The following is a 115,343-nucleotide window of genomic DNA, read 5'->3' on the forward strand; positions in this document are numbered from 1 at the left end:
GCGCAAGCGCTACCTCACCTACTACGACGACGAGCACCCCATCTCCGCTCAGCTCTTCGGCTCCAACCCAGAGACCCTCGCCGACTCCGCCCGCATCGTCCAGGACGCCGGCTTCGACCTCGTCGACCTCAATCTCGGCTGCCCCGCCAAGCGCGTCGTCGCCTGCAACGGCGGCTCCGGCCTCCTCCGCGACCTCCCGCAGATCGAGACCATCTTCAAGGCCGTCCGCGCCGCCGTCTCCATTCCCTTCACAGTCAAGTTCCGCATGGGCTGGAACGACCACCACATCGTCTGCGTCGAACTCGCCAAAATGGCCGAAGACTGCGGCCTCAACGCCGTCGCCCTCCACGCCCGCACCCGCGAGGACGGCTACACTGGCCAGGCCCGCTGGGAGTACATCGCCGCCGTCAAAGATGCCGTCAGCATTCCGGTTATTGGCAATGGCGACATCCGCACACCAGAAGACGCCGCCGCCATGGTCGACGCCACTCACTGCGACGCCGTCATGATCGGCCGCGCCGCACCCGCCAATCCCTGGATCTTCCGCCAGATCGCCCAATACACCGCCTCGAAAGAGGCCACCGGCACCGGCCACTACGACCAGCCCACCGATCAGGATCGTTACCACATGATCCGCGACTACTTCGCCATGCTCGTCCACGAGATCGAGCTTGAAGAAGCCGCCGAAGCCCACCGTGCTGCCGTCATCACCGCCTCTGGCCAGACCGCCCGCGAGCAGCGCCATCGCGATTGCGTCGGCAAGATGAAGCAGTTCGCCAGCTGGTTCACCCACGGCGTTCCCGGCGGTTCCAGCCTCCGCAAGCAGATCTTCGAAGCCAGGAAGGGTCCCGCCGTCCTCGACGCCATCGAAGCCTTCTTCGCCCACAAAGCCGACGCCACCGACTTCGATCACACCCATGCCGAAGAACTTGAAGCCGTCCTGAACTAGGACCCGCTGCCTGCCGCCTTTGCCTTTCCCTTCTTGCCCGCACTCCCGAAAGCAAACCTGCGTCTGCTCTCATCTCCCCGCAAGAAACACCCGTCATCTCGACCGGAGCAACGCGAAGTGGAGAGACCCCCGCATTGTTATTCCTTCCTTCCCGAAGCTTCCAGAGGAAGCCAGCGTCCCCGCCACCCAAACCCTGTCATCCTGAGCGAAGTCGAAGGACCTGCGGTTTCTTTCCGTCAATCCGAATCCTACCCCTCCACACTCACATCTATTCGATGGTTATAGAAATATGAACCAGCGAAAGAGGAAGAAGAGACATGGCAAAGCTTGCGAATAAAGTAGCAGTAGTCACAGGAGCATCCAAGGGCATCGGCGCGGCAATCGCGAAGCAGCTCGCAGCCGCTGGCGCATCCGTCGTCGTCAACTACTCGTCCAGCAAAGAAGGCGCGGACAAGGTCGTAGCTGAGATCGTTCAGGCCGGTGGCAAAGCCATCGCCGTAGGCGGCAGCGTAGCCGACGAAGCTGCAGTCACCAACCTCTTCGCCGAGACCAAAAAGGCCTACGGGAAGGTCGACATCCTGGTCAACAATGCGGGCGTCTATAGCTTCTCGCCGCTTGGTGGTATCACCGCGACAGATTATCACCGCATCTTCGACACGAACGTTCTCGGTCTCATCCTTGCCACACAGGGCGCGTTACCCCTCTTTCCCGAGACCGGCGGCAGCATCATCAACATCAGCTCTGTAGTCAGCACGATGGCACCCCCCACTGGCTCCGTATATAGCGGTACCAAGGGCGCAGTCGATACCATTACAAAGTCCTGGGCGAAGGAGCTTGGCGCACGCAAGATCCGCGTCAACGCCATTAACCCCGGCATGGTCGAGACAGAGGGTGTCGCCACAGCAGGCTTCCTCGGCAGCGACTTCGAGAAGGGTGCCATCGCCGGCACACCGCTCGGCCGGATTGGCCAGCCAGACGACATCGCTCTTCCGGTCGTCTTCCTCGCCTCTGAGGATGCTCGCTGGATCACCGGCGAGACCATCTTTGTCTCCGGCGGCGCCGCAATCTAACCAGCTTGATCGAAACAAGCGGGGCAGAGGCGGTACCATCCGCTTCTGCCCTATCTTTGTTAACAGGAAGTAACATGGAGGAGCCCGCCATGACCGAAACCAATTTAACCCCCGACCAGATCCAACGCATCGCAAACGCCCTCGGCGATCCCAACCGGTACGACATCCTCAAGCGGATCTACGCCAGCGACGCCGCCCTTACCTGCGGCTGCGCCAAGGGCGGCCTCTCCATCTCCGATGGCACCTGCTCCCACCACCTCAAGGAACTCCTCGCCGCCGACCTCATCAACATGGACCGCGACGGCCGCTACCGCCTGCTCACCCCACGCCGCGATATCTGGGACGCCTTCCTCGCCAGCCTCCAGCAGCTTTAGCGTCCAGCGCACGATCTTCGCCGCGACCCACTAAACTCAACTCACGATGCAGATTCAGATCCGCAGCAACCCCAAGACCACCGGCTGGGCCAGAGTTGCCGCTATCTCCCTCCTCGCCGGCCTGGCCGCCTTCGTACTCTCCATCCCCATCGCCTTCTTCCTCTTCCTGAGCCACTTCGACACCGCCTATCCCAAAGACACCCAGAACCTCCTCAGCGCGCTTACCGCCAGCGTCCTCACAGGCGTTAGCCTGGCCACACTCACCGCCGCCACCACCCTCCTCATAGCCACGCTCTACAAGCGCCTCCGCCCCGCCTCCGCCGTGTAGCTCAGACACGGCAGCTAAAGTCGCCTGTTTGACAATCTTGACCCACAAACACCCTGCCAGCTCACAAAGACCCGTCCCAGGCCGACAGAAGCACTCCACTAAGTACCCGCCTAACTCATTTGTTTTGAATACTTTGGTACTTAGGTAGGGGAGGGGGGTACCTACCCGCTCCGCTTCCGCCACACCACCTTCACCTGCCTCCGCCACCGCTCATCCAGAGCCGCAAGCGTCCACTCGACACGAGGCGAAAAATACTTCAACACAGTCTCCGTAGCCGGATGAATCCTCAGCGCTGGAGCTGCCAGAAAAAGTCGCGGAGCTTCCCCCGAGAGCCGAATCCCGCCAAAATAACCAAGCCGCTGAAACTCCCCAAGACCCGACCGCTGATCCAGATTCTCAAGATGATGCCAGCGAACCCGTATCCAGTAATCGAGCCCCTGCAGCGCAAGGTGCAGATCCTCATCCGCCTTAAGCTCAATCACCGCAAGCCGACCATCTTGCCCGACTCCAAGCAAATCCAGCATCCCGCGATCCGCAGCCGCAAACGCCGGAACCTGCGTATACACATGAGCCGGATCGAGATGCGCATCGAGCGGCTCGAGATTCCGCCGCAGCACACTCTCAAGCCATCGCTCAGGCTGCATTCGGTACAGCGGATCACGATGATCCCCAGCAGCATTCCGCCGTGCAAACGCCGCGCAGTCAGCCCGCGAAGCTCGCCCTCATTCTCCGAGGTCAACACCGTCTCATTCGCTCCAGCCCCAAAGCTGACCTCAACATCCCGGTTGAACGACACCTCCGAAAGTCCCACGCGCGCCCGCGCAAACTCCAGCCCATGCAGCCGAAACGCCATCTCCGACCCACTGCGGATGTGCTGCTCCACATCCTCCCGCATCGTCGCCGGAACCATCGCCAGCACGCGACTCGCCGCCTCCGCAAACCGCTCCCGCGCAGCAGACTCGTTCGGCGCATGCATCAGCCGCGTAGCCAGATTCCCATGATCCGCAGCATCCCGCTCCGTCAACTCCTCCGAGCGCTCCGCCAACTCCCAGAGCTCCCACTGCGCCGCATCCGCGTTTAGCCATGCCAGACGTGAAACCGTCAGCGTCGCCATTCCCCGCGGCACAATCACCTTCAACCCTTGGAACAGCCGCCTTCCGCCAGCCTGCTCCCGACAGTGATGCAGCCACAGAATTCCCAGCGTCAGAACCCCGTCGATCGTCGCCGCAGTCTCCTCCTCATTCACCGCGATGACAGCCCAGGCTTGCGATCCCTTCACCAGAGTTCCCCGCGCGTAAGCCGGTCCGAAGCTCTTCTCGAGGTCCATCGCCGTGCGAAACGCATCAGGCTTCCAGCCCGGAAAGCTCCGCAGCAGAACCCGCTCCAGCACTCGCAGATAGCGCTTCCGCGTAGCCTCGCGTGTCGATGGTGTTCGCCGATCCTGATCCGGCGCAAGCTCCAGGATCTGCGGCTTCACTTGTCCAAACCGCAACGTACTCAGCCGCAACACGCCATGGCGAACCGTTGCAGCGACAACGCGCCGCACGATGTTCCGCTCCTCACTCCACAGATGCAGCGTGCAGCGTCCGTGTTCGGTCGAGAGTGTGTACTTCGCCTCCGCCATCCCGAACAGCGCCTTGCTATCCTCCAGCAGCACCGCAGCCGGATGATCCGCCAGAAAGCCCTCAAGCGCCTCCGCAATCTGCTCGACAGTCTGCTCCTTGTCCACCGCGCTCGATCGGGAAGGAGGCTTTACGGCGATCGCTACCAGCCTTCGCGAGCGCGCAGATGCGTGATGTGAGCAAGGTGATGCTGTGAATGCCACGCATAGTGCAGCACCGCCACATCAAGAGCCACGCGTCCGCGCTCAGGATGAACATAGCCGCACTTCCACTGCGCGTCCTTCAAGGAGAACAGGAGCATGATCCATCGAGCATGAAGGCTCTCGATCAGCTCGAGCGACCATTCGATCGGCGCCAGCGAGTCATGCAGCTCAGCCCAGGCTGCCTCGTCATACACCTTGATCGTCGGCCAATCCTCCGTAAGTGCCAGCCGAAACCGTACAAACGCATTCATATGGCTATCCGCAAGGTGATGCACCACCTGCTGGATCGTCCATCCGCCCGGACGATAAGGCACCGTCAGACGCGGCGGTTTCAATCCACCTACCGCATTACGAAGCAGGCTTGGCGTATCGGCCAGCATCGTAATGGCATTCCTCACCTCACCCGCAGAGATCGACTCCGGCGTTTCAAACCTTCCAATGGGATACTGAGCATCGGGACTCATGGCAAACTCCTGGCAGACTCGGATGGGAGACACTTCAAGCAACACAGATGACGCAGCGATTGAACTCTCGAAAGCAGAGCTCTTTTCATGCAAGGTAGCACAGCCCTGTGTAACCTTTAGTCAGAATATGAACCTGCCCGTTACTCTCGCGCGCAAGCTCCTCGTCATCGCTGCGATCAGCCTCACAGCCGCCTGCTCCCTCTCCGGCCAAAAGAGCTATATCGGCTTCGACCGGAACGAATATCCCGGCGATGCCTCCCTTCCCGCCCTGCGCAAGCACTTCGACTTCGCCGGTTACTGGCTCACCAATCCTCCCGGCTCGCACCGGAACGGCTGGCTCGGCAAGCGCGATATCCTTCTCCAGCAAGGCTTCGGCTTCCTCGTCCTCGCCAATGGCAAGCTCGACAAGGAGATCCTGAGGTCGGGCATCAAGCCCGACGCGCTCGGCCGACGAGACGCCACTGCAGCGATCGCCGCAGCCCAGAGCGAGCACTTCCCCAGGAACACCATCCTCTTCCTTGACCAGGAAGAAGGCGGTCGACTCCTCCCCGAACAGATGGCCTACCTCCTCGCCTGGACCGAAACCGTCGCCACCAACGGCTATCGCCCCGGCATCTATGTCAGCGGCCAGACCGTCCATGAAGGCCCGAACGTCACCATCACGACCGCACTGGACGTCCGCAACCACGTCGCAGCCCAGCACCTCCACGAGGTCGCCATGTGGGTCTACGAGGACGATTGCCCGCCCGCGCCAGGCTGCACCCTGCAACCGCCACCGCTCGCTCACAGTGGAACGCCCGGCGCGCTCGTCTGGCAGTATGCCCAGTCCCCGCGTCGCCCGGAGAACACCGCATCCTGCGCAAAAACCTACGCCTCCGATGGCAACTGCTACGCCGGCGAACTGACCCACCTCATCCTGGATATGAACGTTGCTGGTTCCCCCGATCCGTCTGCTGGGCGCTGACGTCGAAACCCTGCTATTCTGACCCGGAAAAGACATGTCATTTGCCGATGGCCCTCCCGGGGCCTAGAATCAAGAAGATGACATTGTCCCCCCTCGAACGAAAGCAGGACCATAAACTCTATTTCATCGAGAAGCTCGGCCTATCCGAACGTCTCATGGAACGATGTCTGGGCGAAGCACTTTCCGCCGGCGGCGACTACGCAGACCTTTACTTTGAGTCAGTTACCTCCACCTCCCTCGGCATCGACGAGTCGCTTGTAAAATCTGCCAGCCAGGGAATCAGCGTCGGCTGCGGCATCCGCGTCCTCTCCGGCGAGCGCACCGGCTACGCCTACACGGACGATCTCTCGAGCGAACGCCTCCTTCGCGCCGCCCGCACCGCGGCCCTGATCGCCAGCGCGCCCGCGAAGCAGCAGATGAGCGGCTTCCGCCATACCGAAACTCCGTCGCTCTACCCCGCCGCCGGAGCCACCGCCGACGCGGAGATCGCCGCAAAGCTCGCCCTCATCCAGCGCGCAGACAAAGCAGCCCGCGCCTACGACCCCCGTATCACCCAGGTCCGTGCTGGCTTCAACGACGAGCTGCGCCGCATCCTCGTCGCTGCCTCGGACGGCACCTTCGCCTCGGACACCCAGCCCCTCGCCCGCCTCAACGTCTTCGTCATCGCGAAGGACGGCATCAACACCGCACGCGGCACCTCCGGCGGTGGTGGACGCGTCTCCATGGACTTCTTCGAAGATGAAAAGTCCCCCGAGCACTTCGCCCACGAAGCCGCCCGCACCGCCATCCTCCAGCTCGGCGCCGTCGACGCACCTGCCGGTGAGATGCCCGTCGTCCTCGGTCCCGGCTGGCCCGGCGTCCTGCTTCATGAGGCGGTAGGTCATGGTCTCGAAGCCGACTTCAACCGGAAGAAAACCTCCGCCTTCGCTGGTCTCATCGGCAAGCAGGTAGCCAGCAGCAAGGTCACCGTCGTCGATAACGGCCTCATGCCCAACCGACGGGGGTCGATCAATATGGATGACGAAGGAAACCCGACCCAGGAGACCGTACTGATCGAGAACGGCATCCTGAAGGGCTACCTCTCGGACAAGCTCTCATCGCGCCTGATGGGAACACCAAACACCGGCAGTGGTCGTCGCGAGAGCTACCACCACATCCCCATGCCGCGCATGACCAACACCTACATGCTCAACGGCGACGATTTGCCCGAAGACATCATCAAGAGCGTCAAGCGCGGTCTCTATGCCGTCAACTTCGGCGGTGGACAGGTCGACATCACCAACGGCAAGTTCGTCTTCTCAGCCTCCGAGGCCTATCTCATCGAAGACGGCAAGGTGACCCGGCCCGTCAAGGGCGCAACCCTCGTCGGTAACGGTCCCGAGGCTCTCAAGTTTGTCTCGATGGTCGGCAACGACCTCGCATTGGACGAAGGCATTGGCACCTGCGGCAAGGCCGGACAAAGTGTTCCAGTAGGCGTGGGCATGCCAACGATTAAGCTCGACCGCATGACGGTCGGGGGAACAGGACAGTAATGGCAGCCGAACGCGAAAAGATGTTTGAGTGTGAAGTAAAACGTCGTCGTCAAAAAGAAGGTGGCGGATACGAACCGTTCTGGAAGATCAAGAATGTTGCCGTAGCTCTCAGCGATAGCGATACAGAGTTCCGTTGCAAAGACTGCTTCGGTGCAGTCAAGCTGCTCGGTCGCAACGGTAAGGTCGGTACAGTACCGTACGTCGAGCACAAGCTCACCACTGACTCCGAATATTGCGTCAGCGGTCTGCTCTTCAAGAAGGCTACAGACGGCCGCGAAGCCAAACCATCGGAACATCCCGTCGAGTAGCAGGCCCTTGCACTAGCAGCTTCGCCCGAAGCTGGCACCAGATTAGAAAGCTTCCCTAACGCTCCATAAAATTCAAGCACGCCCGAGGTTAACAATGGCAACGGAACGAGAGATGATCTACGAGTGCCAGGTCAAGCGTCGCCGCGTCCGCGCAACAGGCGGATACGAACCATTCTGGAAGTTGAAGACGGTCGTTGAGGCACTGGACGACAGCGACACCGAATTCCGCTGCAAAGACTGCTTCGGACCCGTCAAGCTCAACGTCCGCACCGTGACCGAGGGCACTGCCCCGCGCCACATGAAGCACAAGCTCCGCAGCGACTCCGAATACTGCCCCGGTGGCCTTTACTTCCGCACCTCCACCGACGGTCGCCTGCCCCGCATCTCTGAAGCACCTGTCCGTTAACATCGCTGTGAGGTCTGCCGCTTGTCCCAGTCTATTGCCCCTGCTCTCTCCTCGGATCTGAAGCAACTAGCCGCCGATGTGCTCGCGAAAGCCCTGCGCGCCGGGGCCACCGACGCCGAAGCGGTCGTCTACGAGGGAGAGCAGTTCGAAGTCCTCGTTCGACTTGGACAGGTAGAGACGCTCAAGGAGTCAGGCTCACGCGCTGTCGGCTTGCGCGTCTTCATCGCCTCCGGCAAAGCCCAGCGCACGGCCAGTACCTCGTCGTCGGACTTCTCCAGTGACTCGATCGAACGCCTCGTCGACGGTGCCGTCACGCTCGCCAGAATCACCAGCGAGGACCCCTTCGCAGGTCTTCCCGAACCCGAAGCCTTCGGCAAACTCGACGGCGATCTTCATCTCTACTTCGACGACGTCAACGAGCAGCCGCCAGCCGAGCGGATCGAGATCGCGCGCCGTGTCGAAGCCGCAGCCATGTCCTACGACACGCGCATCCAGAACTCCAAGGGCGGTGACTTCGACACCTCAACCTCGCACAAGATTTTGATGAATTCGCGCGGCTTTACTGGCGAGTATCGCCGCTCCTACTGCGGCTTCTCGGCCGCACCCATCGCGCAGGATGCCACCGGCAACATGCAGCAGAACTACTGGTACTCGAACTCCCGCTCCACACGCAAGCTTGAGAACCCTGAAGACATTGGCATCATCGCCGCGCAGCGCACCCTTCGTCGCCTCGGTGCGCGGCAGGTCAAGACCCAGAAGGCTCCAGTCGTCTTCTCTCCCGAGATCGCCCGCTCCATCATCGCCAACATCTTCGAAGCTGCCAATGGCGACTCTATCTACCGTCACGCCAGCTTCTTCGCCGACATGCTCGGCGAGCGTGTTGCTGGAGAAAACATCACCGTCATTGACGATGGCACCATGGTGCATGACGGCATCGGCGGCTACGGAACAGCTCCTTTTGACGGCGAAGGTCTGCCGACACGCCGCAAAGCGCTGGTCGAAAACGGCATCCTGAAGAACTACGTCATGAACACCTACACCGCGCGCAAGCTGGGCATGGTCTCCACCGGAAACGCCTCGCGCGGCCTGGCCGGCAACCCCGGCATCGGCGCCGGAAACTTCTACCTCGAGCCCGGCACCCTCACCCCGGAACAGATTATCGGCGACGTCAAAGACGGCCTCTACGTCACCCAGACCATGGGCTTCGGCGTAAACCTCGTCACCGGCGACTACTCCCAGGGCGCCAGCGGCCTCTGGATCGAGAACGGCGAGCTAAGCTACCCGGTCGAAGAGATCACCATCGCTGGCAATCTCAAGGACATGTACAAGAACATAGTTGCCATCGGCAATGACCTCGTCTTCCGCGGCGCAAGCGCATCCCCCACCATCCGCGTCGAAGGCATGATGATCGCCGGCTCGTAAGCAAGCCGACTACAATCGACTCGTGGCAACGCCCTTCCAGTTCGAGCACGCCGTAGAGTTCGCCCCGGATCGTGCACTCGAAGTCCTTCGCGCCATCCCCGCGCTGCCTGGCGTCTTCGCCCTCCGCGGCGCCCGTGACACCGACGAGCCCTACCTCACTCGCGCCGCGGACATCCGTCGCCGCATCACCCGTCTCCTCGCGCCACCCGAGTCGCAGTCGAAGCGTCTCAACCTCCGCGACAAAGTCGTCCGCATCGACTATTGCATCACCGGCTCCGAGTTCGAGTCGACCCTCGTCCTCTACCATGCCGCCGCCGCAGAGTTCGGCTACGCGGAAGCCCGCCGACGGCTCAAACTGCACACCCCCTACTTCCTCCGCCTCACCATGGAGAACCAGCACCCCCGCGTCTACTCCACCAACCGGCTCTCGAAGCGCGGCCTCGCACAAATGTACGGCCCCTTTCCTTCACGGATGGCCGCCGAGCGCTACTGCGACGCTGTCCTCGATCTCTTCAAACTCCGCCGCTGCTACGAGGACCTCGCCCCTTACCCCGAGCATCCCGGCTGCGTGTACCAGGAGATGAAGAAGTGCCTCGCCCCCTGCAACCAAGCCTGTACTCCTGAGGAATATGCCGCCGAGGCCGCAGCAATTAAAGCCTTCTTCGACACCTGCGGCGCAAGCATGCTGACAGCGATCGGTGAGGAGCGCGACAAAGCTTCAGCCGAGATGGAGTTTGAAACGGCCGCGACCCTTCACACGCAATATCAAAAGGTAAAATCAGCGGCCTCGCTCGCCGACGAGATCGTACGGCCAGTCCCCAACCTGCGGGCCATCATCGTGCAGCCCTCCGCGCAGATCGAGACAGCAGTAAGCGAAGCGGCAGTCTTTCTTCTCGAAGGCGGATGCCTAGCCGGACCAGAACGCCTTTCCACCCTTGGCGTACGCGCCGTCAAAGAGCAGACCAGCGTAGGCAGCAGTCTCTTCGCCCAACCCCTCATGCTTCAGGCTGTGCCGCTCGTAGAAGAGGGCGTCGTCACCCCTGTACCTGCCACCTACAACCCCGAGGAGCGGGCCGAAGGAGTCATCAACCGGCTGACCGAAAAACAATCTGAAAGCACCGACATCGCCCTCCTTAGCGATCACCTCTCCCTCTTCCGCCGCTGGTACTACCGGCCTGAGAAGCAGCGCAGCGGCGAGATCTTCTTTCCCTATCCCGACCGGAACTGGCCGGTAAGGCGCATCCTTCGCGGCGCCGCGCGCATGGTGTTGGGGGAACCAACCGCTATCGCCGAAACGAAGCGCGAGGCCGCCAAAGGAGCAAAGGTCCGTATTCTCCACGAGGGGCGTCCCGACGTGGAGCGAATCGTGCCGGTCATCGTCAAGGCTCCACGCGACCCCGAACCACCGCAGGCATTTACCAGCAGGCGATCTACGCCGAACGCGACTCCCGACGAGGAGCAAAAAGCGACCCACTGATACACTTTGGCCTGGCGGCCCGGTTCGAACGGCCCATGCCAACACCTTCCTTTTGAGGCACACTCCGTGATTGAACTGGCTTTTTCGATACTCGCCTCCGACTTCGCGCACCTTGCGGACGAGGTAGCCGCGGCTGAGCGTGGCGGGGGCTCCATCGTCCACATCGACGTCATGGACGGCCACTTCGTCCCGAACATCACCTTCGGCCCCCCCATGGTCAAGGCCGTCCGCAGCATCACCAAGCTACCGCTCGACTGCCACCTGATGATCGAGAATCCTGACGCCTTCATCCCCGACTTCGCTGAAGCTGGCGCAGACATGGTCAGCGTCCACCAGGAGGTCTGCCGACACCTCCATCGCACCTTGCAACTGATCGAGCAGCACGGCATGAAGCCCGCCGTCGTCATCAATCCAGCCACCCCGGTCGATACCCTGATCGAAATCCTGCCCATGGTGCATCACGTCCTCGTCATGAGCGTGAACCCCGGCTTTGGCGGCCAGAAGTTTCTTCCCCTCGCCCTCGACAAGATTGGCCTGCTCGCCGAGATCCGCGAGGAGCTTGGCCTGAACTTCCGCATCGAAGTGGACGGCGGCGTCGCTCACGATACCGTCGCCCAGGTGGTCCAAGCAGGAGCGGACATGCTTGTCGCCGGCTCAGCGGTCTTCAGCCCCGGCAAGACGGAGCACAACGCCCGTGAGCTACTGGCAGCGGCGCGAGCGGCAGCCGAGATACAAGATTGATAGAAAGATTTAGACTAAAAACAGCCTGGGCGTCGATGAGGACGCGAGGCGACGGGGTAGATCCACTGATGACGAAGCCTTCTTTCTTTCCCAGCCTGCGCGCCGGCCTCCTTGCCGGGGTCGCGGTTGCCGCTTTTTGTGCGTTGAACGTGAACGCCAGGGCCCAGGACGCCGCTGCGAATCCGGCACAGACCACCTCACCCGCCGTCCCCGTGCCGCAGGTAGGCGGAACGCTGAACACTAATCCGGCGCTGGTTCCCGACAAGAAGGACAAGCTCACCAAGGAAGAGAAGCGTGAGTCGAAGGTCATCCAGTCCAAGGACACCAAGCAGCAGCTCCGTAAGGATAAGAAGGTCACGAAGGATAATCCGCTCGCCGGTCAGGACGCCAAGCTCCCCGATAAGCAACTCTTCGACAAGGCGCTCGACGCCAGCAAGCGCGGCCACTTCGATGTCGCCCGTCTCGATCTGCAGACGCTCCTCAACACCTACCCTGATTCGCAGTTCCAGATGCGCGCCAAGCTCGCCATCGCCGATTCCTGGTACAAGGAGGGTGGCACCGCAGCCCTCACCCAGGCCGAGAGCGAGTACAAGGACTTCATTACCTTCTTCCCCAACGCACCCGAGGCCGCCGAGGCCCAGATGCGCGTCGGTGACATTTACTTCCGCCAGATGGACAAGCCCGACCGTGACTACTCGAAGTCTCGCCACGCCGAGGAAGAGTATCGCCTGATGTTGCAGCAGTTCCCCGAATCGACCCTTGTACCCGCGGCCCAGCAGCGCCTGCGCGAAGTCCAGGAGGTCATGGCGACCCGCGAGACCGACATCGCTGCCTTCTACGCGACCCGTGCCGCCTGGCCCGCAACTATCGCCCGTTACCAGACCGTGGTCGACACCTACCCACAGTACAGCCACATGGATGACGCGCTGATCGGCCTCGGTGATGCCTATGAGTCCGAAGCCCGTTACGTCCGCACCCTGAAGCTTCCCGAAGCCGGCAAGGCCCGCCTCGAGAAGGTCTACGACGACCAGGCCTCCGCCGCCTACAAGCGCGTCGTCATGGAGCATTCCGCTTCGGCCCACGTCGAAGATGCGAAGGATCGCCTCGCAGCGATGAACCTTCCCATCCCAACGCCCACACCGGAGCAGATGGCTGCCAGCGTAGCGCTTGAAAACAGCCGCGCCCAGTACAAGCTCACCGATCGTGTCGGCCTGATCCTCTTCCGCAAGCCCGACGTGGTCACAGCAGCACGCGTTGGCGATCCGCCACTCGTCGACCCCAAGCCAACGCTCGCCCCGCAGGTCACACGCGCGATCGTGGCTGACTTCAACACAGCCCTTAATCCAAACGCATCTACCGCAAAGGTGATCGCCCAGCCCGTTGTGAACGATAACGCGGCCCCTGCCGATACGGCAGCCACTGCTCCAGCGGCACCCGCTGCCCCCCTCGCCTTTGGCGATGTACCGACGGCAGCCAGTGGCTCCGGCGGAGGCTCTGCAGTCATGACGGCCGTCCCCGGAACCGCAAGCGGCGAACGGACCACCGGCTCAGGCGGCGGGTCGATGGGGGTCGAGATCGTCTCGCCCAATTCCCCCACCCCACCGGCAGATAATGGCGGACTGAAGGCTGTTGGTCCGGAAAATTCCGTACCGCTTCCAGCCGTTGAAAAGGCTGCTCCAGCACCCGAGAGCGTCAACGATATCAAATCCGGAACGCAGCCCGCCGCCCAGGCACCTCCTGCGAACGGCAAGAAGGTCAAGCCGGACTTCGACAAGAGTGACGAGTCCTCCAGCAAGCACAAGAAGAAGAAGGGCCTGAACAAAGTAAACCCCTTCTAGATCCCCACAAATCATCACAGACGAAAGGGATGCAGCCATGGCTGCATCCCTTTTTGTCTGCCTCTTGAGCTACCTTCGAGGCGGGTAAGGATACCGGTTCCGCCGTACCAGCCACACGATCAGCCAGATAATCCCGATCAGGATCAGCAGCGGAGCCAACGCTACGAGCAGCCATCCGCGACCTTCGACGACAGTCTTGTCACCATGTACCGTCGCGTTCGGAGCGAGGCGCAGCTCCCCGGCCACGACCGCGAGGTCGCCATGGATCGTCGCATCATCGCCGGCCGACACATCTCCGCCAACCACCGCAACGTCGCCCGAAATCGTGTGGTTCGCATCCACATCAACACTGCCGAAGACCACCGCCACATCACCCTCGATGTCCCCATGCGCGTGGACCGAGCAAAAGACGCAGACGATATCGTCTGCTGTTTCGCCCTCATCGATCGTCACGTCATGCCCAAAACTGACGCGGCCGTTATCACCATGACTGTGGCGCGACGCAAAGGCCGGCATGGTTGCAGTAAGTACTAGAAGCGCGGCAATCGTCACTCTCGACATGAACCCTCTGTAAAGCCTACGGAATGTTGGAACGATCGGGACGGCCGTACCGTCGATGCTACCCTTAAGACACTGATGAGCCACGAACTTTCTAAAGCATACGATCCATCCGCTATCGAAGAACGCTGGGCCGAGTACTGGGTCCGTGAACGCCTGTTTGATGTTGCCACGCCAGCAGATACGTCAGCCGCGACGAAGAAGTTCACCATGCTCCTGCCGCCGCCGAATGTTACCGGCCGCCTCCACATGGGCCATATGCTCAACCAGGCCGAGATGGACATCCTCACCCGCTGGCACCGCATGTCCGGCGACGTCTCCATGTGGGTTCCCGGCACCGACCACGCCGGCATTGCCACCCAGATGATGGTCGAGCGCCAGCTCGCCTCTGAAGGCTCCTCCCGCCAGCAACTTGGCCGCGAAGCCTTCACAGCCCGCGTCTGGGAGTGGAAGAACCTCTACGGCGGAGCCATCCTCGACCAGATGAAGCGCCTTGGCGCCTCCGTCGACTGGAGCCGCGAGTACTTCACCATGGACGACCGCCTTAGCGTCGCCGTCAAGGAAGCCTTCGTGCGCCTCCACGAGCAAGGCCTCATCTATCGCGGGGCCTACATCGTCAACTGGGACCCGCAGATCCGCACCGCCGTCTCCGACCTCGAGGTCGTCCACGAAGAGCGCGCAGGCAAGCTCTACTCCCTCCGCTACCCCTTCGCTGACGGCACCGGCTCCATCGTCATCGCGACCACTCGCCCCGAGACCATGCTGGGCGACACCGCCGTCGTCGTCAACCCCACCGACGAGCGTTACCTCGGCCTCCACGGCAAGTTCGTCCGCCTGCCCCTCAGCGGCGTGGACGGTGGACCCGATCGCGAAATCCCCATCCTCGCCGACGACTGGGCCAAGCCCGAGTTCGGTACCGGCGCCGTCAAGGTCACGCCCGCACACGATCCCAACGACTTCGCCATCGGCCAGCGCCACAACCTGCCCAACCTCACCATCCTCGATGAGACGGCACACGTGCTCCTGCCCGGCTCCCCCTACAACGGCCTGGACCGCTACGTAGCACGCGAGAAGATCCTCGCCGACCTGGGCGCCCTCGGTCTCCTCGTCGAAGTAAAGGACCACACCCTCGCCATCGGACTCAGCCAGCGCAGCGGCGTCGTCATCGAGCCGCGCCTCTCCAACCAGTGGTTCGTCAAGATCGCGCCCCTCGCCGAAAAAGCCATCCGCGCCGTAGACGAAGGCCACATCAAGTTCACGCCCGATCAATACCGCAAGACCTACGACGAGTGGATGCGCAATATCCACGACTGGTGCATCTCCCGCCAGCTCTGGTGGGGCCACCGCATCCCCGCCTGGCACTGCAGCGCCTGCAGCAAGATCACCGTGGCACGTGAAACACCTGCAACGTGCAGTCATTGCCACTCGGCAGAGATCACCCAGGAGACCGACGTCCTCGACACCTGGTTCTCCTCCGGCCTGCTTCCCTTCACCGTCTTCGGCTGGCCCGAAAACACACCAGACCTCGCAGCCTTCTATCCGACACAGCTTCTCGTCACCGGCTTCGACATTCTCTTCTTCTGGGTCGCCCGCATGATCATGCTCGGCACCCATTTCATGCTCGACGTCCCCATGCCCGACGGCTCGCCACGCACCCTTAAAGATGCTGTGCCCTTCCAGGAGGTCTACATCCACGCCCTCGTCCGCGATGCCGACCGCCAGAAGATGTCGAAGACCAAGGGCAATGTCATCGACCCCATCGACATCATCGGTCGCTTCGGAACCGATGCCGTCCGTTTCACGCTCGCCAGCATGGCCTCACCCGGCACCGACATCGCCTTCTCCGAAGCCCGCACCGAGGGCAATCGCGCCTTCGCCAATAAGATCTGGAACGCCGCCCGCTTCCTCTTCATGAACGTCGATCGCGCCGCCGAAGCAGGCGTCAGCATCGACCTCACGCAGCTAGCCGCTGCCCTCAACTCAACAGAGGATGCACCCTTAGAAACACGCTGGATTCTAAGCCGCCTCCACGCCGCCTCCGCAGCCGTAGAAAAGTCCCTCACCGACTACCGCTTCGACGAAGCCGCCAACGCCATCTACCAGTTCTTCTGGGGCGACTTCTGCGACTGGTACATCGAGATCGTCAAGCTCAGGCTGGAGTTTGGCGAAGGTGCCGACCTCATCGCCGCCAAAGCCGCACTCACCACCCTGCTCGCTGTCTTCGAAGCCGCCCTGCGCCTCCTCAGCCCCTTCATGCCCTTCATCACCGAAGAGATCTGGCACGCCTTCTACGACAACATCACGCCCGAAAAATCCATCGCCCTCACCCGCTTTCCAAGTGCATCCGAGATCGCCTCAGACCCCGCCAGCGTAGCCGCAATGGAGACCCTCCAGCAGCTCATCGTCACCGTCCGCGGGCTTCGCAAAGAGATCGCCATCCCCGAAAAAGAGTTCGCACACATCACCGTCTCCGGTAACAGCAGCGTCCTAAAACTCGCTGGTGACAACAAGGGCCTGCTCTTCCGCCTCGCCCGCGTAAGCGACGTCGCGTTCGCCACCGCAACCCTCTCTGGCGACAACGCCCGCAGCACCGCAGACTTCGACGTAGCCGTCATCTACGAGCGCCAGATCGACGTACCCGCAGAGCGCGAGCGCCTCACCAAAGACATCGCCAGGTTCGAGAAGGGTCTCGCGGCTGCCAACCGCCAACTCGGCAACGAAACTTTCATGTCCAAGGCTCCCGCCCACATCGTCGACGGCCTGCGCAAACAGTCCTCCGAAACCCAGATGCTCTACGACAAAGCAAAAAGCGCGTTCGATGCTCTACCGCCTGAATAGCTATGTCGTGAGATTTGTTACAAACGTGTAAATTCCTGCATCTACACATTCATGGGTAAGCAGGTTATTGAGATTAAGCCGGGCGACCGTCTGGCTGTACTAGAGAAACGTCGCAAGTTGAAGATGGCCCGTTCCGCGCACGCCTATGTGCGCGGTAATACCATCCAGTTCTACGAGTGGCTTCAAGGTGGCGAAGGAGCAAAGCTGCCGCAAGGCCCCGCTATCTGGATCTGCGGCGACTGCCACGCTGGCAATCTCGGTCCCGTTGCCAACGCCGATGGAGCCGTCGAGATTCAGATTCGCGACCTCGACCAGACCGTCATCGGCAATCCCGCACACGACCTCATCCGCCTCGGCCTCTCGCTCGCCACCGCCGCACGTGGTTCCGACTTGCCCGGCGTCACTACCGCCGTCATGCTCGAGCAGATGGTCCAGGGCTACCGCGACGCCTTATCCTCGCCTCGCAAGCCCCTTCTCGATTGCGAGGATGAGGGGCCAGTTCAGATGGTTCTCGAATCCTCCATGAAGCGTAGCTGGCGCCACCTCGCCGAAGAGCGCATCGAAGACGTAACCCCCAAAATTCCGCTAGGCGATCGCTTCTGGGCACTCACTCAGGAGGAGCGCACCGCCATCGATGAGACCTTCGCTCAAGAGGACGTGCGGCAACTCATCAACGGCCTTGAGAAGCGAGAGAACGACGGCAAGATTCGCGTGCTCGACGCTGCCTACTGGATGAAGGGCTGCAGCTCCCTCGGACGTATGCGGTACGCCGTACTGCTTGGCATCGGACGCAAACGCGACCGCAAATACTGCCTCGTCGACCTGAAAGAAGCCGTCAAGGCCGCCGCACCCGCATCATCCAGGGTGGCCATGCCCGCCGACAACGCGCAGCGCGTCGTCACGGGCGCTTGCAGTCTTTCGCCCTATCTCGGGGAGCGGATGTTGGCCACACGCTTCCTGCAAAAACCTGTAGTCATGCGCGAATTGATGCCGCAAGACCTCAAGCTGGAGATGGAGCAACTCACTAGCGAACAAGCCGTTGCAGCCGCGCGCTACCTCTCAGGAGTAGTCGGCAAAGCGCACGCCCGCCAGATGGACAGTTCCGCCCGCAAGGCCTGGGCCGCCGAACTTGGCCGCAACCAATCGAAAAATCTCGACGCTCCCGGCTGGATGTGGCGCAGTGTCGTCGAACTTATCGCCAGCCACGAGACCGCTTACCTCGAGCATTGCCGCCGCTACGCCACCGCGTAACGCGAACTGTCCGCTCAGTCTATCGAGCGGGCGGTCCCGCCGTCGCCGCAGGCTCCGTCTCGACCATCTGCTGGATCTCGACATTCTCATGCTTGATGTCCAGCCGCAGCCGGTTGAACAGGCTCATATAAAAATTGGCCACCCACACCAGCGCAAACCAGCTGATGAGATACCCACGCCATCCGTCGTACAGCATCTGAAACCGCGTAATCACTAGAAAAAACGCAGTCACATAATGGCTAAAGCAATACTCACAGGTAAACAGGTAAAAGAACTTCCGCACCGGCAGCGGCTTGCACTTCTGGCTCTTATCCTTGCACCACTCCCGTGGCTCCCGAAAAACCTCTTCGTGCGTAACGGTCCAAGAGGCACACGCAATTGGCAGCGCAAGCAAAAGCAGGTAGGCAAGCTGGCGCGGCAAAGTCATTAACATAGAAATCCTCAAAAAACAGAACCCTGAACACCGATCAACGCGGATGGCACCGATCAAGTCCTTACTGCAAGAAAGTCGGTGTGATCCGCACTGTTTGGTGTTAAGCGGCTAAGCCCGTGCGCATACAGGACCTTGAGGGATTGGATGCGTCCTGAAGGTTTAGGATGACTGCATGGACTGGAAGAGCAAACGCGTACGCACCATCCTTGAAGCAGCGCTCGCCGAAGACAAGGCAGCCAACGATGTCACCACGGCCCTCACCGTCTCCCCCACCCTCCAGGCAACCGGCACCATCATCGCGAAACAGGCCTGCGTTATCTCCGGCCTCGGCTGCATCCCGGTCTTCCTCGATATCTTCGCCAAAATGAGCGGCACGCCCGGCCGCTTCGAGGTCGTCAGCCATCCCGAGATCTTCGACGGTGTCAAAGTCAAGAAGGGCCAGACCATCGCCGTCATCCGCTACAAGGCCGCAGCGCTGCTCTCCTGCGAGCGCGTCATCCTCAATCTCATCCAGCGCATGAGCGGCATCGCCACGCTCACCAACGAGTTTGTCAAAGAAGTCGCCCGCACCAAAACCAAAGTCCTTGACACCCGCAAGACCATCCCCGGCCTGCGCGCGCTCGACAAGTACGCCGTCTGCTGCGGCGGCGGCGTCAATCATCGCCTCGACCTGCAGGACGGCATCCTCATTAAGAACAATCACATCTCGCTCGGCGGTGGCCTCCCCACCGCCTTGGAGAATGCCCTGAAGGGCCGCCGCAAAGGTCAGGTCGTCCAGGTAGAAGTCCGCAGCACCGAAGAGCTGCAACAGGCAATCGCCGGTGGTGCCGAGTCCATCCTCCTCGACAACATGACCCCCGCCGCCGTCAAAAAGGCCGTCAAGCTCATCCGCACCGCCCTGCCTGCAATCCCCATCGAGGCCTCCGGCAACATGAACCTCAAGACCGTCCGCGCCTACGCCCAGGCAGGAGTCGACTTCGTCTCCGTCGGCGCACTCACCCACTCCGCCATCGCCGCAGACATCAGCATGAGGATCGCCGCGGATGCCTCCTAGCTCCGCCGCAACCTTCGACGTCACCGCCGTAGAGTCTGCGATCGCCAACACTCAATTCGCAGGGCTCGTACAGCACTTTCCCTCCGTCGGCTCGACCAGCACCCTCGCGCTCGAAGCCGCACAGTCCGGCACTAAAGGTGGCGTCTGGACCGCAGACGAACAGACTGCTGGCAGAGGTCGCGGTGGTCACGCCTGGCACTCCACCGCAGGTGACGGCCTCTACGTCAGCATCCTCGTCCAGCCCCGTATCGCGCTCGCGCAAGCCCTCAAACTCTCCCTCGCCACCGGTCTCGCCGCACAGTCCGCCATCGCTGAAACCACCGGCATGCAGCCTGACATCCGCTGGCCCAACGATCTCCTCCTCAACACCCGCAAGTGCGGCGGCATCCTCGTCGAAACCGCCATCGCTCCGCAAGCCGCAGACGAGCCAGCCATGCTCCGCTACGCCGTCATCGGCATCGGCATCAACGTCAATCACGCTGACTTTCCTCCCGACTTAGCCACGCTCGCCACCTCCCTCCGCCGCGAAACAGGAACACCCTGGCCCCGCGAACCTCTGCTCGCCGCCCTCCTCCGCGCCCTCGATCACGAGATTCACCTTCTCGCGGACGCGAATGATGACCTCCTCGAACGCTTCGCCAACGCCTCGAGTTGGGTCCGCGGCAAACGCGTCCGTGTAGGTGAAGCCGAAAGCTATACTGGCGTAACCTGTGGCCTCAACGCGGAAGGTTTTCTGATGATCGAAGGCGACGACGGCAAGCGCCACACGGTCCTCTCAGGCGGCGTCCGCCCTGCTTAGGCAAAGGAGTTTCGATGCTGCTGGCGATTGATGTAGGCAACTCCAACACGGTCTTCGCGCTGTATAAACTCGCCCCCGGCACACCCGCCGAGGTCGTCGCCGATTGGCGCATGACCACCCCCTCCGGTCAGACCACCGACGAGTTCGGCAGCACCCTCCGCAACATCTTCGCCCAGCGCGGCCTCGACCTGAACGTCGTCGATGGCATCGCCGTCTCCTCCGTCGTGCCCCCGCTCGACTGGATGCTCCGCCAGGTCTGCGAGCTTTACTTCAAAGTAAAACCACTCTTCATCGAGCCCGGCGTCAAGACCGGCCTCCCCGTCCTCACCGACAACCCAGCCGAGGTCGGAGCCGACCGTATCGCCAACTGCGTCGCCGCCTTCGACAAGTTCGGCGGTCCCACCATCGTCGTCGACATGGGCACCGCCACCACCTTCGATGTCATCTCGAAAAAAGGCGAATTCCTCGGCGGCGCCATCGCCCCCGGCCTCGGCATCTCCGCCGAAGCCCTCTTCGCCAAAGCCGCCCGCCTGCCTCGCATCGAAGTAAAAAAGCCCGCCAAGATCATAGGCACCGGCACCGTCGACAACATCCAGATCGGCCTCTACTACGGCTACATCGGCCTCGTCGACGGCATCCTCGAACGCATGATCGTCGAGACCGGCCCCGACACCAACACCGTCGCCACCGGCGGCCTCGCCCGCCTCATCGCTGGCGGCTCAAAATACCTCAAAACCGTAGACGACATGCTCACCCTCACCGGCCTCCGCATCATCTACGAGCGTCATCAGGAACGCAGCCGCAAACGCTGATGCAAAATTACTTCAACTACTTCACCGAGATCGAGGAGCGCTTCCAGCAACGCCGCGGTTCCCTCCTCATGCTCTCCACCCTCGATTGGGCTCTCATCGAAACATGGCGTGAAGCAGGCATCCCGCTCGAAGCCGTCCTGCGCGGCATCGATGAATCCTTCGATAAGCACGACGCAAAGGCTCGCCGAGCGACCACCCGCACCCGCAAGGTCAATGGCCTGGCATGGTGCGCCCAGGCCGTCATGGAAGCCGTCGAGCAGGCCAAGGAAGCAGCCATCGGCGCAGCCAAACCGCAGGATGACCGCGAGAGTGGCTTCGAGTTCGAACGCGTAGCTCGCTACCTGCACCAGAACGCCACCCGCATCGAAGCAGCCCAACTCCTGCCACCCGCAGACGCCATCGCCACCGAAACAGCCTCACGCCTGCGCGGCCTTGCCGAAGGCCTCCAGGCCGAACCCATCACCTCTCTCGAAGAGCTGGACCGCACCCTCAGCGTCCTCGAAGAACGCCTCTTCGCCGCCCTGATGACCGCGGCACCCGAGGATGAACTCATGGCCCTCAAGGAGCAGGCCGCCCGTGAACTAGCTCCCTACAAGGGCAAGATGCAGGCGGTCCAAATCAAACAGGTCCAGCAGCAATTCCTGCAAAAGAAAATGCTCGAAACCCGCAGCCTTCCCCGCCTGAGCCTCTTCTACATGAGCCTCGACTGAAGCACGGAAGCCCACCCACGCAGGGTGCCCGCACGGCAGCGCAAGCCGCAACGTAAACTAACAACACCTCATGAACATCCAAATCGACACCATGATCTACGGCGGTGCCGGCACAGCACCCCTCCCCGACGGCACCACCATCGCCGTACCCTTCACCCTCCCCGGCGAACATGTAACCATAAACGGTCACAATGAAGTCTCCGCCATCCTTGAAGCTTCACCCGACCGTGTCCCCGCACCCTGCCCCCACTTCGGCCCCTGCGGCGGCTGCCAGTATCAACACGCGACCTACCCCGCCCAGACCCGGATCAAACAAACAATCCTCCACAAGACACTAGCCACCACCGGTCTCACCAACCTCCCCGAAACCGTCATCCACACTGCAGAGCCATGGGGCTACCGCAACCGCATCCGCCTGCGTGTAGCCATCGTCGACGGCACACTCCGCATCGGCTACAACCGCCGCGGCACCTACGAGATGCTGCCCATCGTCGCCTGCCCCATCTCTGCGCCGCTCCTCCTCCGGGCCGCAGAAGCCGTACTAGCCGCCGCCGCAGCAACCCAGACATGGGACCGCAAACTCAATGAAATCGAACTCTTCACCAATAGCGACCAGTCATCGCTACAAATAACCTTCTTCCTGCGCACCGAAAAAGCCATCGACCTCAAGGCCTTCTGCACCCAACTTAAATTCACCATCCCCGAGCTGGCCGGAGCAGGCATCACCATCGTCGGCGAGTCCGGCCGCAAGGACCAGCCCGGCGCAAACTGGGGCGCAGCCGGTCTCCAATATCGAGCCGCCGGTCGCGACTACTGGGTCACGCGCGGCAACTTTTTTCAGGTCAATCGCTTCCTCGTCGACGCCCTCATCGCGCTCGTCACCGCCGACCGCACCGGCACCCTCGCATGGGACCTCTACGCCGGCGTAGGCCTCTTCTCCCGCATCCTTACCGAAACCTTCACCACCGTCGTCGGCGTAGAAACTATCGTCGGCGATCTGGCCAACGTCCTCAAAGGCAGCACCCACCGCGCCGTAGGCTCCACGGTGCTCGACTTCCTCCGCATGGCCATCCTCCAGCGCGAGCGCCCCGACCTCATCGTCATGGACCCGCCCCGCGCCGGCATCGGCCTCGAAGCCTGCGAACTCCTCGGCCGCATTCAGGCCCCACAGATGGTCTACGTCTCCTGCGATCCCGTCACCCTCGCCCGCGATCTCAAGGCGATGGTAGACTCCGGCTACACGATCCAACAGCTTCACCAGGTCGACCTGTTCCCCCAGACCTTCCACATGGAGACAGTCGTCCTACTCACCCGCTTACCGTAGAGCAGCACCGGCGGGGAACGATGCCACCAGCACGCCCCGCCCTCACCAGCGGCAGCATTCAACGCGACCTTTGGCCCCAGGCAGCCGTAGAGCCCCTGCGCGTCCGCCGCGCTCCTCTGCTCGCCGCCGCCGTCTGCTTCGCCATCGGCACCGTCATGGCGCGCCACTGGCAGCCCCCCATCGTCCTTCTACTCGCCCTCGCCCTGCTAGCCGCCCTTGCATGGCTTGGCTTCCGCCAAAGCGCCCGAGCCTCGATCGCCGCCGTCGCCGCCATCTGGGTCGTCACCGGCCTCTGGTGCGCCGAGATTCAACCCGTCCCCTCTGCTCAACAAACACTCCTCACCTACGCAGACGGCCTCAGCCGAACCGTACGCGGCCACATCATCCGCATCCAGGAGCTCCCACCCAACGCCCCCACGAACGACGCCGACACCGAAGCAAGAGACTGGTCAGAGGACGCCGCTGAGACCCAACCAGCAACCCTCTCCATCGACCTCGCCCTAGACTCCATCGAACAAGTTACTCCCGACCTCGCATGGATGGTCCCCTTGGCCGATGGCGAAGGCGGCATCCGCATCACCGTCCTTGGCACAGCAAACACCTTCACCTGCGGCGACCTCCTCGAAGCTCCCGTACGCCTCAAGGTACCCGAACGCTACCGAGATCCCGGCGCATGGCAGTACGCCGACTACCTCCTCGACCAGGGGATCGGCGCCCACGCCAACATCAAGGCAGCCGCCATCACCCGCCTGCCAAAGCCCCTGGCAAATTGGAACCCCCGCTGCCGCCTCTACGCCGCACAGGCGTGGGCCGCCAACCGCCTCACCCGCTACATCCACTCCCGCGCCAACAACACCCTCCCAGCCCTCGCCCGCCTCAGCCCCGACGACGCCGGCATGCTCAACGCCATGCTCTTCGGCGACCGCACCCGCCTCAGCCACACCCTCCGCCTCGGCTTCGAGCGCACCGGCTCCTTCCACCTCTTCGTCGTCTCCGGCATGCACGTCGCCCTCCTCGCCGGAGGCATCTTCTGGTTCTCCCGCAGACTGCGCCTCGGCGATCTCAGCGCCACCCTCCTCACCATCGCCCTCACCACCGCATACGCCCTCATCACCGGCTTCGGCGCACCCATCCAGCGCGCCCTCGCCATGGCGACCATCTTCCTCATCACACGCCTCCTCTCACGCGACCGCAGCGTCCTCAACGCCCTCGGCGCAGCCGCCCTTGTAGTCCTCGTATGGTCCCCGCGCAGCCTCTTCGAAGCCAGCTTCCAGATGACCTTCCTCGCCATCGTTGCTATTGCGGGCATCGCCATCCCCCTCGGCGAGTGGAGCTTCCTCCCCCACGCACGCGCCACCCGCAACATCAGCGACCGCTGGCTCGATGTAGGCCTCCCACCGCGCCTCGCCCAACTCCGCGTCATGCTCCGGCTCTTCGGCGAACCCCTCACGCCCATCCATCGCCGCGCCGCCACACTCCCCGCCAGGCTTCTCCGCTCACTCCTCTGGGCTCTCGAACTCTTCCTCATCGGCATCGTCGCCGAGATGGTCATGGTCCTGCCCATGGCCATCTACTTCCATCGGGCCACCGTCTTCGCCCTCCCCACCAACATGCTCAGCATCCCGCTCGTCGCCGTCCTCGCGCCCGCCGCCATTCTCACCTTCCTCGCCTCACTCCTAAACCCCTGGCTCGCCGCTCTCCCCGGAGCCGCAACCGCGCTCCTCCTCCACGGCATTATCGCCATCATCGGTCACATCACCCACGTAGCCAGCGCTGACCTCCGTATCCCCGGTCCCGCGCTTTGGATCGCCCTCTGCGTCGTCGCCTGCTGGGTCTTCTGCTGCTGGGCTGTTCGCCACTCCCTCCGCGGTGCCGTCATCGCCACCATCGTCCTTCCCCTGGCCGCGGTGGCCGTCCTCTGGCCGGAGCCATCCCTCACCACTCCCGGCCAGCTCGAGGTCACTGCCATCGACATAGGCCAGGGAGACTCCCTCCTCCTCGTCGCACCCACCGGCCAGACCATGCTCATGGACGCAGGCGGACCCACCGGCGCCCTCAGAGAAACCTCCGAAGCCACCAGCCGCTTCGACGTAGGCGAGCAGGTCGTCGCCCCCTATCTCTGGTCCCGCCGCATCCGCCGCCTCGACATCCTCGCCCTCAGCCACGCCCACAGCGACCACATGGGCGGCATGCCCGCCATCCTCCGCAGCTTCCACCCCCGCGAGCTCTGGGTTTCGATCGACCCCAGCTCAGCCGCCTACGCCGACCTCCTCCGCGAAGCCGCCACCCTCGGCATCGCCGTCCGTCATCTCCACGCCGGTCAAACCCTCCCCTGGGCTGGAACCCAGGTCGAAGTCCTCGCGCCCGCCGCGACCTACACCAACCCCCGCGCCCCCACCAACGACGACTCTCTAGTCCTCCGCCTGCAATACGGTCAGTCCTCCGTCCTCTTAGCAGGAGACGCCGAAGCCGCCAGCGAGCGCGCCATGCTCACCGCCAGCCTCCTCCATCCCGTCACCCTGTTGAAGGTAGGCCACCACGGCAGCCGCACCTCCACCGGCCTGCCTTTCCTCACCGCCCTCGCCCCCCACGACGCCATCATCTCCGTCGGCCGCAACAACACCTTCGGCCACCCAAGAGCCGAGGTCATCACCCGCCTCGCCGAAGCCCACACCCGCCTCTACCGCACCGACGAGTTCGGCCTGACCACCTTCCTCCTCACCCCGGACGGCCAGATCCAGGAGATCACCGGCGCAGCCGACAACTAGGCAAATACTCCGCTTCTCTTCACTTCAATTATTCGTTCTTCCAGGATCGTCCTGTTGAGGGCACCGCTTCAGCCGTGCCATGAGCTCACATGGCACTACGGCTTTAGCCGCTGAGGTACGTTCCGCTCCAGTTCACCTGGAATAAGAGCTTTGACCAATAAAAAGGGGCAGACGGCAAGTGCCATCCACCCCTCTAAATCCCAAACAAAAAACTACACGGCGCTGGAAAGTGCCGCGCCCAGTTCCTTGATATGAGTTGCGCCTGCAGTCTCTTCGCTTCCCGCGACCGCCGTCGTCTCCTTGCCAAGCTTCTGGATCAGTGCCTTGACCGCCTCGCCATCAAGCTCCTTCGCATGCAGCAGCTTCTTCAGCTTGCCGAGGTCAGTCACAACCCTCTTCACGCCCTCATGGTCATGCTTCGAGAGATAGTCCTCCCAGCCCTCGATGTTCGTCGTTGCCTTCTCAATCGTGAAAGACTTCGCACCCTCTTTGAGCGCATGGATCGTCGTCGTAAATCGTGTCGTCGGCATAATATCCCTTGATCAAATCCCGACAGAGAGGTCGAGCTTCTCTGTTCCAAGCGATCTGATGCGACACAATCCGCAACACGCCTCTGGCCCTTCAACTCACCTGTAGCAATGCGCAAAATCTCTAGGCCGTTGTCGAGCGAGTCAAAGCAGCGCGCTTACTTACCCAGGCCAAATGGCAGATGAAACACCAGCCCCGTGCTGATCGTTCCCACGGGATAAGTATGTCCCGTTCCCTGGATCGCTCCATATCCAAGCTCCACGAGCCGGAAGTCCACTACCGGCAGAATCGCAATATCCAACCCCGCGAAGCCGTCATACTCCAGGTGCGTCGTCGACTGTATGCCCGTCGTATTCGACACGCCCGACGTAGCCAGCCCGCTATTGAACCCCGTACCAAAATTCGTTCGCGCCACACCCACCATGCCCTCGACATACGGCTTCAGCGGGAGGAACGGTGTATGGAACGATCCACGCACGCCAGCAAGCCCGTTGCTGATATGTCCGCCCGCCGCATTGAAGTTCGTATACGCGCCCTTGGTGCTGTTCGTGATGCTCCCTCGAACGTCGAAGCCCAGACGCACCGGCCCGTACGTCTTGTAGTCGTAATACACACCACCGCCGCCGCCCACCGGGTCAAAGCTGCCGTTCGTGCTGGTCGTCGTACCCTGCGTGTACGGAATATCCGTCATCCTCCTCACGGAGACAGTGCCATACGCAGCAATCTGGGCATGGGCGGTTGTAGCGGCGAGCACTGCAGACGTCAGGGAGAGGAGGATCTTCGTAATGTTCATCTCACGCGATTTTACCTTCCCCGCGTCCTCCCCGCAGCCTCACCCCCTGTTTTAGGAGGTTCCTCCCTGCACACAGAATCTCGGCCCTCCTCCAGCGCGTCTATCCTGTAAGAGGGGAAGACGACCATGGACCCTGAGCAGACCAACGATCCGCACGACCAGCCTCAAGACCGTTCCATGACCTCAGCCGAGCAGGCAGAAGAGCAAAAGCTCCTCCGCCGCCTCCAGATGATGATGAACATGGTCATCCAGGTCATCGCCCAGGACAACAGCCTCTCCATCGACGAAGCCGCCCAGATGATCGGCGACTCCCGCAAAGCCGCCCTCGCCATGTTCCCCGGCAAAGAACTAGCCTTCGATCTCATCTGGAAGCCCCGCTTCCAACGCCTCATGCGCGAACGCTTCCGCATCCAATAGCTTTCTTAGGCATGAACAAAAACCTGTCATCCTGAGCGAAGTCGAAGGACCTGCGGTTGCCTTTGCCTTTGTTTTGTCCTTTCAGAAGAGATGACCCGCGCATCTCTGATCCGTGTCATTGCACTAATCCGTGTTAAGCCTTCGTTCCCAGGAAGCCGTTTGCTACCCTGCAACCATGCATATCCGCCCGGCGATCCCGCACGACATCCCCGCCATCCTCGACCTCATTCGCCGCGTCATCCCCGCCATGCTCGCCTCCGGCAACACCCAGTGGGACGACTCCTACCCCAACGCCGCCGTCTTCGAGCGAGACATCGCCCTCGACCAACTCTGGGTCGCCGAAATTGACGACACCATCGGCGGCGTAATCGCCCTCACCACCGATCAGGAGCCCGAATACGCCAAGGTAGGCTGGGACCTCACCGAGCCCGCCATCGTCACCCACCGCCTCGCCGTCGACCCCGCCATGCGCGGCAAGGGCATCGCCGCCGCCCTCCTTCAGCAGGCCGAAACCCTCGCCCGAGCCAGCAACATCTCCGTCCTCCGCATCGACACCAGCACGAAGAACGAGGCCACCCAAAGCCTCTTCCCCAAACTCGGCTACGTCCTCGCCGGTGAGATCGGCCTGCCCTCCCGCCCCGGCCTTCGCGTCCTCTGCTACGAAAAACGGCTTTCGCCGTCGTAAATCGCTCCCAAGGCGCCGAATACACCTAAGCAGCTTAGAAAAGTGCTTCATCGATGAAATTTCATTGCCTAAAAGCACCGGACCGAATATGTTGCATAAAAGCTCGGGCTTACATGCATATCACTCAGAAATAGGGAAGATCCATCTCGGGCGAGGAACCGATTTACGTACTGCCTCAAGGCAAGCTGATCGACAAGGCGGATGTTATGAAAGACACAATATTGGGTGTCCTGTTCCTCGGTGTGCTGTCCTCTCTGATCGCCACCTATATCTGGGAAAACTGGACCAAAAAGACCGACGCAGCCGCAGCAACCGTAGCGTCCACTGTTCCGCCCGAAATAAAACCCGAACCTTCAACTCCGGCAGAGCTTAAAACTGATCCTTCGGGCCCGGAAATCAAGGAGATACCCGTAAATCCCCCTGTCCCCGAGCCCCACAAAGATAGCGATCCGCCCGCAGGCCCGGTTTCCACACCCACAGCCCCCACAACTCCTGTCCTCGCCCTTCCCCAACCTGAGGACTTCGAACGGCTCTTCCCCGCCGCCGACAAAGGATTCAAAACCTTCAGGGCGGGCAAGCCTATGGAGCAGAAGACCACGAATGGCAACAAATTATGGGTATCCTATGTGACCTTACCGGAGGCGAAGGAGTGCAGGGTTTCAGAAAAGCCTGATCGCCTCATCTGCCTTCTAGGGATATCTGCCGACAAGACCGAAATCGACAAGCAGTTTGCCACCCTGGCTCAGTCACTCCATAATCGTTGGCCTGTTACCCGTAACTCCAGCGTCTACCTTGCCGATCAATCCGCAGACTTTGTCCCCATGGTAGGACCCGAGCTGGTGGTCTATACAAAACCCGACCCGGAGACCGGGGGATATGGTCTTTACACCATGATGGTCAAAAGGTGAGCACACCCAGCTCTAAGGCTTACCCTTAGCCGCCACCGTCATCACCACACCCGCAACATCGCTCTCCACCACCAGCGGCTGCTTCTGCCCGCCATACTCCTTCACCGTCGTCTCTTTGAAATTGCTCGGCGGAAACGTCCCTGGCGGATTCATAATCTCCTCCCGCGCCACATCCTTCGCCTCCGACACCACCAGCGAGTACGTCCCCTCCGGCACGAAGTCGAAGTGGAACATGCCATCTTCCTTATCCACAGTCGTCGAGACAAGCTGCGTCCCATCGTCATAGTTCAGCGCCAGCTTGCCCGCATTCACCACATGCCCGCCGGCGTCTGTGATCGACCCGCTCACGCTATGCAGCTTGCTCACCGGAATCGTCATATCCGCCCCATCCCGCTGTTCGCCGTCCGTAATCTTTACGGACTTCGCCTTACTCTTCTGCGTCGTATCCCCCGAGTAAAAGTCCAGCGAGTATCTGGTACTGGATGAAGAGCTACGCGAACCATCAATCACCGTACTCACATACATATCGGTCAGGGAAAGGCTCACCTGCTCCCTGTACTCCCCCGGCGGCAGACCTGTAATCCGGTACCTCCCCTGGTCGTCCGTCGAGCTACCTTCATGGCGCGACACCCACTCCTCCTTCTTGTCCGTCGTCTCCTTTGCGAGCGCCGTCACGTAGGTCGAGATCACCGGTGTTCCATCGTCATACCGGACCGTTCCCGCAATTGCCGCGCCACGCTCCAGTCGCACCTCGAGATTCGCCGTATGACTTGCCTCCACCGTCACATTCGGGACAGCCTTCAACATCCGCGCCAGCGTCTCAGGCGTAGGCTGCGACAACTCCGCCCGCGTAAACGCACTAATCGGCGACAGGTACCCCGCCATCTGGATCACGACGTAGTACGTCCCCGGCCTCACCTTAGGAATCACAAAGCTGCCATCAAGAGAGGTCTGGTACGTCCGCATAGCCACCTGCGGCTCCTCCCGCACTCCCGCAGCCGCCTCTGGCTTTACATCGATCGTCTGCAGCGTCACCGAAGCAAGCCGCGCCGGCAGATTCGTATCCACACAATACACACGCCCCGTCACCGCACCTGTCGCCACCACCGGCGGTCGAGCCACCCGCCCCTGCTGCGCTCCCATCGACCAGGTCAACCCACAGCCAACCACCAGCAGCCAAGCGACCCGACCCATGAAAACCCCTTTTCGATTCCACCGGCAGTGTACCGCCTCCTGTTTGCCTCCCCACAGCAAAGCAGAAGGGTACGCTTCGCCTCTAGCCGCCTGCCTCTCATCTCGAATGAACCTGCATCTCTCTAAATCCGTCATTCCAACTGATCTCTGATAAGCCTTCGTCTCCGCACCCAAAAATGTCATCTCGAGCGAAGTCGAAGGACCTGTGGTTTCCCTTGCTGTCATTCCCGAAGAAAGCCCACGTCTAGTCAGTCGCCACGTCCCTCTTAGGACTGACCCTCTAACCCCCCATTACCGCTTGTCTTCCCCTCAGTGCCATAAGTTCGAAACCAACTACCCAAAACCAGGCCTTCCAAAAGAACTGTCAAGCCCGCTTTTAGTACCAGTACCTCTTAACCCACTTCGTTGCAGTTACTTACAAACGAAATTAGTTAAATAAAGTTGGCCTATCAGGTATACCCAATCCGCTATGCTTGAAATAGAGGTAAAACCAGCCCCGGCCACAAGCCGGGGCTTTCTTATGCTCAGAAACTTACCCTTTAGAATGAGTACTTTGCCTCTAACCTCAATCAAAGCAACACTTTATGATGACCGTAAGACCTAACTCGAACCAAACAAGCCACTTAAAGTCCGACGCCGTTTGAGAAAGAAGGTCCAAATGTCCTACCCAACCTGCCAGCACACCAAATCCGACGGCATCCTCTGCGGCTCACCCGCCCTACGCGACAAGCTCTTCTGCTACTACCACCAGCACCGCGCCGAGCGCATGCCCCGCCTCACCGAGATCCCCCGAGGCGAGTCCCTCGTCCTCGACGCCATCAATAACCGCATCAACATCACGACCAACATCTCCCTCGTCATCACCGCCCTCGCCAGCGGCCGCATCGACTACCGACGTGCCAACCACCTCATCCGCGGTCTCGAGCTCGCCTCCAAAAGCTTCACCCAGATCGAACGCCTCCTGCTCCTGCGATGATCCCACCGCCCACGTCCAAACAGTTGGGACGTGGGCCTCGCAACCAGCATCCACCCTGTATCGTCGTAAAGAAGCTCCACCATCCAGCGGGAGGAAGATTGCCGTACATCTACATCGATAAAGTGCTCAACGAGTTGCGGGACGATCTCATCTCCGCCATGCACGCCGCCGTCGAGCGAGAACTGCACGGCGGCCGCGTCGACGTCGCCAAGCTCTACCGGTCCTTCAACCGGGCCGCCTCCGGCAAGGTAGCCAACCCCGTCTGGGTCTCCGAAAAGTGCGTCTCCGAGACCGGCAGCGGCGGCACCAAAAAGAATCGCCGTGGCATGGGCAGCGACGAGTAGCGACTCAGCTACTTCTTCATCGACTTGACGAGCGCCTTCCAGTCCTTCTCCGTCTGGTCTGCGTAAGCGGCAGCGAAGCCCACAACGGCCTCTTCAAACCGTCCCGAGCCGCCAATATAGCCCGCCAGCATCGCGCAGTCGCCGCCCCGCGCATGACCCCGGGCAAGCATCTCGCCGCACACCCCGGCGTACTCCATCAACCCGGCAGCCTTCAGGTCGGCCAGATCGATCGAAGCCTTGTGATCGTTCAACTGGCGCACCAGGTAGTCGCGCCCCTGGATCGTAGTCCAGCCAAGAAATGGGTCAGACTGGATCTGCATGGACCGTTCACCATCAACAACACGCCGCCCCTGGTGAGCAGGGATTGGACCAGCCAGATAGGGCGCATAAGCTGAGTGAGCCTCCTCTTTGATCTGGAGGAACAGCGGATCTTTCGGGCCGTTCCCTTCCATGTAAAGGCAGTAGTCCCGCAGTCCAACCGAACCTGTCCCGACCACCTTGAACGCCACATCGATCACGCGATACTGGTCTAGAAACCTCCGGCGCTCCACCTGAAGCGTCTCGGCATAAGGCACCATGGCGGCGATCACATGCTGGGCTGCAGCTCCGGTCATTCGCTCAAGAACTGGCTTGTTCGTCCGAAAGATGCGGCCCGAAGCCACCGCAGGCGGAGCAGGATCGAGCGCTGCGGCGTGGTGCTTCCTTGCATGCCCCGGGGCAAGCGGCGGCTTTCGAGCTGCCTGTTTCGCAGCCTGCCTCGTGGCTACGATCTCAGTCAAGGCGTTGAGGCTGCTGAGCGGTGTGGCCCGCTGCGCAAGAGCCAGAATCTGCTCCACCGGAGCGACGTTCTGCAATCGATGAACCTGGTACTTCGCCACGTCGAGAACCGGCATCTTCCAGAACGCGCGCATCATCGCAACATATCGCTCGACGAAGGTGCTGGCAGCTTCGCGGCAGTGGCTCTCCTTACCACCAGCCTCACGCCCGGCAAGAATCAGGCTCGTCGCCATGCGCTTGACGTCCCACTCAAACGGGCCGGCGATCGTCTCGTCAAAATCATTGATGTCGAAGACCAATCGACCATCAGGACCAGCAAACGCGCCTAGATTACGGACATGGGCATCACCACAAAGCTGTGTGTGAATCCCGGTGTTGCGGCTCACGGAGAGATCGTAAGCCATCACCGGCACCGCTCCCCGAAAGTAGCCAAACGGCGAGCAGGCCATCCGCTCATGCTTCAGCTTGACAAGGTCCGGGACGCGACCTTTTTCGGCAGCCTGAAGCAGCTTCAAGGGATCTTCTTTGCGGCCAGCAAGGTTGAACCCCGCATGGTCGGCACGCGGAAGCTGCTTGCGTTTCTTGCGTCCGAGGGCGAAACGTTCCTGCGCTGTAAGCGGCATGCTCATCATGGATGAGCATACGCCGAGAGATAGCTTCAGCCCCGGAGGAAATCTCCGGGGCTGAGTTGTCTAGCGCTGCTGATCGAGCCACTGCTTCAGATTCGGCTCCTGGCTCGCCCGAAGCTGGATGCAGGCGTTGATCCCGTCGATCGACTTCGCCAAGGTCCGATCCGCGCCATCCACCTTGTGTGTCGCGAAGAAGCTTGAGACCTCATCCCGCTTCTGCACAGTGCAGAAGGCTCCAGCCGCCGACACGATGCGCGCTCCCGAGCTTGCCGTAAGCTGTGCATGAACCTTGTCCCAGTTGCTTTGAACATAGCTCCAGGCCTGCTCAGATGTCTCCCGCTGGCTGAGTAGAACAGCGATCAGGATCCAACTGCTCTGGTTCCGCACCTGCCCGGAAACAGCATAGTCAAGCGTGCGCGTCACCAGCGCCGGATCGGTGAACGAGGGCAGCGTTTGCAGCGCATCGGCCTGCAGCACTGGGTCGTGCTCGTCCTTGCTCTGCGCCAGGAACTTCTCGTAGAGCGCCGCGTCCCCATGCGCCGCCGCAACCGAAATGGCAGCATTGATGTACTGCGGATCGCCCGCCTTGTTGTTGCTGAAGCTCTTATCCGTTACCGACCGCGCATCCGCCAAAACAGCCGGATCGCCAGCACGCCCTAGAGTGTTGAACAGCACCGCGCGGCGCGTGGAGTTGTCATAGCTGTCCTCAGCCTTCACCTTGCCCAGCGATGCATAGACCGGGGCAAGCTGCGCACGAATCACCGACGCAAGCCGCGTCCGATCCTCATCACTGGCGATACGCGCATTGATGGTCGAAAGCTTCCCGAGCGCATTCTCAAGCACTGCACCATCGCGGTCGTTCTTCACCGCAAGCATCAGCGAAAGATAATCGCCAACCGAACTCTGCCCGGCACGCATCAGCGCCCACTGGTCGCCCACCAGGCCGATTCGCTCCGGCCCGGAAAGCGACGTCTCTGCCTTCGCGGTGACAGCCGCAAGCTGAGTCTTCATGTAAGCCGTCCTGAAGTAGCCCGCTGCCGCCGCATTCACGTAGTCCGCACCGCCGCCCACAGGAGCATCAATCGAGGTCTTCTCAGGAGTCAGCAACTGGCAGGCACTGCCCTTGAAGCAGACCGGAATGGTCCACTGCTGCCCCGTCTTGTTGTCGGGATTCTGCGCCAGAAAGAAGCGGCTCTGCGCGGCGGGAAAGCTGCTTCCCTGCTTCTCCGAGAGCGTGACCAGCGGGACGCCCGGCTGCACCACGAAGCTCTTCATGATCGCGTCGACCGGCTTGTGACTGGTTGTCGTCTGCGCGCCCCAGAAATCCTCAGCCGTCGCATTCGCATAGAGATGGGCCTGTAGATAGTTATGGACACCCTGCCGGAAGACCTCTTCGCCAAGGTAGTTCTCAACCATGCCCAATACCGCACCGGCCTTGCCGTACGCAATGCCGTCGAACATCTCGTTGATCTCGGCAGGCGTATTCGCCGTGGCACGAATCGTTCGCGTCGTCGCCTGTGAATCGTAGTCCAGCGTTCCCTGCATCTCGAGCGCGCGGTCCTGCAGAACGTTCCACTCCGGGTGCCACTTCTCAAGCGGTTTGTTTGACATCCACGTCGCAAAGCCTTCGTTCAGCCAGAGATTGTCCCACCACTCCATCGTCACCATGTCGCCAAACCACTGGTGCGCCATCTCGTGCGCGACGACACTCGCCACCTCCTTCTTGGAGTTGGTCGAGCCCGTCTTCGAGTCGACCAGCAGGTCGGTCTCGCGGTAGGTGATGCAGCCAAAGTTTTCCATCGCACCCGCCTCGAAGTCTGGCAGCGCGATCATATCCAGCTTCGGCATCGGGTACTTGATGCCAAAGTAAGTGTCGTAATAATGCAGAACGAACTCAGACGATTCGACAGCAAACTTCGTGTACTGCACCTTGTCCGGAGTCGAGCACGCACGGATCGGCACACCATCCGCCTTGCCCGACGTGCACTTGAAGTCGCCCACAAGGAACGCCACGAGATAGGTCGACATCTTGGGCGTCGTCGCAAACTTCAGCGTGTGCTTGCCCGGTCCCGCCGGGGTGTCAGCAATCTGGTTCGTATTCGAGATCACCGTATCGCCAGCGTCAACCGTTAGCGCAATGTCATACGTCGCCTTCAGTGCGGGCTCGTCGAAACTCGGATATGCTCGGCGCGCATCAGTCGATTCGAACTGCGTCACCGCATAGTTCCGCGCTTTGGTCTTCGAGAGATAGAAGCCGCGCAGCTTGTCGTTCAGGATGCCGGTGTACTGGATCGCCAGCTTAACCTTGCCTGCCGGAAGCGCCTGAGGAAAGGTAAACGTCGCCTGCTCCTTGTCAGGATCGAGCGAGACCTGCGCCGTCTGTGATCCACTCATCACCGAGCCGAACTTGATCTCGATTGCATTCAACGTGATCGTCGTGCTCGGCGCATCGAGCGTCAGATCGATCGTCTCCGTCCCGGCAAAGGTCGCAGCCTGCAAATCCGGCGTCAGCGATAGGCTATAGTGCTCAGGATGAACGCCATCAGGAAGCCGCTGAGATTCAACTGCAGTGGTGAAGGTGAGAGCAAGGGCGGCAGCAAACAGAGTACGACTGGCAAGAAGGGTGCTACGAAGGGACATGCGAAGCCTCAGTTGAATTTTTCGAACTCTTTCCACAATACGAGCTTTGGCGGTTCAGGGTTCCGTGGCCCCTTAAGCTTTGACTCGCCCCACGCACAATCGCGCCGGCCAATACTCGCGAATCACCACCTGCGGCATCGGAAGACTGGCCTCCGCACAAAGCCGCTGCCAGTCTTCGACCAGGAAGCTGCGGCGAATCGAAACCAGCCCATCGTTCTGCACGAACGGATGAAACGGGATCACCTTTACTAACAGCTCGAAGGCCTTATACGGAAACGCCATCCGGTGGAGATCGTTCACGAACCATCCCTGCCGCGCAGTCCGCTCCATCCAGCCAAGAAACTGCACGATCTCCGCCTCTGCAAGATGGTGGGTCAGAAGCGAGCTCAAGACCACATCGATTCCTTCGACCGGCTCATACGAGTAGGCGTCGCCATGCACCCAGCGGATGTTGATTCCTGCCGGAGTCGCTGCCGTTGCCGCTCGAATCGCATCACCGTTCAAGTCGATCCCAGTCAGTGCAACTGCAATCCCGCGCCGCGCAGCCCACCCGTGAATGCGCCGCAAGCTGTCGCCATACCCGCAACCCACGTCGACAATCTGCAGCGGCTTCGACCTTCGCGGCAACCTCGAAAGCCATGAGAGCGTAGGCCGATAGGCAAGAGTCAATCGATTGACTCGCGCGATATCTCGCAGACAGGCACGCAGTTCGTCATAGCTGCATGGCTGATCCATCAACTCCGGCAGGTTAGCCGGGTCGGCACGCCGCGTTAAATCAATCGCCGGCAAGCGAGGCTACGCCGAAACAGCAGACGCGCTACGCTCGGAGTGACCCGAGATCTCGGAGGCACGATCTTCAGCATAGGCCGCCGCCCCCAGCAATGCGCAGGTATCGTCCAGAATGACCCGTACCGGAATCGCTTGCAGAAGTGCCGAAAGCCGCCCCTTGTCCAGAAAGGCCTGGGTGAAGGCACCATTCTTCAGCGTCTTGAGAATCTTCGGGGCGATGCCACCGCCCAGGTACATGCCGCCAGTCGCAAGCACCTTCAGCGCGATGTTACCCGTCTCTGCCCCGTAAGCTGCTGAGAAGAGGCGCATCGTCTCGAAGCAGATCGAGCTCGATCCATCCTCGGCGCAGGTGCCGATCACCGCATTGGGGTCCTCGGCCTTGAGCCGGTCGCGGAGCCATTGTGGCTCGTCCAGCTTCTCGACATCGCGCAAATAGCCATACACATTCTTGATACCAAGCCCTGAGACGACGCGCTCAAAGCTCACCCGGCCGTTCAGCGTGCGGCGCAGATGCTGCAGTAGCGCCACCTCGCGATCCGACCGCGCGGCAAAGTCGCAATGCCCACCCTCCGAGGGAATTGGCCGGTGCCGTTTGCCGTCCCAGATCAGCAGCGCCTCACCGAGACCCGTGCCTGCGGCAATCAATCCGCGATGCCCAACCGCTCCTTCATCGCCCGCGTGCAGGGTAAAGATCTGGTCAACCGCTAATTCAGGAATCCCATAACCGTTCGCCTCGAGATCGTTGATCAGGAAGATATGCTCGATCCCGAGCGATTTCTGCAATTCGCGCGAATCGAGCGTCCACGGGAGATTGGTCAGCTTCAAGCGACCGTCGCGTACGGGCCCGGGGCAGCCGAAGCACGCCGCCGCGATCTTTCCATTGTCGTGCTGTTGTCCGTCATCGCCAGCGAGGAACTTGTTGACGACGTCATCCAGCGACGCAAACTCGTGCGCAGGAAACTTCTGATCACGGATTGACTTCAGCTTGCCTGCTTCAAAGTTATACAGCGCAAGATGAACCTTGGTACCGCCAACATCACCCGCAAGAATCATCTAGGAAAGCTCCAGTGTTCCCGTCGCTTCCTCACTTGCATCGGAGGCAACCGGTTCTGGCAGCTTAGCTGCTGCAGCCGAGTCGAGCAAGTACAACAGCTTTCCGCTCGCTGGCCGGATCAGCTGAGAAGGCGTCGTCTCGGGGTCATACTTACCGAGCAGCACCGTATGTAAAATCTCAGCCTTTGCTACGCCTTCGATCAGGAACGCCACCTGCCGCCCGTGAATGATCACCGGCCACGTAAGCGTAATGCGCCACGTTTCCTTCTGGACCACGTGGTTCGCCACTACCAGGCGACCCATCTCATTCAGGGCCTCGGTATGTGGAAACAGTGAAGCCGTATGACCGTCGTCCCCCATGCCGAGCAGGATCAGGTCAAAGGTCGGCGTCTCCGCTCCCTCCAGCTTGAACGTGTTCCGCAGTGTCGACTCATACCTTGAGGCAGCGACCTCGGGATCGAGTTCACCCTCCATCCGATGGACACGATCCGCCGCAAGCGGCACCTTTGACAGCATCGCCTCACTCGTCATCCGGTAGTTCGAATCTTTGTCATCCGGCGGAACGCATCGCTCGTCCACCCAGTAGAGGTCGAGCGAGTCCCAGGGCACACGCTTCAGAAAAGGTTGCGCAGGATCGGCAAGCAGGGCAAACATCGCCTTCGGTGTCGAGCCGCCCGAGATGGCGATTCGTGCCTGGCCGCGAGCAGCAACCGCAGCTTCGGCATTGCTGGTAAACAGCTCCGCAGCCGCCTGTGCTACGGCGGCTGCAGTCTTTGAGACACGATATGTAACGGTTACAGGTCGCGGCATAGTCGAATTACTCTCCTCACTTGCGAGCTACAGCTTGCGCCAGCTACGCCCATCTTTTGCGAGCAGTTCATCCGCTTCCGCAGGACCTTCAGTGCCGGCTGCATAGTTCGGAAAGCCGGTATTCGTATCCGCAGCCCACGCCTCGAGAATCGGCGTAAAGAGTGCCCACGTAGCCTCAACGCCGTCGCGGTGCGCAAACAGCGTCGCATCGCCAAGCATCGCATCGAGGAGCAGCCGCTCATAGCCATTGGCCGAACTCTTGCCGAAGGCGTCCGCATAGCTGAAGTGCATCGTGACCGGTCGCACATTCGTCGTCGGTCCGGGAATCTTTGCACCGAAGCGCAGGCTGATGCCCTCGTCCGGTTGGATGCGCATCGTCAGCACGTTCGGCTCGTTCAATCCGTCGCTATTCGTGCTCTTGAAGAGGTGCATCGGTGGCTGCTTGAATACCACGGTCACCTCCGTCACACGCTTCGCAAGCCGCTTACCCGCGCGCAGATAGAACGGAACGCCCGCCCAGCGCCAGTTCTCGATCTCAAGCCGAACCGCAGCAAGGGTCTCCGTGTGCGACTCCGGATTGACGCGCTCCTCTTGCCGATAGCCGATGACGTCCTTGCCGTCCACCTTGCCCGGACCATACTGTCCACGCGCCGTGTTCTCGACAGGAATTCCCTCGATCGCCTTCCAGACCTTCAGCTTCTCCGTGCGGACAGCATCCGCCTGGAACGAATCCGGTGGCTCCATCGCGACGAACGACAACACTTCCATCACGTGGTTTTGCAGCACGTCGCGCGCTGCGCCGGCCTTCTCATAGAACGGTCCGCGGCCTTCGATACCGATCGACTCTGCTGCCGTAATCTCGACGTGATCGATGTAATTGCGATTCCAGATTGGCTCGAAGATGCCGTTGCCAAATCGGAAGACGAGGATGTTCTGCACCGTCTCCTTGCCGAGATAATGGTCGATCCGGAAGATCTGATCCTCGCTCAGAACCGCGTTCACGGCATCGTTCAGCTCGACGGCGGACTTGAGATCAGTTCCAAACGGCTTCTCGATGATCACGCGAATCCAGTCGCTCTTGCCTTCTTCCGGCTTCGTCATCCCGTGCGCGCCAAGGCGATGGGTGATGTCGGCAAAGAACTCAGGCGCAACAGCAAGGTAGAACAGCCGATTGCCCTTGGTATTCATCTTTGTGTCGAGGTCCGCGAGGTATGCCTTTAGCTTGTCGAAGCCCTCGTCGTTATCGAACTCGGTCGCAAAATACTTCACGCGATCCATGAACGGTTTGAGCTTCGGGTCATTCTCCTCCACGCCGCCGCCTTTGATGATGCCGTCCTGCATGTCCGGTCCGAAGGTCGCGCTGAGGTCGCGGCGAGCAACGCCAACAACGGCAAAGTCCTTCGGCAACAGACCCGACTGATCAAGGTGATACAGCGCTGGCAGCAGCTTGCGCTTCGTCAGATCACCTGACGCGCCAAAGATAACGACAATGCAAGCCTCTGGAATCCGCTCGCCCTTCTTGGTTGCATCCGCATCGATTGGCGGCGTGACTGTGGTGCTGGACATGATCTGCTCCTTACGCGTTTAAAAACTTGAGGTGAATGGTGTGCGTTTTCACGCGGCCTCGATACCAAGCTGTGCGAGATCGGCAATGAGTTGCCGCGGTGATTGAAAACGAATTGCCTGCATGCCAAGCGAGACTGCAGCATCACAGTTCTCCTGCTTGTCATCGATAAAGAGCGTCTGTTCCGCTGCCTGGCCCGAGATTTCAATCGCCGCTCGGTAGATATCAACGTGTGGCTTCATCTCATGGACATAGCCCGAACAGATAAAGAAATCGAAGTAGGGACGCAGTCTGAAGGCGTCAAGCCGGTGCGCATTTAATTCGCGAGACTCATTGTTGAGCGTTGCCAGCGAGTACGTCCGCGCGTCATAAAGCTTTCCTAAAATATCGATGCACTCTGGATGCAGCACCTTGCTCTCCGCACAGACCAGCGACCACAGTTCGTCGTAACTGAAGTCACGCGACGGTTGGTCAGCGTGAAAAACCGTCTTCGCAAAGAAGTCGTATGCAGTTGAAAGTCCGCGCTCCCAGAAGAAGTTTGCCGCATCATGTCGCGACTCGTAGTCTGCCAGATCGACCTGCAACGACGTCAACACTCGGGCACGCTGGTCCCTATCCCACCCATTTGTGAGGACAACGCCGCCAAGATCCCAGAAGATCGTCTTAATTGCAGCCACGGCTTACTCGCCCTCCGGGAAATCAGCACCTAAAGTCACAGACTCCCACGCAGACATCTCTGCTTGAAACGCCTCCAGCTTGGCGCGAAAACGCTTCAATGCCACTGCACCCAACACGAGATGAACCGGCGGGTTTGGCGAATCTACCACCTGCATCATCGCGTGTACGGCTCGCAGGGGGTCACCCGCCTGCTTACCAGTATTTTCATCTCGATAGTCCCGCGTCTTACCAGCGGTCACGTCGTAGTCAGAAATTCTCTGCTTCGCAACGACCCCGGATCGGCCTAAGAAGTCCGTTCGGAACGGACCCGGCTCGACGATCGTGACATGAATACCCAGTGGTGCCATCTCGACCGCAAGCGCTTCCGACAACCCTTCAACTGCAAACTTCGTGGCGTTGTAGAAGCCCCAGCCTGGCAATCCGACCAGTCCGCCAATCGAGGAGAGATTCAGAATGTGTCCCGACTTCCGTTCGCGCAGATGCGGCAGAACCGCCTGTGTCACTTGCGTAAGTCCGAAGAGGTTCGTCTCGAAGACGGGCTCATACTCCTCGCGCGTCACCTCTTCCACCGCGCCGGTAATACCGTAGCCAGCATTGTTCACCAGCACGTCGATGTGGCCGAAGTGCGCGATAGCCGCAGCAACGGTTGAAGTAACCTGCGCTGCATTGGTGACGTCGAGCACCAGCGCTTTTGCCGTTTCAGGGTATTGAGCTTCCAGATCGGCAATCTGCTCGATCTTCCGTGCGGTAGCCACAACCTTGTTGCCAGTTTTCAGCAACTCTTCCGCCAGGAGGCGGCCAAAGCCAGTTGAGGCTCCAGTGATAAACCAAGTTCGGGTTTGCGTCGAAGTCATAGTCACCAGATGCTTGGGAGTGCAGGCACGATGCGCCCGAACCACATTTAAGGTTGGGGTTCTTACGAACCGAAGCTCGTTCCGGAGGCGGCAGGCATGTACTGCTTCTCGATCGCCTTCACCTTGTTCAGCCGTCGCACGAAGCGCTCTTCCTTCGCGATAAACTCTGCCTTCAGATACGTTTCAACACACTCAAACGCCAACGCCGACCCGATGATCCGCGCTCCAAGTACAAGCACATTCATCTGGTCGTGCTCAACGCCCTGGTGCGCCGAGTAGGTATCATGGCACATGCTCGCGCGAACACCTGGCATCTTGTTCGCCGCGATACACACACCCACACCCGAGCCGCAGATCAGGATTCCACGCTCCGCCGTACCCGCCATCAACTCTTTGCCGACGAGCACCGCAAAGTCCGCATAGTCAGAAGGCTCCGTGTTGTACGCGCCAAGATCATGAACCTCGTGACCCAGCTTGGCGATAAACGTACGAACCTCTTCCTTCAAAGGAAACCCAGCGTGATCGGCTGCAATGGCAATCTTCATCGAACTCTTCCCTTCAGTTCATAACCCTTGCTCGAGACGCTGCTACTCGTCCTCAAGCTCCCAATCGTCCTCAGCTGCAGGAACGCTGTCCTCGTACGTAGGCTGCAGCGAGGTCGACCGCTCCTGCACCGCAGGCTCGACCGGCTTTTTCAACATCTCCCGCTCCGTCGTGACCATCAACCCTCCTCACAAGTAAGAAGGGGCGAGCCAACTGGCCCGCCCCACGTCACTCGACTACTTCTTTACTAGTTTCTTTGCGTGCGCCACAATGTTCGACACGCTGATGCCAAACTCCTCCAGCACCTTCGGTCCGGGAGCAGATGCGCCAAAGCGATCCACGCCGATGATGCCGCCGTTGTGGCCGACATACTTCCACCAACCCATCGTCGCACCGGCTTCGACAGCAAGCTTCGGTGTACCTTCCGGCATCAGCTTCGCCTTATAGGCATCGTTCTGCTCGTCGTAGATCCTGAAGCTCGGCATCGAGACCACCGAAGCATGGATGCCCTCGGCTTTCAGCTTCTCAGCAGCTTCCATAATGGTCGCCACCTCCGAGCCAGTCGCGATCAGGATGATGTCCTTGCCCGAGTCATCGAGCGCATAAGCACCGTGCCGGACACCCTCGGCGATCTTGTACTTCTCTGCATCAAGTACCGGCAGATCCTGACGCGACAGCGCCATAAACGCCGCACTGTGCCGCTCGAGCGCCAGCCGCCAGCAGGCAGCGGCCTCGTTCGCATCCGCTGGACGGAAGTCCGTAAGCTGCGGAATCGCGCGCAGAGCCATCAGGTGCTCCACAGGCTGGTGGGTCGGACCATCAGCGCCAAGGCCAATCGAATCATGCGTAAAGATGTAGAGCGAATGCGACGACTGCAGAGCGCCCATGCGTAGCGCCGAACGGCAGTAGTCCGAGAAGGTGAAGAAGGTCGAACCAAACGGAATCAAGCCGCCGTGCGCCGCGATCCCATTCACAGCCGCCATCATGCCGAACTCGCGCACGCCGAAGAAAACGTTCCGGCCCTTCGGATCAAGATGGAAGTTCTCCGACTTGGCGAAGATCGTCTTCGTCGAACTGGTGAGGTCGGCCGCACCGCCAAACAACTCAGGCACAACATCCGCGATCGCGTTCATGACAACCTGGCCTGCGTTGCGGGTAGCGATCGGCTTATCCGTTGGAAATACCGGCAGCTTCTTCTCCCAGCCATCGGCCAGCTTCATCGCCGTGCGACGGTCGAATTCAGCAGCCTTCTCCGGGTAGGCCTTCGAGTACTCCTCATACTTCTTCTGCCACTCGGCATGAGCTGTCTTGCCCTTTTCAACCAGCGAGCCCCAGTTCTTGCCCGCCTCCTCCGGCACGTAGAAGCTCTTGTCCTCAGGCCAGTTCAGGTTGCGCTTCGTAGCCTTGGTCGCTTCCGGTCCAAGCGCTTCGCCGTGGACACCCTTCGTCCCAGCCTTTGGGCTGCCGTAGCCGATCACCGTCCGTACCTTGATCAGCGACGGGCGCGTCGTCTCGGCCTTCGCCGCCTGGATCGCATGCGTCAACGCCTCGAGATCGTTGCCGTCCGCAACCTCCTGGACGTGCCAGTGGTAGGCCTCAAACCGCTTCTTCACATCTTCGGTAAACGAGAGTTCCGTCGGCCCATCGAGTGAAATGAGGTTGTCGTCATACAGCACGATCAGCTTGCCCAGCTTCAACGTTCCAGCCAGCGAGGAGGATTCGTGCGAGATGCCTTCCATCAGGTCGCCATCGCCGCAAAGGACATAAGTGTGGTGGTCGACCGGCGTGTGATTCTCGTGGTTGTAGACCGCCGCGAGGTGCTTCTCCGCGATCGCCAGGCCAACAGCCTCGGCGAAACCTTGTCCAAGCGGGCCGGTCGTAACCTCAACGCCAGGCGTCTCGCCATACTCCGGATGCCCCGGCGTGTGCGAACCCCACTCGCGGAACTGCTCCAACTGCGACATCGGCAGGTCATATCCCGAAAGGTGCAGCACGCCGTACAGCAGTGCCGAAGCGTGGCCATTCGAAAGCACAAACCGGTCCCGATCCGACCACTTGGGATCCTTTGGATCGTGCTTCATAAACTTGTGGAAAAGCAGGTACGCAATCGGCGCGCAGCCTAACGGGGCGCCGGGATGGCCATTCTTTGCCTTTTCGACCTGGTCGACGGCGAGAAAGCGGAGTGTATTGATAGATAACTGGTCGAGTTCCTGCTGCTGATCGCTCATTCGTTTCCTCTAAGTTCCGCGACGGTCCATACTCGTCGGCTCATGGTTTCTAGATCAAGTCATCGTGACGCTCGTCACAGTGTACTAGCGAGACGCAGTTGGAAACCTGCACCTCACCCCGCGGGTTGAGAATCAGGGCTGACCAGGGTGACCTCAACATTGCGGCCAAGCCATTGATCGTCCCCGGTCCACTGCAAAGTAAACACGATGGTCCCCGTCTGCTCCGGGGTTGTAAAGATGTCCGCAAAAGATCCCGGATAGCCGACAGCCTTCGACTCCGCGTGGAGCGTCGTCTGCCAGTCATCGAAGGTATAGACCACTCGGAAAGGCTTCGGATCCATAATCCGCAGCATCAGGCCAGCCGCCAGCTCGCTCACCGGGCGCGAGGTCTGGTAGATCTCCAGCAGGCTGTGGAAATCCCGCTCATGTACCGGCCGGCTGTACCGATCTTCCACCGCCGAAATCCGGTCAAATACCTGTCCATCCACCGTCGACCGCAGCAGCTTCAGATACTCCGAGTGAGCCCAGACCAGCGGCTGGGCCGAGCCTGCCGACTTGCCGAAGTACATTCCCTCGGAAGGCAGGTCCTCATAGTCCCACACCTGCTCCGGCAACATACCACCGACCGAGCTGAACTTCTCAAACGCGTCGATGAACGGCTTCACATCGCCCCCGGCCGCCAGTTCGTAATGTGCTCGCTCACCGCCAAGCAGCGGCCACGCACGACCTTGGCCCCATCCCTCGAACGGACCGCCGTCCTTTCGCTGCCCATAGCCATCATGGTTATACCGTCGCCATGCAGGTCCAAACGGCGTCTCGATCTTCAGGCAGTGGTCGACCACCTTCAGTGAGTCGACAATCAACGGGTTATCCGCACGACGAATCCCGTACCGCACCAGTTCCAGGAAGCCCGCGTCAATCACCTCGCGCGCCTCGAAGTCGTACTGCTCGTCCGGCCCACGGTTTGAAAGATGGATATTCCCAACAGGAATCTTCGGGTTGTGGAACGGCTCTCCCGTATTTGGGGGACGGATCCGCATATAGTGCCGCTTCACGCCCTCGAGCAGAACGCCGTCATCCGTCGTCGTCCACTGGTCAAGATTGGCTTCAATCCAGTCCGCATAGGTCTCAAGAAAGCTCGCCAGTTCCACCGAACCATGACCTCGCGCAATGTCCGCCGCGCAGATCAGCCCCGAGATGACCGCAGCCAGCGTCGAGGGCGAGTAACCAGCATTCTCCTCCCAGCGTTCCTGCTGCGTCACCGGAGCAAACCGCACCAGGAACGCCGCCGCAGCCTCCACAAAGGGAACAACATCAAAGTTCCCCAATCCATCCAGCTTCCACAAACGCCATGCCAGGATGATCGGAAATGCCACCTCGTCCAACTGGATTCCAGTCCAGTACGGCGTTCCGTCGATCCAGAAGTTCTGCGCAAAGCTCCCGTCGGGCCGCTGTGTACACGCCAGGTAGACCAGCGCCCGCCGAGCCGTATCCGTCCGTCCACAAGCCAGCAGCGCCGTCGCTGTTTGCACCATATCCCGAGTCCACACCAGGTGATACCCACCCAGATCGTCGTCGCCCTTCGATGCGCCCCATGGTATCGACGCCGAAGCAATAAACGCACCCGAATACGTCTTATCCTCATGCGCCAGCAGCACGTTTTCACTGATCCTCATCAGTGTGCCACCATCCATCGCCGCCGGAGCAAGATGATCCGGGCCACCCGCACGCGTCCACTGCAGCAGGAAGCGCTTCACATGCACGTCGTAGGGAGTCGAGAGCGTCTGCATCATTCCCGCAAGCGCCGCGTGATGACCGTCCCCGAGCGCGATTGCGATCGTAAACTCCCGATTGCTCGCAACGTCGATCTCGCCCACTACGGCGATGTTGCCGTCCAGCGCCTGGCCAAAGTGCCAGTCCATCTTCATGTCGCTCGATAGGTCCTGAAACCCATCGCTCGTCCCCACATACCCGCAGGATGATCGCGTAAAGCCGCAATCCGCACCGATAGCGAGCGAGGTGTCACCCTTCCACGCCAGGATCGCTCGCTGACCTGCAATCTCGATCGACCGGGCCGAATTTCCCGCCCCGCCGCCGTTCAGGTGTGGTGCCAGCAGAGCGTAGCACTTCAGTCGCGATAACACAGCCTCATCGCCCGTAACCTTCACATTCATCAGCATCACCGGATGGTGCGGGTCGCTGATGAACTCCTTCGTAACCCTGTAACGCCCCTCGCGGTCGCCGCCAGCCACTCGCACGGCCAACGCATCCGGATTGATGTACTGAAAGTCGTAGTCGAAGTCCCGCTTCTCTTCGTGAAAGAAGGTCTCGCCATCCGTGAACAGCAGCTCCATGTCACGGATCTGCGGCCGATCAATCGTCGGATAGTAGATCTCATTCAGCGTCCCGTGCGAGACGGTGTACCAGATCCTGCTCGAAGCGGCATACGCCGTAATAATGGCGTCCTTCCGACTCGAGGTCCATCGAGGAGGCAGGCCAGGCGACCCAAAAGCGGGTCCATCATCATCCAGCCAACGGTACGAAGCAGCAAGATCGCTCATTGTCGGTATTAGAAATCAAAACCCGTTGGCGCGGGAGAACGCACTGTAAATGCGAGACGAATCCCCTGCCGTCACGCCCAATTCAGGTCGAAACCACAAAGTACAGCCCTTTGCATCGCCACGTTACGTCCGATCCTTTGACCACACGTTTCGATTCGTATAAATTCAGTAATTGGGCACTCGTGTTCCGACGCAGGTCCTAGACGCCAGCGGCCCCACGAAACCGCTCATCTTATCGAATACACCACTCCTTCAGCTGCCACAGCTAGGTCCTCCTCAGAACGTGTGACGAGACCGGGAGTCCTTCCAAGCTTCAGGAGCCCGATGTCTCGTTACGCCACCACTTTCTCTCCTCGCATTAGAAAGCTCTCCAGTCTCTCGTTCTGCCTCGCCACTCTCCTTCTGATAGCTCTGCCAATCTTCGGCCAATCGGTGCAGGTAAGCGGAACGATCAAAGATCCCGACCAATCCGTCGTTAGCGGCGCAGTCGTCACCCTCACCGGCCCCGCAAGCAGCATCGCCCTCCAGACCACCACCAACCAGACCGGCGTCTACGTCTTCCCAACCGTCAATCCGGGAACCTATCGCCTCGAAGCAAGCAAAAACGGCTTCGCAACCCTAACCATTCCCGCCTTGATCGTCGTGTCAGGACAGACCGCCACACAAGACCTCTCGCTCACTCTGGCCGGGGAAAATACTTCCATCACCGTCGTAGGCGGCCTCTCCGGCACGCCTGCCAACGGCTACTACGTCAACAGGGTCAACCCTGGTGTCCTCGGCACCTCGCCCATCGTCAATCAGCCGTACACCATCACCGTGATGCCTGCCGAGCAGATCGCGAACACCCAGGTCAAGAACCTCCGCGACGCTATCCAGTACCTCCCGCTGGTCTCTTTTACTGAGCAGCAGGGAGACGAGATACTCCGCCCCTCCACTCGCGGCATCCAGGGCAGCATCGCGCAAAATACCCGCATGGACGGTATGGCCATCGCCATCACCGGCGCGAACCCCATGGAGCAGTATCAGGAGCTTCAGGTAGAAAACGGCCTCGGTGCCGCCATGTACGGCCCGGCTAACCCCTCCGGCATGTTCGACTTCGTCCTCAAGCGCCCCACCGAAGCCCCCACCGCCAATCTTTACTTCGAGCAGGACAGCACCTCCATCGGTACCGTCTACGGCGACGCCGGTGGACGCCTCGGACCGCACAAGATCTTCGGCTACCGCACCAACCTGCTCTTCGGCGACGGCACCGCCTACGTCGACCAGAGCCGCCTCCGCCGCCGTCTCGGCGAGTTCGCCTTTGACCTTCGCCCCACCGACCACACCACCATCGACGCTCATTACAGTGCCTACGACATCGTCCAGCGCGGCTACCCTGGCTGGTTCACCTACGGTCCCGATGCGACCGACACCACCTCCACCGTCCAGCGCCCCAAACGCACCCTGCTCCTGCCTGGCGCACCCGATCCAACCCGCATCGGCTTCGGTCAGGCCTACGCGGGCGTCAATCTCACCACCCAGAGCACCGGTGCCCGCCTGCTCCACGACTTCTCTCCGAACTGGCACGCCATGGCCGGCGGTCTCGCCCAGCGCCTCGACCGCTTCATCGATACACCCGTCAACAATCTCACCAACAACACCGGTGACTACACCTCTACGCTCGCCGTCGGCTTTGCGCCACGTTTCGGTGTCGAGAGCGACCTCGGCTACATCACCGGCACCTACGCAAAATGGGGCATCCGACAGGACATCGTCGCCGCCAGTGAAGGCTACCGCTTCAATCAGTACAGCTACACCACGCCCTCCACCGCCACCGTTACGCTCGGCAAGGCAAACATCGCCAACCCCCTCGTCTTCGGGTCCCCACTCACAGGTCTCCCCAAAAACCGCGGCTTATACAAGTCGGCGGTAGTCCACCAGCAGGGCTTCAATCTCGGCGATCTGATCTACCTCCCCAAAGGTTTCGCCGTCCGCCTCGCCGCCAGCCAGGATTGGATCGGCGTCGACAACAACACCACCACTGCGCGCACCGGCGGCTCAAACAAGAACGGCATCAGCCCCTCCGCAAGCGTCATCTACAAGCCCACCGCCGCGACAACCATCTACGGCACCTACGCCAGCAGCCTCCAGCAAGGAGACATCGCACCCGGCAGCACCAACCTTGTCAACGCGAACCAGGCTCTAGCTCCCTACCGCAGCAAGGAGTGGGAGTTCGGCTTCAAATCGTCAGCGCGGCCGATCAACATCACTGCCGCCCTCTTCCGACTGGAGCGCCCCTTTGCCGAGACGGTCGCCGTCAACGTAAAGCAGAACATCTTCGAGATCGTCGGCCAGCAGGTTAACTTCGGCGCCGAGATCTCAGGACAAGGCACCCTCTTCCACCGCCTCCTGATCGATGGCGGCTTTACCGCCCTCAACGCCCGCCTTAACAACACCGGTATCGCCGCCACGGATGGAAAGCGCTTCGTCGGCATTCCAGCCTACAAGTCAAACCTGCTTAGCGAATTCCGCGTACCCCGCATCGCCAATCTGAGCATCACCGGCGACTGGCAATTCGTTGGAGGCCGTCCGCAGGATGACGAAAACCTCCACACCACCACCGGCTACAACATCTACGATCTAGGCTTCCGCTACTCCCACCCGATCTTCAGCCGTCTGGCCACCCTCCGCTTCACCTCGAACAACATCACCGACGTCCACTACTACTCCACCATCGCGGCCGGCGACATCACAGGCACGAACGCCAGCAGCAACGTAGCCCACCTCGGCTCTCCCCGCACCATCTCCACGTCCCTCCAGTTCGCCTTCTAGCCTCCTGCCACCCATCGAAGTCGCCTCTTGCAGCCCATCGCAGGAGGCGAATTAGTCTTTTTTCCTTAGCCTCGCAGCACAGCCGCATCGCCCGTTGGATCAAACTGCGACTGCCGAAACAAACTCTGTGCTGCCTCACCTTTCAACCACTCCGCAAAGGCAACCGCCCCCGGCCGATTTGCCGCGTCCTTCAGCACCGCCGCATAGAAGACCAGAGGCTCCGGATAGTACGTATGCCCATCTATAGTGAGGCTTACATCCGGATGATCCGCGTGTACCCTACCGCCACTCAGGTTCACGTCGTTCGGCAGCACAACATACGGCAGATGCGCCGGCCCTGGTCCAGTCTTGTACGAAGAACTAGCGTCCAGATCGCCGCTCAGCAGCTTTGACTGTGTATTTCCCCCTGCCCCAACCTGCTCCGGGTTCGGCGTCGCGCCAAGAACCTTCTCCACAAGATCCGGCTGACCATACTTCTTCGCCGCCAGCATCATCGTGAAGATAATATTCCGCCCTCCGGGATCGCCCGCCGGATTCGCACGGGCAAATCGCAGCCCCGGCTCCTGCAGAATCTTCCACCAGTCATCCTTCCCCTTCGCTGCGGCCTCGAACCGTGCCACAAACCGACTCTTCGGGCTGTAGGTAATCACCATCTCCGTCCGCGCAATCGGCTGCGCGACCTCCGCCTTCCCGGCCCGCATCACGCTCAACATCGGTCCAGCCGTGATCGGGATAAATACGTCGGCCAGAAGGCTTCCATCGACCAGCGATTTAGCCACAGCATCGGCTCCCTGCGCATGGGCATGCAGGTCAAGCTTAAGCGCAGACGCAATCGCCGCTTTGATCGGCCCGTTCAGAATTGCCGCCATCGACCCAGCCGAAGCAACCTCGAGCGCACCCAACTCCGCAGCCATCAGAGAAGCAGGTGTACCCGCCAGCACCCCACCTGCAACCAGCAAGCCGCCACGAGCAAGGAACGTCCGCCTGTTGCCAGCGTCCCGATGAATCATCGTCATCATGTCCTCCAGGCCCCGTAATACCTTGCAGGATACCCGTTACCTCGTTGCGCTATCATCTGGAGGGCCGCAATGCTGCAGATCTCCGCAGCATCACCATCTGCATCACTTCGAGCCTGACTGGCATCGAAAGAAGACATCAGCAACCGAGGCATTCCGCCCCGATAGACAGCCTGAAATGACTTGTGAAGCACAGGAGATACACAAATGGCCTTTGAACTTCCCGCACTTCCGTATGACTACGCGGCGCTTGAGCCCTACATCGATGAAGCAACCATGAAGCTTCACCACGACAAGCACCACCAGACCTACGTCACCAACCTGAATGGCGCAGTCGAGAAGTACCCCGACCTCGGCAAGAAGACCCCCGAAGAGCTCGTCAAAGACCTCGCCAGCATCCCTGAGGACGTCCGCAAGGTCGTCCAGAACAACGGCGGCGGCCACGTCAACCACACCATGTTCTGGCAGATCATGAAGCCAGGCGGCGGCGGTGAGCCTACCGGCAACATCGCCGAGCAGATCAAGGCCGACTTCGGTGACTTCGAGACCTTCAAGAAGACCTTTAACGAAACCACTGCCAAGCAGTTCGGCGCAGGTTGGGGTTGGCTCGTCTTCGCAGACGGCAAGCTGAAGATCGAAACCACCGCCAATCAGGACAATCCCATCTCCCATGGCCACTATCCCATCCTCGGCAACGACGTCTGGGAGCACGCCTACTACCTCAAGTATCAGAACAAGCGTCCCGACTACCTCGCAGCCTGGTGGAACACCGTCAACTGGGATGAGATCAACAAGCGCTTCGCCACCGCCCAGAAGTAATCTGCACCTGTCGTCACAAAAGGGCTGCCTATCTGGCAGCCCTTTCGTTTTTTACGGACAGGATGTTGTCATCCTGAGCGAAGTCGAAGGATCTGCGGTTGTCTGTTCCACCCGCCACATTCGCCGTCCATTAATAGCCGCCGGAGCCAGCCCAGGCCCATCTGCGGTAAACTAAAAGCGACGCGCATTTTCCCCCCGGCAACAACCCCAAGCGCCCAATTTAGTTTCAGCCCTCTATAGAACAGGACGTACACCCGAAGTGAGTACCCAGACGACCGCCCAAGCTATCCGCAACATCGCCATCATCGCCCACGTTGACCACGGCAAAACGACCCTCGTCGACGCCATGCTCCGCCAGTCCGGCACCTTCCGCTCGAACGAAGCTGTGGCCGAGCGCGTGATGGACTCGAACGACCTCGAAAAAGAGCGCGGCATCACCATTCTCGCCAAGAACACGGCGATTCAGTACCACGACTCCAAGATCAACATCGTCGACACCCCGGGCCACGCCGACTTCGGCGGCGAAGTAGAGCGCGCTCTCAAGATGGTCGACGGTGTAGTCCTCCTCGTCGACGCATCCGAAGGTCCCCTGCCCCAGACCCGCTACGTCCTCTCAAAGGCCCTCGAAGCCAAGCTCACCCCGATCATCGTCATCAACAAGATTGATCGCCCCGACGCCCGCTGCCAGGAGGTCCTGAACGAGGTCTATGACCTGTTCATCGATCTCGACGCCGACGAGTCCATCCTGGACTTCCCGGTCATCTACACCAACGGCAAAGCTGGCACCGCCACCATGGACCTCGCCGTCCCCGGCACCGACCTCCAGCCCCTCTTCGAGCTGATCTTCAAGACCATCCCCGCTGCCCCCGGTACCCCCGACGGTGACCTCCAGGTCCTCGTTACCAACCTCGATTACTCCGACTACCTTGGTCGCCTCGCCATCGCCCGCGTCTTCAATGGCACGCTCAAGATCGGCCAGGAAATCAACCTCGCCAAGATCGACGGCACCATGCTGCCCGTCAAGATCACGAAGCTCTTCACCTTCCATGGCCTTAAGCGCGAAGACATCACCGAGACCGAGGTCGGGGACATTGTCGCCATCGCAGGCATCCCCGGCATCACCATCGGCGAGAGCTTCTGCGCTCTCATCGACCCCAAGCCGCTGCCCCCGATCAAGATTGACGAGCCCACCATCGCCATCGTCTTCTCGGTCAACAATGGCCCCTTCGCCGGCCGCGAAGGCAAGCTCGTCACCTCCCGCAACATCAAGGAGCGTCTCGAAAAGGAGCTGCTCACCAACGTCTCGATTCGCGTCGAAGACACCGGCACCCCGGATAACTTCAAGGTCCTCGGTCGTGGCGAACTCCAGCTCTCCGTGCTCATCGAAATGATGCGCCGCGAAGGCTTCGAGATGATGGTCTCCCGCCCAACCATCGTCACCAAGCGCGTCGACGGAGCTCTCATGGAGCCCTCCGAAATCCTCAGCATCGACGTCCCCGAGAACTTCGTCGGTACCGTCATCGAGCGCCTGGGACCAAGAAAAGGCGAAATGGTCAAGATGGCGAATCACGGCTCAGGCCGCGTCCGCATGGAGTTCAAAGTCCCGTCGCGCGGCCTCATCGGTCTCCGCAACGAGATGCTCACCGAGACCCGCGGCACCATCGTCATGAACTCGATTGCCGGTGAATACCTCCCGTACCAGGGCGAGATTCCCCAGCGTCCCTCCGGCGCCCTTATCTCCGATCGCCAGGGCACCACGACAACCTACGCGCTTGACGGCGTGCAGGAGCGCGGCACCCTCTTTATCGGCGATGGCATTGAGGTGTATGAAGGCATGCTCGTTGGCGAGCACTCCCGCGACAACGACCTCGACGTCAACGCCGTCCGCGAGAAGAAACTCACCAACATGCGCGCCTCAGGTTCGGACGACGCCATTCGCCTCGTTCCCTTCAAGATTCTCACCCTCGAACAGTCCATCGAGTTCATCGCCGACGACGAACTCGTCGAGGTGACCCCGAAGTCGCTCCGCATGCGCAAGAAGGTCCTCCAGGCAAACCGTCGCCCCAAGGGCACACGTGGCGGCTCCACCCTCGAGTAACTTCCGCTTCACAAATAAAATGGCTGGACGCTTCAAGCGTCCAGCCATTTTCCTTTAGCCTCATCAAGCTACGGCATCACCGAAGCCCGCTGTCCAAGGATGTAGTCCATCCGCGCATCCCCTGCCGCAGACACCCTCTGCAGCGAAGGCCCCTGCAACTCCTCATACGTCGCAACGGCCTTCCCGTCCGCTCCCGCAGTTACCCGCACAATCTCCATCGACTGGAACTCCTTCGGAATCCGCCCGCCAAACCAGTGCTCATCCTCCCGCTGGTTCCACGTCACCATCGCCAGCACAGCGCCCGCAGGATACGCAGTATGCCCCGCAGTCCGCGCGCTATCGATAGCCGCATCGTTCCCAAAGAGCGTCGACATCGTCTGATGTGGCGCATCGATGCTCGAAGAGATGACCCGCCACTGCAGCGGCTGAATCGGCGCTCCACTCGGAATCACCGCCGTCTCGTTGAACAGCTCTGAACTCGCTGGCTTGTGCGTACATCCCACAGCGCAGCTAAGCAGCAACACTCCAAAACTCGTCACAAAATTTCTCATCGTGACACCTGCCCATCCCGCGCCACAGGCTTCGTGTACACGTAGTCGTTGTCCGCGACCGGCTTGTGGCAGCTTACGCACTCGCCCGCAAATTTCTCATCCTTGCCATACGGCTTCAGGTCCATACCCTTCCATCGTCCCCAGCCCCAGCCAGCAGTTGAGGCATACTTCGCTTTGTCCTTCACCATGAACTCAACCTGCTTGAACGACCCGGCATGCACCACGCCGTTCTCATCCGCAACCTTGTCCCACGCTATCTTGGCGAACGCTGCACCATCCGGCCACGGCTGCACCTTCTTCTCCTCGATCGCCTTGATTGCAATGTCATTCCCTGTGATCACCCGCATCGTGTGGTTGTCCCCGCGATCCGTCGTGCTGATCTCTTTCCAGTTCTTATAGTCCGGAAAGAACGCCAACCCATTCAGCGCAGGATGCACGCCCATCGTCGGCGTGCTCGCGCTCGTCCACGCGTGAAACTGTGCATCACTCGCAGCCGTAAGCGCCGCATCCTGCTTCGGTGCAGCACCAAACGGATCGAGATATGTCCGTAGCACTACCAACTCCTCCGGCGTCACCGTCGACTCGGGATGCACATGCCGATAGCTCGGCAGCGGCATCGCTCCAAGTTGCACCTGGTTCACCGCTTCGAACAGCATCGCCCGCTGCGCCTCGGGCGGCAGCTTCCCGATCTCCGAGAAATTGAGGTGCATCCGCGCCGTCTTCACGTCGTGCGCCACCAGCCAGTACGCCGGAACCACCTGGTCGAACCACGGCAGCTTTGTCTCATTCGAGTGGCAGCTATAGCAGTCCTTCCTGAGGATTGCCTTCACCGCAACCGGCGCCTGGATCTCCGCCGTAACCGGAGGGTTCTTCAAGGTCGGACGAACAAACTGTAGAACAACAAAGACGACGAAGGCTAACGCCGCCAGCTTCAAAACCCATTTCATATGTTCTCCACATGACCCTTATGCTTCTTGGACGTACTCCGAAGTTTTCAGAATCTCATGGTGACAAACAAACGACACCTTGCCAGCACGTTCTGTTCCTGCTGTCCTAACGAGCGATCGTAAACGGCACCGTGATCGTGTCCGTATGCGGAGGCAGGCAGACTCGATCATTGCACGATTGATACTTCACAAGAATCCGCAGGCCACTCGTGGCGCTTGCCTCCTTCGCAGCCTGCAGATGCAGCGTAAAGTCGGCACTCCCCTCAAAATATCCCGTAGGTTGCTGAAACAACGGGTCCGGCAACACGCGCGGCTTCGCCTCTTCTACACGGATCAAGTCCGCCGCATCACCCTCCGTCAGCGCCACCTCAGTTGCCACAGGACCACCCTGCGGCTCCTCCAGCGCATAAAGATGCCACCCGGGATCGAGCACACCCGTGATCGTCACGTTGAACTTCGCCCCCGGCTTCACCGTCTTTGGAGCAGCCTTCACATGCCACTGCACCGGAGCCTTCGGCGCAGCACTCGCCTGTGCTGCCGCAGCCACAAGCAACCCTCCCACAACGAACAACGTCCGCATCACTCGCCTTCCTTCATCGTGCTGCCGCTCACAGGGATCAACGCCGTCTGCAGAACCTGGTGCGTCACCGCGTCCTGCACCCACGCCGCAATCATCAGGTGGTCCGGCTGCATCGTCATATCCTTCGTCAGAAACTTTACCTTGCCGAAGCGATCGTTCTTCTCTTCGTAGCCATCGAGGTACACCGTCAGCGCCTTACTGATAGCTGCAGGATCAAACGACGCATCGAGACTCGCGCTTGCGGCCGGATCAACCGAAAACCCCGAATCCGCCGGCTTCGCCAGGCTCCGCACAACCATCCGATGGAACCGAATCCCGTTCTCACCGCTATAGCGGATGTCATCCTCGACCAACGCAAAATTCACAATCAGGTGAGGCTCAACCGTCGTCACAGCCACGGGCGCTGCCGGGGTCGCGAGCTTCGCCGTCTTGTCACCGGTGGCAGGCGCAGAGGCGACAGGCTTCGCCGTCAACGAAGCGCGAAGGTCCGCCAGACTGGGCAACGTCACCACTGCATGCGCCTGAACCAGTCCTTCAGAAGCCTCCGTAGCCGAGAGCTTCAACTGCACTCCCGTAGCAGTTACTGCGTCCTCATCAATCGCCTTCGCCAGACCGTCATAAAGTTCCTTACTACCTTCGCGATTTCCTCCATAGAGCGCCTGCGGCTTACCGTCGATCACATAGCTCGGCGTGTGGGTCACGTCGTAGAGGTTCGCCCGCGCCACCGAGTCAGGATTGGTAAGCGGGTCAGGATCGGGTATGTGCTGATCGAACGCCAGTGCCACGATTTCACTGCGGGGATACGCCTTGAGAAGCCCCTCGACCGCCAGATCGCCCCCAACGCAGGGCTCACAGGCTGAACCGGTAAACAACTCCAGCAGGACGGTATGTCCGTTCGCAACGGCCTTCGGCTTGGCTGGCGTAAAGGTCGCCGGGAAAAGCTGTGCATACCGCTCATCCATCGCCGCCATAAAGTCCGCATCGCTGCCGTGGCTCTTGCGATAAAGCTCCATCATCGTTTCATGGTCTGCTGGCTTCAGCGCTCCAAGCAACTGCGCTCGCTCAAAGGAGTTCAGTGCAAGCGCATCATCATGCTGAAGCACCGCCAGTCGCCCTCGCTGCGAATTCACATCGTCCACCAGCGGATCGAGCCCATAGGCCTCCGTGATGAGTGGGGCCGCCTCGTTCTGCTTGCCCTCCCGCAGATAAACATCGGCCAGTACGGCAAGCGCATCTGCGCGGGCGTTGGCGAACTGCGTATGCAACTCTGCTGGCTTCGGCGCGGGAATCTTGTACTTGACGTAATCCGCAACCATTTCTTTGTCAAAGACTGGTTCGGACAGGCTCTGCACAGCCTCTCTTGCAAGCTTCTCCGCGAGCGGCAGCGCAACTCCAGCTTTGCCGCCCTCGGCTAGTTGAAAAGCGATATATGCTTCCTGTCTCTCGAGCGCGTTGCCTGTTCCGCCCTTTTTTACCTGCAGCTTCGCCTGAGCTTCGATCTCCGCCGTGCGCTCCGGAAAGTTTTCGATCAGCACCGTCAGGATCATGCCCTCGACACGGCCTTCACTCTCGCTCTTTGGGTAGTCCTTCACAAACGCGCGCATCGCCGCGAGCCGCGCCTCCGGATCGACAGTCGCACGCGCTGCCTTGAAGGCACGCTGGTCCGCAGGAAGCTGCTTCTTCGGAGCCGGATCGGGGGATTGCGCCTGGGAGATGACGGCAGGAACGACTAGGAAAACGAGTAACCAGGACGGCCTGCGAGAGCGACTGTAACCAAGCATCGTGATGCGTACCCGTCAGTGGGATTGGGTGGACCGGTGTCGTAAGTATAGTCGCCGGTCGTGCCTCAATTGCCTCCGCTGATGATTGGAGCGTCTGCGCCATGTCGCTGCGGCACCAGCACCAACTTATTCGTGTCGAAGCCCTGCGCCGTAGCCTTTGCCTCAACCGCCGCAAGCACCTCCGGAGCCATTGCTGCCGTTCGCGACAGCACCCACAGCGTCTTGTGGTTCGGACTGCCAATCAACGTCCATTGCCCTGCCGGGTCCTCGGCAAGCACCCAGTACTTCGACGAAAACGGCCAGATGTAGCTCAGCTTAAGCTTTCCGTCGCCGGTCTTGTCCAGCGTAATCGTCGCGTTCCATGCGTCCGAACTGCCCGCCTTGATCTGGCACGAAGTTACCATGGAGAAGCGGTTCGGCTTGTCACCCGGAGCATACAGCACCATCGCATCACTCGTGCACTTCTTCTCCGGGTTACGCGGAATGCGCGCTATCTCGTACCAGGCTCCCATCGCCCGCGTGGTGTCCAGCTTAGGCAGGGCCGTAACCGTCTCGGCAGCCGCCGCACAAGCGAAAGGAAGCAGCAACCCCACCGCCATCACACCGGCACCCGCCACTCGCAACACCAACTTCACCATCCCGCCTCCTCTGTCTTTCTCCATTCGATGCATGACAAGCTTGACAGGAACATAGCCCAGCGACCCCCAAAATAGGAATATCGCCGTCCCGGAGCGTCACTGTTCGCCATACCGGTGCGTACCTGTACCGTACCTGGTACACACCTAACTCTTCTGTTTTGAAGACTTTCGTACTTAAGGTACGGGGGGGTGGATACCAACCGAAAACCTCCGAAAGGCATACGCTCTCACCACCGAAGCACCCACGGTTGGAATCGGAGACATTATTTCTTCTCGCCTGCTATAGGCTCGAAGCCGCGTTTGCTCCTGGACTCAACAGACCGAGGCGTAAAATTGCGTTTAATGGCTAATGCAACCCAGACGCATCCGCTTCAAACCGGAATCGGCAATTTCATTGCCGGCCTCAAAGAGTTGGAACGCGACCTCATCACAAAGGACAAGATTGCCGCATACATGGCCGCAATGCCTGTCCGTGCCGAGGCCTTGCAGGATTATGTCTGGTGGCGCGACAGCTTCTACACCCGCAATCTCATCTATCGCGACGACCTCTTCGAGGTTATGACCATCTGCTGGTCGCCCGGACAGAAGACCGCAATTCATACGCATAATGGCCAACTCGGCTGGATGACCGTTGCTCAGGGCGAAGTAACAACCCACGAATTCAGCCACGCAAGCTGCAATGCGCCGGAGAACCAGAACGTCGTCAACATCGACTGTCTAGGCGGCGCAACCGAGCTCCAGATCGATCGCCTCGGCTCGATTGTCTGTGCTGAAGGCACCGGAATGGTCACCGTGGACAAGCTGCAGACCATTCACCAGATCGAGAATACCGGCAACACAGGCTGCATCAGCCTCCACGTCTACTCCAAACCCTTCGACTCCTGCATCGCCTTTGACCTCGATCAACAGCGCTGCTATCGCCGCCAACTCAGCTACTTCAGCAAGGATGGAACGCCGATCCAAGCCTGATTACCGACCTTGCTCCTGAAGAAGTTGACCGATTGCGTTTGGAACCGCCGGACTGTCCCGCTATACTCAAAACTTCTCCATGCAAACAGCCCAGGCAAAACAGCTCGATCTCGCATCCCTGAAGAACTATCTGCTGGACCACGCCTACGACGAGATGTTCTCCGGACCGGGCGAACTTCACGAGCATTATGGCCCGCTGCTCGAACACTTCACGTCGCTTCCCGGCGACGAACTACAGCGGCGCAAACAGGCAGCCGATCTAAGCTTCCTCAATCAGGGCATTACCTTCACGGTCTATGGCCGCAACGAAGGCACTGAGCAGATCTTTCCCTACGACATGCTCCCGCGCATCATCACGGCTGCCGAATGGGAAAAGGTCGAGCGTGGCCTCACACAGCGCATAACCGCCCTCAATCTCTTCCTCAAGGACATCTACAACGAGGGTCGAATCCTTGCTGATGGCATCGTGCCGCGCGAGATCGTCTATAGCTGCAAGCAGTTCCGGCGTCAGATGCTCGGCCTGCAGGTTCCGCGCAACGTCTACATCGCCGTCTGCGGAACCGACCTCATCCGCCTTGAGAATGGCGAGTTTGTCGTCCTGGAAGACAATCTGCGGGTACCGAGCGGTGTCAGCTACATGCTGACCAATCGCCGCGTTATGAAGCGGATCTTCCCGCAACTCTTCCGCAGCTACAAGGTTCGCCCGATCGAGCAGTATACCCAGCTTCTCCTCGGGACGCTGCGCTCGCTCGCTCCCGAAGGCCGCCCAGAACCAAACATTGTCCTGCTCTCGCCAGGCGTCTTCAACTCCGCTTATTACGAGCACGCCTATCTCGCACGTCAGATGGGCATCGAACTGGTCGAGGGCCGCGACCTCGTCACCCACGACAACATCGTCTACATGCGCACGACCAGCGGTCTGCGTCGCGTCGACGTCATCTATCGCCGCGTCGACGACGACTTCATCGACCCGCTCTCGTTCCGAGGCGACTCCATTCTCGGTGCAGCAGGGTTATTCAACGCCTATCGCGCCGGAAATGTCACCCTCGCAAACGCCTTCGGAACCGGCGTCGCGGACGACAAAGCGCTCTACGCCTACGTTCCCGACATCATCCGCTACTACCTCACCGAGGAGCCAATCCTCCAGAACGTTGAGACCTTCCTGCTCACACGGCCAAAGGAACGTGCACACGTTCTCGCCAATCTCGACAAACTGGTCGTCAAAGCCGTCGGCGAAAGCGGCGGCTACGGCATGCTCATCGGTCCGCAATCGACCAAGGCGGAGCGCGCAGAGTTTGCCCTCAAGATTGAGGCCGATCCGCGAAACTACATCGCCCAACCAACCATCTCCTTCTCCCGAGCACCATGCCTCATCGGCGACGAACTCCAACCACGCCACGTCGACCTTCGCCCCTACGTCCTCTACGGCGATAAGGTCACCATCGTGCCCGGCGGATTGACGCGTGTAGCCCTCAAGCAAGGCTCCCTCGTCGTCAACTCATCTCAAGGCGGCGGCAGCAAAGACACCTGGGTTCTCAGCGAGTAGAAAGAAGATACCGATGCTAAGCCGTGTTGCCGATAGTCTTTACTGGATGAGCCGCTCCTTAGAGCGTGCGGAGCATGCGACGCGTCTGCTTGAGGTCAATCTGAACCTCATGCTCGATGAGAGCGCCACGAACGCCGAACGGCGTTGGCAGCGCGTCCTCACAGCCCTGGGGAAACCCAAGGATGTCGAATGGGCCGGTGATCCGTACGCGCTTACCCGTACGCTCACCTTTGACACGGAGATCAAGAGCTCCATCATCTCCTGCATCATCAGTGCGCGCGAGAACGCACGTCACGTCCGTGAGCAGATTTCAACTGAGCAGTGGCATCGCCTCAATCGACTCTTCCTTCGCGTTACACGCCCCGAGGTACGGATTGAAGCATTCACGGCTGGCAATGAATTGCAGGCTGAATTCCTCCAGCAGGTCATGGAAGCCGTCCACCAGTTTCAGGGCGTCACCGACTCCACCATGAGCCATGGCGAAGGCTGGCAGTTCATCCAGATAGGCCGCTACATTGAACGTGCTTCGGCGACTGCCTTGCTTCTTGAGGCCTATCACGAAGATCTTTGGAGCCAGCCGGACAAAGTGCCTGAAGCCAACGAATACCTCGGCTGGATGGGCCTTCTCCGCTCCGCAACAGCATTTGAAGCCTACTGTAAGGTCTATACTGCTGACCTTACCCCTGAGCAGATTCTCGAGTTCCTGCTGCTTGATCCGGAGTTTCCGCATTCCCTTCGCTTCTCGATCGACAGCCTTCAGCAAGCGCTCGAAGCGATCCACGGCGAAGCGGACAAGAGTCGCGCGGAACCGCTGCGTCGCTTAGGCGGTCGTCTACAAGCCTCTCTCAGCTACTCAAGCGTCGACGAAATCCTCAACGGCGACGTTGTGGCCTACCTGCGCAACATCCAGTCGCAATGCAGCGAGATCCACAATATGATCTACGAACTCTACGTTGACTACTCCATCCAAGCAGCGTTGGCGGGCTAGATAATGGAACGTGTCCTGACACCGCCACTAGAGCCGATCACCGCTCCAGTGCGTTCGACCATCGTCGACATTGTCAAAGGTCTCGCGATCACGCTGGTCGTGTTCGGCCACACAGCCCAGGGTATGTACCACCGCAGGTGGTGGACAGGGCGCTCCATGCATCTCTTTGATCTTTTTATCTACAGCTTCCATATGCCCATATTTTTCTTCGTGGCTGGCCTTTTTCTTACGGGTAGTCTTCAACGTCGTGGACCGGCAAACTTCATTCTCGATAGATCCAAGACCATCCTGTACCCCTACGTTCTCTGGGTGGTTGTGAGCGCTTCGATCGAGCCTCTCATCTCGCACTTCAAAATCGGATATCACCCCTTTGAGTGGAAGGCTTTCCTCGTCAATCTCGTCGATGGAGAGTTGAGCTGGTTCCTACCCGTTCTCTTCTGTTGCCAGCTCCTCGCACTTTGCACATTCAGGACCCCAAAATGGATCCGGCTTGGCATCGCATTAGCAGCAGCGCTTGTCGTCAGAAAATATGGCCTATCCGTCTTCTACAAGACGGTTCATGAGTTCTGCTACCTTGCTGCGGGCATGGCCATTGGTCGCATGATCTTGAAATTAGAACTTCTTCCTGCCTGGGCGGCTGCCGCAGGTGCTCTCCTGATCTTTGCCGTGCAGATGGATGTCATCCTCCATAGCGGAAGTGGCACTTATTTGGGCGGTCTGCATCACCGGCTTGCAGTCATACTTGGATTTACCGGCACCGCAGGCCTGCTGCTGCTCGCAAGATCTCTCGACGGGACTCGCTTTGCCGACATGTGGATCTGGCTCGGCAAAGCATCGCTCGGCATCTTTCTCTTGAGTTCCTTCGCCCAGGGCGCGACCCGTGAGTTGATTCTGCGGATCGCGCATACGCACGAGCTTTGGCTCCAGCTATGCTTACCAAGCATCGTCGCCCTGATACTGTCGGCGATCGTATGGCATCAGCAGGAACGCTGGCGAATCGGTTGGCTCTTTCATTGGCCATCTATCTAACAGACCGAACCTAGGCTGCAACGCAGAGTGGGAGAATAAAGACGATGTACTACTCAATCCGGCATCTTACCAAGTTCCTCTATAGCAACCCGGTAAGCGAGAGCATGATGGAGACGCGCATGCACCCGCGTAGCGACCAAAATCAACGCTGCCTGACCTTCCATCTATCCGTCAGCCCGCGTTGTCGTGTCTTCAGCTATCGCGACCATCTCGCCAACCAGGTCCATCACTTCGACATTCCCAATCAGCATGGCCAACTCGTCATCGTGGCTGAGTCGCTCGTCGACATGCAGCCATCGAATGAGATCCCGTCCTTCCTTGCACCCGATGCCTGGGCTGAACTCGACGCCATGGTTGAGCAGGGGGACTATTGGGAGATGCTCTTTCCCAGCGAGTTCGCCAGGCCCACCCAGGCTCTAGACGATTTGGCGAAACATCTGGACGTCCGACGCCGCGACGATCCTTTGATGGTGCTCCACCAGCTCAACGAGCAGATTTATAACTACTTCGATTACAAGCCCAAGTCAACGAAGGTTGACTCTCCCATCGACGTCGCACTCACCAGTCGGAAGGGTGTCTGCCAGGACTTCGCCCACATCATGATCACGCTGGTGCGGTCCAAGCTGCATATTCCCTGCCGCTACGTCAGTGGTTATCTCTACCATGGCGACCGCCATCAGGATCGCTCTGTGAACTCCGCAACCCACGCATGGATTGAGGCGCTCATCCCGCAGCTCGGCTGGGTCGGCTTCGATCCGACGAACCTGCTCGTTGCAGGCGACCGCCATATTCGCACCGCCATCGGCCGCGACTATGACGATGTTCCACCAACCCACGGCATGTTTCGCGGCCGAGCCAGCAGCGATCTCACTGTTGCCGTCCGCGTCACGCCAAGCGAAGGAACGCCCTCGCTCGACAAGGAACTTCCCGTCCCGGAGGATTGGTCCACACTGGTTGAAAAGGCCACGCAAATCCCTGAGCCACCACCGCCGCCGACCCGTCTGCAACAGCAAGTAGCTCAACAGCAGCAATAGTAAAAAAGCTCACCCTCTCAGAGGTTGAGCTTTTTGAAGATGCTTTCGGGGATGTTCCGAATAATGAACATGATCGGTTGCCATTGGAATGGCACATAAAGCGAGTCGCGCCGCTTGTCGATAGCTGCGACAATCGTCTGCGCAACCTTGTCCACATCGGCAAACTTCTCCGAACCCTTCATTCCTGCAGTCATCGCCGTCTTTACAGGGCCCGGCTTGATCGTCAGCACGGTCACACCCTCGCGGTCTACGCGATTGCGCAGGCCGCCCAGAAACGCCGATAGCCCCGCCTTCGACGAGCCATATAGATAGTTCGACTTGCGACCACGATCGCCCGCAACCGAGGAGATAACTGCCAGTACCCCGGCGTGACGCTGCACACAGTAGTTCGCCAGCCAGGTCAGCAGAGAGACAGGAGCGATGAAGTTGGTGTGGAGAATCTGCGCAGCATGCCCAAAATCCTGCTCTGCCTGGGGCTGCTCTCCGAGAACTCCGTGTGCCAGGTATGCTACATCCATTCCGGTCAGCGAATTAATCGCATGTGCCAGCAGCGTGGGATGCTGTGTCGTGTCGTCTAGATCGGCAACCGCTGTGTCGACATAGCTGGCGCCGCGGGTCTTCAGGTCTGCGGCTACAGCCGCAAGCTTGTCCCCATTGCGAGCTACAAGGAACAGGCGTGCTCCCTGCTTCGCCCAGATACGGCAGGTCGCCTCGGCAATTCCCGAGGTCGCGCCAAGTACGAGGATCTTTTGTGGGCCGGTTGAAGTCTGTAGCGCGGTCGTGCTGGCGGGCGAAGTGCTCATAATGTCGGTCGATCTCCGGTGACGCGCTCCCAGAAGCTGGAGGTAAGCAGGGGGTCGCGGTAGCGGGCAAACTGCTCCCACTGAGGATAAAACGCCTGAAACTGCGCGGCAGTCATTGCCGCATCCTTGGCTGGGTACAGTTTGCCACCAAAGTCACGCGTCATGTCCGCAAGGCGCTCAAACAGCGGAAAGCTCTTATCCGCCTTGATTGGGAAGTCCAAGGCAAGCGTGATGCCGGGTTGCGGAAAGCTCATCATGCCGGGCGAGGGCACGTCGCCGAATGCTTTCAAGACCGCCAAAAATGACGCAAGCCCAGACTTCGCGACCTCCTTTAGTATCGCGATCGTGCCCTCGCGTGCGCTCTCCCACGGAATCGCGTACTGGAATTGCAGTAACCCGTTCCGGCCATAAAGCCGATTCCAATGCAGAACCTTGTCGAGTGGATAGAAGAACGGTTCGTAGTCCTGCAGAGCGGTCACGCGCGGCTTCACCTGCTTGTGAAAGAAGGCCGTATTGAACATGCTCACTGTCGTATGATTTAGCGCAAATCCGGGAGCATCGAACGGGAACACCAGCTTTGGCTCAGGCGATTGCTTTAGTTCGGCAGGCACCTTGGAGTGATCACCCTGCATAAAGACGCCACGTGCAAAGTTCTTACCCGTCGAGGCACAGTCGATCCAACTAACCGTGTACTCAATCTTCTCGCTCTGTTTCGTCAGGTCCAGAAACTCGTCGATTCCGTGGAATTGAATTCCCTCGTAGTCAATCATGCGCGAGACGATCGGCTTCATCCGCAGCTTTGCCCATGTGATCACACCGGTCAGGCCAAGTCCGCCGATGGTTGCCGCGTAATAATCAAGGTTTTCGGTCGGCGAGCAGATCTTGCGCGTCCCATCAGACCGCACCAGTTCAAACTCAGTCACGTGCGAGCCGAAAGCCCCAGCAACATGATGGTTCTTTCCGTGAATGTCATTAGCGATCGCTCCGCCCAGCGTGACGTACTTGGTCCCGGGCGAGACAGGAAGAAAAAAACCACGCGGTACAGAGAAGTCCAATATCTGCGCAAGCGTAGCACCAGCCTCCGCAGTCAGAACTCCTGTTTCAGAATCGAAGTTGAGCAACCGATTCATTCCGGTTGTCAGCAGAAGGTTGCCATCTTTCAACAGGCAGACGTCGCCATAGCTGCGGCCCATGCCAACGGGTAGAGCACCGTCGTGCACACCGGCAATTACGCCTGGAAAGTCATTTTGCCAGTTGATTGGAATGATTTTTGCAGAATAAGTGGGGTAACGTCCCCAGGACTCAAAGGAAGCCGACGCAGTCGGGGTTGATCCTGGGTCAGAGCTCAGTTCAGACATATAGATAAGAATACGTGATCAACGTGCTTGAAAGGTAAAAACAGTAAAGGCGCAGCCAATGGCCACGCCTCTATCGCTCTAGATTGACAGGATGAAACTACGCAGCATGAGTTGCGACAGTCTTTGAGACCGTTGCAGGAGCAGCCTTAGCTTGGGCGATCAACGCTGCGAAGCCCGCAGTGTCGTTCGCCGCGATATCCGCAAGGATCTTGCGGTCGAGCGGATTGCCCGCGCGCTTCAAGCCATTGATGAAGGTTGAGTAGCTCATTCCGTGCAGACGTGAAGCAGCTCCGATACGGACGATCCACAGTGAGCGGAACTGACGCTTCTTCTGCTTGCGACCTGTATAGGCAAACATCAGGCCGCGCTCGACGGCTTCCTGCGCTGCCTGGTACAGCTTGGACTTGGTGAGGAAATAACCACTCGCGCGCTTGAGGATCTTTTTGCGCCGATCGTTCCGTTTAGTACTCCGTTTTACACGGGGCATCGTACATCTCCTTTTGCGTACATCGTTTCAGCGGCTGGAGGTAAGTAAGGTGGCCTCTTCACTCGCTATGCAACTTCAAGTCTCGGTGGGCAGCAGTGCTACCCAGGGGCCTAAACGCGTTTCTGGCCCATTGCCTTCTCAGACGGCTCGACTCGAAAAACTCTTCTACTACCACTCAACCTGAAACTCAGGCGTACGGCAGCATGCGGGCAACCTTGTGATGATCCGCATCCGATACCATCGCCGACCCGCCCAGCTTTCGCTTGGTTTTGGTCGCCTTTGAGGTAAGAATGTGGCGCATCTTCGACTGGCCGCGCTTAAATTTGCCGGTGCCAGTCTTATGGAAGCGCTTGGCTGCGCCGCTGTGTGTCTTCAACTTAGGCATGGTGTTCCTGACAGGAAAAGACTATGTTGCAACAACCTTATGAGTTTACCAGAGTTATGCCGTTATTCCGGCAGATCTCTCGACGGAAGCTTCTTTTCCAGACCGCGGCTTGTAATCAAAGTACCGTTTCAGGCGGAGAAAGGGCTTCTCATAGAGGTGAAAGCAAAGATAAGCTGCGCTCACCGCCAATGTCAGCCACAGGAAACCAGCTCCGATGACAGCCAGCAATTTGCTATGCGTCACCTGGAGCAGGACTGCTCGCAGCCTGATAACCATCGGCCCAAGCACAATCATGTGCAGCACATAGATGCCATAGCTGTACTTGCCAAAGAACCGGAGCCACTTCTGCTCGAAGAGCCATTTACAAGCTGATTCCGGACGCAACGACCAAGCCAGCAGGCAAGCAGAACATACGGCCAGCACGGTGTACCGAGGCCCATTGATCCAGAAGCTCATCGCATGAGAGAAGACAGCCCCGGGCGTAAATTCTCCTCCAAAGCGGAAGATTGATACAACCAGGATCGCCATCGTGACCAGAAAACCTAAGGGAGCCATCCTCATTACGCGGTCCCAGTAACGCGATCGATACAGCAACGCAAAGGTTCCGCCGAGCAGCAGCGAATCGGCACGCGCCAAGGTATTCACATGAATCGCGTCCTGCGAGAAACCCATATGGAAGAGCGCCAATCGCAGGAGCAACGCGACTGTAGCCCCGCCAAGCGTCGTCCATAGCAACGTACGGCGGTCACGAATCAGGAAGACCAGCGCAGGCCAAACCAGGTAGAACTGCTCCTCAATTGCCAAGGACCAGAAGTGATTTAGACTAACCCCCGCACCAGGGCTGAAGGTCATGATGAGTTGCGGGCGAAAATTCTGCAGGTAGCCCAGCAGCAACCATCCCATGCCATGCCACTGGAGTCGTAGGAGCGGCGTTAACACGAAGAGCGCAAGCAGTACTCCGTAATAGAGAGGAAAGATGCGTAGAACCCGCCGCGCATAGAACTTGGAGAAATAACCCTCATCGCTCACAGAGTCGACCAGAATGCCGGTAATCAAAAATCCGGACAGGACGAAGAAAAGATCGACGCCAAAAAGCCCGTAACCGAGCAAGTTCCCGAGGAACCGAACCGCAACTCCCCCACTTTCAAAGTTCGCCGTGAACGCGTGCGAGCAAATCACCATCAGGATCGCCACACCGCGCACTCCGTCGAGAGGCTTTAGATGTCCTTGCCCAACGTGACGCGTGGCGATTACTTCGGTCATAGCGATCTGCGAGAAAATAACGTCATGAGAGTAACATTACAGCAAGTAACCCGTGCTCGAACTCCTGTTCCGGGCGAGTTAGCGCCTTGAGATTGAGCACGAAGCTGATGGCACAGACACCATTCGCACGGGCGGCGTGCAACCGGCACATCGTCCTGAAAGCCGCCAAATAGCCCCCTAGCGTGCTATAATCAGATCAGAAAATTACCGGCAATAATTCCTGCAAGCTGTTGAATCGACAAGAGTTCGACGTCAATTACAAGCTGGCGGGTTCCGCCTGAATATCTCCTCATCAGGCAGTGCCGCACGGAGTTTTGATGGCAACGACCGCAGTCCCAACGGACACCGCTCTTTTGGATCTTCAACCTGATACCGCAAGTCCCAAAAAAGAGGGCGGCGGCTACTCGGCCGAAAACATTACGGTCCTCGAAGGTCTCGCAGCCGTGCGCCTGCGTCCCGCGATGTACATCGGTTCGACTGGCGAGCAAGGTCTCCATCACCTCGTCTATGAAGTCGTCGATAACTCCGTCGACGAGGCTCTTGGTGGTCATGCAACCCGCATCGACGTCACCATTCACGTCGACAACTCCATCACCGTAGTGGACGACGGTCGTGGGATCCCGGTTGACGACAAGATCATCAACGGCGAGAAGATGCCTGCTGTGCAGGTCGTCTTGACCATGCTGCATGCCGGCGGCAAGTTCGACGCCTCCAACTACAAGGTCTCCGGCGGACTTCACGGCGTCGGCGTCAGCTGCGTCAATGCCCTCTCGGAAGAGTTTGACGTCGAAATCTGGCGCGATGAATTCGCGTGGGAGCAGGACTACAGCAAGGGTGCTCCCATCAGCCTCCTGCGAAAGATGGGTCCAAGCAAGCGCAAGGGCACCAAGGTCCACTTCCTCCCCGACAAATCGATTTTTACTGTCACCGAGTTCAACTACGACACCCTGGCGCAGCGACTGCGCGAACTCGCCTTCCTCAACAAGGGCCTTGAGATTCACCTGACCGACGAGCGCACCACCGATCCCAAAACCGGCGACAGCAAGCATCAGGAGTTCAAGTACGCAGGCGGCATCGCCGAGTTCATCAAGCACATCAACAAGGGCAAGGCCGTCCTTCACGAGAAGCCGATCTACATGGAGGCCGAGCGCGATAATGTCGCGATGGAAATCGCCCTTCAGTACAACGACGCCTACTCTGAGACCGTCTTCACGTTCGCCAACAACATCAACACCGTCGACGGCGGCACCCATCTCTCCGGATTTAAGACGGCGTTGACCCGCACCATCAACGCGGCCGGTCAATCCCTGGGTCTCTTCAAAGACGTCAAGGAAAACCTTTCAGGCGATGACGTTCGCGAAGGTCTTGTCGTCGTCATCAGCGTCAAGCTCTCGCAGCCCCAGTTCGAAGGCCAGACCAAGGGCAAGCTCAACTCCGACATCGCCGGAACAGTCCAGGCCTTCGTGAACGAGCGCCTTGGCGGCTTCCTCGAGCAGAATCCTCAAGTCGCCAAGAAGATCATCAATAAAGCGATCGACGCCGCTCGCGCCCGTGAAGCAGCCCGCAAGGCCCGCGACCTCACACGTCGCAAGGGAGCCCTCGATGGTGGCGGTCTGCCCGGCAAGCTGGCCGACTGCTCCGAACGCCAGCCCGACCGCTGTGAGCTCTACCTTGTCGAGGGCGAGTCCGCCGGAGGCACTGCTAAGCAGGGCCGCGATCGCCGCTTTCAAGCCATTCTTCCTCTTAAGGGAAAGATCCTCAATGTCGAGAAGGCTCGTTACGACAAAATGCTCGGTCACGAAGAAATTCGAGCGATGATCACAGCCCTTGGCTGCGGAATCGGCAAGGACGACTTCGACGCCACCAAGTTACGCTACGGCAAGCTGATCCTCATGACCGATGCCGATGTGGACGGTTCGCACATCCGTACACTGCTGCTCACTTTCTTCTTCCGCCACATGACGGAGTTGATCAAGCGCGGTCACGTCTACATCGCCCAGCCACCGCTCTTTCGCATCAAGAAAGGCAAGTTCGAGCAGTACATCAAGGATGAGCGCGAGTACGTCGATGTCATGGTCAAACGCGCATCCGATGGCATGATCCTGACTTACGGGCCTAATAAGACACAGCTTCAAGGTGCCGAACTCACCACCTTCATGGGTCAGCTTAATGACTATCTGAGCTACATCGACAAGGTCGGCAAGCGCCTCCGCAATGACGAAGCCCTGCTCGCCTTCACCGAGATCTTTTCGCACGAGGGTAAGGACCCCGCCCATCGCACCGACTTCCAATCACCCGAGAAGCTCGCCGTCATGCAGACGCGGCTCGAAGCGCTCGTCAAGGAGTACCAGTTCCGCGCGGTAGGCGAGCCTGTCTACGATGAGGAGCATCAGACGTGGTCCGTCTCCTTCACGGACTCGCAGGGAGCCGTCCGCAAGATCGACTGGGCGCTCGCCAATGCAGCTGAATCCCGTCAGCTCCTCGGCAAGTACGCACAGGTCAAGGATCAGCTTCAGGCTCCCTTCACCATCTCATACGCCCCGAAGACTGCCGCTGCCGTAAGCCAGGAAGCCCTGGACGAGGCCGAAGAGGTAGCCTCGGAAGAGGGTGTCGCCGTGGATGCCCAGGCACCCGGCACCGTAGCCGAGGCCAAGCCGGCGAAGCGCTCCAGCAAGATTAACCAAGACCCTGTCGAGAAGAAGACGCCCCGCGAGGTCTTCGATTACGTGATCGAGCAGGGCCGCAAGGAGTATCAGGTCCAGCGCTACAAGGGCCTGGGCGAGATGACCGCCCCACAGCTCTGGGATACGACGATGGACCCGGAACGCCGCACCCTCATGCAGGTCAAGCTCGAAGACATTGCAGCCTGCGAAGAGATCTTTACGACACTCATGGGTGAAGATGTCGAGAGTCGACGCAAGTTCATCGAGGAGAACGCTCTAGACGTCAAGAACCTTGACATCTAAATTCCCCTGATTCATACAAAGAGGTGCATACCCAGACGGTATGCACCTCTTCTCTTTACTGCGGCAACGCTTTCAACTCCACTGTCCGTCCGGTCTTCATAGATTCTCGTGCTGCAGTGAGAATCTGCATCACCACCATATTCGTATCGAGCGCCGAAAGATCGCCATCTGGCTTGATCTGCCCACGCAACACCGCCGCTAGATAATCAAGCGAATCCTTCCGATTTGCGGGCAGTGGAGGTGCCGTAATCTCTGACTCCGCCTTCTCGCCCTTGTAGCGCACCCGCAGATGATCCAACGCCACGGTGATCGCCATACCATTGACCCCGTAGACCTCCATGTCCTTGCGCGCAAAGCTCCACGTCCACGAAGGCATCAACACCGCCTGCGTCTTCGGATAGCGCAGGATTGCCGTCGCGTCATCCTCGACATGCGGATAGATATCTGGCTTATCCGTCTGGCCGCTGGCAGTAACACTGAGCGGGGCGGCACCATGCATCATCACTGTCATCAGATCGGCTCCATAGCAACCGAAATCGAACAGCGCTCCTGCTCCATTCTGGACCGGATCGGTCAGCCAGGGCAGCCACTCCGGTCCGACGCCGATCTCCTTCGGGCCTTCATGTCCGTCGTGCACAACGACCTTTCTAACCTCGCCTAGCTTCCCGTTCGCAATCTCACTTAACGCCTCAGCATTGCTTGCATACCAGGTCGTCTCATAGTTCGTGAGCACCTGCACATGGTACTGACGCGCCGCTGCCCGAATTGCGAGCGCATCCTCCATCGTCGTCGAAAGGGGCTTCTCCACCATCGACGAGATCCCATGCTTTGCCGCCGCTTCGATTACCTTCCGATGGTCCTTGATCGTCGTGTAGACCAGAACCGCATCGGGATGTTGTTGCACCAGCATCTTGTCCAAGTCCGTGTAGAAGAGCTTCGCATCGAGGTGGTACTTCCCTGCATACTTCTGCGACAGAGCAGTATCGGGCTCGACGATGCCCACCAGCGTCGCGTTGGAGTTGGTCTGCAATGCTCCCAGAAATCCTTGAATATGGCCGTGGACCAGCCCGACAATCGCGACACGGATTGGCGCAGTCGCACTGACCTGAGCGTTGCCTGGAAGTGTCGCTGCAAACAAGACGCAAAGCGCTGCGCCAAGACGATGAAACGAGCGAAGGTGTTTCGACATAAAAGACTCCAACCTGGAACTTTGAATGTATCGCTGAGACTGCTTTGTAAGCGACTACGAGTATCGCAGTTCAATCCGTGTTTCGTCTCTGCTTCTGCGGAGGCAGACAGATGCAATAATGCTGCGATGAGTGAAAACCTGATGCTCCCTGCGCCCGACCGCCGGCGCTTTCTTGCCGTATGCTCTGCCATTGGTCTTGGCCAGACCCTTCTGCCGGGAGCGCTCTTTACCCTTGCAGCACAAGCACAAAGCCCGGCGCCAGGGGTAAAAGAGCTCTTACCCATCATCACCGCCGAGATGATTGACGCGGCTGCTGCCATTGCCGATATCACCATCACGGCCGAGCAAAAACAGATGATGCTGGATGGACTCACGCAGCAGCGGGACTCCATCGCAGTTATACGCACGCTACACCTTCAAAACGCCACCGCACCAGCCTTTGTCTTTGATCCAGTCCCCGCTGGCATGGTGCTCGATACAGTCACCAAGCCGCAAAAGATAAGCTCGGCACCTGACGTCGCGAAGCTGATCGCGTCTGTCTCGGCAGGTCTGGCAGGCGACTCCGACACCCTCGCCTTTGCCACCATCCGCGAACTCGCAGAGCTCCTCAAGACCCGCAAGGTCACCTCCCTGGCCTTGACAAAGATGTATCTCGCCCGCCTTAAGAAGTACGATCCGCGTCTCCACTTCGTCATTACCCTCACCGAAGACCGCGCGCTCAAGCAGGCCGCCGCAGCCGACGCCAGCATAGCCGCAGGCGTTTACCGTGGTCCGCTCCACGGCATTCCCTGGGGTGGCAAGGATCTGCTCGCCGTCAAAGGGTATCCAACGACCTGGGGAGCCGCTGGCTTCGAGCACCAGACCTTCGACACGGATGCGACGGTCGTTCAGCGCCTTGACGATGCCGGAGCCATCCTCCTTGCCAAGCTCTCCATGGGAGCCCTCGCACAGGGCGATCTCTGGTTCGGCGGCCGCACCCGCAATCCGTGGAATCCGCATCAGGGTTCCAGCGGATCATCCGCAGGAAGCGCCAGCGCTGTCTCAGCGGGGTGTGTTGGATTCGCCATCGGCACAGAAACCCTCGGCTCCATCTCGTCTCCATCGACCCGCTGCGGCGTCACCGGCCTGCGTCCCACCTTCGGCTTTGTACCTCGCACGGGAGCTATGGCCCTTAGTTGGACCATGGATAAGATCGGCCCAATCTGCCGCTCCGTAGAGGACTGCGCTCTCGTGCTTTCAGCGATCCACGGACCCGACAGCCACGACCGATCCGTCAAGCCCGCAGCCTTCAACTGGAACGCAGAGTTCGAGTGGAAGCAGCTACGTGTCGGCTATCTCAAATCTGCCTTCGATGCTCCCGAAGCCAACGAGCAAAAACCTCCCTCGGAGACGCTCACCGGCAAAGCTCTCGACGAGGCCCAGCAACGATTGCGTCGTCAGCAAGACAGTGCAGTTCGCGATGCCTATGACCGCAAGTACGCCAACGCGGCGCTGGACAGCCTGCGCCAGATGGGGGTGAGTCTCATCCCGACAGAGCTGCCGCAAGGACTTCATTTCGGTGACCAAACGCCCTTGCTCGCCGCAGAAGGCGCTGCCGCCTTCGACGAACTCACGCTCTCTGGACGCGACAAGCTTCTCACCGGGCAACAGCCTTCCGATTGGCCCAATACCTTCCGCAAGGCCCGCTTCTACTCCGCGGTGGACTACATTCAGGCCATGCGTGCCCGCTCCCTCGTCATCGACTCCATGGCGTCGCTCTTCGTAAACTTTGATGTCATCGTCACCCCATCAGGCGGATCTCAGCTTACCGCCACAAATCTATCGGGTCACCCTGCTGTCATCGTCCCCAACGGCATCCGAGGCGACGATGCGCCGAAACCGCAGAATACCGAGGATGGTGCACTCCAGAACGCCGGCGGCCCTGGCACCCCCGTCAGCATCACCTTCCTGGGAGGTCTGTACTCCGATGCCCGGCTCGCCGCTTTCGCTCGTGCCTACCAGGAGAAGACCGGCTTTCATCGAATCCACCCAAAACTCGACTAGACACACTGTGTACCGTTGCGGATAATGCGGCTATCGAGAATTCGGCAGCGCCGCCAGACAATGTCCTTGAGACAGCCTGGTTGCAGGGGAAGCCTTGAGGCGTTCAGGAGGGCAGATGGTTCTCAAGTCCATTCTTGCGTTAGGCTTTACACTCTTCCTTGCGACCGCAAGGGGACAGGTGCTCGCAGCCTTCCAAACTCAGAATGCGGATAACTCCCCGCAACCAGTGACCACGCTCAAGGTGACCAGCCGTATGGTCGCGATCTCCGCGGTCGTCAAAGGTAAGGACGGCGAAGTGGCAGGCGGTTTAAGTAAGGATGACTTCGTGCTGAAGCAGGATGGAAAGGAAGAGCCGATCCGCTACTTTTCACAGGGATCGGAGCTCCCACTAACCCTTGCGTTGATGGTCGATACAAGCGGAAGCCAGCGCACCTTCATCGGGGACGAGTCGCTGGCAAGTGATGTCTTTTTCGAGACGATGCTCGGACGGAAAGAGGATCGTGCCATGCTGGTGCAATTTGATGCCAGCGTCTCTCTGCTCAAAGGCATGACGAACTCCGCAAGCGCACTTCATCTCGCGCTTTCACAGCTTGATGCCAATCCAGCAAAAATGGGGGGGACCCTGCTGAATGACGCTGTCTTTGCCGTCTCGCAGAAAGTTCTCGCTCCTGAGACCGGACGAAAAGCCATGGTGATTCTCAGTGATGGTGGCGACAATGGAAGTCGCAAAACGCTGGCGGATGCAATTGAGCAGGCTCAACGTGCAGACGTTCAGATCTACTCCATCCTTTACTCCGCATGGGAAGGCCCCGGCACGCCGGGAAGCGGCATCCGGGGAGGCTCGATCAATGCGGGCGACGAAGCGTTGAAGAAGTACTCCGAAGCGACAGGCGGTCGCGTATTTACCGTCTCCCGGACCATGAGCCTGCGACAGATCTATGCGCAGATCGCCCAGGAGCTTCGCCTTCAGTACGAGTTGGGCTACACACCACCGCCGGACACTCCGCCTAATAGCTACCATCGCCTTGAACTGAAGGCGAAAGACAAGAAGCTTGCCGTGCAAGCCCGTAAAGGATTCTTCGAGTAGTCCTGGCACTCTGAGGAACACCGTGGCGGATGCTACTATCCGCCTATGCAGCCGGAGCAGCAACCAGGAGACACCCTCCTTCAAGTCCGCGAACTTGTGAAGGAATACGACGGTGATCGCGGCATAACCCGTGTCGTAGACAATGTCTCATTCGACATCCGCATAGGAGAAACCCTCGGACTTGTGGGCGAGTCAGGCTCCGGAAAAAGCACGATCGCCCGCATGATCCTGCGCCTTATCGAGACCACCTCAGGCACCATCCACTTCGCCGGAGAGGACCTTCTGACTGCCAACGCACGCCGCATGCGTACCCTCCGCCGCCAGATGCAGATCGTCTTTCAGGACCCTTACGCCGCACTCAACCCGCGCATGAGCGTTCGACAGATCCTCGCAGAGCCCTTTGCTATTCACAAGGAGCACTTTGAACCAACTCGCCTCCTCGAACTCCTCACCGCCGTTGGCCTTGAGTCCACAGCGCTTGACCGCTACCCGCATGAGTTCAGTGGTGGGCAGCGCCAGCGCATCAACATCGCTCGCGCTCTCGCCCTGCGTCCAAGCTTTCTCGTCCTCGACGAGCCGGTAAGCGCCCTCGACGTCAGCGTCGGAGCACAAGTGATCAATCTCCTCCGCAATCTACAGGGCGAGTTCGGCCTCACCTACCTCTTTATTTCGCACTCGATGCCGCTCGTCCGCTATTTGTGCGACCGGGTAGCCGTCCTCCATCACGGCAAACTCGTTGAAATCGGCGCCACGGAACAAGTCTGCGCCACTCCCACCAATCCTTACACCCAACAACTCATAGCTGCCACACCGGAACTTCCTACACCAACGGCTAACCACGGTTGACACGACCAAATGCGATCAAAGATGCGCTAATCCTTCTAGTTCCTTCCATTCCGCATCATCCACGCTAATTCTTCATCCTTCACCGCAGCCACTACAATGAAGTGAGCATGCATCTTGCTCTCAGCACGCAGTGGCAGTTCGCCTGGCTGGTCACAGCCTCGTTCATTGCTGGCGTCATGAACGCCATGGCTGGCGGAGGCTCCTTCGTCTCATTTCCTGCCATGATGGCGATGGGCATCCTCCCGATCGCCGCGAACGCCACCAACACGGTAGCGCTCTGGCCGGGCCAACTCACCTCGGTAGCCAAGCTCCGCAACGACCTTCGCCGCGACCTCCTCCCCACCATCATCGTTACGTCAATCCTGGGTGGAGTCAGCGGCGCAATCGTCCTTCTCCGCACGAAGCAAATCACCTTCCTTCACGTCCTGCCGTGGATGCTTCTCAGCGCCTCCCTGCTATTCGGGATCAGCGGTCCTATCTCCACTTGGCTCCGTTCGCGCTCTTTGCACCCACAGAAGCAAAAGACCCCGGCCCTCCTGCCGCTCTTCTGCATTTTGCTTCCCGTCTGCTTCTACATCGGCTATTTTGGCGCCGGCGCCGGCTTCCTCATCATGAGCGCCCTTGCGCTCTTCGGCGTGGAAGAGATGCACCAGCTCAACTCATTGAAGGTCCTCGCCGCCTGCCTCTCAAATCTCTGCGCCGTCCTCACCTTCATCGTCAGCGGAGCCGTCCTCTGGCACTACTGCCTCATCTCGATGGTCTTCGCAGCGGCAGGCGGCTACATTGGCGCACATTATGCTCGCCGCATGAACTCGAACATCCTACGCATCATTGTCGTCGTCACCGGCTGCGTCATGGCCGGTTATTTCTTCTGGCGGCAGCCCTAAGTAAAGGAACATTATGAGTCACGAAGGAATCCGTATCGTCAGCGAGAATGAGGCCAGGCGCGCCGCTCTCTTTGAGTCGAAACAGAAGCTTACCACCGACGCTGTGACGCCGCAGAAGGTCCGCGTCCACAAGACCGAGGGCACCGGCATGGAGATCGACTGGCGCGACGGCCACAAGAGCGCCTGGAACTTCGCATGGCTACGCAACGCCTGCCCCTGCGCTACCTGTCACGACGAGCGAGAAAAGAGTGATCGTGCACCAGGGGTCCCAAAGCCCCAGCCGATCACACTATTGCCCCTGTACGAAGCGCCCGCTCGTCCTGTTGAGATCACGCCAGTTGGCAAGTATGCGCTCCGCTTCAAGTGGTCCGACGGTCATGAGAGTGGCATCTATTCATGGGACTATCTGCGCCGCGTCTGTCTGTGTGCAGAATGTGTACCCCTCGGAGTTACTAGATGATATCGCCCCAGTTACAGGCCCTCGAACAGCAAATCCTACCGCTCACCCAGCAACTGGGTCAGCACCACCTTTATCGCAGTTTCGACAGCATCGACGATCTCCGCACCTTCATGGAGTCGCACGTCTTCGCGGTATGGGACTTCATGTGCCTCCTTAAGACCCTGCAGCGCGGCATCACCTGCGTCGACGTGCCATGGCGTCCGAGTGCCCTCGCCGAAAGTCGCCGCCTCATCAACGAGATTGTCTTCGGTGAAGAAAGCGACCTCTTCGAAGGACAGCCTCTTAGCCACTTCGAGCTATACCGCATGGCCATGCAGCAGTGCGGCGCAGACACCTCCGCTATCGACAGCTTCCTCGCCGCTATCGTTCGCGGCACATCGTGGCCCCGCGCTCTAAGCGCCTGTAACGCGCCCGAGCCCGCGCGTCGCTTCGTCGAATCTACCTTCTCCGTCATCGAAGCAGGAAAGCTCCACGCTATCGCTGCAGCCTTCACCTTTGGCCGCGAAGACCTTATACCCGACATGTTTCGGGGTTTCCTCCGCGACCAGGATGAGATGCTTGGCGGCCAACTTTCGACCATGCGCTGGTATATCGAGCGGCATATTGAGGTAGATGGCGAAGAGCATGGACCCATGGCGCTCCGCATGGTGAGCCAACTCTGCGGCGACGATCCGATCAAATGGCATGAGGCAACCGAAGCTGCTTCCTTCGCAATTACCGCACGCATCTCCCTTTGGGACGGCATCGCAAACCTCTTGCCCCAGGGGAGCGCCTCAGTCGCTCACTAGCTCCAAAATTTGAATCGTCCCTCGAGTATCGCAAGTAGGCATCTTGTGCCGGACGTCGCTTCCCCAAGCGACGTCCGGCACAAGATGCCCGGTTGATATGTCAACGCTACGACACAGATGGTCTACTTGATTCCCAATGTAGCGCCGTTCAGTTCACTTGATACTTGAGACACCAGATCACCCGCCGAATGCATCGGGGTTGCAGCGTTTGCCGTGATTCGCGTGCCTACCGGCACCTTCACTGCAACGGTCTTGCCAGCTTCAATCGTCAACACGTCCTCACCAACCTTCAACTCCATAGCTACGGCAGAGTCATTGCGAAGGTTTACCGTAATCGTCTTGGTCTTTGAAAACATCGCATGCACAGGCACAGGCATGCTCGTCGAAGCAGCATACATAGCGGTGGACGCACTCAGCCCGATCAGGGCCACGGAAACAGCAACAGCGCTACGGATCTTCATGTTCATAACAGCTCCCGATACTTCATTATTTCGACGGGAATCACTGCCATGGTTCAGGAAGCTCGTCGTTGAAAAGACTTACGCAATACGTTCTGCAGCGGTTCCATATTTCAGCAGAAAGATTTCAAAAATATCCTTGTTATTGAGATGTAACAATTCAAAAATATTTACGCCATCTTGCTTCCCAATACTCGTGCTCAACGTCATCGGCTTTCCTATCCAGTCATCGTATCGATCGCATCTTTGCCGCTTTTCCAATCTGTGGATAGACGGCACAAACTGCTACGGCGCAGGACGATAAAATAGAAGCCGGGGCGTTAACCACAAGTGCATCATCTTCTTGAAAATATGAATCCGCAGCAACAGGAGGGAATCCAGGCCGTAGACGGCCCTGTCCTCCTTCTCGCAGGCGCAGGCTCGGGCAAGACCCGCGTTGTCACCCATCGCATCGCCTACCTTATCGAGGAGCGCGGCGTCCCCGCGGACTCCATCCTCGCCGTCACCTTCACCAACAAAGCTGCGAAGGAGATGGCTGAGCGTGTCGAGAAGATCCTCGGCCACAGTTCGCTCGCCCGCCCCATGCTCTCCACCTTCCACAGCTTCTGCGTCCGAGTCCTCCGCCGCGATATTGAAGCCATGAAGATTAACGGTGTTGGCCTCACCAGGAGCTTCGCCATCTACGACGAGACCGATCAGCAGGCCGTAGTCAAGCAGGCTCTTAAGCGCCTCGCTATCGACGACAAACAACTCAAGCCACGCGTTGCTCTAGGCCGCATCTCCTGGGCCAAGAATCACATGATCGACCCGCAGGAGTACTTCCTCGCCTCGACCAATCCGCTCGAAGAGAAGATCGCCCACATCTTCGAGATCTATCGTAAAGAACTCTTTAAGGCCAACGCTCTCGACTTCGACGACCTCCTCCTCGAAACCGTTCGCCTTCTCAAGTCGTCGGGCGAGGTCCGCGAGAAGTACAACCGTCGCTACCAGTACGTCATGATCGACGAGTATCAGGACACCAACCGGCCCCAGTACGAACTCATGAAGCTCCTCGCCGGCACCCATCACAACGTCTGTGTCGTCGGCGACGAAGACCAATCTATCTATAGCTGGCGTGGCGCCGACATCAAGAACATCCTCGAGTTCGAAAAAGACTTTCCCGAGGTCCGCGTCATCCGCCTCGAGCAGAACTACCGCTCGACGGCCATGATCCTCGAAGGCGCATCCGCCGTCGTTGCGCATAATCTCCAGCGCAAAGGCAAGAACCTCTTCACCACCCGCGAAGGCGGCTCACTCATCGGCTACTACGAGGCTCCCGACGGTGAGAATGAAGCGCTTTTCATCGCCGATCGCATCAACAAATATCTCCGGGCAGCCGGCCAGACAGAGGACCAACCTCGCTGTGCCGTCCTCTACCGCACCAACTCGCAGTCGCGGCTCGTCGAAGAAGCCCTGCGCCGCTACCAGGTCAAATATCACATGGTCGGCGGTTTCTCCTTCTACGACCGCGCGGAAGTTAAAGACATCCTCAGCTATCTCAAGCTGGTCCAAAACGTCCACGACTCGATAGCCTTGTCGCGCTCCGTAAACTCACCACCGCGCGGCATTGGCAAGACCACCATGGAAACCCTAGAGCGCATGGCCCTCACCAGCGGCATGAGCACATGGGACGCCATCGGCCGCGCCATCGAAGACAAATTGTTACCGCAACGCGCACTCATCGCCCTTGAAGGCTTCCGTCGCCTCATCAACGATGCCCGCGCCATGCTCGGCCCTGACTTCGCCGAGAAATTAGCCGAGGACGCAGGCTCACCTCTGGATGCCGTAGCTGAAGACGCTTCCGACGATGACACGAACTTCGACCCGAACGACTTTGCGACGGTCACCACAGCAAATGACGCCAACGCCTCCTTTGACACCAGCTTCAACTTCGGCTTCGACTTCGGTCCAAGCGAGGAAATCTCCACCATCACTCCCGAGAACGCCACGGACTCCGACGCTGCACATGGCTTTGTAGCCGAAGACATCGATGCAACCAGCTTCAATCCCTTCGCGCCCGTAGTTCTTAAGAACTCCGCTCGCTCCACTCCTGAGCGCGCCGCCGAGATCCTCATGGACACAGCACCCGCGTTCCGCAAACCCGGCGACGCCGCGACCCTTCCTGAATTGATCAAGTTCCTTAACGACCGCAGCGGCTACATCCGCGCTCTGGAAGCAGAGGCCACGCCAGAAGCCTTCTCCCGCATCGAGAACCTCAAGGAACTCGCCAACGCCGCACAGGACGCTCAGGAACGCGGTGAAACGCTTGCCGACTTCCTCGATCACGCCGCCCTCGTCTCCGACGCAGATTCCTACAGCGAAGACGCCCGCGTCACCCTGATGACCCTCCACGCCGCCAAGGGTCTCGAGTTCCCGCTCGTCTTCCTGACCGGCATGGAAGAAGGCCTCTTTCCCCACTCCCGCACCCTCACCGATCCCACCGGCCTCGAAGAAGAGCGCCGCCTCTGCTACGTCGGCATGACCCGCGCCATGGATACCCTCGTCATCACTCGCGCCCGCTATCGCCGCCGTTACGGCTCCGACATGCCCGAGGCCAGTCTTCCCTCCCGCTTCCTCGAAGAGGTGCCAGCACACCTCATCGAAGATCTTGGCAGCCCCGCAGCCCGTCCGCAGTTCTCCGGCTCCTCTTATGCGACTCCTTATCCTCAAAAAAACCGCTACGGCCGCGACGGAGCCGAAGCTGGCGACCGGCACTACAGCTACGAAGATGAAGACCAGACCGCATCCGGCAGCGCGCCGTCCGGCAACAAGTTTTCGTCGACTGGCATTGCTCCCGGCTCGAAATCAATCTCCTCTGCAGGCTCGATCGACAACATCGCCAGCTTCTTCGCAGCCCGGGGGCAGAAGATTTCAAGGCCCAAACTCGCCATCCCCGAACCGACCGGAAAGACCGGTCTCAAGAAGGGTTCTCGTGTCCGCCATCCGAAATATGGGGAGGGCACCGTCTTTCAGCGAGAAGGAGATGGGGATGACGCGAAGATTACAGTACAATTTCAACAGCACGGCGTGAAGAAGCTGGTGGAGAAGTTCGCCCAGCTGGAACGTCTGTAGCGAGAACTCAAAAACAAGATCCTTTGTTTATTTTCTTTAGAAAGTTTGTAACCCATCATGGCGAACACCAAGAGCATCACCGATACCCTCGAGCGTAAGAAGATCAAGCGCGCCGCACGCAAGGCAGCACCACCGAAGGCAGCACGTACCGGAGCCCGCGGCGAAAACAAGGCCAAGATCAAGAAGGCTGCTCGCGGAACAAGCAAGCGCTAGTCGCTGACCGGCAGGGCCCTTCCACTCCCACGGGATCGCGAAGGGCTCCCGTTATCCGGTCAGGATAGGAAGTGCATGGCTTTCATGCCGTGCTACAAACCTCTCCAAATATAAGGTCTGCACGAAAGACGAGACACCAGTCGCGCCTTTCGTGCGGACCTGCGTCTCGCTGTAGCCTCTCACCTTAGCCTGTAAACGCTTTATAGTTGTGCCTTTTCACTCGGTAAGCGATAGTACGCATAGCACTTCCCAAAATCATTGAGGAGCACGCGCACTGGGCAGGCAGATCTTTGCAACTAAATCGATCGACAAACTGATTGCTGAGTCAGAGCGGCCGGAGCACGCACTCAAGAAAACCCTGGGCCCCGTCTCGCTCACCGCCCTCGGCATTGGTGCTGTGATCGGCTCCGGCATCTTCACGGTCATCGGCACGGCTATCGGCGGCAATCCTTCCAAGACAGCCACGTGGGCAGCCTCGCCCATCATCGATCTCATCCTGCATCACGGAGCTGTTGCTGGTCGTCCCGGTGCTGGCCCGGCGCTGGCCATATCGCTGGTCCTGGTCGCCATTGTCTGCGCGCTTACAGGGCTTTGCTATGCCGAACTAGCCAGCATGATTCCCATCGCTGGCTCGGCGTACACCTACACCTACGCCACTCTCGGCGAGTTGATCGCCTGGATCATCGGCTGGGACCTCATCCTCGAGTACGCCTTCTCCAACATGAGCGTCTCAGTGGGTTTTGCCGCGCACATCGTCGACCTGCTCGATTGGCTCAACATCCATCTTGATCCGAAGTGGCTCTCGCCGGCCTATCTTCCCCTCGGCTTGCAGGATCTCGCCGGTAAAGACATCTTCCCCGCAGGCTGGCACTTCGGCTTCGACTTCCCTGCCTTCGTCGTTGTGCTGCTCCTTACCGTCGTTCTCGTCCGAGGGATTCGCGAGTCCGCGCGCACCAACAACATCATGGTGCTGGTCAAGACGGTCGCTATCCTCGTCTTCATCTTCTTCGGCATCAGCTTCATCCATCCGGCGAACTATCACCCGTTCTCGCCGAACGGCTTCAGTGGCGTTCTTGCTGGTGGATCGATCATCTTCTTTACCTATATCGGCTTCGACTCCGTCTCGACCGCCTCGGAAGAGTGCAAGAACCCTCGCCGCGATGTGCCAATCGGCATTATTGCCACGCTGATCGTCTGCACCATTCTCTACATCGGGGTAGCTGCCGTGCTCACCGGAATGGTTCCGTGGGCCTCGGTCGCAGGCGATGGAGCGCCCGTCGTCAACGCCCTCAAGCGTGTCTCGCTCCAGCCTGGCGGAGGACGACTGCACTGGGTTCGGCTCGTCGTCCTGTTAGGTGCCATTGTGGGGATGATCAGCTCTATCCTCGTCTTCCAGCTTGGACAGGCTCGCGTCTGGTTCGCTATGAGCCGCGACAGGCTTCTTCCCGACGTCTTCTCGAAGCTCCATCCGCGCTATCGCACTCCTGCATTCGCTACGTGGTTTGCCGGAATCCTGGTCGCCGTTCCTTCGGGCCTCTTCGATGTTGGCACCTTTGCCGAGATGTCGAACATCGGCACGCTCTTTGCCTTCGTCCTTGTCTCGATCGGCGTCATTGTCCTTCGCGCCAAAGATCCGAAGCGTCATCGCGGCTTCCGCGTACCGTTCGGTCCCATTATCCCGATCCTGAGTACCCTCTTTTGCATCCTGCTCATGGCTGGACTTCCCGCGATCACCTGGGTTCGCTTCTTCGTCTGGCTGATTATCGGCCTGTTTGTCTACGTCTTCTATAGCCGTAAACGCAGCGAATTCTACCGATCATAAGTTTTGCTGGAGTTCCACCAGACTTCAGGCTAAGCTGATTTTCTACTGTCACAGGGGAAATCATGACTGAACTACTCAGCGAGCTTTTCAAGGCGCAGCCCGATGTCCTATTAATGCTCGCAGGTCTTGTCCTCATTGGTATTGGCGTCGTCGGCAGTATTAAGACCTATATCGATCCTGGCAAATACGGTCGCATCGCCGCGCTTGGCATCGGCGCCATTCTGCTCACTATTGGCGTCACGCTTCATGCTCGGGAGCTCACCGACTTGGCGAAGGCAGCTATCAACCCAGTGAAGTCTACCGAGATGAGCAGCATCTGCACCTTCGATACAGGTCCGCTCGCAGGAAATACGAACCTGCTTCCGGAGACCCAGATCGGCTCGGTTGGCGGCGCCTGCAAAGATACTGCGGGCAATAGCGGCATCTTGGTCGGTCCCAATACGCCAGTCACCTCGGCTCATGGCCATACGCAAAAGGCCGGGCCCCACGAAGTCTCTACCGCGTCAGCACAGCCAGTTCTCATCGCGGCTTCGGCTCCGATACCCGCGGGTCCGAAGGTCGCTGATACAGCTCTGAGCAACGTCTGCCTCTTCAAGGAAGGCGCTCATGCGGGTGTTACTGCCGTTGTCGCGCAGCCGACCGCGCTTCCTGTCGGCAGTCCCTGTCATAGTGACGAGCTGAAGAGCACGGGGTTTCTCGTTGCTCCGAACTCATCGCCTACGCTTCTCTCTACCTTGTGTACCTTCAATCAAGGGCCGAACTCTGGATCGACGGAGAACATCCGTCACACCAAGCCGCTTCTGCCCGGAACAGCCTGCAGGGATTCGATCGGCAACAGCGGTCTTATCGCGCTTGCAGGTAGTCCAATTACGCCAATGTCGCCTGAGACCTCGCAGCTACTTGCTGCGCAGAGCAGCACGTGTCACGCGACCAGCGGACCACGCGCGGGAACTACCTTCGTCTATGGAGGCAATTTCCCGGAACATGGTCCGGTTGGAGCTCCTTGTCATCGGGATAAGCAGGTGATTGGCGTTCTTATTCAGGAGAACTAGCTCAGGAAGCTTCGCTCAGACATAACGGCTAGACTGGAGCAATGGCAAAGAAGGCTGCACAGCGCTCCGAGATTGACCCCAAAGTCTGGTTGCATGGTCTTCCCAAGGCCGAACTTCACCTTCACCTTGAAGGCACGATTACGCCTGAGACGCTGGTTGCTCTCTCGCAGCGTAATGATCCGCAGCCTCTGTCGTTTAGCGATGCAGAGCAGCTCTACCAATACACTGACTTTCCCAGCTTCCTAATGTCCTTCAAGGCAGTGACGGAGCGTCTGCATACTGCGGATGACTACGAGTTGATTACCTACGACATGATTCGTGCGCTTGCGTATCAGGGCGTCGTTCATGCGGAGGTCTACATCTCGTTTGGGATTCTCTACCATTTCGCTCGGCTGGATGTAGATGAGGTTACCGCGGCGATTGAGCGTGGGCGACTTCGCGCCGAGCATGAGTTTGGGACTTCGGTGCTATGGATTATCGACGCTGTTCGCCACTTTGGCGTCGAGGAAGCGGAGCGCGTGTTTCGCAAGGCTGCGTCGATGCGGCAGCAGTATCCAAGCATTGTCGGGATTGGAATTGGCGGCGACGAAGTGCGCGGACCTGCGGATCAGTTTCGGGAGCTTTATGCAGAGGCCAAAGCTGCTGGTCTGCATTTGCTGGCTCATGCGGGCGAATCGACTGGACCTGTTGCTGGACCGGCGAGTATTTGGGCTGCGCTCAATATTGGGGCGGAACGAATCGGCCATGCGCTTGCGGCGCAACATGACGCCGAGTTGCTGGAGGTTCTGGCAGAGCGCCAGATTCCGCTGGAGATCAACGTGACGAGCAATCTGCGAACTGGATCATGTTCTGCGCTCGAAGATCATCCGTTGAAGAGCTACTTCGACTCTGGATTGATGGTGACGCTCAACTCCGACGATCCACCGATGTTCGGGTCGAACCTGCTTGAGGAGTACATTCTGGCATACGAAAATTATGGTTTTACGCTTGAGCAGATGCGAGAGCTTGCTGCCAATTCGATTGAGGCCAGCTTTCTTCAGCCTGATCGAAAGCTGAAGTTGCTTCGCCAGGTCGAGCTTTATGGCTGGTAGGGTACCCCCCGTACTTGAAGTACCAAAGTATTGCAAACAAATAACTTAGCGGGTACCTAGTACGACTCCTGGTCCGGATTAGTATGCTTCAGTACGACTTTCGTCCAAAATGTACGACTTGCATATAACGATTCTGCAGGGCAAAGTGTGGTCGGGTCTCATTACTTGGGGCGGATCACGCCTTGTTTGTTGCACTTAGCGGGGAGCCGGGACCATGATTGCGTTGGGGTCGACCTTGGGGATTCCGAAGTGTCCGCTGAGGTGGAGCAGGTCGAGGGGGCGCAGATTGCCGGTGACCTGAATTACGTTCATATCGCGCGGGGCGCGGATGAGGACCATCAGGTCGTCGACGTCGCCGCCGTTGAAGTGGAGCCAGAGGTCGGTCAAGGTGGAGTGCGGCTGCGCAGAGTTTGCAGGTGTCTGATTGCCGTTGACGAGGTGCTTCCAGCCCGCTGCGTGATAGGCCTCGATAATCGAGCCCATGACCTCGGGGGTGTAAAAGGCTGGCTGCGGGTAGTGATAGGTATCGACGGAGATGCCGGTAAGGGCTGCAGCTGCGCGCTGCGGGTCCATGCCGTTGCTCTCTAGGAGGTTTTGTGCGATCTGCATCAGGGAGCGGTCGAAGCTAAACGAGGTGTGGGTGGCTGGCTGGTCGGCGAGTGCGCTGAAGTTCTGGTTCAGGCCGACGGGTGGTCCTGGCTGCGCCATGAGGGCGGCGGACGCGCCTGTGATCAGGGTCAAAGCGAGGAGGCAGTTGCGCAGATTCATCAGAGTAGTCCCCTGAGGGATTAGACACAAAAGCCTGCGTGAAGTTTTACTTAATTTGGGGAGGCTTCTCTGTGGTGTTTCGCAGGAGAGGAACCGGAAGCCTAGCACCAATCCGTAAAGACGCGGGTTCCCTTCGGAAATGACAGGTAGAACGAAAAGGGCAACCGCAGGTCCTTCGACTGCGCTCAGGATGTTGGTGAGCAGAGACGGGCGCAGGGCCGCTTATTCGATCACTGGGGAGGACGCGGTGAGAAATATCCCTTACGGGCGCGAACCTTGTAGCGTGGATCGGTGGCCTGAAGGTAGATCGTTCGGAAGGCTCCATCCTGCTTGAAGTCTGCTGGTCGGTATTCAAGGGAGTACTGGCTGCGAAGTTCTTCCTCAATGTTGTGGAAGCCGACGGCTACGTCTTCGATGCGTGTGGGGTAGAAGGCCTGTCCGCCGGTCGCCTCGGCGATCTCGCGCAACACGTCGTCACCTTTATCTTTGCTTGGACTGACATTGGTGCTGATCGCGTAGACGATGGTCTCGGCGCGCTGACACATCTTGATAGCGTCGCTTTCGAGGGCGCGACTGTAGTTGTCGTCACCATCTGAGACCAGGATCAGCGCTTTGCGGACGGCGAACTCATTCTGAAGGGTAAGCATCTGGTCGCGGCAGGTCTTATAGAGTGCGTCGAACATGGCCGTGCCGCCGCCGGGGCGGAGCTTGTGAACACCTTGATTGAGGAGGTCGACGTTGTTGCTGAAGCCCTGTGCGACGTCGGTCTGGATGTCGAAGCCTTCGATGAAGGCGCGGTCGTCGCGGTGGAGAACCTGCAGAAAGAACTCGACGGCGGAATCCTGCTCAAACTGGAAGCGCTGGCGGATCGAGCTGCTGGTGTCGAGCATGATGCCGACGCGGAGCGGCAGATTGGTCTGCTGGGTAAAGCGCAGGACTGAGACTGGGGGCTTGCCATCATCGAGCAGGCCGAAGTTCTGGCGCTGCAGGCCGGTGATGAACTTGCCCTTCTTGTCGGTCACGGTGAAGATCAGGTTGACTTCGTTTGCCTGGACGCGGATGGTCGTGATCGGCTGATCCGAGGATGGAACGGCCTGATCGGGCTGCTGCGCCGGGGCGGTCTGCTGGGTGGTCGGAGCGCCGGACTGACCGGCAGCGGCTGGCGGCAACGCTGGAGTAGCTGTTGCAGGCGTCGTCTGCGAGGAAGGCGCAACAGGCTGCTGCGCCGGAACCTGTGCTACAGCGGGGAGAAGATTGAGGTTACAGACAAGGACAAGCGCAGCAAGGGTCTGGAAGACGCGGGGAGAAAGAACGTGGTCAATCACTCGAACGATTCTACTCAACCGAGGCCGCCAATGTACGCAATGATTCCAGAAAGCTTGTCAACTCTTCCGGGAGTGGGGCATCCAGATCCATGCCCTTGGCGGTTTTGGGGTGCGTAAAGGCAAGACGCGCCGCGTGGAGGAAGTTCCGCTGGAGCGAAGTGCCGCCCTCCGCGGGACCAATATGATGCGGAGCGCCGTAGAGCGTGTCGCCGACTACGGGGTGTCCCATCGACTGGAGATGGACGCGAATCTGGTGGGTTCGACCGGTCTCGATGCGGACTTCGACCAGCGTAAACGGGCCATACGGCGTGGAAAGGCGCTCGAGAACCTGAACGTGCGAGACCGCTGTGCGACCGTCGGCGCGGCGCGTGGTCATGCGGGTACGGCGGATGACGTCGCGGCTGATGGGGAGGTTGATGGTGGTGTTGTCTTTGGCGATGCGCCCGTGGGCGAGGGCAATATAGGTCTTCTGGATCATGCGGCGCGAGAACATGTCGCCGAGCTTGCGGTGGGTACTGTCGTCTTTGGCGACAATGATGGCGCCGCTGGTCTGCTTATCCAGACGGTGGACGATGCCGGGCCGGAGGTCGCCGCTGACGTCCGAGAGCTTGCCTGCGCCAAGATGAAAGAGCAGCGCGTTGACGAGGGTGCCGCGGTTGCGTTCGTCGTCTGTCGAACCAGCGCCTGCGTGGACCATCATGCCGGCAGGCTTGTTGACCACGGCCAAGTACTTGTCTTCAAAGAGGATGTCGAGCGGGATGTCTTCGGGTACGGCGTGGAGCGGCTCGGGGCGGGGCTCGCCTTCAATCTCGAGGGCTTCGCCGCCCTTGAGCTTCTGCTTGGGCTTGGCAGGGCTGCCATCGACGCGGACCTGTCCGGCTTCGATGAGCATCTGGACACGGGCGCGGCTGATATCGGGAATGGCCTGGGCGAGATATTGGTCGAGGCGCAGACCGGCGGCGGCGGGATCAGCAAGGAAGCTGCGGACGCCGTCCTCGAACTGAATTTCGCCATCAGACTCATTTTCGAAGTCGAGGATGGGCACGATGACCTCGGGAGCGTCTTCGACACCTCGCGTGGCGCGGTACTCTGCCCGGACGGAGTGATGGCGCTGTCCCTTAGGCAGCATGTTCTTAGAGGGCATCGGTAACTTCTTTCTCTGCAGCTTCGTTCTGTGGGACGACCAGCCTGACGGCGGGGAGCGCGATAAAGAGCGCCAAACCCACAACAATCATCGTCAAACCCAACCACTGCACTGGGTCGAGGATAGCAGCCACAAAGAGCGCGGAGGGAAGACGAAGGAAATCGAGCAGAAAGATGGCGGTGCCGGCGAGGAGCAGACCGAGGCCACAGCCAAGGCCGGGGGCTGCGCGTTTGGGTAGCTGGCGGATGAGGACGCCGCAGAGCATCAGGCCGACGATCAGGGTGTAGAACTCGACGGGATGGACCTTTCCGGAGACGGCATCGCGCACGCTGAGGAAGAACTGCGTGGACATTCCGTCGCGGGTACCGGCGAGGATTTCGCCCAGGCTGAGAAAGGCCCAGACAAGGGCGAAGCAGGGGGCCATGGCGTCGAGAAAGCCAAGGAGCGGCAGGCGCTTGATGCGCAGATAGATGAGGGTGACGATCGCGGTGAGGAGAATGCCGGTGTCGTTGAGCGAGGGGAGCGCGAGGACGAGGAGCGGTGACTGGAGAAAGCTGCGCCAGCTTCCGATGACGAGGAGGGCTCGTGAGATGAGGAGGGCGGCTATGACCATGACGAGGGCGGCGTCCCAGACAGTAGCGGGGTTGAGCCTGACGAGTCTCGCGGTGATCTGGCAGAGCGTAAGGGCAGCCATGAGGCCGACGGCGGCGCATAGGCCGTACAGGGGGATATGGAAGTGCCCGAACTGAAGGAAGGAAGAATGCACGCGGAGGGTTTACGCCAAGGGTGAAACAAAAACCGACCCGCTGGGCCGTGCAGTGAGGCGCTGGTGAACCCGTCCTAAGACGGCGGGACCCCGCCGTGGCTCTTTAGGCTTTCCGGACTGGCGGACGTAGCACACCGAACCATATATACGAGCTAGGTCCCTGTTCAATGAATGTTGGTTCAACCAGCGTAATTCCCCACACCTGCTTCGCAGGCCGGTTTTCTAGTTGGATGCTACCTATGCCTGTGGCGCATTGCAAGTGCGTTTGGGCTGCTTCGCCGAGGTGGACTTTTCATTTCGTTACAAAGAGGGCTTAACCTTCGAAGGCCTGCTGCGTGACGTATAGTAAGTCGCAACGACCGCAAGCTCTTTTGACCCTATGCCACCAGCCGCACGCATCACCGATATGCACACCTGTCCGATGCTGACGGTGCTCGTTCCGCATGTCGGGGGCCCGATTCTGCCGCCTGGCAAGCCGACTGTGCTGATCAACTATCTTCCTGCCGCTACGGTGACTTCGATGGCGACCTGTGTGGGGCCTCCCGATGTGATTGTCAAGGGTTCTACAGGCGTGCTGATCGGCTATCTGCCGGCGGCGCGGCTCGGCGACCTTACAGCCCATGGTGGCGTAATTATCATGGGTTCGCCCACTGTGATGATCGGGGAGATTGGCAGCCCTTCACCGGGAGCTGCGGGCGCGGGTGGCGTAGTGGCGGGCCTCATGACGAGCCTTGGGCTTGATAGTGCGGTGGCTTCAATCTATAGCGTGGCCGCAAAGGTTGTGGATGCGGCGACGAAACAGGTGGCCGAAGCGGGGGGGAAGTTCCTTGCCGGCAAGAAGTCGGTTCGAGCCTTCATGCTAAAGCACTCCACGCCCGATACATCGCAGGTTCCATTCGATGGGATGGCCATCGGTGCCGGGTGTAGCCCGAGTAAAGCGGATGATGTGGCAACGGTCAAAGGAATCCGCCCAACTACCTGCGCGCCGGGCGCGACCGTTCCAAAGGTCTATTTTGCGAATGGAATCAACACGAAGCTCTATGGCGACGGTGCCTCGATGTGCGCGACGATGCAGCAGATCGCCAATCAGACCTGCTCCGAGGTTGTTGGCGTCTACGGGGCGACACAGGGAATGCTGCCCGACCTGGATCAGGCAGTCAACGAGATTGAGAAGAACTCCAACTCTCCGCAGGCAGCGACATTGGCGAAGCTGGTTACGGATTCTTCAAGTGCGAACCCGCCCCAGGATCTGAACCTGATCGTCCACAGTCGGGGCGGATTGGCGGCGCAGGAAGGTATCGCGTACGCGAAGTCCTCCCTCCTGCTGAACATGCCAAAGGCCGAGGCCGAAGAGGCTTTGTCCCACGTCAACGTAGCCGCCTTTGGAACGGCTGAACAGGGATGGCCGGTTGGTCCGGTGTATACCAAGCTGAACAACGCGGCTGACTCCATTCCTGCAGCCATGAAGGGTGCGCAGTCATCATTTCCGGAGCAAACATTCGGCGACAATGACGTGACACCAACGAGATATATCAATGAGCCCAAGATGGATTCGATTGCTGGTCCGCATAGCGTCACAGACGTCTACACCAAACATATGGAGCAGTCGGCAGGCGCTCGCACTTGCGATTGCTCTTAGCCTGGGCTCCCTTGCACTAGCGTCACCTTCGAGGATGAACACGATGACACTGACAGGCTCCCTGGATCACGATAGCGCGTATCGCTATGCTGCCGCCTGGGCCGAGTTCGACCACGATGATATCCACCGGCTTGCAACTGAGGGCAGTGACTTCCACGGGACCCTGGGTTCGCTTGAGTTCGAGTACAAGGGAGGCGAACGGACGCTCCATGTCTGGTCGATCGTTGCGATGGCAATGGGTCCCCTGCTGGGTGAGCGGGCAGAGGTCAAGACGACGCTCGATGGCATCGCCCGACAGCACCCTGAGGAGACGGCCGGAGGGGTCTTCGACGTGCGATCGCTGGAGTGGCATCGTCAACCTGCCGGGATGGACCCCTGTCTTTTCCTACGCCTCGACGTTCACGACAGCTCGCTTCCTGCCGATCAGATGGACGCGAAACTCAAGGAACTGGCTCGTACCGCCTATGTATGGCATCGGCAGAAACTGAACCAGGTACTCGAGAATTATTGGAAGGAACATCCAAGACCGGCCAGATAGCTATGTGCGATATCACTTATCAGCTACGACATCGGGCGGTCTCATTCCTTTATTCACGCAGGTAGAGTTTTGCGATGAATGTTGGATCTCAAGCAAGATGGCAGGTGCTGGCGATTGCTCTTAGCCTCTTGCTGCCTGTAACAAACGCACTTGCTCAAGCACACGCGATGGACGAAGGCGCTTCACTGGACTATCACGATGCTTTTCGCTACACCGCCGCCTGGGCAGCCTCGGCGCATGCCTATCCGAGACAACACTATGCCGGTGCCAACGATGGAAAAACGTCTCACGCATTTCTCCACGACCGGGTAGCTGTGGAATCGCGACAGGATGCTCAAGATTCTCGAAGACTACTGGAAGGCGCATCCAAAGCCTGCGAAGTAGGGCTTTAATTCAGCAGGCATAACCTAACCGGCGCGACGGATTTCGTTGTCGTCCCTAAGGACTTCGTCGAGCATGCCAACGAGAGTGCCAGCGCGCGCGCGCAGGTTGTGCTGGGTGTTCTGGAGGCTTCCGGCTAATGTGTCGTAGCGTTCGCGCAGGGTGGCAAGCTCATCGGCGATGTTAAGCGCTGCGAGTACGGCAACTCGCAGGGAGTCGACGGTGTTGCCGTGGGCTGAGACGGCGCGCATTTTGCCATCGACGATTGCGGCCAACTGCTCGATGTGATTCGGATCGGTGCCGCGCAGGTGGTAGACCTGGTCGTAGATGGAGACGTTAATGGATTGCGGAATCTGCGGCGCTTCGATGGTCTGCTGCTCGATCGTCTCGTCCACATTGCCCTCCTTGCTGCTACCCGTCTTAGACAAGCTCGTCCATCTGCTCGAGCATCTTTTCAACACGCTGCCGAATCTCTTCGCGCTCTTTTTCGAGTGATTTCAGAGCGGAGGAGGCGCTATCGGACGCGTTGGATTGTGCGGTTAACTGCTCGCGCAGGGTGGCAACTTCAGCCTCGGCGGCGGCGCGGGCTTCGCGCTCCCTCTTGACGATCTCCACTGCACGGAGGACCTTCTGCTCGAGGGCTTGAAACTCATCGATGCTGATTGCTGCTGTACTCATAAGGACAGTGTAAACGCGCGTGATGTAAATCACCGGGCGAATGCAGAGAGGACTCACGCGAGATTCATCTTGGAACGACGAGGATCAGTCTTGATCGGGAAGATCGTAATTTTTCGTCATGATGGCGCGGATTGCCGTGCCGATCAGGAAGAGGCCGACCACGATGAAGATAGGGCGAGCGATGTAGCCGGAGAGCGGCTTCATGCTTCCTGAGACGCGGTGGAAGCCCTGCTGGAAGGTGGAATCCGGCAAGAGGGAGAAGATGAGGCTGACCAGGCCGAAGCTGATCCGCGGCAGAATGTCGAGACGCTTCGCCAGCTGGCCATTGCCACCGATCCTGGCGCCGAGCGGAAGCAGGACTGAAGCACCAACGAGCATGTAGGCCACGTCGCCCAGGTCCAAGGTCACGCCTGTGATGGATGCTGCGAGATGGAGAGGGTGTTGCCATCGGGATCGCGAAACCAGGCTACGCGCGAGCCGTTGGGAGCCGTCCAGATGCCATCGCTATCCTGCTCGAAGTAGGCGAAGCGCTCGAAGACGACGCCTTTTGTAGTTAGCGTCTCGGCTGCGCTCGTGATGTCCGGGACCTCCCAGCCGAGGATGGTGTAGGGCGCGGGCGTGAACTCGCCTGTGCTGACGATGCGGATGGCGGTACCGTTCGCGTTGACGACGAGGGCGAAGCCATCCTCGCTGACCTTTTTCAGGCCGAGGAGGTCAACATAGAAAGCGTGGGCTCGTGTGGCGTCCTTCGTTGGAATGAAGCCGACGACCTTGCATTGGTTCAGCATGACATTTCTCCGATTCGCGTGCCGGAGTCAGCTTAGCTGCTTTTCACGTTCGTGGGAAGGTTCCTTCGGGCGCGCGAATCGTTCCACCGAGCGCCATAAGGGTCGTGATGATGCTGGACCACCAGCCCGTCAACTCGGCTTCGTTGAGGGTCCGTTCCTCTGACTGAAATACGCAACGCAGCAAGAGCGCGTAGACCCCGGGATACTTCTTGCTGTCGCGCCAGACCTCGATCGGCGTCAGGCGCTGCAGTTCGGCGATACCAAGCGCATGGATCGCGTCGACGACGGTCTGCCACTGCATGCTGTCCGGCATGGTGAAGGAGAAGTCGCGCTCGACGGTCTGGAAGCGAGAGAGATCGCGCGCGATGACCTTGCGGAGCGGCATCGCATACAGCCGCGCCAGATCAAGCTCCGCAAGGAATATCGGCTGGCGAAGCTTGCGCTGCTGGCCCTGCGAGGCAGCGAGTTCGCCGAAGAAGCCAATCGGCTTGCCCGCGAGCGAGATGGCTGCGGAGCGTCCGGGCTCAAGCCACACAGGCACTTCCGTGCTGTAGGCGACAGGATCGCCACCGAGATCGAAGAGGCTCAAGAGCGACTCGGCCACACCTTTCAGCTCATAGAAGGGTGCATCCGCAGCCTTCTGAAGCGGAGGCGCGGGAGAAACATGGCCGGTGAGGCCGAGGGATAGCCCGGCGGCTTCGTTGACTTGATCGGTGCTGCCGGTGAAGAGTTGACCCTGCTCAAAGAGGCGGACCTCTTTGACGTCACGATTGAGATTGTGGGCGAGCATCGTGACCATGCCGGGAATGAGGGAGGGACGAAGCAGCGTGGCTTCTTCGGAGAGCGGGTTTTCCATCGCGACCGTTCCCTTACCCGCCGCGGCGAAGAGGTCGCTGTCGGACTGCGAGGCGAAGGTGCTGGAGACGGACTCGCTATAGCCGAGAGCAAGCAGGCGGCTACGGACGGCGGCCTCTTTTGCGGCGGCAGGGTGAGCGATGACGATGCCGGGCGCGGGGAGCGTATTGGCAAAGCCGTTGTAACCGTAAACGCGGGCGACCTCTTCGATGAGGTCGATCTCACGCTCGAGGTCAAGGCGCCAGCTTGGAAGCTGAACGGCAAAGGTGTCGTCCGTCTGCGGGGTGAGGGTGCAGCCGAGGGCAGTAAGGAACTGGGAGACAATCTCCTTCGTGATGCCCTCGGGCGCGAGGGTTGTGCCGAGATGCCGCTGGACCTCTTTGACGCTCAATTCTATGGCGGGACGAGAGGCCGTCTTTGCAGCGACTTCTGGGATGACGAGATCGATGAGGTCGCCTTCGAGGGTGCCGCCGGATTCCAGGATGTGCATCGAAACGAGGGCATTGGCGATGGGAGCGGCGTTGAAGTCGGCGCCGCGCTCAAAGCGATGGGAGGCGTCGGTGTGGAGGCCGTGGCGACGGGCGCTCCGGCGGATGCTGGCCTGATCGAACCATGCGGCTTCGACGAGAATGTTTTTTGTATCGGCGGTGATCATGGAATCCCAGCCGCCCATGACGCCAGCTAGTCCGAGGGCCTTCTGCTCATCGGCTATTACGAGGTCGTCAGCTTCGAGGATACGATCCGTGCCGTCCAGGAGCTTGAGCTTCTCGCCCTTGTGGGCGAGGCGGACGACAATGCCACCTTCGATCCTGTCGAGGTCGAAGGCGTGGGTGGGATGGCCCATGCCGAGCAGGGTAACGTTTGAGGCGTCGACCGCGTTTGAGATCTGCTTCTGCGCGAGGAGGTGGAAGTAGTCCGCCGTGAGACCGGTGCTGGGAGCGATGGTGACGCCGCGCAGGACCTGGGCTGTAAAGCGGCCACAGAGCGCTTCGGCATCGGCTTCGATGCGGACTGGAAACGGCTTCGCGGCCAAGGGCGCTGGGAGTTGGGCGTGAAGCGAGGCGAGGGGCAGGTTGTAGATGGTCGCGGCTTCACGGGCGATGCCGTAGTGGTTCATCGCGTCGACGCGGTTGGTGGTGATGTCCATCTCAAAGAGGTGACCGTTACCGGGGCCGAGGTTATGGACGCCCTCGACGGCGATGCCGCGGAGGGTGAGGTCTTCGGCGAGTTGATGATCATCCACGGCAATGTCAGGGACGTAGGTGCGGAGCCAATTGGTCAGTATCTTCATGATGAACGTCTTCCAGTGTACTTTGCCGCGCTTGCGTCGGTGGCCGTTCGGCAGCGATGATGGCTGCGAGTTTGTGGAGGCGGAATGCGAATCGGCAATGTTCTGGCTGTAGTGGCGGCGATGGCTTTGAGTACGACAGCAGTGGCGCAGCAGCCCGGCGTCTGGTCCGGTGGACCGCAGCATCCGGTGATTACGTTGTGGCCGGGTGGGGCTCCGGGACCGAAGACCGTCACCGGGCCGGAGGGGGATACGACGAAGCCCGACGATAAGTTGATTGCCGGTCGTCCGATCATCAAACTGGCGAATGTTGCCGTGCCGACACTGACGATGTATGCGCCGCAAGGTTTGAACACGGGCGCGGCGGTGATCGTGTTTCCGGGTGGAGGGTACAGTATCCTGGCGATCGATCTTGAGGGCGTCGAGGTGTGCGACTGGCTGACGAAGAAGGGGATCACGTGCCTGATCCTGAAGTATCGGGTGCCAGCGAGTGGACCATATCCGAAGTCCGCTGCGGCGTTACAGGATGCGCAGCGTGCGGTGGGGCTGGTGCGAGCGCATGCGGCGGACTTCAAGATCGACCCGAAGCGCGTCGGGGTGCTCGGCTTCTCGGCTGGAGGGCATCTCGCAGCGGCAGTAAGTACGCACTATAGCGAGCGGCTGTATCCGGCTGTCGATGCGGCGGACCAGGTGAGCTGCCGACCAGACTTTGCCGTAGTGGTCTACCCAGGATACCTGGCGGACGCGGAGAAGGGGTTTGCGTTTACTCCGGATATTCCAGTGACCAAGGAGACGCCGCCGACCTTCCTGGTACAGGCGGAGGATGACCCGGTGCATGTGGAGAATACAACGGCTTACTTTGCAGCGCTGAAGGCTGCAGGCGTTCCGACGGAGATGCACGTCTATGCGAAGGGAGGGCACGGATATGGACTTCGTCGGACAGAGTTGCCGGTAACGACCTGGCCCGATCGGGTCGATGACTGGCTGAAGACGGTCGGCATTCTGAGAGGTAGCGGCGTTTAAGACGGTCGACCGTATAGAACTCGGAGGGTCATGCCGGGTGAGCCGCATCGGTCTGTATCGGTGTGGAAATTGTCATCGGTGCTATCGGACTGTACTCAAAAAACTTCTTGAGCTTCAGGAAAGGTCTCTCATAGAAGCGGAAGCTGATCACAGCAAGCAGTATCGAGATCGCAATGACGAGGAACGCCGAACCGGCGACCGAAATCGCTCTTATGTGCGTAAGGTGAAGAATCTGAGCGCGAAAGGTGTTGCATAAGAAGGCATTTACTGAGTAGTGAAAGATGTAGATGCCATAGCTGTATTTCCCAAGAAAACGCAACGGTGCCGCTTCAAACATTGAACGGAGGAGAGACCGTTCACGGAATGTTTCGGCAATCAGAGCAGTGCCGGCCAGTGCGAGGACGGTGTAGCCAAACGTCTCGATCAGGCGACCTTCGCGCCATTCCAACCCATGCTGATAGTGAGCGATCGTGCTCATTATTGCGATTGCCGCGAGTAGTAGAGGCCATGCACCCTTTAGAACTACGTTCTGCAATCGACTTCTCATGAGCATCGCCAGGCAACCGCCCAGCAGGAGCGAGTCGGCTCGGCAGGCCGTAAAGGTGTAGATAAACTCTGGATCGACCCCTCTATAGGCTAGGACGGTGCGGAGCAGCAGGGCAACGATGGAAAGAGCGGACGTGGCGATGATGAGGCGTCTTCGGTCGCGAATCCAAAACACCAGGAAGGGCCATACAAGATAAAACTGCTCCTCAACCGCAAGCGACCAGAAGTGACTCAGGTTGATGTAAGCCGAGGGTATAAAGTCGAAGGCCGACCCGGAGAGACCGGTGTTTTGCAGGTAGAGCAGAAGGATGAGTTGCTTGCCATGCCAGTCGAGGTGAAGCGGATGAGTCAAAGCAAAGAGGATGAACAAAACACCATAGTAGAGAGGGAAGATGCGGAGTACCCGCCGGAGATAAAACTTCCTGAAATAGCCTTCGTTGTCGAGGGAGTCGTACAGAATGCCCGTGATCAGGAAGCCGGACAAGACAAAAAATAGATCGACGCCAACCCACGCGGCGCGGGCGACAGCAGACAGGAAATCGAAGACGCGAATGCCAGTTCGCTCATTTGCGAGTAGCAGGTGGTGAGCGAGGACCATGGCAATTGCAAGTCCGCGAATACCATCCAATGCAGGATAGTGCTTTGGTCCTGCGACATTACGAATGCTGTTCAAAGGCTGCTTCGCCGCTGAATGGTTTGTAAGGGAGCCCCAGGCATCAGATCCGTACCCACTAACAGTTTTGACACGATGAATAAAAGCTACCATGCGGATAGGCATGATCCGTTATAGATTTTGCTTATATCCCGAAATCTACTTCACGCAAACTGTTCCAGGAATCGCATGTCGCCGGAGTAGAAGTGGCCAATGTCAGAGATGCCATGCTGGATCATGGCGATGCGCTCAACGCCCATGCCGAAGGCGAAGCCGGTGATCTTCTTCGGGTCGTATGCGGGTTGATGACCTTGCGCGGTGCGCTGTTCATCGACGGCCGCAAAGACCGCGGGGTCCACCATACCGCAGCCGAGCAATTCGATCCAGCCGGAGTGCTTGCACTTGCGGCAGCCTTTGCCATTGCAGAAGATGCAGGAGATCTGGACATCGGCGGAGGGCTCGGTGAAGGGGAAGAAGCTGGGGAAGAAGCGTGTCTTGACGCCTGAGCCGAAGAGAGCCTTCATAGCGTGGTCCAGCGTACCTTTAAGGTCCGAGAAGGTGATGTTGGTGTCGACGCAGAGGCCTTCTACCTGGTGGAAGATGGGCGAATGTGTAGCGTCTGCGGCGTCATTTCGGTGGACCTTGCCAGGGATGACGATGCGGATCGGGGGTGCCTGATCGATCATGGTGCGAATCTGGACGGGGCTTGTGTGCGTGCGCATGAGGAGGCGATCGCGTGCCGGGCGGGATTGCTGTTTAGCGATGACGAGTGTGTCCTGCGTGTCGCGGGCGGGGTGGTTGGGGGGAAAGTTGAGGGCTTCGAAGTTGTAGAAGTCGGTTTCAACCTGCGGGCCGAGGTTCGTGGAGTAGCCGAGATGGTGGAAGACGGCTACGATCTCGTGCATCGTCTTGAGGAGCGGATGCGGGACACCGGGAGCCCGAAGGGTGCCGGGCAGGGTAATGTCGATCCCCTGGCTGACGGCCTTGACAGTTGCTGGAGCTTCTAAAGTCTGCTCAATCTGCTGCTTGAGTTGGTTGAAGCGGATCCCGAGGGGCTTGCGCGCCTCGGGCGGGGCGGACTTGAGCCATGCTTCGCTGACAAGCTTCAGTCGACCTTGCTTTCGGCCAAGCCAGTGGAGCCGAAAGGTTTCGGCGTCTTCAGTGGTAGCAGCTTCGTGGACCTCTTTGGTGAGAGTGGCAAAGGCGTCTTCGAGGGCGGCTTCATCGAAGGAGTCGAGTTGTGGAATGGCTTCGTTCATGGACAGCTATCAGAGTAAACGAATTGTAAAAGGTTAATGGTCCTTCTCAGGATCTGCGCCTTCGCACTGCGACACCAAAGTACGTGACCGTGGACAGACGCCTCTTTACAGAGAGACAAAGACGATGAGGATGACCAGGAAGCCCATGAGGAGGCTTCGCTTGTCGGTGATCGCGTAGACGACGGGGTCTTCGTCGAGTTGGCCTCGGGAGGCGAGAAGCCAAAGGCGGCTGATCCATAGGAGCAGAACGGGAACGAGAAGCCAAAGACGGTTTGGGTGCGCGTAGAGTTCGACCGCGTTGATGTTCGAGATATAGAGCGTGAGGACGACGACCGAGGCATAGCCGCTGGCGGAGCCGAAGCTGCGGAGCTGTTCCAGGTCTGAGACGTGATAGCCGCGGCCCATGATCTGGGTGGGGGCGGACTCGCGCTGGCGGAGGCTTTCGAGTTCGGCGAAGCGCTTGACGAAGGCCAGCGAGAGGAAGAAGAAGATGCTGAAGCCGCCCAGCCAGGCGGAGACCGCGACTCCGGTAGCAGCTGATCCCGCGAGGATGCGGATCGTATAAAGGCCGGAGAGGACGATGACGTCGACCAGGGCCATGCGCTTGAGCGAGAAGGAGTAGGCCGAGGTGGTGACGGCATAGATGGCAAGCCACTGAAGAAACTTGTACGGAAAGATGAGGCTGTGCGACGGAGAAATGGCGTCGACGATGTTTGGCAGGAGAATGGCGAGGACGAGCGAGGAGACCAGAAAGAGTACGACGACACCGATGCCGGATGGGATGGACAGGTCACCGGCGGCGAAGGGGCGACGACGCTTCTTGAGGTGCCTGCGGTCGGCTTCGAGGTCCAGGAGGTCGTTGACGATGTAGGTTGCGGAGGCACAGAGACCAAAGCTGAGGAAGGCGACGAGTGCGCCGACTATGGGTCCGGCTGACCATTCGTGCGCAAGCAGCAGGGGCAGGAAGATGAGGACATTCTTCGCCCATTGATGGAGGCGGATGGCCTTCAGCCAGGCCTTGAGGGGCGAGGGTGCGTCGATGAAGAAGCGGGCCGGGGTAATGTTTCCCTTGCGAAGAGCTGCTTTAAGACCGCTGGTCGGATTGGCGACCATGGGATCGAGGCAGTTCGACAACAGGATGGTGTCGGGAGAGGCATTGCCGATGTAGGTAAACTGATCGCCAAAGCGGGCCTGAAAGGCGGCGAGCTTGTTCTTGCCAGCGAGGTTGGTGGTGCCGTCGGAGGCGAGAACGCCGGCGAAGAGACCAAGATGAGCGGCGACGCGATCGGCGAGCGCGGTGTCCGCCGCGGTGGCGAGATAGATGGGACGGCCAGTGGCGTGCTGCTGCTCAAGATATTGGAGGAGCTCCCGATTGTAGGGAAGATGGACGACGTCAAGTTCGACCTTGGCGGTGATGTTGCGCTTCAGAGCGGCTCTACCCTGGCTCAACCATTTGGGCAATTGCAGAATGGCGGTGGGGTGCTGGCGCGCCATGGCGAGGACGGAATCGAAGAGTGTGTCTGATTTGACGAGGGTTCCGTCGAGGTCGACGCAGAGAGGGTGCGTGCCGGGCATGAGGTCAGGTGAAGGGGAGGCTTGGTGAAGCGGCATACCCCATTATCATTTAGTCTTGATAACTATAGGTAAAGATTGAGTCGCCATTGTTCCCCGCCGAGCCAAGCCGGGAATAGACGATTGACAATGATTCGGAACTGATAGGCCAATCGACACGTAGATGTTGAAGAGATGCCTGCAGGACCGGTCGAGCACGCAATCACTAAATCCAGAGGGTAAAGCTGAACATGCCGTCAGAGCTGTCCGCATCGGAAACTCAGAGTACCGAAACACGCCAATCCGCGCCGACGTTTGGCACCTCCGTGCCGGAGAGCCCAAAGCCACAATCCAAAGCCAAGGGGCTCCTGCGCACGATCATGGTGCTGCTTGCGGTGGTGCTCATCATTGGAGCGGCGGCCTGGAAGATCAAGCGCAACGCCTCGGACCAGGAGGCTGAGAACGCGCGGATGGAGTCGATGGGCGACCGTCCCACACCGGTGCTGACTGCGGCTGTCGAACGGAAGACGATGCCCGTCTACCTGACAGCGCTGGGAACAGTGACAGCCTACAACACCGTGACGATCAAGCCGCGCGTGGATGGGCAACTGCTCCGGGTTACGGTGCGCGAGGGACAGACGGTTAAAGAGGGTCAGTTGTTGATGGAGATTGATCCGAGCCCGTATCTGGCTGCGGTGGCGCAGGCTGAGGGTCAACTCGCAAAGGACCAGGCTACGGCGAACAACGCGCAGACGGAGGCGGCTCGCTACACCGCGCTGCGCGAGGCCGGTGTGGTGTCGAAGGAGAGCGAGCAATCGCAGATTTCGCTATCGGGGCAGGCAGCGGGATCGATCCAGGCGGATCGGGCGGCGATCCAGGCGGCCAAAGTGAACTTGGCGTACACGAAGATTGTGTCGCCGATCAATGGCGTGGTGGGGTTGCGGCAGGTTGATCCGGGCAACATCGTCCATGCGGCGGATACGACGGGGTTGTTGGTGGTGACGCAGTTGCAGCCGATCTCGGTGATCTTTACGCTGCCGGAGGATCAGTTACCGGAGGTCTTCAAGCTGACACGTGAAGGCGTGCGGCTAACGACAGAGGCGTACGACCGCTCAAGCGCGACCCATCTCGCGACGGGAACGCTGCTTACTCTGGACAACCAGATCGACACGACGACAGGCACAGACAAGGTGAAGGCTGTATTTGCGAACGCCGATGGGGCGTTGTTCCCGAATCAGTTTGTGAATATTCGACTTGTGCTCGAGCAACGACAGGGAGCGATCGTGATCCCCGCGGCGGCGTTGCAGACGGGAACGCAGGGGAGCTTCGTCTATGTGGTGAAGCAGGGCATCCCTCCGCCGGGACTACGGAAGGATGTGAAGGAGGACGCGCCGAAGAGCACGACGCCTCCCGATCCTTCGGGCTACTATGTCGTCGCTCAGCCCGTGCGAATCGATGTGACCGAGGGAGCGCAACTTATCGTGGCGAGTGGACTTCAGCCCGGCGACCAGATTGTGGTGGATGGGCAAGAGAAGCTGGTCGCGGGCAGCATCGTGATCCCAAGGTTGGGTGAGCCGGATGCCGCTCCAAAGAAGATTGCGGGAATTGGGGCGCGGACACCGCCACCTGCATCGACGGCTCCGGATATGACGTCAATCGACGTACCGGGCCTGTCGCGACGCAAGGCGGAGCAGCCGACTCCTAGTCCCAAGGGGACTCAGGCTCCGGCAACGACACAGGCTCCGGCTGGAACCCAGGGGCGTCGGCAATGAGCCCTTCACGGCCATTTATTCTTCGGCCGGTGGCCACCTCGTTGCTGATGGTGGCCATTTTGCTTGCCGGTGCGGTGGCGTACCTGCAGCTTCCGGTATCGGCGCTGCCACAGGTGGACTATCCAACGATCCAGACGCTGACGTTCTATCCGGGAGCTAGTCCGGAGGTGATGGCTTCGTCGGTGACAGGACCGCTGGAGCGGCAGTTCGGACAGATCCCCGGGCTGAGCCAGATGACGTCGACCAGCTCAGGCGGCGGCAGCGTGATCACGCTGCAGTTCTCACTGAACGAGAGCATCGACATTGCGCAGCAGGATGTGCAGGCGGCGATTAATGCGGCCTTCAGCTATCTGCCGAAGGACCTGCCGAATCCTCCGGTGTACAGCAAGGTGAACCCGGCAGATGCGCCGATCATGACGCTGGCGCTGACGACGGATACGCTTGAGCTCTCAAAGGTTGAAGATTTAGCAGATACGGTACTGGCGCAGAAGATCTCGCAACTCTCAGGCGTAGGCCTTGTGTCGATTGCCGGGGGGAAGAAGCCGGCGGTGCGCATCCAGGCGAATCCTACGGCGCTGGCGGGTTACGGGCTGAGCCTCGAGGATGTGCGGACGGCGCTTGGCTCCGCCAATGTGGACCAGGCGAAGGGTAGCTTGAATGGGGCGAAGCAGGCGTTCACCATCGAGGCGAACGATCAGTTGCTCTCCAGTAAGGACTACAACAACGTCATCATTGCGTACCGGAATGGGTCGCCGGTGCGGCTGTCGGATGTGGCAAACGCGATTGATAGCGCGGAGAACCTGTACCAGGCGGCGTGGATGGGGACGGCTGCTCCCAAGGGAGCGACCAGCCGGACGGGGACGCTGCAGCCGGCGATCATCGTGAACATTCAGCGACAGCCCGGCGCAAACATTATCGGCGTCGTGAACGAAGTACAGAAGCTGCTGCCACAGTTGCGGACGACTTTGCCGAAGAGCGTTACGCTGCAGGTGCTGACGGATCGAACGAATACGATTCGTGCGTCCGTCAAGGATGTGCAGTTTGAATTGATGCTGACCATTGCGCTCGTCGTGATGGTGATCTTCCTCTTCCTGCGTTCGATTGCCGCGACGATCATTCCCTCGGTCGCGGTGCCGCTGTCGATCGTGGGGACGTTCGGAATCATGTACCTGCTGGGGTACAGCCTCAACAATCTCTCATTGATGGCGCTGACGATCTCGACAGGCTTCGTGGTGGATGACGCGATCGTGATGATCGAGAACATCTCGCGCTACTTGGAGGAGGGTGACTCGCCGCTTGAGGCTGCCTTGAAGGGTTCGGAGCAGATCGGGTTCACGATCGTTTCGCTGACGGTGAGCCTGATTGCGGTGCTCATTCCCCTGCTGTTTATGGGAGACATTGTTGGCCGCCTGTTCCGCGAGTTTGCGGTGACGCTGGCGGTGACGATTCTGATGTCTGCGCTGGTGTCGCTGACGCTGACACCGATGATGGCGGCGAAGCTGCTGAAGCATAAGCCGGAGTCGGAGCAGGGCTGGTTCTACCAGGTCAGCGAGCGATTCTTCGAGCGCGTGATCGCACGGTACGCGGTGGGCGTACGGTGGGTGCTGCGGCATCAGACGTTCACGCTATTGGTGACGCTCGGGACGTTCGTACTGACCGTGGTGCTGTTCGTAATTGTGCCGAAGGGCTTCTTCCCGGTGCAGGATACGGGTGTGCTGCTGGCGATCACGGAGGCGCCGGAGACGATCAGTTTCCAGGCGATGTCGCTGCGGCAACAACAGTTGGCAAAGGTCATCTTGCAGGACCCGGACGTGGAAAGTCTGTCGTCCTTTATCGGCATCGATGGGCAGAACACGACGCTGAACAGTGGGCGCATTCAGATCAATTTGAAGGACCGTGAGAAACGATCTACCTCCGCGGTAGATGTGATTCGTCGACTGGTGCCACGCGTAGCGAAGGTCGACGGAATCGAATGCTATTTACAACCGCTGCAGGATCTGACGGTTGAGGATCGTGTGAGCCGGACGCAGTATCAATACTCGATCGAGGACGCAAACGCCGAGGAGATGTCCTATTGGTCGGATCGGCTGGTGGAGAAGCTGCGGAACATTCCAACGCTGACGGATGTGGCGAGTGACCAGCAGATGAATGGGCTCGAGGCGCATCTCGTGATCGACCGCGACACGGCGAGCCGACTCGGAATTACGCCGCAGAATATCGACGACACGCTCGATGACGCGTTTGGACAGCGACAAGTGTCGACGATCTTTACGCAGTTGAACCAGTATCACGTGGTGCTGGAGGTTGCGCCGGGATTCCAGTTGAACCCGGAATCGCTGAACCGTATTTATGTGAAAAGTTCAAATGGAACGCAGGTTCCGCTCTCGACGTTTACCCGCTTTGAGCCACGGCAGACGACGCTGGCCATCAACCACCAGGGTCAGTTCCCTGCCTCGACGATCTCGTTCAATTTGGCGCCGGGCAAGTCGATCGGCGATGCGGTAGCGGCGGTCAATCGGGCGAAGAATGAGTTGGGAATGCCGGCCAGTGTAAACGCGCGGTTTCAGGGTACAGCGGCTTCGTTTGAAGCTTCCTTGCAGAACGAGCCTCTGCTGATTCTGGCGGCGCTGATCGTGGTGTACATCGTGCTGGGCGTTTTATACGAGAGCTATATTCATCCGATCACGATTCTTTCGACACTGCCCTCAGCGGGTGTTGGCGCGATTCTGGCGCTGCTGATCTTTCATGTGGACCTGAGTGTGATTGCGCTGATCGGCATCATTCTGCTGATCGGCATCGTGAAGAAGAATGCCATTATGATGATCGACTTTGCGCTTGAGGCGGAGCGGGATCATGGAATGACGCCGACTGAGGCTATCTATCAGGCCTGCCTGCTACGCTTTCGGCCAATTATGATGACGACGATGGCGGCGTTGCTTGGCGGTGTTCCGCTGGCGCTCGGTACGGGGACGGGATCGGAGCTTCGGCGACCACTCGGCATCACAATCGTTGGCGGGCTGATCGTTTCGCAGGTGTTGACGCTGTTCACGACGCCGGTGGTGTACCTGTTCTTTGATCGGATCGGGCGGCGCTTGAACAAGAAGACAGCGGCGGTTGAGATAGAGCATCATGCAGTGTCGGCGGACTAGCGATGAATGAAGAGACACCTAAACCGTCTTTAGCTGAGCGGATGATGACCGGAGACGGCGTGCATTTTTCTGCCCCGTTCATCAAGCGCCCGGTGGCGACCTCGCTGCTTTCAGTGGCCGTCATCCTTGCGGGTATGGTGGCTTACAAGCTGCTACCCGTGTCGAGTCTGCCGCAGGTCGAGTTCCCGGTGATCTCGGTGGGTGCAAGTCTTCCGGGTGCTGATCCGGAGACGATGGCCTCGTCCGTAGCGACACCGCTTGAGAGGCAGTTCGCCAAGATTGCGGGCGTCAATGAGATGACCTCTTCGTCCTCTGCGGGCGCGGTCGGGATTACGCTGCAGTTCGATCTGGGACGCGATGTGAATGGAGCGGCGCGGGATGTGCAGGCGGCGATCAATGCGGCGCGGAGCCAGCTGCCGGCGAACCTGCCGAGCAATCCGACGTACTACAAAATCAACCCTGCGGACTCGCCGATCCTGATTCTGGCGCTGACCTCGGACACGTTGAATGTGCCACAGCTTTATGACGCGTGCGACAGTATTCTGGCGCAAAAGATCGCGCAAGTTGCGGGTGTTGGGCAAGCTTACTGCGGTGGCAGTGCGAAGCCGGCGGTTCGGATCGAAGCGAATCCTACGCAGCTTGCGCATTATGGGCTGGGGCTAGAGGCACTGCGGGCGGCTATTTCCACGGTCAATGTAAATCAGCCGAAGGGCTATCTGCAGAGCGGCGACCAGCGTTGGAGCGTGGGCGCTACAGACCAGCTCTTTGGGGCGGCGGCTTATGCGCCGCTGGTCGTGGCGACGGATCGTGGGCCGGTGAGCTCGGCGGCTGCTCCTTCCGGATTACCGGCTTCTGCGGCTACGGCTGTGAGCGTCGCGCCGGTTGCGACTGCGGTTGCTGCTCGTGAGACGGGCGCGGCGGTCGATCACGGCGCGGTGCGCATCCAGGACGTCGCGCGTGTTACGGATAGCGTTGAGGACATCCATACGAGCGGCGTCTTCAACGGCAAGCCAGCGATCATGGTGTTCGTCTTCAAGAGCCCGAATGCAAACGTGGTGCAGGCTGTCGACAATGTGAAGGAGATGCTGCCTCGATTGCAGAAGTCGATTCCGCCGGTGATTCAGTTGCACATTGCGCTGGATCGAACGGTGACGATTCGGGCTTCAGTAACGGATGTGACGCGGACGCTGGCGCTGTCGATCGTGCTGGTAATTCTTGTCGTGTTCCTGTTCCTACGCGAGGTGCGATCAACGCTGATTCCGAGCGTGTCGGTGCCGCTAAGTCTGCTGGGAACGTTTGGCGTGATGTACCTGCTTGGCTATACGCTTGACAACCTGAGCCTGATGGCGCTGACGATCTCGACCGGGTTTGTGGTGGATGACGCGATTGTCGTGATCGAAAACATCAGCCGCCATCTCGAAGATGGCATGACACCGTTTCGGGCGGCGATGGTGGGATCGAAAGAGATCGGGTTTACGGTCCTGTCGATGAGCACCTCGCTGATCGCGGTGTTCATTCCCATCCTGCTGATGGGCGGGATTGTCGGGCGGCTATTTCGTGAGTTTGCAGTGACGCTGTCGGTCGCAATCATGGTGTCGCTGGTGGTTTCGCTGACGACGACTCCGATGTTAAGCGCGAAGTTTTTGCGGGCGCATGGGACGCATAAACATGGCTGGTTCTACGTGCTGGGCGGCCGCGTGCTGGACTGGATGACGGCCGAGTATGAGCTTGGTCTGGCATGGGTTCTGCGACATAGGCCGTTGGTGTTGACGGTGACGGTGCTGACGTTTGTGCTGAACGTGTATCTGTATACGCTGGTGCCGAAGGGCTTCTTTCCTGAGCAGGATACGGGGCGCATCGGCGGGCAGATCCAGGGGCAGCAGGACGTCTCGTTCGACACGATGAAGAAGCAGGTGCACGATCTTGCGGCGACGGTGCAGGGCGACCGCGGGATCGAGAACGTGGTGGCGTTCGCGGGCGGGCGCGGGAACAGCAACTCGGGCTTCATGTTTATGGCGCTGAAGCCGGATGAGGAGCGGCGGCGAACGGGCGATACGGCCGAGGTGATTCTGGATCGGCTGCGACCGAAGGTGTCGACGGTGCCAGGCGTCATGTTGTACCTGCAGGCGTTTCAGGATCTTCGAATCGGTGGGCGAAATACGGCTACGGAGTATCAGTATTCGCTGACTACGGACAGTTTGAAGGATCTGAACGAGTGGTCTCCGAAGCTGAAGGACGCGATGGAGAAGCTGCCGGAGCTCAAGGACATTGCGACGGATCAGCAGCAGCAGGGGCTTCGGGCGCAGCTTGTGATCGATCGCGATACGGCGAGCAGGCTTGGCGTTTCGCCTTTGACCATCGACGAGACGCTGTCGGATGCGTTTTCGCAGGAGCAGGTTTCGACGACGTACATGCCGTTGAACCAGTACCACGTGGTGATGGAGGTCTCGCCGGAGTTTCAGCGCGACCCGGATGCGTTGAAGAACATTTACGTAAAGAGCACGACGGGTGCGATGGTGCCGCTGACGGCCGTGACGCACTTTGAAGCTCAGCGGATTCCGCTGGTGGTGAATCACCAGTCGCAGTCGCCGGCGACTACGCTGTCGTTCAATCTTTCGCCGGGCGAGTCACTGAGCCAGGCTACGGAGGCGATCGAGCGGGCGCGGATCGAGATCGGGATGCCAGCTTCGATTCATGGCGGATTCCAAGGATCGGCGCAGGCGTTCAAGGACTCCCTATCGTCGGAGCCGGTGTTGATCCTGCTGGCGCTGGTGACGGTCTATATCGTGCTCGGCATGTTGTACGAGAGCTTTATTCATCCACTAACGATTCTTTCGACGCTGCCTTCGGCGGGCGTCGGTGCGATCCTGGCGCTGCTGCTGTGCAAGGTGGACCTGAGCGTGATCGCTATGATCGGGATCATCCTGCTGATCGGCATCGTGAAGAAGAACGCGATCATGATGATCGACTTCGCACTGGTCGAAGAGCGGGTGCATGGCCTGACGCCGGAGCAGGCGATCTACAAGGCTTGCTTGATGCGTTTTCGGCCGATCATGATGACGACGGTGGCGGCGATGCTGGGTGGTCTGCCGCTGGCGCTTGGTACGGGGACCGGCTCTGAGATGCGGCGGCCGCTGGGGATTACGATCGTCGGCGGGCTGATCGTCTCGCAGGCGCTTACGCTGTTTACTACGCCAGTGGTGTATCTGTTCTTTGACGGACTGCGGGTTCGGTTTGCCGGGCGCAAGAAGCTTGGACTTGGAGCTATTCCGCACGCAGTTGCCGGGGACTAGTGGAACTTTTCAATTTGCTGGGTACCCTAAGCCTATTCTAATGAATGGTTTACACCTCCAGCTCAACGCAAAGTATTCATTGCATTGGAGTTAGCTGCAAAGTACTCATTCGATGCAAGTTGGTTTGTGCACTAAGAACTTAGGTCAGGCTTTCAGCCCTTTGGTGATTAGGCTGCTTGAATCCAAGGCGTTGCCCCAGGCTGGTATAGGGCGGGCCTCTACCCCAGTGACCAGTGCGTCCTCTTCATCTCTAACAGGGGCCGACTTCTGCACGCTGTTCGTCGATGCCGTTGAAGAATTGCCGAGCGATGCAAACAGGAGGGACGTACCTCAGCGGCTAGTGCCGGGTTTCCGTCGATAAACCGTGGCATGGCTGAAGCCATGGCCTTAAACGGACGAGACCGGCTCGGAGTTCTGAGTAACAAGGCTTCAAGAGCAGACCTTGACGTTCCCGTGCGGCTGAAGCTGTGCTGCATCGCGCAGGTCGTTTACTTATTTAGCCCTATTAACAGTTTAGTGGATTGGGGGTAACTGATAGTCCACTTCTTTTTTGCTGTTTCTTGCGCTTTTGCTGGGCTTTATGCGATTTGCGGGGAGTAGGGCTTGACAGGTTTTGAATGACCGGAAAAAGAGGCAGCGGCTTGTGGCCGCTGCCTCTTTTTCTACTGCTTGAAGCCTGCTTTATGCCTGGACCAGAACTGACTCGCGGACGGGGACTGGTTTTACTGCGTCGGAGGAGACGATAGGGCTTGCGGCTGCCTCTTTAGTGACGAGGGTCTGGGGAAAGTAGGCGTTGGTGAAGTACTGACGGAGCATGCGGTGAGTGTTGAAGAAGGTGCCGTTCATGGCGACACAGTGCTGCTGCATGCGGGCCCAGCTATGAGGCTTGGCGTAGAGCGGAGCGATGGCGTTTTCGAGCTTGCTGTAGAGGCTTTCTGCTTCGAGGGCTTCCGTCTCAGCGTCTTCGATGGCCCAGCCGGTGACGGACTCGGCACAGCCTTCGATCCACCAACCGTCAAGGATGCTCAGGCTGGGAACGCCGTTGAGTGCGGCCTTCATACCGGAGGTGCCTGAGGCCTCGTAGGGACGGCGCGGTGTGTTGACCCAGACGTCGACGCCCTGGGTGAGCTGTGCGCCGAGATCCCAGTCGTAGTTCTCGAGATAGATGATCTTGAGGAAGCTTGAGTTGAGGTGCGCGGCTTCGGCGAAGACATCGCGGATGAGTCCCTTACCTGCTGCGTCAGCGGGGTGGGCCTTGCCGGCGTAGAGGATCTGCAGGCCACCGATCTTCTCGGCGATCTTACAGAGGCGGGCTGGATCGTGGAGCAGGAGGCTGGCGCGCTTGTAGGTAGCGACGCGGCGGGCAAAGCCGAGGGTCAGGACGCTGGGGTTGAACTGGACGCCGGTGCGCTTGGCGACGGTATCGAAGAGGCGCTGCTTGCCCTTGTGATGGCAAGCGGCGATGCTCTCGGGAGCGACGCCGTAGACGGAGCGGAGGTACTGGTTATCGACGCGCCATGCGGGGACTTCGGCGTCGAGAAGCTCCTGCATGGAGTCGGAGAGCCAGGTGGCAGAGTGGACGCCGTTGGTGATGGCGGTGACCTTGTAGTCGGGAAACATCTGCTGCGAGACCTTGCCATGCTGCATGGCGACTCCGTTGACGAAGCGGGAGAAGCGGAGGGCAACGTAGGTCATGTTGAGCAGATTTTCGTGGAGGCAGCCGAGAGCTTCGAGGGCACCGGAACGCTGGGGACCAAGGACCTGCAGCATCTGGTCGAGGCCGAACTTATCGTGACCGGCGGGTACGGGCGTATGCGTGGTGAAGACGCACTGGCGACGGACAGCGGCAACGTCACTCTCGGAAGCTGTGTTGAGGGGCGCGCCTTTGAGCTGATCTTCAAGAAGAGCGAGTGAGAGGAGCGCGGCGTGGCCCTCATTCATGTGGTAAACGGCGGGCTGGCAGCCGAGGGCGTGCAGGAGCGCGATGCCACCGAGGCCGAGAACGGTCTCCTGACAGAGGCGGTAGTAGGTGTCGCCGCCGTAGAGGTGATCGGTGAGCTGACGATCGTAGGGGGTGTTGCTCTCGATGTTGGTGTCCAGGAGGAAGACCGGGATGATGTGACCGGTTACGCCGACAACGTCGAAGCGCCAGGCGCGGACGGTGATCTCGCGTCCCTGCATGGTGATGGTGACGGTCTGCGCGGCGGGGGGAAGCGTGGTCTCAGGGGTCCAGGGGACGTCGCTCTCGGTCTGCTGTCCAACCTTGTCCAGCATCTGCCGGAAGTAGCCGCGGCGATGCGCCAGCGTAACGGCGACCATGGGCGCGGCGATGTCAGCGGCGGAGCGGAGGGTATCGCCTGCCAGCATACCAAGGCCACCGGAGTAGGTCGGCAGGGCTGGGGAGAGGGCGATTTCCATGGAGAAGTAAGCTACTTCGCGCTGGGAGAGGTCAGGAGAGGGAGTAGAGAGTGCAGCACCGGGGAGGATCATGCAGTCGGGGATTCCTTTGGAGGTCCGGAGGTTGTTCCGAACTCATCGGGTAATGGCTGATTTCCGCTTCTTCCTTTCTCCTATCGGCTGGTTCGTGTGGTTCACGAACCGACGATCGGAGGAGAAGGTTGTGCGGGTATTCGAGATAGTTTATCAAAGGACAACAAAAACTAATGAGATTTGTTGGCTTTTACAGATTCCTTACCTGCGGGCGAGCTGTCTATACAGCTCGGGCAAGGAGCTATTTAGTCGTGGTAGCGCTGCTCGCCTGCTGGAATGGGAAGGGTGAGGCGGTTCTGCTGAGGGGGGAGGGGGCAGGTGGCGTAGGGGGTGTAGGCGCAGGGCGGGTTTTCGGCTCGGTTGAAGTCAAGGACGATGGTGCCGGTGCGGCCGAGGCCATTTGAGGGCAGGCCGGTGTAGAGGAAGCGGCCCGCGCCGTAGGTACGGCTGTTGCTGGTGGTGTCGCGGAAGATGAAGAAGAGGGTGTTCTTCGAGTCGCCGTCCATGATGGGGAAGAGGCGGATGGTCTGGCCGTAGAGGGTGAACTCGGCCATGCCGGGTGAGGACTCGTGGCTGAGCTGACCGAGGACATTGGTGACCGCGAGGTTGCCGGCCATGGCGGAGGGGACCCAGCGGGCGGTGACGCGGTACTGCAGATCGGGGGAGTACCAGTGGAGGCCGCGGAAGGCCTGACGGGTGGGCGCGGCTGAGTCTTTGACGCGGAGGTAGAGGCGGTCGCCGCGCTTGATGAGGACGATGAGATAGGTTCCGCTCTGGAATTCGGCGTCGAGGGGGACTGGGACCGAGAGGACTGGATGGCCATTGAGGGTGGCGTCGTGTGGGAAGCCGCCGGTCGGTTGGATGAGCAATACGGTGTTCCCGGTGAGACGGAAGGTGGCGAGGTGGGGTGGGGCATGCTCGAGGCGGAGGCTGCTGCCGGGGGCTGAACCCACGGTGGTATCGCCGGGCTTGAGCCATTCAAGGGCGATGAGAGAGAGCCAGCCGTCGGGTTGAGTGAGGGCTGCGGCGTGGTCCTTCCGCCAGCGATCGAGGGTGAGGAGATAGGAGGGATCGGGGTGGTTTGAGGCAACGGCCTGCGTGGTGAGAAAGCGGGGCTGCGGGTCGGCGGATTCTTCTGGCTTGTGGTCGGTCATCGTGTATGCGTGGGTTGGCGTCTTTTGCAGGATAAGGCAGAGGGTGAGGAGTAGGAAGATGCGGGTTGGCTTTTTCATGTGCGCCTGGGACGGGCTAAGGAAGCGTTGACTCGAAGACTTTGTAACGGTGCTCGAGCTCCCACTGCTGGGTGGCCTTGTCGCTGGATCTCAAGAAGGCCTGGCAGGTTGCATTTGGGGTTTCGGCTCCGACGGGTTGGGTGGCACAGGCGAAGGTTGTTCGGGTGAAGTTGTCGGGCTGCTGCCAGAGGCTGGGGCCAGCGAGGAAGCTGTGCTCGAGCGAGGTGCGGGCCACGGTTTTGAGGTCGAGGTAGCTGAGGCTGAAGTCGGTGGCGGCGCGGGCGTACTCGTGCGTGAGGTTGATGCGGGAGACACCTTCGTCGTCGGTGGAGAGGGCGAAGGGGACGTGGGCTTTGCGGTACGCCGGGAGGGAGTGGTGGTTGAGGGTGACGCCGAGGATGCCGTCGTTCGAGGTGAGGTTAATCTCGACCATGATGTGGCGATCGGCCATCTCCTTGAGGAGGGTGTCGGGATCTTTCTCGTACATGATGTCGACGCCGTGGCCGATGCGTTCGGCGTGGCCGAGTTCGACGGCCTCGCGGATGTGGAAGCGGAGACCGGAGGGCGGGACGAGGCCGGGGGCGAGTTCGCCGGCGTGGAGGGAGATGTGGACCTTGGGATAGACGGTGTGGAGGTAGTCCAGCATGAGCATCTGGCGGTGGTACTCGGACATGGCGAGGCGGGCATCCTCGGGCTGGACGAAGTTGATGCCGACCACGGTGGGGTCAACGGAGGCGAGTTCAAAGTAGAGGAGGGTCTGGGCGAAGACCTGCTCGGGCGGAAAGGCGCGGAGGACCTGACCGAGAAAGCGGATCTGGACGGCGCAGGCGGGAGTAGCGGCAGGCGTGCCGCAGTGCTCGATGTGCGCTCGGGTCGCGAGAGAGTCGGCGAGGTCCTTTTGATCCTGCGCGATGTTGCCGCGGAAGGCCGGGTTGGCGAGGAGCTGGTCGCGAAGGTGGGCCAGCTCTGCGGGAGTTGTTCCAGTGGGATCGCCGGCGGGGTTGAGGGCGGTGTCGTAGGGGGTGGCAGGCCACCCTAGTTCCCTGCCCGCGCCGGCTGCGGCGTTGAAGTTCGGGGACTGCATGATCTCGAGGTACTGCTCGTTCTGATTGGCGGCGCGGGTGGCGACCTCGTCGAGCCATTCGCCGGCGTGATCCTTGAGACCACCGAAGCGGGCGAAGGTGGCGAAGAACTGATCGTGACCGCTCGTCCCGGGTGTAGGAACGAAGCTGCGCATCGAAAAGGCGTCGACGAGATCGTCGTAGAGCTTTTGATCCTTGAGCGTGGTGGCTGCGGCAACCTGACCCTCGGGACAGACGGCCTGGGGTGGGAGGCTGCGCGTGGTGCCGATATTCTTGGTAAGGCTCAGGGTTGTCGGGTTGATGCAAAGATTGTCAGCGACAGCGTTCTGGATGAAGGTTTCTGCGTAGACGGCTCCGGAGAGATGCATGTGGAGGTCAGCGCCTTTGGGCATGCGAACGAGGAAGGCGTTGAGCTCGAGCGGGCTTGCTTTTGCGGCGTCGAAGGCTCGGATGGCGCGCTGCGTCTGCGGCGATTGCGCGGCTCTTGTTTGAGCAAAGGAAGGCAGGGCAGCTAAGAGAAGCAGGGTGAGGCGGAGGTGGCGGCGCATGAGACGTCCTCAATCTTGGATAGCGGAATGAAGATAAGGATACAGCGGGTTTGGCGGAAGAGCGTTGCATTGCTATACTTAGGGAGCGCCTGAGCTGCTGGCTCCTGTCAGTGGCGGAAATCCCCCGAACAGTTCCGACTGGAGGCAAGGATTAAGGCGAGAGAGTGTGCCCGGACGACCTTGGCGGTCCCGAAGCGCGGTTTGCAGTTGCCAAGGCCAGATAGCTCAGTGGTAGAGCGCGGCC

The 115,343-nt window shown here is 59.7% G+C and carries 100 protein-coding genes, 1 tRNA gene and 1 other RNA gene (2 of these 102 cut by a window edge); 53 read left to right on the forward strand and 49 right to left on the reverse strand.

The features are described 5' to 3' along the window. From OHL20_RS03775 to OHL20_RS03790, 4 genes are all read left to right on the forward strand, one after another. On the forward strand, positions 1-949 hold the 3' portion of the coding sequence (locus tag OHL20_RS03775) for a tRNA dihydrouridine synthase (RefSeq protein WP_263381880.1). 311 nt of this gene lie to the left of the window's left edge; only the last 949 of its 1,260 coding nucleotides appear in the window; its start codon lies beyond the left edge, outside the window; its stop codon occupies positions 947-949. Positions 950-1,266: 317 nt separating this feature from the next. Then, on the forward strand, positions 1,267-2,019 hold the full coding sequence (locus OHL20_RS03780; RefSeq protein ID WP_263381881.1) for an SDR family NAD(P)-dependent oxidoreductase: 753 nt from the start codon (positions 1,267-1,269) through the stop codon (positions 2,017-2,019). Positions 2,020-2,108: 89 nt separating this feature from the next. Next, entirely contained in the window at positions 2,109-2,393 is a 285-nt protein-coding gene (locus OHL20_RS03785) for an ArsR/SmtB family transcription factor (protein ID WP_263381882.1), read from the forward strand. A gap of 46 nt (positions 2,394-2,439) precedes the next feature. Next, entirely contained in the window at positions 2,440-2,721 is a 282-nt protein-coding gene (locus OHL20_RS03790; protein WP_263381883.1) for a hypothetical protein, read from the forward strand. A 161-nt stretch (positions 2,722-2,882) separates the two neighbouring features. Here OHL20_RS03790 and OHL20_RS03795 read toward each other — a convergent pair whose 3' ends face one another. Genes OHL20_RS03795 through OHL20_RS03805 form a run of 3 tightly spaced genes read right to left on the reverse strand, consistent with a single transcriptional unit; the run spans position 2,883 to position 5,010 of the window. Then, on the reverse strand, positions 2,883-3,245 hold the full coding sequence (locus OHL20_RS03795; RefSeq protein ID WP_263381884.1) for a hypothetical protein: 363 nt from the start codon (positions 3,243-3,245) through the stop codon (positions 2,883-2,885). Further along, on the reverse strand, positions 3,200-4,450 hold the full coding sequence (locus OHL20_RS03800; protein WP_263381885.1) for a hypothetical protein: 1,251 nt from the start codon (positions 4,448-4,450) through the stop codon (positions 3,200-3,202). Before OHL20_RS03800 ends, OHL20_RS03795 begins: the two co-directional genes overlap by 46 nt. Positions 4,451-4,485: 35 nt before the next feature. Continuing rightward, positions 4,486-5,010, reverse strand: a complete 525-nt coding sequence (locus tag OHL20_RS03805) for a YfiT family bacillithiol transferase (protein WP_263381886.1) — start codon at positions 5,008-5,010, stop codon at positions 4,486-4,488. Positions 5,011-5,137: 127 nt separating this feature from the next. On the opposite strand from OHL20_RS03805, the gene OHL20_RS03810 reads away from it, so the two are divergent. The 8 genes from OHL20_RS03810 (at position 5,138) to OHL20_RS03845 (ending at position 13,698) form a co-directional block, all read left to right on the forward strand. Next, on the forward strand, positions 5,138-5,974 hold the full coding sequence (locus OHL20_RS03810) for a glycoside hydrolase domain-containing protein (RefSeq protein WP_263381887.1): 837 nt from the start codon (positions 5,138-5,140) through the stop codon (positions 5,972-5,974). Positions 5,975-6,051: 77 nt separating this feature from the next. Next, a complete protein-coding gene (gene tldD / locus OHL20_RS03815) occupies positions 6,052-7,506 on the forward strand; it encodes a metalloprotease TldD (protein ID WP_263381888.1) in 1,455 nt (484 codons plus the stop codon). Further along, the gene (locus tag OHL20_RS03820; RefSeq protein WP_263381889.1) at positions 7,506-7,814 is read left to right on the forward strand and encodes a hypothetical protein; all 309 of its coding nucleotides are present in this window, start codon (positions 7,506-7,508) and stop codon (positions 7,812-7,814) included. Before tldD ends, OHL20_RS03820 begins: the two co-directional genes overlap by 1 nt. Positions 7,815-7,908: 94 nt before the next feature. Further along, the gene (locus OHL20_RS03825) at positions 7,909-8,220 is read left to right on the forward strand and encodes a hypothetical protein (protein WP_263381890.1); all 312 of its coding nucleotides are present in this window, start codon (positions 7,909-7,911) and stop codon (positions 8,218-8,220) included. Between the two features lie 21 nt (positions 8,221-8,241). After that, a complete protein-coding gene (locus OHL20_RS03830; protein ID WP_263381891.1) occupies positions 8,242-9,642 on the forward strand; it encodes a TldD/PmbA family protein in 1,401 nt (466 codons plus the stop codon). A 22-nt stretch (positions 9,643-9,664) separates the two neighbouring features. Continuing rightward, on the forward strand, positions 9,665-11,119 hold the full coding sequence (locus OHL20_RS03835; protein WP_263381892.1) for an excinuclease ABC subunit C: 1,455 nt from the start codon (positions 9,665-9,667) through the stop codon (positions 11,117-11,119). Between the two features lie 66 nt (positions 11,120-11,185). Next, complete coding sequence (rpe, locus tag OHL20_RS03840; RefSeq protein ID WP_263381893.1) at positions 11,186-11,860, forward strand: ribulose-phosphate 3-epimerase; 675 nt, start codon at positions 11,186-11,188, stop codon at positions 11,858-11,860. Between the two features lie 68 nt (positions 11,861-11,928). Then, positions 11,929-13,698 (forward strand): outer membrane protein assembly factor BamD, encoded by a 1,770-nt coding sequence (locus OHL20_RS03845; protein WP_263381894.1) that lies wholly within the window; start codon positions 11,929-11,931, stop codon positions 13,696-13,698. A 69-nt stretch (positions 13,699-13,767) separates the two neighbouring features. Here OHL20_RS03845 and OHL20_RS03850 read toward each other — a convergent pair whose 3' ends face one another. Beyond that, positions 13,768-14,259 carry a hypothetical protein gene (locus OHL20_RS03850; protein ID WP_263381895.1) on the reverse strand — a complete coding sequence of 164 codons (492 nt, stop codon included), beginning with the start codon at positions 14,257-14,259 and terminating at the stop codon, positions 13,768-13,770. 75 nt (positions 14,260-14,334) lie between these two features. Here OHL20_RS03850 and OHL20_RS03855 point away from each other — a divergent pair, with 75 nt between their 5' ends. Both OHL20_RS03855 and OHL20_RS03860 read left to right on the forward strand, forming a co-directional pair. Continuing rightward, on the forward strand, positions 14,335-17,094 hold the full coding sequence (locus tag OHL20_RS03855) for a valine--tRNA ligase (RefSeq protein ID WP_263381896.1): 2,760 nt from the start codon (positions 14,335-14,337) through the stop codon (positions 17,092-17,094). Between the two features lie 51 nt (positions 17,095-17,145). After that, positions 17,146-18,345: a DUF2252 domain-containing protein gene (locus OHL20_RS03860; protein WP_263381897.1), complete on the forward strand. Its 1,200-nt coding sequence runs from the start codon at positions 17,146-17,148 to the stop codon at positions 18,343-18,345. A 19-nt stretch (positions 18,346-18,364) separates the two neighbouring features. On the opposite strand, the gene OHL20_RS03865 is transcribed toward OHL20_RS03860, so the two are convergent. After that, positions 18,365-18,772: a hypothetical protein gene (locus OHL20_RS03865; RefSeq protein ID WP_263381898.1), complete on the reverse strand. Its 408-nt coding sequence runs from the start codon at positions 18,770-18,772 to the stop codon at positions 18,365-18,367. A gap of 178 nt (positions 18,773-18,950) precedes the next feature. Here OHL20_RS03865 and nadC point away from each other — a divergent pair, with 178 nt between their 5' ends. The 6 genes from nadC (at position 18,951) to OHL20_RS03895 (ending at position 26,245) form a co-directional block, all read left to right on the forward strand. Beyond that, entirely contained in the window at positions 18,951-19,832 is an 882-nt protein-coding gene (gene nadC, locus OHL20_RS03870; protein ID WP_263381899.1) for a carboxylating nicotinate-nucleotide diphosphorylase, read from the forward strand. Further along, the gene (locus OHL20_RS03875; protein WP_263381900.1) at positions 19,822-20,631 is read left to right on the forward strand and encodes a biotin--[acetyl-CoA-carboxylase] ligase; all 810 of its coding nucleotides are present in this window, start codon (positions 19,822-19,824) and stop codon (positions 20,629-20,631) included. The genes nadC and OHL20_RS03875 overlap by 11 nt, the downstream gene beginning before the upstream one ends. A gap of 14 nt (positions 20,632-20,645) precedes the next feature. Beyond that, complete coding sequence (locus OHL20_RS03880; RefSeq protein ID WP_263381901.1) at positions 20,646-21,443, forward strand: type III pantothenate kinase; 798 nt, start codon at positions 20,646-20,648, stop codon at positions 21,441-21,443. Further along, positions 21,443-22,153, forward strand: coding sequence for a hypothetical protein (locus OHL20_RS03885; RefSeq protein WP_263381902.1), 711 nt, complete (start codon positions 21,443-21,445; stop codon positions 22,151-22,153). The genes OHL20_RS03880 and OHL20_RS03885 overlap by 1 nt, the downstream gene beginning before the upstream one ends. A gap of 70 nt (positions 22,154-22,223) precedes the next feature. Next, the gene (gene rlmD / locus OHL20_RS03890) at positions 22,224-23,477 is read left to right on the forward strand and encodes a 23S rRNA (uracil(1939)-C(5))-methyltransferase RlmD (RefSeq protein WP_263381903.1); all 1,254 of its coding nucleotides are present in this window, start codon (positions 22,224-22,226) and stop codon (positions 23,475-23,477) included. Between the two features lie 20 nt (positions 23,478-23,497). Continuing rightward, positions 23,498-26,245: a ComEC/Rec2 family competence protein gene (locus OHL20_RS03895; protein WP_263381904.1), complete on the forward strand. Its 2,748-nt coding sequence runs from the start codon at positions 23,498-23,500 to the stop codon at positions 26,243-26,245. A gap of 212 nt (positions 26,246-26,457) precedes the next feature. Here the strand turns inward: OHL20_RS03895 and OHL20_RS03900 are convergent, their stop codons facing one another. Then, positions 26,458-26,775 (reverse strand): hypothetical protein, encoded by a 318-nt coding sequence (locus OHL20_RS03900; protein WP_263381905.1) that lies wholly within the window; start codon positions 26,773-26,775, stop codon positions 26,458-26,460. Positions 26,776-26,930: 155 nt separating this feature from the next. Beyond that, entirely contained in the window at positions 26,931-27,566 is a 636-nt protein-coding gene (locus OHL20_RS03905) for a hypothetical protein (RefSeq protein WP_263381906.1), read from the reverse strand. Positions 27,567-27,743: 177 nt separating this feature from the next. On the opposite strand from OHL20_RS03905, the gene OHL20_RS03910 reads away from it, so the two are divergent. The 3 genes from OHL20_RS03910 to OHL20_RS03920 all read left to right on the forward strand — a co-directional run bounded on the left by OHL20_RS03910 (position 27,744) and on the right by OHL20_RS03920 (position 29,576). After that, on the forward strand, positions 27,744-27,983 hold the full coding sequence (locus OHL20_RS03910) for a hypothetical protein (RefSeq protein ID WP_263384945.1): 240 nt from the start codon (positions 27,744-27,746) through the stop codon (positions 27,981-27,983). 175 nt (positions 27,984-28,158) lie between these two features. Beyond that, complete coding sequence (locus tag OHL20_RS03915) at positions 28,159-28,668, forward strand: GNAT family N-acetyltransferase (protein WP_263381907.1); 510 nt, start codon at positions 28,159-28,161, stop codon at positions 28,666-28,668. Positions 28,669-28,874: 206 nt separating this feature from the next. Continuing rightward, positions 28,875-29,576 carry a hypothetical protein gene (locus tag OHL20_RS03920; protein ID WP_263381908.1) on the forward strand — a complete coding sequence of 234 codons (702 nt, stop codon included), beginning with the start codon at positions 28,875-28,877 and terminating at the stop codon, positions 29,574-29,576. A 12-nt stretch (positions 29,577-29,588) separates the two neighbouring features. On the opposite strand, the gene OHL20_RS03925 is transcribed toward OHL20_RS03920, so the two are convergent. Further along, positions 29,589-30,770: a carboxypeptidase-like regulatory domain-containing protein gene (locus tag OHL20_RS03925; protein WP_263381909.1), complete on the reverse strand. Its 1,182-nt coding sequence runs from the start codon at positions 30,768-30,770 to the stop codon at positions 29,589-29,591. 658 nt (positions 30,771-31,428) lie between these two features. On the opposite strand from OHL20_RS03925, the gene OHL20_RS03930 reads away from it, so the two are divergent. Both OHL20_RS03930 and OHL20_RS03935 read left to right on the forward strand, forming a co-directional pair. Further along, positions 31,429-31,746: a hypothetical protein gene (locus OHL20_RS03930; protein WP_263381910.1), complete on the forward strand. Its 318-nt coding sequence runs from the start codon at positions 31,429-31,431 to the stop codon at positions 31,744-31,746. 98 nt (positions 31,747-31,844) lie between these two features. After that, on the forward strand, positions 31,845-32,090 hold the full coding sequence (locus OHL20_RS03935) for a hypothetical protein (RefSeq protein ID WP_263381911.1): 246 nt from the start codon (positions 31,845-31,847) through the stop codon (positions 32,088-32,090). A gap of 8 nt (positions 32,091-32,098) precedes the next feature. On the opposite strand, the gene OHL20_RS03940 is transcribed toward OHL20_RS03935, so the two are convergent. The 12 genes from OHL20_RS03940 to OHL20_RS03995 form a co-directional block, all read right to left on the reverse strand. After that, entirely contained in the window at positions 32,099-33,490 is a 1,392-nt protein-coding gene (locus tag OHL20_RS03940) for a DUF2252 domain-containing protein (protein WP_263381912.1), read from the reverse strand. Between the two features lie 69 nt (positions 33,491-33,559). After that, entirely contained in the window at positions 33,560-36,136 is a 2,577-nt protein-coding gene (locus OHL20_RS03945) for a M1 family metallopeptidase (RefSeq protein ID WP_263381913.1), read from the reverse strand. 72 nt (positions 36,137-36,208) lie between these two features. Continuing rightward, a complete protein-coding gene (locus OHL20_RS03950) occupies positions 36,209-36,925 on the reverse strand; it encodes a methyltransferase domain-containing protein (protein WP_263381914.1) in 717 nt (238 codons plus the stop codon). A 6-nt stretch (positions 36,926-36,931) separates the two neighbouring features. Beyond that, positions 36,932-37,978: a glucokinase gene (gene glk, locus OHL20_RS03955; RefSeq protein ID WP_263381915.1), complete on the reverse strand. Its 1,047-nt coding sequence runs from the start codon at positions 37,976-37,978 to the stop codon at positions 36,932-36,934. Continuing rightward, complete coding sequence (gene pgl / locus OHL20_RS03960) at positions 37,979-38,788, reverse strand: 6-phosphogluconolactonase (protein ID WP_263381916.1); 810 nt, start codon at positions 38,786-38,788, stop codon at positions 37,979-37,981. Between the two features lie 27 nt (positions 38,789-38,815). Further along, positions 38,816-40,354: a glucose-6-phosphate dehydrogenase gene (gene zwf, locus OHL20_RS03965; protein ID WP_263381917.1), complete on the reverse strand. Its 1,539-nt coding sequence runs from the start codon at positions 40,352-40,354 to the stop codon at positions 38,816-38,818. Positions 40,355-40,402: 48 nt separating this feature from the next. Next, positions 40,403-41,029 carry an HAD-IA family hydrolase gene (locus tag OHL20_RS03970; RefSeq protein ID WP_263381918.1) on the reverse strand — a complete coding sequence of 209 codons (627 nt, stop codon included), beginning with the start codon at positions 41,027-41,029 and terminating at the stop codon, positions 40,403-40,405. Positions 41,030-41,032: 3 nt separating this feature from the next. Further along, a complete protein-coding gene (locus tag OHL20_RS03975) occupies positions 41,033-41,884 on the reverse strand; it encodes an oxidoreductase (RefSeq protein ID WP_263381919.1) in 852 nt (283 codons plus the stop codon). Between the two features lie 62 nt (positions 41,885-41,946). Beyond that, the gene (rpiB, locus tag OHL20_RS03980; RefSeq protein ID WP_263381920.1) at positions 41,947-42,429 is read right to left on the reverse strand and encodes a ribose 5-phosphate isomerase B; all 483 of its coding nucleotides are present in this window, start codon (positions 42,427-42,429) and stop codon (positions 41,947-41,949) included. A gap of 42 nt (positions 42,430-42,471) precedes the next feature. Continuing rightward, positions 42,472-42,606, reverse strand: coding sequence for a hypothetical protein (locus tag OHL20_RS03985; protein ID WP_263381921.1), 135 nt, complete (start codon positions 42,604-42,606; stop codon positions 42,472-42,474). Positions 42,607-42,663: 57 nt separating this feature from the next. Continuing rightward, positions 42,664-44,655 (reverse strand): transketolase, encoded by a 1,992-nt coding sequence (gene tkt / locus OHL20_RS03990; RefSeq protein WP_263381922.1) that lies wholly within the window; start codon positions 44,653-44,655, stop codon positions 42,664-42,666. 113 nt (positions 44,656-44,768) lie between these two features. After that, positions 44,769-47,216, reverse strand: coding sequence for a glycoside hydrolase family 15 protein (locus OHL20_RS03995; RefSeq protein ID WP_263381923.1), 2,448 nt, complete (start codon positions 47,214-47,216; stop codon positions 44,769-44,771). 324 nt (positions 47,217-47,540) lie between these two features. Here OHL20_RS03995 and OHL20_RS04000 point away from each other — a divergent pair, with 324 nt between their 5' ends. Further along, a complete protein-coding gene (locus tag OHL20_RS04000; RefSeq protein ID WP_263381924.1) occupies positions 47,541-50,027 on the forward strand; it encodes a TonB-dependent receptor in 2,487 nt (828 codons plus the stop codon). Positions 50,028-50,092: 65 nt separating this feature from the next. On the opposite strand, the gene OHL20_RS04005 is transcribed toward OHL20_RS04000, so the two are convergent. Next, a complete protein-coding gene (locus tag OHL20_RS04005) occupies positions 50,093-51,046 on the reverse strand; it encodes an extracellular solute-binding protein (protein ID WP_263381925.1) in 954 nt (317 codons plus the stop codon). A gap of 204 nt (positions 51,047-51,250) precedes the next feature. On the opposite strand from OHL20_RS04005, the gene OHL20_RS04010 reads away from it, so the two are divergent. Both OHL20_RS04010 and typA read left to right on the forward strand, forming a co-directional pair. Beyond that, positions 51,251-51,862, forward strand: a complete 612-nt coding sequence (locus OHL20_RS04010) for a superoxide dismutase (RefSeq protein ID WP_263381926.1) — start codon at positions 51,251-51,253, stop codon at positions 51,860-51,862. A gap of 259 nt (positions 51,863-52,121) precedes the next feature. Then, positions 52,122-53,960, forward strand: a complete 1,839-nt coding sequence (gene typA, locus OHL20_RS04015; protein ID WP_263381927.1) for a translational GTPase TypA — start codon at positions 52,122-52,124, stop codon at positions 53,958-53,960. A gap of 68 nt (positions 53,961-54,028) precedes the next feature. Here the strand turns inward: typA and OHL20_RS04020 are convergent, their stop codons facing one another. The 5 genes from OHL20_RS04020 to OHL20_RS04040 all read right to left on the reverse strand — a co-directional run bounded on the left by OHL20_RS04020 (position 54,029) and on the right by OHL20_RS04040 (position 58,457). Continuing rightward, complete coding sequence (locus OHL20_RS04020; RefSeq protein WP_263381928.1) at positions 54,029-54,499, reverse strand: cytochrome P460 family protein; 471 nt, start codon at positions 54,497-54,499, stop codon at positions 54,029-54,031. 8 nt (positions 54,500-54,507) lie between these two features. After that, a complete protein-coding gene (locus OHL20_RS04025; RefSeq protein WP_263381929.1) occupies positions 54,508-55,458 on the reverse strand; it encodes a heme-binding domain-containing protein in 951 nt (316 codons plus the stop codon). Between the two features lie 106 nt (positions 55,459-55,564). After that, positions 55,565-56,038, reverse strand: coding sequence for a protein-disulfide reductase DsbD N-terminal domain-containing protein (locus OHL20_RS04030; RefSeq protein WP_263381930.1), 474 nt, complete (start codon positions 56,036-56,038; stop codon positions 55,565-55,567). Then, positions 56,038-57,819 carry a tetratricopeptide repeat protein gene (locus OHL20_RS04035; RefSeq protein ID WP_263381931.1) on the reverse strand — a complete coding sequence of 594 codons (1,782 nt, stop codon included), beginning with the start codon at positions 57,817-57,819 and terminating at the stop codon, positions 56,038-56,040. The genes OHL20_RS04030 and OHL20_RS04035 overlap by 1 nt, the downstream gene beginning before the upstream one ends. Before the next feature lie 65 nt (positions 57,820-57,884). Beyond that, positions 57,885-58,457 (reverse strand): lipocalin family protein, encoded by a 573-nt coding sequence (locus OHL20_RS04040; protein ID WP_263381932.1) that lies wholly within the window; start codon positions 58,455-58,457, stop codon positions 57,885-57,887. Between the two features lie 342 nt (positions 58,458-58,799). On the opposite strand from OHL20_RS04040, the gene OHL20_RS04045 reads away from it, so the two are divergent. The 5 genes from OHL20_RS04045 (at position 58,800) to OHL20_RS04065 (ending at position 64,023) form a co-directional block, all read left to right on the forward strand. Further along, positions 58,800-59,426 carry a cysteine dioxygenase gene (locus tag OHL20_RS04045; protein WP_263381933.1) on the forward strand — a complete coding sequence of 209 codons (627 nt, stop codon included), beginning with the start codon at positions 58,800-58,802 and terminating at the stop codon, positions 59,424-59,426. A 79-nt stretch (positions 59,427-59,505) separates the two neighbouring features. Continuing rightward, positions 59,506-60,972, forward strand: coding sequence for a circularly permuted type 2 ATP-grasp protein (locus OHL20_RS04050; protein ID WP_263381934.1), 1,467 nt, complete (start codon positions 59,506-59,508; stop codon positions 60,970-60,972). Between the two features lie 13 nt (positions 60,973-60,985). After that, on the forward strand, positions 60,986-61,960 hold the full coding sequence (locus OHL20_RS04055; protein ID WP_263381935.1) for an alpha-E domain-containing protein: 975 nt from the start codon (positions 60,986-60,988) through the stop codon (positions 61,958-61,960). A 3-nt stretch (positions 61,961-61,963) separates the two neighbouring features. After that, entirely contained in the window at positions 61,964-62,989 is a 1,026-nt protein-coding gene (locus OHL20_RS04060) for an acyltransferase family protein (RefSeq protein WP_263381936.1), read from the forward strand. A 44-nt stretch (positions 62,990-63,033) separates the two neighbouring features. Beyond that, positions 63,034-64,023: a transglutaminase family protein gene (locus OHL20_RS04065; RefSeq protein WP_263381937.1), complete on the forward strand. Its 990-nt coding sequence runs from the start codon at positions 63,034-63,036 to the stop codon at positions 64,021-64,023. Between the two features lie 17 nt (positions 64,024-64,040). On the opposite strand, the gene OHL20_RS04070 is transcribed toward OHL20_RS04065, so the two are convergent. The 5 genes from OHL20_RS04070 to OHL20_RS04090 all read right to left on the reverse strand — a co-directional run bounded on the left by OHL20_RS04070 (position 64,041) and on the right by OHL20_RS04090 (position 68,319). Continuing rightward, the gene (locus OHL20_RS04070) at positions 64,041-64,826 is read right to left on the reverse strand and encodes an SDR family oxidoreductase (RefSeq protein WP_263381938.1); all 786 of its coding nucleotides are present in this window, start codon (positions 64,824-64,826) and stop codon (positions 64,041-64,043) included. Next, positions 64,823-66,184, reverse strand: coding sequence for an FAD-binding oxidoreductase (locus OHL20_RS04075; protein ID WP_263381939.1), 1,362 nt, complete (start codon positions 66,182-66,184; stop codon positions 64,823-64,825). Before OHL20_RS04075 ends, OHL20_RS04070 begins: the two co-directional genes overlap by 4 nt. Positions 66,185-66,281: 97 nt before the next feature. Continuing rightward, entirely contained in the window at positions 66,282-66,671 is a 390-nt protein-coding gene (rplT, locus tag OHL20_RS04080; RefSeq protein ID WP_263381940.1) for a 50S ribosomal protein L20, read from the reverse strand. A gap of 187 nt (positions 66,672-66,858) precedes the next feature. Further along, positions 66,859-67,056 (reverse strand): 50S ribosomal protein L35, encoded by a 198-nt coding sequence (gene rpmI, locus OHL20_RS04085; RefSeq protein ID WP_263381941.1) that lies wholly within the window; start codon positions 67,054-67,056, stop codon positions 66,859-66,861. Positions 67,057-67,110: 54 nt separating this feature from the next. After that, entirely contained in the window at positions 67,111-68,319 is a 1,209-nt protein-coding gene (locus tag OHL20_RS04090) for an acyltransferase family protein (protein ID WP_263381942.1), read from the reverse strand. A gap of 317 nt (positions 68,320-68,636) precedes the next feature. On the opposite strand from OHL20_RS04090, the gene gyrB reads away from it, so the two are divergent. Continuing rightward, the gene (gene gyrB / locus OHL20_RS04095) at positions 68,637-71,285 is read left to right on the forward strand and encodes a DNA topoisomerase (ATP-hydrolyzing) subunit B (protein ID WP_263381943.1); all 2,649 of its coding nucleotides are present in this window, start codon (positions 68,637-68,639) and stop codon (positions 71,283-71,285) included. 55 nt (positions 71,286-71,340) lie between these two features. On the opposite strand, the gene OHL20_RS04100 is transcribed toward gyrB, so the two are convergent. After that, entirely contained in the window at positions 71,341-72,474 is a 1,134-nt protein-coding gene (locus tag OHL20_RS04100) for a Gfo/Idh/MocA family protein (RefSeq protein ID WP_263381944.1), read from the reverse strand. 126 nt (positions 72,475-72,600) lie between these two features. Between OHL20_RS04100 and OHL20_RS04105 the strand changes: the two genes are divergently transcribed. From OHL20_RS04105 to OHL20_RS04130, 6 genes are all read left to right on the forward strand, one after another. Beyond that, positions 72,601-74,517 (forward strand): amidase, encoded by a 1,917-nt coding sequence (locus tag OHL20_RS04105; RefSeq protein ID WP_263381945.1) that lies wholly within the window; start codon positions 72,601-72,603, stop codon positions 74,515-74,517. Positions 74,518-74,632: 115 nt separating this feature from the next. Continuing rightward, complete coding sequence (locus tag OHL20_RS04110) at positions 74,633-75,604, forward strand: VWA domain-containing protein (protein ID WP_263381946.1); 972 nt, start codon at positions 74,633-74,635, stop codon at positions 75,602-75,604. Positions 75,605-75,649: 45 nt separating this feature from the next. Beyond that, positions 75,650-76,450, forward strand: a complete 801-nt coding sequence (locus OHL20_RS04115; RefSeq protein WP_263381947.1) for an ATP-binding cassette domain-containing protein — start codon at positions 75,650-75,652, stop codon at positions 76,448-76,450. A 107-nt stretch (positions 76,451-76,557) separates the two neighbouring features. Continuing rightward, on the forward strand, positions 76,558-77,337 hold the full coding sequence (locus OHL20_RS04120; protein ID WP_263381948.1) for a sulfite exporter TauE/SafE family protein: 780 nt from the start codon (positions 76,558-76,560) through the stop codon (positions 77,335-77,337). A 13-nt stretch (positions 77,338-77,350) separates the two neighbouring features. Next, complete coding sequence (locus OHL20_RS04125) at positions 77,351-77,797, forward strand: DUF971 domain-containing protein (RefSeq protein WP_263381949.1); 447 nt, start codon at positions 77,351-77,353, stop codon at positions 77,795-77,797. Next, positions 77,794-78,585: a DUF3050 domain-containing protein gene (locus OHL20_RS04130; RefSeq protein WP_263381950.1), complete on the forward strand. Its 792-nt coding sequence runs from the start codon at positions 77,794-77,796 to the stop codon at positions 78,583-78,585. Before OHL20_RS04125 ends, OHL20_RS04130 begins: the two co-directional genes overlap by 4 nt. 122 nt (positions 78,586-78,707) lie before the next feature. Here the strand turns inward: OHL20_RS04130 and OHL20_RS04135 are convergent, their stop codons facing one another. Further along, positions 78,708-79,052: a hypothetical protein gene (locus OHL20_RS04135; protein WP_263381951.1), complete on the reverse strand. Its 345-nt coding sequence runs from the start codon at positions 79,050-79,052 to the stop codon at positions 78,708-78,710. 342 nt (positions 79,053-79,394) lie between these two features. On the opposite strand from OHL20_RS04135, the gene OHL20_RS04140 reads away from it, so the two are divergent. The 5 genes from OHL20_RS04140 (at position 79,395) to add (ending at position 86,332) form a co-directional block, all read left to right on the forward strand. Continuing rightward, positions 79,395-82,154, forward strand: coding sequence for an ATP-dependent helicase (locus OHL20_RS04140; protein ID WP_263381952.1), 2,760 nt, complete (start codon positions 79,395-79,397; stop codon positions 82,152-82,154). Between the two features lie 57 nt (positions 82,155-82,211). Further along, positions 82,212-82,367, forward strand: a complete 156-nt coding sequence (locus OHL20_RS04145) for a hypothetical protein (protein WP_263381953.1) — start codon at positions 82,212-82,214, stop codon at positions 82,365-82,367. A 313-nt stretch (positions 82,368-82,680) separates the two neighbouring features. Continuing rightward, complete coding sequence (locus tag OHL20_RS04150) at positions 82,681-84,189, forward strand: amino acid permease (protein ID WP_263384946.1); 1,509 nt, start codon at positions 82,681-82,683, stop codon at positions 84,187-84,189. 62 nt (positions 84,190-84,251) lie between these two features. Next, positions 84,252-85,241, forward strand: a complete 990-nt coding sequence (locus OHL20_RS04155) for a hypothetical protein (RefSeq protein WP_263381954.1) — start codon at positions 84,252-84,254, stop codon at positions 85,239-85,241. Positions 85,242-85,282: 41 nt separating this feature from the next. After that, complete coding sequence (add, locus tag OHL20_RS04160) at positions 85,283-86,332, forward strand: adenosine deaminase (protein ID WP_263381955.1); 1,050 nt, start codon at positions 85,283-85,285, stop codon at positions 86,330-86,332. A 195-nt stretch (positions 86,333-86,527) separates the two neighbouring features. Here the strand turns inward: add and OHL20_RS04165 are convergent, their stop codons facing one another. The 5 genes from OHL20_RS04165 to ssrS form a co-directional block, all read right to left on the reverse strand. Then, positions 86,528-87,100 carry a hypothetical protein gene (locus OHL20_RS04165; protein WP_263381956.1) on the reverse strand — a complete coding sequence of 191 codons (573 nt, stop codon included), beginning with the start codon at positions 87,098-87,100 and terminating at the stop codon, positions 86,528-86,530. 230 nt (positions 87,101-87,330) lie between these two features. Further along, positions 87,331-88,425, reverse strand: coding sequence for a VWA domain-containing protein (locus tag OHL20_RS04170; protein WP_263381957.1), 1,095 nt, complete (start codon positions 88,423-88,425; stop codon positions 87,331-87,333). Between the two features lie 10 nt (positions 88,426-88,435). After that, complete coding sequence (locus OHL20_RS04175; protein WP_263381958.1) at positions 88,436-89,569, reverse strand: RluA family pseudouridine synthase; 1,134 nt, start codon at positions 89,567-89,569, stop codon at positions 88,436-88,438. Further along, positions 89,559-90,335, reverse strand: a complete 777-nt coding sequence (locus OHL20_RS04180) for a prolipoprotein diacylglyceryl transferase (protein ID WP_263381959.1) — start codon at positions 90,333-90,335, stop codon at positions 89,559-89,561. The genes OHL20_RS04175 and OHL20_RS04180 overlap by 11 nt, the downstream gene beginning before the upstream one ends. Before the next feature lie 30 nt (positions 90,336-90,365). Further along, positions 90,366-90,554: non-coding RNA, 6S RNA (ssrS, locus tag OHL20_RS04185), on the reverse strand. Between the two features lie 160 nt (positions 90,555-90,714). On the opposite strand from ssrS, the gene OHL20_RS04190 reads away from it, so the two are divergent. The 3 genes from OHL20_RS04190 (at position 90,715) to OHL20_RS04200 (ending at position 92,904) form a co-directional block, all read left to right on the forward strand. Continuing rightward, positions 90,715-91,974 carry a PAAR domain-containing protein gene (locus OHL20_RS04190; protein WP_263381960.1) on the forward strand — a complete coding sequence of 420 codons (1,260 nt, stop codon included), beginning with the start codon at positions 90,715-90,717 and terminating at the stop codon, positions 91,972-91,974. Between the two features lie 43 nt (positions 91,975-92,017). After that, positions 92,018-92,512, forward strand: a complete 495-nt coding sequence (locus tag OHL20_RS04195) for a hypothetical protein (RefSeq protein ID WP_263381961.1) — start codon at positions 92,018-92,020, stop codon at positions 92,510-92,512. A 104-nt stretch (positions 92,513-92,616) separates the two neighbouring features. Beyond that, entirely contained in the window at positions 92,617-92,904 is a 288-nt protein-coding gene (locus OHL20_RS04200; RefSeq protein ID WP_263381962.1) for a hypothetical protein, read from the forward strand. Between the two features lie 15 nt (positions 92,905-92,919). On the opposite strand, the gene OHL20_RS04205 is transcribed toward OHL20_RS04200, so the two are convergent. From OHL20_RS04205 to pheT, 5 genes are read right to left on the reverse strand one after another with little or no spacing between them, the layout of a single operon-like run. Then, the gene (locus OHL20_RS04205) at positions 92,920-93,321 is read right to left on the reverse strand and encodes a cell division protein ZapA (RefSeq protein WP_396271594.1); all 402 of its coding nucleotides are present in this window, start codon (positions 93,319-93,321) and stop codon (positions 92,920-92,922) included. Further along, positions 93,314-93,628, reverse strand: coding sequence for a hypothetical protein (locus OHL20_RS04210; RefSeq protein WP_263381963.1), 315 nt, complete (start codon positions 93,626-93,628; stop codon positions 93,314-93,316). The genes OHL20_RS04205 and OHL20_RS04210 overlap by 8 nt, the downstream gene beginning before the upstream one ends. A 27-nt stretch (positions 93,629-93,655) precedes the next feature. After that, positions 93,656-93,979 (reverse strand): hypothetical protein, encoded by a 324-nt coding sequence (locus tag OHL20_RS04215; protein ID WP_263381964.1) that lies wholly within the window; start codon positions 93,977-93,979, stop codon positions 93,656-93,658. Further along, a complete protein-coding gene (locus OHL20_RS04220) occupies positions 93,976-94,359 on the reverse strand; it encodes a VOC family protein (RefSeq protein ID WP_263381965.1) in 384 nt (127 codons plus the stop codon). The genes OHL20_RS04215 and OHL20_RS04220 overlap by 4 nt, the downstream gene beginning before the upstream one ends. A 43-nt stretch (positions 94,360-94,402) precedes the next feature. Further along, positions 94,403-96,505 (reverse strand): phenylalanine--tRNA ligase subunit beta, encoded by a 2,103-nt coding sequence (gene pheT, locus OHL20_RS04225; protein ID WP_263381966.1) that lies wholly within the window; start codon positions 96,503-96,505, stop codon positions 94,403-94,405. 84 nt (positions 96,506-96,589) lie between these two features. Here pheT and OHL20_RS04230 point away from each other — a divergent pair, with 84 nt between their 5' ends. Beyond that, positions 96,590-97,525, forward strand: coding sequence for an alpha/beta hydrolase (locus OHL20_RS04230; protein ID WP_263381967.1), 936 nt, complete (start codon positions 96,590-96,592; stop codon positions 97,523-97,525). Positions 97,526-97,553: 28 nt separating this feature from the next. On the opposite strand, the gene OHL20_RS04235 is transcribed toward OHL20_RS04230, so the two are convergent. The 3 genes from OHL20_RS04235 to OHL20_RS04245 all read right to left on the reverse strand — a co-directional run bounded on the left by OHL20_RS04235 (position 97,554) and on the right by OHL20_RS04245 (position 101,593). Continuing rightward, the gene (locus OHL20_RS04235; RefSeq protein WP_263381968.1) at positions 97,554-98,744 is read right to left on the reverse strand and encodes an acyltransferase family protein; all 1,191 of its coding nucleotides are present in this window, start codon (positions 98,742-98,744) and stop codon (positions 97,554-97,556) included. 143 nt (positions 98,745-98,887) lie between these two features. Next, positions 98,888-99,982, reverse strand: coding sequence for a phenylalanine--tRNA ligase subunit alpha (pheS, locus tag OHL20_RS04240; protein ID WP_263381969.1), 1,095 nt, complete (start codon positions 99,980-99,982; stop codon positions 98,888-98,890). 105 nt (positions 99,983-100,087) lie between these two features. After that, positions 100,088-101,593 carry a UbiA family prenyltransferase gene (locus tag OHL20_RS04245; RefSeq protein WP_263381970.1) on the reverse strand — a complete coding sequence of 502 codons (1,506 nt, stop codon included), beginning with the start codon at positions 101,591-101,593 and terminating at the stop codon, positions 100,088-100,090. A gap of 191 nt (positions 101,594-101,784) precedes the next feature. Here OHL20_RS04245 and OHL20_RS04250 point away from each other — a divergent pair, with 191 nt between their 5' ends. Genes OHL20_RS04250 through OHL20_RS04260 form a run of 3 tightly spaced genes read left to right on the forward strand, consistent with a single transcriptional unit; the run spans position 101,785 to position 109,747 of the window. After that, a complete protein-coding gene (locus OHL20_RS04250) occupies positions 101,785-103,305 on the forward strand; it encodes an efflux RND transporter periplasmic adaptor subunit (protein ID WP_263381971.1) in 1,521 nt (506 codons plus the stop codon). Then, the gene (locus tag OHL20_RS04255) at positions 103,302-106,454 is read left to right on the forward strand and encodes a multidrug efflux RND transporter permease subunit (protein WP_263381972.1); all 3,153 of its coding nucleotides are present in this window, start codon (positions 103,302-103,304) and stop codon (positions 106,452-106,454) included. The genes OHL20_RS04250 and OHL20_RS04255 overlap by 4 nt, the downstream gene beginning before the upstream one ends. A 2-nt stretch (positions 106,455-106,456) precedes the next feature. Next, positions 106,457-109,747 carry an efflux RND transporter permease subunit gene (locus OHL20_RS04260; RefSeq protein WP_263381973.1) on the forward strand — a complete coding sequence of 1,097 codons (3,291 nt, stop codon included), beginning with the start codon at positions 106,457-106,459 and terminating at the stop codon, positions 109,745-109,747. 681 nt (positions 109,748-110,428) lie between these two features. On the opposite strand, the gene glgP is transcribed toward OHL20_RS04260, so the two are convergent. From glgP to OHL20_RS04275, 3 genes are all read right to left on the reverse strand, one after another. Further along, entirely contained in the window at positions 110,429-112,237 is a 1,809-nt protein-coding gene (glgP, locus tag OHL20_RS04265) for an alpha-glucan family phosphorylase (protein WP_263381974.1), read from the reverse strand. A 245-nt stretch (positions 112,238-112,482) separates the two neighbouring features. Next, positions 112,483-113,469, reverse strand: coding sequence for a DUF1684 domain-containing protein (locus OHL20_RS04270; protein WP_263381975.1), 987 nt, complete (start codon positions 113,467-113,469; stop codon positions 112,483-112,485). 16 nt (positions 113,470-113,485) lie between these two features. Continuing rightward, on the reverse strand, positions 113,486-115,099 hold the full coding sequence (locus OHL20_RS04275) for an adenosine deaminase family protein (protein WP_263381976.1): 1,614 nt from the start codon (positions 115,097-115,099) through the stop codon (positions 113,486-113,488). Between the two features lie 214 nt (positions 115,100-115,313). Between OHL20_RS04275 and OHL20_RS04280 the strand changes: the two genes are divergently transcribed. Next, a tRNA-Phe gene (locus OHL20_RS04280) sits at positions 115,314-115,343 on the forward strand; it runs 45 nt beyond the window's last position.

It is taken from the genome of Granulicella arctica (assembly GCF_025685605.1).
In the GTDB taxonomy this organism is placed as follows: Bacteria; Acidobacteriota; Terriglobia; order Terriglobales; family Acidobacteriaceae; genus Edaphobacter; species Edaphobacter arcticus.

Bases quoted from the DNA above. Each gene is read 5' to 3' on its own strand.
- OHL20_RS03780 (WP_263381881.1), top strand. From the start codon at position 1,267: ATGGCAAAGCTTGCGAATAAAGTAGCAGTAGTCACAGGAGCATCCAAG.
- OHL20_RS03785 (WP_263381882.1), top strand. From the start codon at position 2,109: ATGACCGAAACCAATTTAACCCCCGACCAGATCCAACGCATCGCAAAC.
- OHL20_RS03790 (WP_263381883.1), top strand. From the start codon at position 2,440: ATGCAGATTCAGATCCGCAGCAACCCCAAGACCACCGGCTGGGCCAGA.
- OHL20_RS03795 (WP_263381884.1), bottom strand. From the start codon at position 3,245: ATGCTGGATTTGCTTGGAGTCGGGCAAGATGGTCGGCTTGCGGTGATT.
- OHL20_RS03805 (WP_263381886.1), bottom strand. From the start codon at position 5,010: ATGAGTCCCGATGCTCAGTATCCCATTGGAAGGTTTGAAACGCCGGAG.
- OHL20_RS03810 (WP_263381887.1), top strand. From the start codon at position 5,138: ATGAACCTGCCCGTTACTCTCGCGCGCAAGCTCCTCGTCATCGCTGCG.
- tldD (WP_263381888.1), top strand. From the start codon at position 6,052: ATGACATTGTCCCCCCTCGAACGAAAGCAGGACCATAAACTCTATTTC.
- OHL20_RS03820 (WP_263381889.1), top strand. From the start codon at position 7,506: ATGGCAGCCGAACGCGAAAAGATGTTTGAGTGTGAAGTAAAACGTCGT.
- OHL20_RS03825 (WP_263381890.1), top strand. From the start codon at position 7,909: ATGGCAACGGAACGAGAGATGATCTACGAGTGCCAGGTCAAGCGTCGC.
- OHL20_RS03845 (WP_263381894.1), top strand. From the start codon at position 11,929: ATGACGAAGCCTTCTTTCTTTCCCAGCCTGCGCGCCGGCCTCCTTGCC.
- OHL20_RS03850 (WP_263381895.1), bottom strand. From the start codon at position 14,259: ATGTCGAGAGTGACGATTGCCGCGCTTCTAGTACTTACTGCAACCATG.
- OHL20_RS03855 (WP_263381896.1), top strand. From the start codon at position 14,335: ATGAGCCACGAACTTTCTAAAGCATACGATCCATCCGCTATCGAAGAA.
- OHL20_RS03860 (WP_263381897.1), top strand. From the start codon at position 17,146: ATGGGTAAGCAGGTTATTGAGATTAAGCCGGGCGACCGTCTGGCTGTA.
- OHL20_RS03865 (WP_263381898.1), bottom strand. From the start codon at position 18,772: ATGACTTTGCCGCGCCAGCTTGCCTACCTGCTTTTGCTTGCGCTGCCA.
- nadC (WP_263381899.1), top strand. From the start codon at position 18,951: ATGGACTGGAAGAGCAAACGCGTACGCACCATCCTTGAAGCAGCGCTC.
- OHL20_RS03875 (WP_263381900.1), top strand. From the start codon at position 19,822: ATGCCTCCTAGCTCCGCCGCAACCTTCGACGTCACCGCCGTAGAGTCT.
- OHL20_RS03880 (WP_263381901.1), top strand. From the start codon at position 20,646: ATGCTGCTGGCGATTGATGTAGGCAACTCCAACACGGTCTTCGCGCTG.
- OHL20_RS03885 (WP_263381902.1), top strand. From the start codon at position 21,443: ATGCAAAATTACTTCAACTACTTCACCGAGATCGAGGAGCGCTTCCAG.
- rlmD (WP_263381903.1), top strand. From the start codon at position 22,224: ATGAACATCCAAATCGACACCATGATCTACGGCGGTGCCGGCACAGCA.
- OHL20_RS03895 (WP_263381904.1), top strand. From the start codon at position 23,498: ATGCCACCAGCACGCCCCGCCCTCACCAGCGGCAGCATTCAACGCGAC.
- OHL20_RS03900 (WP_263381905.1), bottom strand. From the start codon at position 26,775: ATGCCGACGACACGATTTACGACGACGATCCATGCGCTCAAAGAGGGT.
- OHL20_RS03905 (WP_263381906.1), bottom strand. From the start codon at position 27,566: ATGAACATTACGAAGATCCTCCTCTCCCTGACGTCTGCAGTGCTCGCC.
- OHL20_RS03910 (WP_263384945.1), top strand. From the start codon at position 27,744: ATGACCTCAGCCGAGCAGGCAGAAGAGCAAAAGCTCCTCCGCCGCCTC.
- OHL20_RS03915 (WP_263381907.1), top strand. From the start codon at position 28,159: ATGCATATCCGCCCGGCGATCCCGCACGACATCCCCGCCATCCTCGAC.
- OHL20_RS03920 (WP_263381908.1), top strand. From the start codon at position 28,875: ATGAAAGACACAATATTGGGTGTCCTGTTCCTCGGTGTGCTGTCCTCT.
- OHL20_RS03925 (WP_263381909.1), bottom strand. From the start codon at position 30,770: ATGGGTCGGGTCGCTTGGCTGCTGGTGGTTGGCTGTGGGTTGACCTGG.
- OHL20_RS03930 (WP_263381910.1), top strand. From the start codon at position 31,429: ATGTCCTACCCAACCTGCCAGCACACCAAATCCGACGGCATCCTCTGC.
- OHL20_RS03940 (WP_263381912.1), bottom strand. From the start codon at position 33,490: ATGCCGCTTACAGCGCAGGAACGTTTCGCCCTCGGACGCAAGAAACGC.
- OHL20_RS03945 (WP_263381913.1), bottom strand. From the start codon at position 36,136: ATGTCCCTTCGTAGCACCCTTCTTGCCAGTCGTACTCTGTTTGCTGCC.
- glk (WP_263381915.1), bottom strand. From the start codon at position 37,978: ATGATTCTTGCGGGTGATGTTGGCGGTACCAAGGTTCATCTTGCGCTG.
- pgl (WP_263381916.1), bottom strand. From the start codon at position 38,788: ATGCCGCGACCTGTAACCGTTACATATCGTGTCTCAAAGACTGCAGCC.
- zwf (WP_263381917.1), bottom strand. From the start codon at position 40,354: ATGTCCAGCACCACAGTCACGCCGCCAATCGATGCGGATGCAACCAAG.
- OHL20_RS03975 (WP_263381919.1), bottom strand. From the start codon at position 41,884: ATGACTTCGACGCAAACCCGAACTTGGTTTATCACTGGAGCCTCAACT.
- rpiB (WP_263381920.1), bottom strand. From the start codon at position 42,429: ATGAAGATTGCCATTGCAGCCGATCACGCTGGGTTTCCTTTGAAGGAA.
- OHL20_RS03985 (WP_263381921.1), bottom strand. From the start codon at position 42,606: ATGGTCACGACGGAGCGGGAGATGTTGAAAAAGCCGGTCGAGCCTGCG.
- tkt (WP_263381922.1), bottom strand. From the start codon at position 44,655: ATGAGCGATCAGCAGCAGGAACTCGACCAGTTATCTATCAATACACTC.
- OHL20_RS03995 (WP_263381923.1), bottom strand. From the start codon at position 47,216: ATGAGCGATCTTGCTGCTTCGTACCGTTGGCTGGATGATGATGGACCC.
- OHL20_RS04000 (WP_263381924.1), top strand. From the start codon at position 47,541: ATGTCTCGTTACGCCACCACTTTCTCTCCTCGCATTAGAAAGCTCTCC.
- OHL20_RS04005 (WP_263381925.1), bottom strand. From the start codon at position 51,046: ATGATGACGATGATTCATCGGGACGCTGGCAACAGGCGGACGTTCCTT.
- OHL20_RS04010 (WP_263381926.1), top strand. From the start codon at position 51,251: ATGGCCTTTGAACTTCCCGCACTTCCGTATGACTACGCGGCGCTTGAG.
- OHL20_RS04025 (WP_263381929.1), bottom strand. From the start codon at position 55,458: ATGAAATGGGTTTTGAAGCTGGCGGCGTTAGCCTTCGTCGTCTTTGTT.
- OHL20_RS04030 (WP_263381930.1), bottom strand. From the start codon at position 56,038: ATGCGGACGTTGTTCGTTGTGGGAGGGTTGCTTGTGGCTGCGGCAGCA.
- OHL20_RS04035 (WP_263381931.1), bottom strand. From the start codon at position 57,819: ATGCTTGGTTACAGTCGCTCTCGCAGGCCGTCCTGGTTACTCGTTTTC.
- OHL20_RS04040 (WP_263381932.1), bottom strand. From the start codon at position 58,457: ATGGTGAAGTTGGTGTTGCGAGTGGCGGGTGCCGGTGTGATGGCGGTG.
- OHL20_RS04045 (WP_263381933.1), top strand. From the start codon at position 58,800: ATGGCTAATGCAACCCAGACGCATCCGCTTCAAACCGGAATCGGCAAT.
- OHL20_RS04050 (WP_263381934.1), top strand. From the start codon at position 59,506: ATGCAAACAGCCCAGGCAAAACAGCTCGATCTCGCATCCCTGAAGAAC.
- OHL20_RS04055 (WP_263381935.1), top strand. From the start codon at position 60,986: ATGCTAAGCCGTGTTGCCGATAGTCTTTACTGGATGAGCCGCTCCTTA.
- OHL20_RS04060 (WP_263381936.1), top strand. From the start codon at position 61,964: ATGGAACGTGTCCTGACACCGCCACTAGAGCCGATCACCGCTCCAGTG.
- OHL20_RS04065 (WP_263381937.1), top strand. From the start codon at position 63,034: ATGTACTACTCAATCCGGCATCTTACCAAGTTCCTCTATAGCAACCCG.
- OHL20_RS04070 (WP_263381938.1), bottom strand. From the start codon at position 64,826: ATGAGCACTTCGCCCGCCAGCACGACCGCGCTACAGACTTCAACCGGC.
- OHL20_RS04075 (WP_263381939.1), bottom strand. From the start codon at position 66,184: ATGTCTGAACTGAGCTCTGACCCAGGATCAACCCCGACTGCGTCGGCT.
- rplT (WP_263381940.1), bottom strand. From the start codon at position 66,671: ATGCCCCGTGTAAAACGGAGTACTAAACGGAACGATCGGCGCAAAAAG.
- rpmI (WP_263381941.1), bottom strand. From the start codon at position 67,056: ATGCCTAAGTTGAAGACACACAGCGGCGCAGCCAAGCGCTTCCATAAG.
- OHL20_RS04090 (WP_263381942.1), bottom strand. From the start codon at position 68,319: ATGACCGAAGTAATCGCCACGCGTCACGTTGGGCAAGGACATCTAAAG.
- gyrB (WP_263381943.1), top strand. From the start codon at position 68,637: ATGGCAACGACCGCAGTCCCAACGGACACCGCTCTTTTGGATCTTCAA.
- OHL20_RS04100 (WP_263381944.1), bottom strand. From the start codon at position 72,474: ATGTCGAAACACCTTCGCTCGTTTCATCGTCTTGGCGCAGCGCTTTGC.
- OHL20_RS04105 (WP_263381945.1), top strand. From the start codon at position 72,601: ATGAGTGAAAACCTGATGCTCCCTGCGCCCGACCGCCGGCGCTTTCTT.
- OHL20_RS04110 (WP_263381946.1), top strand. From the start codon at position 74,633: ATGGTTCTCAAGTCCATTCTTGCGTTAGGCTTTACACTCTTCCTTGCG.
- OHL20_RS04115 (WP_263381947.1), top strand. From the start codon at position 75,650: ATGCAGCCGGAGCAGCAACCAGGAGACACCCTCCTTCAAGTCCGCGAA.
- OHL20_RS04120 (WP_263381948.1), top strand. From the start codon at position 76,558: ATGCATCTTGCTCTCAGCACGCAGTGGCAGTTCGCCTGGCTGGTCACA.
- OHL20_RS04125 (WP_263381949.1), top strand. From the start codon at position 77,351: ATGAGTCACGAAGGAATCCGTATCGTCAGCGAGAATGAGGCCAGGCGC.
- OHL20_RS04130 (WP_263381950.1), top strand. From the start codon at position 77,794: ATGATATCGCCCCAGTTACAGGCCCTCGAACAGCAAATCCTACCGCTC.
- OHL20_RS04135 (WP_263381951.1), bottom strand. From the start codon at position 79,052: ATGAACATGAAGATCCGTAGCGCTGTTGCTGTTTCCGTGGCCCTGATC.
- OHL20_RS04140 (WP_263381952.1), top strand. From the start codon at position 79,395: ATGAATCCGCAGCAACAGGAGGGAATCCAGGCCGTAGACGGCCCTGTC.
- OHL20_RS04145 (WP_263381953.1), top strand. From the start codon at position 82,212: ATGGCGAACACCAAGAGCATCACCGATACCCTCGAGCGTAAGAAGATC.
- OHL20_RS04155 (WP_263381954.1), top strand. From the start codon at position 84,252: ATGACTGAACTACTCAGCGAGCTTTTCAAGGCGCAGCCCGATGTCCTA.
- add (WP_263381955.1), top strand. From the start codon at position 85,283: ATGGCAAAGAAGGCTGCACAGCGCTCCGAGATTGACCCCAAAGTCTGG.
- OHL20_RS04165 (WP_263381956.1), bottom strand. From the start codon at position 87,100: ATGAATCTGCGCAACTGCCTCCTCGCTTTGACCCTGATCACAGGCGCG.
- OHL20_RS04175 (WP_263381958.1), bottom strand. From the start codon at position 89,569: ATGCCCTCTAAGAACATGCTGCCTAAGGGACAGCGCCATCACTCCGTC.
- OHL20_RS04190 (WP_263381960.1), top strand. From the start codon at position 90,715: ATGCCACCAGCCGCACGCATCACCGATATGCACACCTGTCCGATGCTG.
- OHL20_RS04195 (WP_263381961.1), top strand. From the start codon at position 92,018: ATGACACTGACAGGCTCCCTGGATCACGATAGCGCGTATCGCTATGCT.
- OHL20_RS04220 (WP_263381965.1), bottom strand. From the start codon at position 94,359: ATGCTGAACCAATGCAAGGTCGTCGGCTTCATTCCAACGAAGGACGCC.
- pheT (WP_263381966.1), bottom strand. From the start codon at position 96,505: ATGAAGATACTGACCAATTGGCTCCGCACCTACGTCCCTGACATTGCC.
- OHL20_RS04230 (WP_263381967.1), top strand. From the start codon at position 96,590: ATGCGAATCGGCAATGTTCTGGCTGTAGTGGCGGCGATGGCTTTGAGT.
- pheS (WP_263381969.1), bottom strand. From the start codon at position 99,982: ATGAACGAAGCCATTCCACAACTCGACTCCTTCGATGAAGCCGCCCTC.
- OHL20_RS04245 (WP_263381970.1), bottom strand. From the start codon at position 101,593: ATGCCGCTTCACCAAGCCTCCCCTTCACCTGACCTCATGCCCGGCACG.
- OHL20_RS04250 (WP_263381971.1), top strand. From the start codon at position 101,785: ATGCCGTCAGAGCTGTCCGCATCGGAAACTCAGAGTACCGAAACACGC.
- OHL20_RS04255 (WP_263381972.1), top strand. From the start codon at position 103,302: ATGAGCCCTTCACGGCCATTTATTCTTCGGCCGGTGGCCACCTCGTTG.
- OHL20_RS04260 (WP_263381973.1), top strand. From the start codon at position 106,457: ATGAATGAAGAGACACCTAAACCGTCTTTAGCTGAGCGGATGATGACC.
- glgP (WP_263381974.1), bottom strand. From the start codon at position 112,237: ATGATCCTCCCCGGTGCTGCACTCTCTACTCCCTCTCCTGACCTCTCC.
- OHL20_RS04270 (WP_263381975.1), bottom strand. From the start codon at position 113,469: ATGAAAAAGCCAACCCGCATCTTCCTACTCCTCACCCTCTGCCTTATC.
- OHL20_RS04275 (WP_263381976.1), bottom strand. From the start codon at position 115,099: ATGCGCCGCCACCTCCGCCTCACCCTGCTTCTCTTAGCTGCCCTGCCT.